Source organism: Thermopolyspora flexuosa, assembly GCF_006716785.1.
GTDB classification, from domain to species: domain Bacteria; phylum Actinomycetota; class Actinomycetes; order Streptosporangiales; family Streptosporangiaceae; genus Thermopolyspora; species Thermopolyspora flexuosa.
In genome coordinates, this window is sequence record NZ_VFPQ01000001.1 from 4426170 (window position 1) to 4539391 (window position 113222).

A 113222-nucleotide genomic window follows, 5' to 3' on the forward strand; every position below is an offset into this window, starting at 1 on the left:
GTCGGGTCGTCGCAGACGCGGTAGCAGTACCGGCGGAACGCGGCCGAGAAACGCGCGTCGAAGCCCTCAGGCGCGACCGTGACCCGGTGGACGCGCACATCCGGGGGAAGCACCCCGGCAAGCCGCCTGGCGAGCCTGGAAAGCCGTTCAGCGGCCTCCGCGGCGTCCGCGCCGTTCGCCTCCGGCGTCGGCCCGCCCAGCGCCGCCACCGGCACGTCGACGTGCGCCACCTGGCCGCGGGCGTGCACCCCGGCGTCGGTACGGCCCGCCACGGTGAGCGCGGGCGCCGGGTCCAGCCGCAGCACCCGGCCGAGGGCCGACTCGATCTCCCCCTGCACGGTACGGCGGTCCGGCTGCCGGGCCCAGCCGGAGAAGTCCGTGCCGTCGTAGGCGATGTCGAGGCGCAGCCGCACGACGGGTCCGGCGCCGGGCCCGGTGGCCGCCGTCCCGTCCGCCGCCGCGCGCTCCGCCGTCTGTGGTGCCGTCTCCGACTCCCTCATCGCACCCATGCCTACCACCGCATCATGACCGGTCGGGCCCGGCGTGCCCCGCGACACGCCGACGCCCGCGGGAAACGGAACGGGTCCAGTGCCCCGGGTACGGCGCACTGGACCCGTCGACGTCGTCGTGCCCGCCCGGAGCCGCCCCACCGGGGCGGTACGGCGGGCGAGGGCGCGTCCCGCCCGCGTCGCCGCGGGACGGACGCGCGCACCCGGCCGGACGTCAGGCGTTGTCCTGCTTGGACTCCTCCGCCTTGGCCTCCTCGGCCGGCTTCTCGGCGGCCTTCTCCTCGGCCTTGGCCTCGGCGGGCTGCTCGGCCTTCTCCTCGCTCGCGGCCTCGGCGGTCGCGGCGGTCTCCTCGGCCTTCGGCTCCTCCGCCTTGGCCTCGGCGGCCGGCTGGGTACGGGTGACCGTGACCTTGTTGAGCGGCTCGGTGACCAGCTCGATCACGGCCATGGGCGCGTTGTCGCCCCGGCGCGGGCCGATCTTGGTGATCCGGGTGTAGCCGCCCGGGCGCTCGGCGTACGTCGGCGCGATCTCGGTGAAGAGGTGGTGGACGACGCTCTTGTCCCGGATGAACCGCAGCACCTGGCGCCGGTTGTGGAGGTCACCCTTCTTCGCCTTGGTGATCAGCCGCTCGGCGAACGGACGCAGCCGCTTGGCCTTCGCCTCGGTGGTGCGGATGCGGCCGTGCTGGAAGAGCTGCGTGGCGAGGTTCGCCAGGATCAGCCGCTCGTGGGCGGGGCTGCCGCCGAGACGCCTACCCTTGGTGGGCTTGGGCATTTCCTTCTCTCCTTCTCATCACCCGCCCCGGCCGTATCAGGTACCGGAGTCGGGCCGGGGGCCCGCGGCACGCGTGACCCCCGTCTTCTTCAGCGGATCCCGGACCGCGGCGGTCGCCGCGGCCCGGGGGGCCGGATCGGCCCTTGGTTGCCGTCGCTCAGACCCGCGCAGTACCGCCGGTGGTCACCGGTGGTCAGTACTGCTCCGTCTCGACGTACCGGTTGTCGTCCTCCTCGTGACGGCTGCTGCTCGACGAGGAGGTACGGAAGTCACCCCCGGCTACCGTGGCCGGGTCGAACCCGGGAGGGGAGTCCTTGAGCGAGAGGCCCATCTCGGCGAGCTTCTGCTTGACCTCCTCGATCGACTTCGCGCCGAAGTTGCGGATGTCGAGCAGGTCCTGCTCGCTGCGGCCGACGAGCTCGCCGACGGTGTGGATGCCCTCGCGCTTGAGGCAGTTGTACGACCGGACGGTGAGGTTGAGCTCCTCGATCGGCAGCGCCAGGTCGGCGGCCATCGCCGCGTCCTGCGGGGACGGGCCGATGTCGATGCCCTCGGCCTCGACGTTGAGCTCACGGGCCAGGCCGAACAGCTCGACGAGGGTCTTGCCGGCCGAGGCCACGGCGTCGCGCGGCTTCATGCACGGCTTGGTCTCGACGTCGAGGATGAGGCGGTCGAAGTCGGTGCGCTGCTCGACTCGGGTCGCCTCGACCTTGTAGGTGACCTTGAGCACCGGCGAGTAGATCGAGTCGATCGGAATGCGCCCGATCTCCTGGCCCTGCTGCTTGTTCTGTGCGGCGGAGACGTAGCCGCGACCGCGCTCGACCGTCAGCTCCATCTCCAGCTTCGCCTTGCCGTTCAGGGTGGCGATGTGCAGCTCGGGATTGTGCACCTCGACCCCGGCGGGCGGAGCGATGTCGGCGGCGGTCACCTCACCCGGGCCCTGCTTGCGCAGGTACATGACCACGGGCTCGTCGTGCTCGGAGGAGACCACCAGCTCCTTGAGGTTGAGGATGATGTCGGTGACATCCTCCTTCACCCCCGGCACCGTCGAGAACTCGTGCAGCACGCCCTCGATGCGGATGCTCGTGACCGCCGCCCCCGGGATCGAGGACAGCAGCGTGCGGCGCAGCGAGTTACCGATGGTGTAGCCGAAGCCGGGCTCCAGCGGCTCGAGGATGAACCGCGACCGGTACTCGTCGATGGGCTCTTCGAGTAGGGATGGGCGCTGAGCGATCAGCATTGGTTTCTCCCCTGTGTTCCGCGACGCCCGCTATATGACGCCGCTGGCGAAAACGCGTTCGCCGTACGGCCGGGCCCACTGACCGAGCCGGGCCGTACGGCGGGCATGAGCCGCTACTACTTGGAGTAGAGCTCGACGATCAGCTGCTCCTGGACCTGCGTGTCGATCTGCTGCCGCGTCGGGAGCTGGTGCACGAGGATGCGCATCTTCTCCGGGATGACGCCCAGCCAGGCCGGCACGGTCCGCTCGCCCGCCCGGGCGCGCGCCACCTCGTAGATCATGAGGTTCCGCTTGTTCTCCTTGACCTCGATGATGTCGTGCGGGCGGACGCGGAAGGACGGGATGTTGACCTTCTTGCCGTTGACCAGGATGTGGCCGTGGCGCACCTGCTGCCGGGCGGCGTCCCGCGACTCGGCGAACCCGGCGCGGTAGATCACGTTGTCGAGCCGGCTCTCCAGGATCTGGAGGAGGTTCTCACCGGTCTTACCGGACTTCCGGCTCGCCTCCTCGTAGTAGTTGTGGAACTGCCGCTCGAGCACGCCGTAGATCCGGCGGGCCTTCTGCTTCTCCCGGAGCTGGAGCTGGTACTCCGTCTCCTTCGGCCGGCCGCGGCCGTGCTCACCCGGCGGGTACGGGCGGATCTCGATCGGGCACTTGGCGGACTCGCACTTGGAGCCCTTGAGGAAGAGCTTGGTCTTCTCGCGGCGGCAGAGCTTGCAGTCCGCTCCGGTGTAACGGGCCATTGTTGTCTATCTCCTGCTGCTCAGACGCGGCGACGCTTCGGCGGACGGCAGCCGTTGTGCGGCACGGGGGTGACGTCCTGGATGGAGCCCACCTCCAGGCCGGTGGCCTGCAGGGACCGGATCGCGGTCTCGCGCCCGGAGCCGGGGCCCTTGACGAAGACGTCGACCTTGCGCATGCCGTGCTCCATGGCACGGCGGGCGGCGTTCTCGGCGGCCATCTGCGCCGCGAACGGGGTGGACTTGCGGGAGCCCTTGAACCCAACGTGGCCGGCGCTGGCCCAGGAGATCACATTCCCCTGCGGGTCGGTGATCGAGACGATCGTGTTGTTGAACGTGCTCTTGATGTGGGCGTGCCCGTGAGCGACGTTCTTCTTCTCCTTGCGGCGCACCTTCTTCTGGGCGCCGCTCTGGCGACTCTTGGGAGGCATCTGGCCTGACTCCTGAGGTGGTCGGTCCTGCTGCGGGGACTACTTCTTACCGGGCTTCTTCTTGCCGGCCACGGTCTTCTTCTTGCCCTTGCGGGTACGGGCGTTGGTCTGCGTGCGCTGACCACGCACCGGAAGACCCTTGCGGTGCCGGATGCCCTGGTAGCACTGGATCTCGATCTTGCGCCGGATGTCGGCCTGGACCTCGCGGCGCAGGTCACCCTCGACCTTGAAGTTCGCCTCGATGTAGTCACGCAGCGGCACCAGCTCCGCGTCGGTGAGCTGGTGGACCCGCAGGTCGCCACTGATCCCGGTGGCCTGCAGAATCTCCTTCGCGCGGCTGCGGCCGATTCCGTAGATGTAGGTGAGAGCGATCTCCAACCGCTTGTCGCGGGGGAGGTCGACGCCAACCAGGCGAGCCATGGTCGGGCATTCTCCTTCGTTCTGGCGGAGGTCCTACGCGGCACGACCCCTCCCCATGCCCGGGGTGAGGGCCCCGGCCTCCGACCGGGGGTCTCCCGCGTGGTACGGCTTGCGCCCGCCCCCGGCGGCCGTCACCGGCCGTCCGCGGGCCACGCCATGCCGCCTGCGCGGGTGTGACGCGCGATTACGTGGTGCGTAACTATCCAAAGGCGCCCACTCGGGGCGCCGTGGACCGACCCGCCTGGGGCCGGACGATGCGCGACTAACCCTGGCGCTGCTTGTGGCGCAGGTTCTCGCAGATCACCATCACGCGACCGTGCCGACGAATGATCCGGCACTTGTCGCAGATCCTCTTGACGCTCGGTTTGACCTTCATGTCCCTAAATCCGGGGCCTCACTTGTATCGGTAGACGATCCGCCCGCGACTCAGGTCGTAAGGGCTCAGTTCGACGACAACCCGGTCGTCAGGCAGGATCCGGATGTAGTGCATCCGCATCCTGCCACTGATGTGGGCCAGGACCTTGTGCCCGTTGTCGAGCTGCACCCGGAACATGGCGTTCGGGAGCGTCTCGACCACAGTGCCCTCGATCTCGATGGCGCCGTCCTTCTTGGGCATGTCCCTCGCGTTTCACTGATCGGTCGTCTGAGTGGTATCGCCTCACTACGCAGCCGCGACCACCGACGCGTTCGTGAGAGGGACGGCCTGCTCGGACCGCCTACGCGCAATGGTCATAGTGAGCCGACAAAGAAGTCTACGGCACCCGACGACGAAAAGCGAAACGGAGGGCGGGTACGAGGACACAACCCGGTAACACCGTACCTCAGCGCGGGCCTTCCGGACAGGTCGATCCGGGAAGTTCCTCATCCCCCGGGCGCCCCGGCGCCCGGCCCGAAGTCCCGCCCCGGACCATCGGCGGAACCGATCCGGCCGCCGGCCACCCGGGCCGTTTCCACCGGGCACGTACCGCCGGCCGGGGCGACGGCGGGGATCACGGCCGCGAAGCCGCCATCCCGGTCCGTCCCCGCACGTCCGTGCCCGCCTCCGGGGTCAGTCCCTGTCCTTCCCGCCGCCGGACATCCGGTAGAACACCGTCGTGACGAGCAGCACCGCGCCCCAGGGGCCCATCACCCACAGCGGCCACGGATAGATGAACTCGAACGACGTCACGCTGACGATGAGCCAGATCACCCAGTTGATCGAGCTCGCCATCGCCCAGGCCGCCCAGGCGCCCTTCAGACCCTTGTCCACGGCCTTGGCCGGACGCCGCTCCGCCTGCGGCTGCCGGGCGGGCAGGTTGTTCAGGTCGATGTCGGGCAGATCGGCGGTGAGCCTCGCCAGCTCCCCGTAGGTCTTGCTCGAGTAGACCAGCTCCAGCCGCTCGTTGAACTCCTCGAGCGTGAGCCGACCCTGGGCCATGTGTTCGCGCAGTGTGTCCGCGACCCGGTCTCGGTCGCGGTCAGAGGCCCGCATCTCCGGGGACGTCATCGCCACCACTTTCCGCCGTCGCCAGCAGTCTCGCCAGACGCGCCTTTCCCCCGTCGAGCGCGGTCAGGACCCACGGCCCATTATCGGTCACGGCGACGCTGTGTTCGAAGTGCGCGGACGGCTTGCCGTCGAGGGTCACCACGGTCCAGTCGTCGTCGAGCACCCGGGTCCGATCGGTGCCGAGGTTCACCATCGGCTCGATCGCGAAGCACATGCCGGGCTCGAACCGCGGCCCGCGGCCCGGGCGGCCGTGGTTCGCCACCCAGGGCTCCATGTGCATCTCGGTGCCGATGCCGTGCCCGCCGTACTCCCGCGGGATGCCGTAGCGGCCCTGGGAGCGCACGTAACGCTCGATCTCGTAGCCGATGTCCGACAGGTGCCGTCCGACGGTGAGCGCGGCGATGCCGCGCCACATCGCCTCCTCGGTCACCCGCATCAGCTCGGTGAGCTCGGGCGCCACCTCGCCCACCGGCACGGTGATCGCGGCGTCGCCGTGCCAGCCGTCGAGGATCGCGCCGCAGTCGATGGAGATGATGTCGCCCTCGCGAAGCGGCCGCCGGTCGGTGGGGATTCCGTGGACGACCTCGTGGTTCACCGAGGCACAGATCGTGGCGGGATATCCCTGGTACCCCTTGAACGAGGGAATCGCGCCCTCGTCGCGGATCGCCTTCTCCGCGATCCGGTCGAGGTCCGCGGGCGTGATCCCCGGCTCCACGCTGCGCCTCAGCAGTTCGAGCGTCCGGCCCACCACCAGTCCGGCGGCCCGCATCTTCTCGAGCTGCTCAGGCGTTTTGATCTGAATACCGTGTCGGTTTCGTTTGAACACGCGTGCACCCCCTGGAGGAGACTAACGGCGAACAGGAAACCCCAATTCCTCCGATTCTCCCCCAGAGTGTGCACAACCGCGTGTCGCCACCTCAGCCGGCGAAGCGCCGCAACACGGCCATCGCCCGCTGGGTGACCTCGTCGACCGGGCCCGTCGCGTCCACACTCACGAGGATCTGCTCGTCGGTGTAGAAGGAGATCAGCGGAGCGGTCTGCTCCTGGTAGACCTCCAGGCGACGGCGGATCGTCTCCTCCCGGTCGTCGTCGCGCTGGAACAGTTCGCCCCCGCACGCGTCGCAGCGGCCCTCGGTCGAGGGCGGGTCGAAGACGATGTGCCACACCTTGCCGCAGGACCGGCAGGTGCGCCTGCCGGAGAGCCGGCGGATGACCTCCTCGTCGTCGACCTTCAGCTCGAGCACGGCGTCGAGCGCCACGCCCCAGTCCGCGAGCATCTTTTTGAGAACCTCGGCCTGGGGGACGTTCCGGGGGAAACCGTCGAGGAGGAAACCTGCTTGGGCGTCATCCTCGGAAAGCCGGTCCCGGACCATGGCGATGGTGACCTCGTCGGGGACGAGGTCCCCTCGGTCCATGTATTCCTTGGCCAGCTTGCCGAGGGGCGTGCCACCGGAAACGTTGGCACGGAAGATGTCACCTGTCGAGATTTTCGGGATCGACAGGTGAGACGCGATGAACTGGGCCTGCGTCCCCTTACCCGCTCCGGGGGGCCCGACCAGGACGACGCGCACTACTTCAGGAAGCCCTCGTAGTTACGCTGCTGCAGCTGGCTCTCGATTTGCTTCACGGTGTCCAGTCCCACGCCAACCATGATCAGAATACTCGTGCCTCCGAACGGGAAGTTGACCAGCGTCGACTGGTCGCCGCCCCCGAGCATCGCGAACGCGATGATCGGGATCAGCGACAGCACCCCCAGGTAGAGCGAGCCAGGCGCCGTGAGGCGCGACAGCACGAACTGGAGGTACTCGGCAGTCGGCCGTCCCGGGCGGATGCCTGGGATGAACCCACCGTACTTCTTCATGTTGTCGGCCACTTCAACGGGGTTGAAGGTAATGCCGACGTAGAAGTACGTGAAGAACACGATGAGCAGGAAGTAGGTCACGATGTAGGCCGGCTCGCTGCCCTGCGCGAAGTTCTGCGCCAGCCACTCGATGATCGGGTGGGGGTCCGGACGGTTGCCGAACAGCGTCACGAACAGCTGCGGCAGGTACAGCAGCGACGAGGCGAAGATGACCGGGATGATGCCGGCCTGGTTCACCTTCAGCGGGATGTACGTGGACGTCCCGCCGTACATCCGCCGCCCGACCATGCGCTTGGCGTACTGCACCGGGATGCGCCGCTGGGCCTGCTCGACGAAGACGACCGCGGCGATGAGCACGACGCCGATCGCCATGATGATCCAGAAGGCCACCGGCTGGGTCCGGTAGATGCCCAGCAGGTACGACGGGAACACGGCGATGACCTGCGTGAAGATCAGGATCGACATGCCGTTGCCGACGCCCCGGTCGGTGATGAGCTCGCCGAGCCACATGATCACGCTGGTGCCGGCGGTCATCGTGATCACCATCGTGACGATGGTGAGCAGATCCTGGTCGACGAGGATCGGAAGGTTACAATTCGGGAACAGTTGCCCGCTACGCGCAAGAGCCACGAAGGCGGTCGACTGGAGGACCGCCAGGCCGATCGTCAGGTACCGCGTGTACTGGGTGATCTTCTGCTGGCCGGCCTGGCCCTCCTTCTTCAGGGCCTCCAGCCGGGGGATCACCACGGTGAGCAACTGCAGGATGATGCTCGCGGTGATGTACGGCATGATGCCGAGCGCGAAGATCGCGAGCTTCAACAGGGCGCCGCCGCTGAAGAGCTGCACCATCCCGTAGATGCTGCCGGCGTCGCCGGCCTGCGCGTCCGCCAGACACTTGGTGACGTTTTCGGTGTGCACACCCGGGCTCGGCACCACCGATCCCAGCCGGAACAGCGCGATGATCCCGAGCGTGAACAGCAGCTTCTTGCGCAGGTCGGGCGTACGGAACGCCCGGGCTATCGCGGAAATCACGGTCCCTCCTGCGCGCCTGTGCGGCGGTATCGGTCAGCGATGGGGCGAGCGCCCATCGACATGTCTTCGGTCGGCGAACGGCGCCGTGCCGGCGCCTGCCGTCCAGCGAACTCTAACGCACCACGAGCGCGGGAGCTCACAACGAGCTCCCGCGCCACGTAGCAGCGTGCGGCCACCCGGGATCGCACCTAACGTTCGGTCACCGAGCCGCCGGCGGCGACGATCTTCTCCTTCGCGCTGGCGGAGAAGGCGTCCGCGGTGACGTTGTACGCCGCGGAGACCTCGCCGGTGCCGAGGATCTTCACGGGCTGGTTCTTCCGGACCGCGCCCTTGGCGACCAGCGCCTCCACCGTGACCTCGCCGCCCTGCGGGAACAGCTCGGCCAGCTTGTCCAGGTTCACCACCTGGTACTGGGTCTTGAACAGCGCGTTGGAGAAGCCCTTCAGCTTCGGCACCCGGCGCTGGAGCGGCATCTGGCCGCCCTCGAAGCCCGGGCGCACGTTCTTGCGGGCCTTCGTACCCTTCGTACCACGACCGGCCGTCTTACCCTTGGACGCCTCGCCGCGGCCCTTGCGGGTCTTGGGGCGGTTGGCGCCGGGGGCCGGCCGCAGGTCGTGGACGCGCAGCGGAGCGTTCTCCGGCATGCCTAGTCGACCTCCTCAACGGTCACCAGGTGCGACACCACGGCGACCATGCCCCGGATCTCGGGCTTGTCCTCCTTGATGACGACCTGACCGATACGACGGAGGCCCAGCGAACGCAGCGACTCGCGCTGGCTCTGGTTGCCCCCGATCTTCGAGCGGACCTGGGTGATCTTCAGTCGCGCCATGTCAGCTCACCGCCCTTGCCGCGGCGGCCTCCGCGAGGCCCTCCGCACGAGCCCTCAGCATCGCCGCCGGAGCGACGTGCTCAAGCGGCAGGCCGCGGCGCGCCGCGATCTCCTCCGGACGCTTGAGCTGCTTCAGCGCCGCCACGGTGGCGTGCACGATGTTGATCGGGTTGTCCGAGCCGAGCGACTTGGAGAGCACGTCGTGGATGCCCGCGCACTCCAGCACCGCACGCACCGGGCCACCCGCGATCACACCGGTACCGGGAGCGGCCGGACGCAGCAGCACGACGCCGGCCGCGTCCTCGCCCTGCACCGTGTGCGGGATCGTGCCCTGGATGCGCGGCACCCGGAAGAAGTGCTTCTTGGCCTCCTCGACGCCCTTGGCGATCGCCGCGGGCACCTCCTTGGCCTTGCCGTAGCCGACGCCGACCATGCCGTTGCCGTCGCCGACCACGACCAGGGCGGTGAAGCTGAAGCGCCGACCACCCTTGACGACCTTGGCCACTCGGTTGATCTTGACTACGCGCTCGATGTACGAGACGCCCTTGTCTGCGGCACCACCGCGGCGATCTTCGCGACGGTCCCGCCGCTCACCACCGCCGGCACCGCGCCGCGGAGCTGCAGCCATCAGTGGTTCCTCTTCTCGTTCTCGGTACGGGTGGGCACCATGTCAGAACTCCAGCCCACCCTCACGGGCACTGTCGGCCAGGGCGGCGATGCGCCCGGCGTAGCGGTAGCCGCCACGGTCGAAGACGACCTTCTGGATGCCGCGGGCCTTGGCCCGCTCGGCGAGCAGGGCGCCGACCTTCCTGGCCTTGTCGGTCTTGGTACCTTCCGCGTCCCGCAGGCTCGGGTCGAGCGTGGAGACGCTGAGCAGGGTGTGGCCGACGGTGTCGTCGATGACCTGCACCCACATGTGGCGCGTGGTCCGGTTGACGACGACCCGCGGCCGCTCGGCAGTACCCATGACCTTCTTGCGGACACGCCGGTGGCGACGCAGACGCGCGACGGTACGCGGGGCGGTGCGCTTCCTGACCTTGCCGTACGTGAAGGCCATGACTACTTACCAGCCTTTCCGACCTTGCGGCGGATGGCCTCGCCCAGGTACCGCACGCCCTTGCCCTTGTACGGGTCGGGCTTGCGGAGCTTACGGATGTTGGCGGCCACCTCACCGACCTTCTGCTTGTCGATGCCGTCCACGTGGAACAGCGTGGGCTTCTCGACGCGGAAGGTGATGCCCTCGGGGGCGTTCACGATCACCGGGTGGCTGTAGCCCAGCGAGAACTCGAGCTGCTGCGGGCCCTTCGCCTGGACGCGGTAGCCGACGCCGTGGATCTCCAGCGTCTTGGTGTAGCCCTCGGTCACCCCGGTCACCATGTTGGCGATCAGGGTGCGGGACAGGCCGTGCAGCGCACGGACCTTCTTCTCGTCACTGGGCCGCGTGACCCGGATCATCCCGTCGTCGTCACGGGTGACCTTGATCGGCTCGGCGACCGTGTGGGTCAGCGTGCCCTTGGGGCCCTTGACCGTGACCTGCTGGCCGTCGATCGTGACGTCCACGCCGCTGGGTACGGGGATGGGCTGCCGTCCGACTCGCGACATGCTGTGCCTCCTCCCCTCGTCACCACACGTAGGCGAGGACTTCCCCGCCCACTCCACGCTTCTTGGCCTGCTTGTCGGTCATCAGGCCGGCGGACGTCGAGATGATCGCGACGCCCAGGCCGCCCAGGACCCGCGGCAGGTTGTCCTTCTTCGCATAGACCCGCAGGCCGGGCTTGGAGACCCGCCGCAGGCCCGAGATGGCCCGCTCACGGCTGGGGCCGTACTTCAGCTCCACCACGAGGTTCCGGCCGACCTTGCCGTCCTCGACGGACCAGCTCTGAATGTAGCCCTCCTGCTGGAGGATCTCGGCGATGTGCGCCTTGATCTTCGAGTACGGCATGGTCACGGTGTCGTGGTATGCCGCATTCGCGTTACGCAGACGCGTCAGCATGTCTGCGATCGGGTCGGTCATCGTCATGGCCGCTGGCCTTCCTCACCGCGGTTTCCCTCTTGCAGGACCTGCGGTGTCCAGGCGGACGTCACCGGGGCCGGCGTGGGGTGGTCGCCTCCCATCGCCTGCTCCGGCCACGTCCTGGGTGTACAACTCCTCGGGACGCCGAGCGTCGGGCTCGGCCTACCAGCTCGACTTGGTGATACCGGGCAGCTCGCCGCGGTGCGCCATCTCGCGGAAGCAGATCCGGCACAGGCCGAACTTGCGGAACACGGCGCGCGGCCGCCCGCAGCGCGTGCACCGGGTGTAGGCACGGACCTTGAACTTGGGCTTCCGCGCCGCCTTGGCGATCAGCGCTTTCTTCGCCATGATCGTCTCTCCTCTTCTACGCTTCCTTGAAGGGGAAGCCGAGGTGCTTCAGCAGCGCCCGGCCCAGCTCGTCGTTCGGCGCCGACGTCACGACCGTGATGTCCATGCCCCGCGGCCGGTCCACGCGGTCCTGGTCGACCTCGTGGAACATCACCTGCTCGGTGAGACCGAAGGTGTAGTTCCCGTGGCCGTCGAACTGGTTCGGCGACAGGCCGCGGAAGTCACGGATCCGGGGCAGCGCGAGCGTCAGCAGCCGGTCGAGGAACTCCCACATGCGGTCGCCGCGCAGCGTGACGTGCGCGCCGATCGGCATGCCCTCACGGAGCTTGAACTGCGCGATCGAGCGGCGCGCCCGGGCGATCGCCGGCTTCTGGCCGGTGATCGCGGCCAGGTCGCGGATCGCGCCCTCGATGAGCTTGGAGTCCCGGGCCGCCTCGCCGATCCCCATGTTGACCTTGACCTTGGTCACCGTGGGGACCTGCATGATGTTGCGGATGCCGAACTCCTCGCGCAGCTTCGGCGCGATCTCGTTACGGTAGCGGTGCTTGAGGCGAGGCCCGTCGTAGGCGACCTCGGTTACGGTGGCGGTCATCAGCTGTCCTCACCCGATTCGTCGGCCTCGCTCTTCGAGGTCTTCTTCGCGGGCTTGTCGTCGTCCTTCTTCGGCGGCTCTTCCTTGAGCTTCTTGACGTTGCTCACGTGGATGGGGGCCTCCATGCGGCGCACGCCGCCCTGGCCGGCGCGGGGACCCTGGTGGGTCACCTTCGAGTGCTTGGTGATCATGTTGACGCCCTCGACCACCACGCGCTGCTCCCGCGGGTAGGCGGCGATGATGCGGCCCTTCGCCCCCTTGTCCTTGCCGGCGATGACCTGGACGTAGTCACCCTTCTTCACGTGCAGCTTCGGCGGCACTCAGATCACCTCCGGGGCGAGCGAGATGATGCGCATGAACTTCTTCTCGCGCAGCTCCCGGCCGACCGGGCCGAAGATACGCGTGCCACGCGGATCGCCGCTGTCCTTGATCAGGACGGCGGCGTTCTCGTCAAAGCGGATGTAGGAGCCGTCGGGGCGGCGGCGCTCCTTGGTGGTGCGCACCACGACAGCCTTGACCACGTCACCCTTCTTGACACCGGCGCCGGGAAGGGCGTCCTTCACCGTCGCGACGATGACGTCGCCGATACCCGCGTAGCGCCGACCCGAGCCGCCGAGCACGCGGATGCACAGAATCTCCTTGGCACCCGTGTTGTCGGCGACCTTGAGTCGCGACTCCTGCTGGATCACGTCAACTCCCGTGTGTCACGCCGGTTCTCATCTCTGAGCCTGGCGGAACCAACTTTGTCTGATCCCCCGTGATAAAGGGGGTGGCGGGGCCTTGCGGCCCCGCACCGGTCACTTGGCCTTCTCGAGAATCTCGACCACGCGCCACCGCTTGGTGGCCGACAGCGGCCGGGTCTCCATCAGGAGCACGCGGTCGCCGACGCTGCAGGCGTTGTTCTCGTCGTGGGCCTTGTACTTCTTGGTACGGCGGATGACCTTGCCGTACAGCGGGTGCTTGACGCGGTCCTCGACGGAGACCACAACGGTCTTGTCCATCTTGTCGCTGACCACGAGGCCCTCACGGGTCTTGCGGTAGTTCCGCGTCTTGCCCGCCTGCTGCGCAGCCTCGCTCACTCGCTCTCCTCCTTCTCGATCTTGATGATCCCGAGCTCGCGCTCGCGCATCACGGTGTAGATTCGAGCGATCTCGCGCCGGACTTGGCGCAGCCTGGCGGTGTTCTCGAGCTGCCCGGTCGCCGACTGGAAGCGGAGGTTGAAGAGCTCCTCCTTGGCCTCCTTCAGCTTCTGGACCAGCTCGTCGTGCTCCAGCGGCCGCAGTTCTTCCGCGGTCAGGCCCTTAGCCATCAGGCTTCACCCACTTCCCGCTTCACAAAGCGGCACTTCATCGGGAGCTTGTGCATGGCGCGACGCAGCGCCTCGCGGGCCACCGGCTCGGCGACGCCCGCGAGCTCGAACATCACGCGCCCCGGCTTGACGTTCGCGACCCACCACTCCGGCGAGCCCTTACCGGAACCCATACGGGTCTCGGCCGGCTTCTTGGTGAGCGGGCGGTCCGGGAAGATGTTGATCCAGACCTTTCCGCCACGGCGGATGTGCCGGGTCATGGCGATACGGGCGGCCTCGATCTGCCGGTTGGTGACGTAGGCCTGCTCGAGCGCCTGGATGCCGTACTCGCCGAAGTGCACCTTGGTGCCGCCCTTGGCCATGCCGCTGCGCTTCGGCCGGTGCTGCTTACGGTGCTTGACCTTGCGCGGGATCAGCATGTCAGCTTGCCTCCCCTTGCTGTGCGGCCTGCGCGGCCTCGGCGGCGGCGGCCTGGGCGGCCGCCTCGGACTTGGCCTGGCGCTCGCCACGGCTCCGGCGCGGACGCTCGCGGCGCGGGCGGTCGCGACGGTCGTCGCGGCGCTGCCCGGCGCGGGCGCCGGCCGCCGCGGCCTCACGCTCGGCCCGGCTCGTCGGGGCGTCGCCCTTGTAGATCCACACCTTCACGCCGATCCGGCCGAAGGTGGTGCGGGCCTCGTAGAAGCCGTAGTCGATGTCGGCGCGCAGCGTGTGCAGCGGCACGCGGCCCTCGCGGTAGAACTCCGAGCGCGACATCTCGGCGCCGCCGAGACGGCCCGAGCACTGCACCCGGATACCCTTCGCGCCGCTCTTCATCGCGGACTGCATCGCCTTCCGCATCGCGCGGCGGAACGAGACGCGGCTCGACAGCTGCTCGGCCACCCCCTGGGCGACGAGCTGCGCGTCGATCTCGGGGTTCTTCACCTCGAGGATGTTGAGCTGGACCTGCTTCTTGGTCAGCTTCTCGAGGTCGCTACGGATACGGTCCGCCTCGGCGCCCCGACGCCCGATGACGATGCCAGGCCGCGCGGTGTGGATGTCCACCTGCACACGGTCGGTGGTGCGCTCGATCTCGACCTTGGAGATCCCGGCCCGCTCCATGCCGCGCTGCAGCATGCGGCGGATGGCGACGTCCTCGGCCACGTAGGCCTTGTACAGCTTGTCGGCGTACCACCGGCTCTTGTGGTCGGTGGTGATACCGAGGCGGAACCCGTGCGGGTTGACTTTCTGCCCCACTAGCGGGTCCTTCCCTTCGGCTTGCCACGGCCCGCGTTGGCCTCGGGCCGGGACTCGACGACAACGGTGATGTGGCTCGTCCGCTTGTTGATCCGGAAGGCGCGGCCCTGCGCGCGGGCGCGGTACCGCTTCAGCGTCGGGCCCTCGTCGACCCACGCGCGGCTGACGACCAGCGTGTCGCGGTCGAGCTTGAAGTTGTGCTCGGCGTTCGCCATCGCGCTCGCCAGCACCTTGTACACGGTCTCGCTGGCCCGCTGGGGAGCGAACCGCAGCACGGCCTGCGCCTCCGAGGCGGGCAGCCCGCGAATCAGGTCCACCACGCGGCGGGCCTTCCGGGGCGTGACGCGGACGAACCGCGCCGTGGCCCTCGCTTCCATCGCAATCTCCTCGCTACCTGGCGGTTACCGTCGGCTGCGCCGTTCTTCCTTGACGTGGCTGCGGAACGTCCGCGTGGGCGCGAACTCTCCGAGCTTGTGGCCGATCATCTGCTCGGTGATGAACACCGGGACGTGCTTGCGGCCGTCGTGCACGGCGATCGTGTGGCCGATCATCTCCGGCACGATCATCGAGCGCCGCGACCACGTCTTGATGACGTTCTTGGTGCCCTTCTCGTTCTGCGCGATCACCTTCTTCATCAGGTGATCGTCCACGAAGGGGCCCTTCTTGAGGCTACGTGGCATCTCGGCTGCTCCTACCGCTTCTTCTTGGCCCGACGACGGATGATCAGCCGGTCACTGGGCTTCTTCGCCTTGCGGGTACGGCCCTCCGGCTTACCCTTCGGGTTCACCGGGTGGCGACCACCGGAGGTCTTGCCCTCACCACCACCGTGCGGGTGGTCGACCGGGTTCATCGCCACGCCACGGACGCTGGGGCGCTTGCCCTTCCAGCGCATACGGCCGGCCTTGCCCCAGTTGATGTTGGACTGCTCGGCGTTGCCGACCTGGCCCACCGTGGCCCGGCAGCGCACGTCGACCATGCGCACCTCGCCGGACGGCATACGCAGCGTGGCGTACATGCCCTCCTTGGCGAGCAGCTGGATCTGCGCGCCGGCCGAACGCCCGAGCTTGGCGCCACCGCCCGGCTTCAGCTCCACCGCGTGCACGAACGTACCGGTGGGGATGTTGCGCAGCGGCAGGCAGTTGCCCGGCTTGATGTCGGCGCCGGGGCCGTTCTCGATCCGGTCGCCCTGCTTGATCCCCGCCGGGGCGAGGATGTAGCGCTTCTCGCCGTCCGCGTAGTGCAGCAGCGCGATACGGGAGGTGCGGTTCGGGTCGTACTCGATGTGCGCGACCTTCGCCGGGATCCCGTCCTTGTCGTTCCTGCGGAAGTCGATGATGCGGTACGCACGCTTGTGGCCGCCGCCCTGGTGGCGCGCGGTCACGCGACCGTGCGCGTTCCGCCCGCCCTTACTGTGCAGGGGGCGGAGCAGCGACTTCTCCGGCCGGCTGCGGGTGATCTCGGCGAAGTCCGAGACGCTCGCCCCACGACGACCGGGCGTCGTCGGCTTGTATTTACGGATGCCCATCTTTTTCGTTCATCCCTGTTCGTGTTCGGTTACGACGCCTCTGGAACCCTGTGGAGGGCTGCACTGCGTCGCGGCGAGGGAGGGCGCCGGGGTCCGGTGGCGGATCGGCGCTCCCCTGCGGGGTCGGTCGCCCGCCCGCCTCAGCCGACCGGGCCGAAGATGTCGATCCGGTCGCCCTCGGCGAGGCTGACGATCGCGCGCTTGGTGTCCGGGCGCTTGCCCTCACCGCGCCGGGTGCGCTTGCGCTTGCCCTTGCGGTTGATGGTGTTCACGCCCGTCACCTTGACGCCGAAGATCTTCTCAACGGCGATCTTGACCTGCGTCTTGTTCGCGTCCGGGTGGACCAGGAACGTGTACTTGTTGTACTCGTCGATCAGGCCGTAGCTCTTCTCGGAGATGACCGGCTTGATGATGATGTCGCGCGGGTCGGCGATCTTCTCCATTACTCGTTGTCCTTCCCGCTCTTGCTCAGCCGGGCCACGACCTTGTCATAGGCCGCCCGGGTGAAGACCACGTCCTCGTTGCACAGCACGTCGTAGGTGTTGAGCTGGCCGGCGTCCAGCAGGTGCACCTCCGGCACGTTGCGCAGGCTCAGCCAGGTGGTGCGGTCGCCCTCGTCCACCACGACCAGCACGGTCTTGGCCTGCGTGATGCGGCGCAGCGCGGCCAGGGCCTCCTTGGTCTTGGGGGTGTCACCGGAGATCAGCTCGGTCACCACGTGCACGCGGCCGGCCTTGGCCCGGTCCGACAGCGCGCCGCGTAGCGCGGCGGCCTTCATCTTCTTCGGGGTCCGCTGGGAGTAGTCCCGCGGCACGGGGCCGTGGACGGTGCCACCACCGGTGAACTGGGGAGCCCGGGTCGAACCCTGGCGGGCCCGGCCGGTGCCCTTCTGGCGGTACGGCTTCTTGCCACCACCGGAGACCTCGCCCCGGGTCTTGGTCTTGTGCGTACCCTGCCGGCTCGCCGCGAGCTGCGCGACCACGACCTGGTGGATCAGCGGGACGTTCACCTTGGCGGCGAAGATGCTGTCCGGCAGCTCCACCGTGCCGGTCGTGGCGCCGCTGGCGTCCCGGACGTCGATCGTCGTCGTCACTTGGCCACGGCTCCCTTCTTGACAGCGGTGCGGATGAGGACGAGGCCCCCGTTCGGGCCGGGGACGGCGCCCTTGACGAGGATGAGCCCCTTCTCCGCGTCGACCGCCTGCACCTTCAGGTTCTGCACGGTGGTGCGGGCGTTGCCCATGCGGCCCGCCATGCGCAGACCCTTGAAGACGCGGCCGGGGGTGGCGCACGCGCCGATGGAACCGGGCGAACGGTGCTTGCGCTGGGTACCGTGCGAGGCGCCCAGACCGCCGAAGCCGTGCCGCTTCATGACGCCGGCGAAGCCCTTACCCTTGCTCCGGCCGGTCACGTCGACGTACTGACCGGGCTCGAAGATGTCGACCCGGATCTCCTGGCCGATCTGGTACTCGGCGGCGTCGTCGGTGCGGATCTCCGCGAAGTAGCGACGCGGAGTGATGTTGTGCTTGCGCAGGTAGTCACCGAGCGGCTTGTTCACCTTGCGCGGATCCACCTGCCCATAGCCGAGCTGGATGGCCGAGTAACCGTCCCGCTCGGGAGTGCGGACGCGGGTCACCACGCACGGACCGGCCTCGACGACGGTGACCGGGACGACCCGGTTGTTCTCGTCGAAGACCTGGGTCATGCCGAGCTTCTTGCCCAGGACGCCCTTGATCTGCTTAGCCATGTCAGTGCGTTCCCTCAGAGCTTGATCGAGATGTCGACGCCCGCAGGCAGGTCGAGCCGCATGAGCGAGTCGACCGTCTTCGGCGTCGGGTCGATGATGTCAATCAGCCGCTTGTGCGTGCGCATCTCGAAGTGCTCGCGGCTGTCCTTGTACTTGTGCGGCGAGCGGATGACGCAATACACGTTCTTCTCGGTCGGCAGCGGCACCGGGCCCGCGACCTTCGCTCCGGTCCGCGTCACCGTCTCAACGATCTTCTTGGCCGAGCTGTCGATGACCTCGTGGTCATAGGCCTTAAGCCGGATGCGGATCTTCTGTCCCGCCATAGTGGCCTCGGTGTCCTTCGCTGTCGTCCTGTAGAAGCTTCACGCGGTCTGATTGCCGCCGTTGTTGTGAGTCGTCCTGCGGGCGGTGCCCCATGGCGCACGATCCTGAGCGCCGCGGCGAGCCCGGCTCGGCCGTCTCCCATGGTTAGGCGGTCGGCCCCGGGTTGGGGCCGACCGCCGCCCCGCGGTCGAACTACTTGATGATCTTGGTTACGTTGCCGGCGCCGACGGTACGGCCACCCTCACGGATCGCGAACTTGAGGCCCTCCTCCATCGCGACCGGCTGGATGAGCTCGACACGCATCGTGGTGTTGTCGCCGGGCATGACCATCTCGACGCCCTCGGGCAGGTGAACCACACCGGTGACGTCGGTGGTCCGGAAGTAGAACTGCGGCCGGTAGTTGTTGAAGAACGGCGTGTGCCGGCCACCCTCGTCCTTGGCGAGGACGTAGACCTGCGCCTCGAACTCGGTGTGCGGGGTGGTCGTGCCCGGCTTGATGACACACTGGCCGCGCTCGACCTCCTCGCGCTTCACGCCACGGAGCAGCAGACCGACGTTGTCGCCGGCGCGGCCCTCGTCGAGGAGCTTGCGGAACATCTCGACGCCGGTGACGGTCGTCGTGAGGCTCTTCTCCTTGATACCGACGATCTCGACCGTGTCGTTCACCTTGACGGTGCCGCGCTCGATACGGCCGGTGACCACGGTACCGCGACCGGTGATCGAGAAGACGTCCTCGATCGGCATGAGGAACGGCTTGTCGATGTCACGGGTCGGCTCCGGCACGTGCTCGTCGACCGCGTTCATGAGCTCGATGATCGAGTCGGCCCACTTCGGGTCGCCCTCGAGAGCCTTGAGCGCGGAGACGCGGATGACCGGGACCTCGTCGCCCGGGAACTCCTGGGCGCTGAGGAGCTCGCGGACCTCGAGCTCGACCAGCTCGAGGATCTCCTCGTCGTCGACCATGTCGGCCTTGTTGAGCGCGACGACGATGTACGGCACGCCGACCTGGCGGGCCAGGAGCACGTGCTCCTTGGTCTGCGGCATCGGGCCGTCGGTCGCGGCGACCACGAGGATGGCGCCGTCCATCTGGGCCGCACCGGTGATCATGTTCTTCACGTAGTCGGCGTGACCCGGGCAGTCGACGTGCGCGTAGTGCCGCTTCTCGGTCTGGTACTCGACGTGCGAGATGGAGATGGTGATACCGCGGGCCTTCTCCTCAGGCGCCTTGTCGATCTTGTCGAACGGGGTCGCCTCGTTCAGCTCCGGGTAACGGTCGTGGAGCACCTTGGTGATCGCCGCGGTCAGAGTGGTCTTGCCGTGGTCGATGTGCCCAATGGTGCCGATGTTCACGTGCGGCTTGGTCCGCTCGAACTTGGCCTTGGCCACTGGATCTGTCTCCTTAGAGATTTCTGACTGGACTTGCGCTGTTACTCCGGCCCGGACGGTTACTCGCCGCGGGCCTTCGCGACGATCTCCTTGGCGATGCCCTCCGGCACCTCCGCGTAGGAGTCGAACTGCATGCTGTAGACCGCCCGGCCCTGGGTCCTGCTGCGCAGGTCACCCACATACCCGAACATCTCTGACAGCGGGACCAAAGCGCGGATCACCTTCGCCCCTGCGCGGTCCTCCATGGCCTGGATCTGTCCCCGGCGGCCGTTGAGGTCGCCGATGACGTCGCCCATGTACTCCTCAGGGGTGGTGACCTCGACCGACATCACCGGCTCGAGCAGCACGGGCTCCGCCTTGCGGGCGGCCTCCTTGAAGGCCATGGAACCCGCGATCTTGAAGGCCATCTCCGAGGAGTCGACCTCGTGGTAGGCGCCGTCCTGCAGGGTCACCTTCACGCCGACCATCGGGTAGCCGGCGAGCACGCCGAACTCGGCGGCCTCCTGGGCGCCCGCGTCCACCGAGGGGATGAACTCGCGCGGGATGCGCCCACCGGTGATGTTGTTCTGGAACTCGTAGCCGTCGTTGCCCTCGCCCAGCGGCTCGAGGTCGATGACCACCTTCGCGTACTGACCGGCACCACCGGTCTGCTTCTTGAAGGTGCACTCGACACCCTCGACCTTGCGGCGGATGGTCTCCCGGTAGGCGACCTGGGGGCGGCCGACGTTCGCCTCGACCTTGAACTCGCGGCGCATGCGGTCGATGATGATCTCGAGGTGGAGCTCGCCCATACCCCAGATCACCGTCTGACCGGTCTCCTCGTCGCGGCGGACCTGGAAGGACGGGTCCTCCTCGGCGAGGCGCTGGATCGCGGTCGACAGCTTCTCCTGGTCGCCCTTGGTCTTCGGCTCGATCGCGACGTTGATGACCGGGGCGGGGAACGTCATCGACTCCAGAACCACCGGGTTGTTGATGTCGCAGAGCGTGTCACCCGTGGTGGTGTCCTTCAGGCCCATCACGGCGACGATCTGCCCGGCGGACGCCGACTGGCGCTCCTCGCGCTTGTTGGCGTGCATCTGGAAGATCTTGCCGATGCGCTCCTTCTTGCCCTTGACCGAGTTGTACACCTGCATGCCGTTCTCGAGCTTGCCCGAGTAGATCCGGATGTAGGTGAGGCGGCCAAGGTGCTGGTCGCTCATGATCTTGAAGGCGAGGGCGGCGAACGGCTCCGCGGGGTCGGAGTGCCGCTCGATCTCCTCGTCCTCGTTGCCGACCGCGTGGCCCTTGATCGACGGGATGTCGGTCGGGGCCGGCAGGTAGTTGACGATCGCGTCGAGCAGCGGCTGCACACCCTTGTTCTTGAACGCGCTGCCGCACAGCACCGGCGTCACCTTGCCGGCGATGGTCGCGCGCCGGATCGCCGCGATGAGCTGCTCCTCGGTGGGCTCGGTGCCCTCGAGGTAGAGCTCCATGATCTCGTCGTCGTTCTCGGCGATCGTCTCGAGCAGCTTCTCCCGCCACTCGCGGGCGGCGTCGATGTGGTCGGCGTCGATCTCGATGACGTCGTACATCTCGCCCTTTACCGCCTCGGCCCGCCAGACCAGGGACTTCATCTTCACCAGGTCGATGACGCCCCGGAAGTCGGCCTCGACGCCGAGCGGCAGCTGGATCGGCAGCGGGGTGGCGTTCAGCCTGGACACGATCATGTCGACGCAGCGGTGGAACTCCGCGCCGACCCGGTCCATCTTGTTCACGAAGCAGATGCGGGGCACGCCGTACCGGTCGGCCTGACGCCAGACCGTCTCGGACTGGGGCTCCACACCGGCCACGGCGTCGAACACCGCGACGGCACCGTCGAGCACGCGAAGCGAGCGCTCCACCTCGATGGTGAAGTCGACGTGCCCGGGCGTGTCGATGATGTTGATGGTGTGGCCGAGCCAGGAGCAGGTGGTCGCGGCGGAGGTGATGGTGATACCACGCTCCTGCTCCTGCTCCATCCAGTCCATGGTGGCCGAGCCCTCATGGGTCTCACCGATCTTGTAGTTGATGCCGGTGTAGAACAGGATGCGCTCGGTCGTCGTGGTCTTGCCCGCGTCGATATGGGCCATGATCCCGATGTTGCGGACCTTGGCCAGGTCAGTTGCGGTCGTAGTGGCCACTTGTCGCGTCCTCGTCTCGTTGTTCTCACCCGGGCCGGCCAGGGGCTGCGTCCCCGCCATTCCGGCTTGCCGCTACCAGCGGTAGTGGGCGAAGGCCTTGTTGGACTCGGCCATCTTGTGGGTGTCCTCGCGCCGCTTCACGCTGGCGCCAAGGCCGTTGCTCGCGTCGAGCAGCTCGTTCATCAGCCGCTCGGTCATCGTCTTCTCCCGGCGCTGCCGGGCGTACTGCACGATCCAGCGCAGCGCCAGCGTGGTGCTGCGAGCGGCACGCACCTCGACCGGGACCTGGTAGGTGGCGCCACCGACGCGGCGGCTGCGCACCTCGAGGGTGGGCTTCACGTTGTCGAGGGCACGCTTCAGGGTGACGACCGGGTCGTTACCGGTCTTCTCCCGGCAGCCCTCGAGAGCGCCGTACACAATGCGCTGCGCGAGCGAGCGCTTGCCGTTCAGCAGCACCTTGTTGATGAGCGCGGTCACCAACGGCGAGCCGTACACCGGGTCCGCGACCAACTGACGGCGACCAGCGGGGCCTTTCCGCGGCATGTCAGCTCTTCTCCTTCTTCGCGCCGTAACGGCTGCGGGCCTGCTTGCGGTTGCGGACACCCTGGGTGTCCAGCGCACCGCGGATGATCTTGTAACGAACACCCGGCAGGTCCTTCACACGACCGCCGCGCACCAGCACGTTCGAGTGCTCCTGGAGGTTGTGACCGACCCCGGGGATGTAGGCCGTGACCTCGATACCGTTGGAGAGCCGCACGCGGGCCACCTTGCGCAGCGCCGAGTTCGGCTTCTTGGGGGTGGTGGTGTAGACGCGCGTGCAGACGCCGCGCCGCTGCGGGCTCCCCTTGAGCGCCGGGGTCTTGGTCTTACTGACCTTTGCCTGGCGGCCCTTGCGGACCAGCTGCTGAATCGTGGGCACCGCGTCTCCGTTCGTGCATTCGCCGGTAGTTCGTTCTTGTGCTTTCGCAGGTGCTGCCGGTGTCGTGACCTGCAGGTTTGTGGTCTCCCCCGACCCCCGCGGTCGGGCGTGTCGCGGCAGGTGCCGACACGCCGGAGCCGAGCCTGTCGAGCGGAGGAGGGACACACGGTGCTCGCCGGTCTCGTCAGACCGCGGCGAGCGCACGCATGCGAGCCCATGAACTCACGGGCACGAAGGAAAAGCCTACCCAGGGCTTCGCATCGCGTCAAAACGACGGTATCCAGAGGATCCCGCCGTACTGTGGTTCACCGCCGGTGTCCTTGGCCATGGGACGGACACCGGACGTTATGGGCTCGGATCAAGTGTAGCGGCACTCCGCCCGTCCCTCACGCATTCGCACGCAACCCCCCGGCGTACAAATGGCGACATCCGGATAACGAAACCCTGCCGTCGTCAAAACCCACGGAGATCGCGGCGCCCGCCGGCGGAGGGCCTCCGGGACGGGCCGCGGCGCACCCGCCCCGCCATGGCCGCGGCAAGGCCCCCTAATAGACCCCTAATAAATACGTATGAGAACCGGAACGCCCGGCCCTCGCGGGACCGGGCGTCCGGGTGGGGTCACCGAACCCTCTCGGGTTCGGGACGGGTCAGCGGTTGTACTGACCGAAGTCGTACTCCTCCAGCGGCACCGCCTCGCCGGTGCCCGAGCCGAAGGTGTAGTCGGTGGCCGAGCCGTCGTAGCCGCCGACGGTGTACATCGCGGCCTTCGCCTCCTCGGTCGGCTCGACCCGGATGTTCCGGTACTGCGGCATGCCCGTACCGGCCGGGATGAGCTTACCGATGATGACGTTCTCCTTCAGGCCGAGCAGCTGGTCCGACTTGGCGTGGATCGCCGCGTCGGTGAGCACCCGGGTGGTCTCCTGGAAGGAGGCCGCCGACAGCCACGACTCGGTCGCCAGCGACGCCTTGGTGATGCCCATGAGCACCGGCCGGCCGGAGGCGGGCTGGCCGCCCTGGGCCACGACCTCGCGGTTGACCTGCTCGAACTTCGGACGCTCGACCAGCTCGCCGGGGAGCAGGTCGGTGTCGCCGGACTCGAGCACGTTCACCCGCTTGAGCATCTGGCGCACGATGATCTCGATGTGCTTGTCGTGGATCGAGACACCCTGCGACCGGTACACCTTCTGGACCTCGGCCACGACGTGCATCTGCACCGCCCGCGGGCCGAGGATGCGCAGCACCTCGTTCGGGTTGACCGCACCGGCGACGAGCTGCTGGCCGACCTCGACGTGGTCGCCCTCGGAGACCAGCAGGCGCGCCCGCATCGAGACCGGGTAGGAGATCTCGTCCGAGCCGTCGTCCGGGACGATGACGATCTTCCGGCTCTTGTCGGTCTCGTCGATGCGCACCCGGCCGGAGGCCTCGCTGATCGGCGCGACACCCTTGGGGACCCGCGCCTCGAACAGCTCGGTGACACGCGGCAGACCGTGGGTGATGTCGGCGCCCGCCACACCACCGGTGTGGAAGGTCCGCATGGTCAGCTGGGTACCGGGCTCACCGATCGACTGGGCGGCGATGATGCCGACCGCCTCGCCGACGTCGACGAGCTTGCCGGTCGCGAGCGAACGGCCGTAGCACATCGCGCAGACGCCGATCTTCGACTCGCAGACCAGCGGGCTGCGCACCCGGATCTGCTCCACGCCGGCCTCGACCAGCGCGGTGACGATCGCGTCGTTGATGTCGATGCCCTTCGCCGCGATGAGCTTGCCGTCCACCACGACGTCCTCGGCGAGGATGCGCGCGTGGACGCTGTTCTCCACGCTCTCGGCCTTGACCAGGTTGCCCTGGTAGTTCCGCTCGGCCACGCGCAGCGGGATGGCCCGGTCGGTGCCGCAGTCGACCTCGCGGACGATGACGTCCTGCGCGACGTCGACCAGACGCCGGGTGAGGTAACCGGAGTCCGCGGTACGCAGCGCGGTGTCGGCGAGACCCTTCCGCTGGCCGTGGGTGGAGACGAAGTACTCGAGCACCGAGAGGCCCTCGCGGAACGAGGACTTGATCGGCCGCGGGATCGTCTCACCCTTGGTGTTCGACACCAGGCCACGGATACCGGCGATCTGGCGGACCTGCATGAGGTTCCCTCGCGCACCGGACTGGACCATCATCCAGACCGGGTTGTTGCGCGGGAACGCCTTGGTCATGTCCTCGGTGACCTCGCTGGTCGCGTGGGTCCAGATCTCGATGAGCTCCTGGCGGCGCTCCTCGTCGGTGATCAGACCGCGCTCGTACTCACGCTGCACCTTGTCGGCGCGGCGCTCGTACTCCTCCATGATCTCGGCCTTGCGCGGCGGGGCCACGACGTCCTCGATCGCGATCGTGACGCCGGCCCGGGTCGCCCAGTGGAACCCGGCGTCCTTGAGCGCGTCGAGGGCGGCCGCGAGCTGCACCTTCGGGTACCGCTCGGCGAGCTCGTTGACGATCCCGGACAGCTGCTTCTTGCCGACCTGCTGGTTGACGAAGTGGTAGTCGTCCGGCAGCGTCTCGTTGAACAGGCAGCGGCCGAGCGTGGTCTCGAGCGTGAACGGGTCGCCCGGCTGCCAGCCCTCGGGGGGCTGCCAGTCGCGCGGCGGGACCGCGTTGCGCATGCGGACCCTGATCTTGGCCTGCATGTCGAGCTCACGCCGGTCGTACGCCATGAGCGCCTCGGCGACCGAGGAGAAGGCACGGCCCTCGCCGAGCGCGCCCTCCTCCATGGTGGTGAGCCAGTACAGGCCGATGACCATGTCCTGGGTGGGCATCGTCACCGGCTTGCCGTCCGCCGGCTTGAGGATGTTGTTCGTCGACAACATCAGGATGCGGGCCTCGGCCTGCGCCTCGGCCGACAGCGGCAGGTGCACCGCCATCTGGTCGCCGTCGAAGTCCGCGTTGAACGCGGTGCAGACGAGCGGGTGGATCTGGATCGCCTTGCCCTCGACGAGCTGCGGCTCGAACGCCTGGATGCCGAGGCGGTGCAGGGTCGGCGCACGGTTGAGCAGGACCGGGTGCTCGGCGATCACCTCTTCGAGCACGTCCCACACGACCGGGCGGGCCCGCTCCACCATGCGCTTGGCCGACTTGATGTTCTGCGCGTGGTTCAGGTCGACCAGGCGCTTCATCACGAACGGCTTGAACAGCTCCAGCGCCATCTGCTTGGGCAGACCGCACTGGTGCAGCTTGAGCTGCGGGCCGACGACGATCACCGAACGGCCGGAGTAGTCGACACGCTTACCGAGCAGGTTCTGGCGGAACCGGCCCTGCTTACCCTTGAGCATGTCGGACAGCGACTTCAGCGGGCGGTTGCCCGGGCCGGTCACCGGACGGCCGCGGCGGCCGTTGTCGAACAGCGCGTCGACGGCCTCCTGCAGCATGCGCTTCTCGTTGTTGACGATGATCTCGGGCGCGCCGAGGTCGAGCAGCCTCTTCAGCCGGTTGTTCCGGTTGATCACCCGGCGGTAGAGGTCGTTGAGGTCGGAGGTCGCGAACCGGCCACCGTCGAGCTGCACCATGGGCCGCAGGTCCGGCGGGATCACCGGGATGCAGTCGAGCACCATGCCCATGGGCGAGTTGCGGGTGTTGAGGAACGCGGCCACGACCTTGAGCCGCTTGAGCGCGCGGGCCTTCTTCTGGCCCTTGCCGGTGCGGATGATCTCGCGCAGCTTCTCGGCCTCGGCCTCGAGGTCGAAGCTCTCCAGCCGCTCCTTGATCGCCTGGGCGCCCATGCCACCGCGGAAGTAGCGGCCGAACCGGTCCTTCATCTCGCGGTAGAGCAGCTCGTCGCCCTCGAGGTCCTGGACCTTGAGGTTCTTGAACCGGGTCCAGACCTCCTCGAGGCGGTCGAGCTCGCGCTGGGCCCGCTCGCGGATCTGCCGCATCTCGCGGTCGGCGGCCTCGCGCACCTTGCGGCGCTGGTCGCCCTTGGCCCCGGCGGCCTCCAGCTCGGCGAGATCGGCCTCGAGCTTCTTCTGCCGGGCCTCGATCTCGGCGTCGCGCCGCTGCTCGATCTGCTGCCGCTCGACGGAGATCTTCGCCTCCAGCGACGGCAGGTCACGCTCGCGCGCCTCGGTGTCGACCCAGGTGATCATGTACGCCGCGAAGTAGATGACCTTCTCCAGGTCCTTCGGGGCGATGTCGAGCAGGTACCCGAGCCGGGAGGGAACGCCCTTGAAGTACCAGATGTGGGTGACCGGGGCGGCAAGCTCGATGTGGCCCATGCGCTCGCGGCGCACCTTCGCACGGGTCACCTCGACGCCACAGCGCTCACAGATGATGCCCTTGAACCGGACCCGCTTGTACTTGCCGCAGTAGCACTCCCAGTCCCGGGTCGGGCCGAAGATCTTCTCGCAGAAGAGCCCGTCCTTCTCCGGCTTGAGGGTGCGGTAGTTGATGGTCTCGGGCTTCTTCACCTCGCCATGCGACCACTGACGGATGTCATCGGCCGTGGCGAGACCGATGCGAAGCTCGTCGAAGAAGTTGACGTCGAGCACTCTTTGTATCCCCTCAGCTTCCAGATCAGGATCAGACTTCGTCGACGCTCATCGCACCTTCGTTGGGGCGGCGAGCCAGGTCGATACCGAGTTCCTCCGCGGCGCGGAACACGTCCTCGTCGCTGTCACGCATCTGGAGGGAGACGCCGTCGCTGGAGAGCACCTCGACGTTCAGGCACAGCGACTGCATCTCCTTCATCAGCACCTTGAAGGACTCGGGGATGCCCGGCTCGGGGATGTTCTCCCCCTTGACGAGCGCCTCGTAGACCTTCACCCGTCCCGGCACGTCGTCGGACTTGATGGTGAGCAGCTCCTGCAGGGCGTAGGCCGCGCCGTACGCCTCCAGGGCCCACACCTCCATCTCACCGAACCGCTGGCCGCCGAACTGCGCCTTACCGCCCAGCGGCTGCTGGGTGATCATGGAGTAGGGACCGGTGGATCGTGCGTGGATCTTGTCGTCCACGAGGTGGAGCAGTTTGAGGATGTAGATGTAACCGACCGAGATCGGATCCTTGAACGGCTCGCCGGTGCGGCCGTCGTACAGCCGCGCCTTGCCGTTCACCCCGACCAGACGGCGGCCGTCCCGGTCCACCAGGGTGTTGCCGAGCAGGCCGGTGATCTCCTCCTCGTGGGCGCCGTCGAAGACCGGCGTGGCGACGTGGGTCCAGGGCTCGACCTGCTCGAACCCCTTGTCCTTGAGCCGCTGCGCCCAGTCCTCCTCGACGCCGGAGAGATCCCAGCCCTGCGCGGCGATCCACCCGAGGTGGGTCTCCAGGACCTGGCCGACGTTCATCCGGCCGGGGACGCCCAGCGGGTTGAGGATGATGTCCACCGGGGTGCCGTCCTCCAGGAACGGCATGTCCTCCACCGGCAGGATCTTCGCGATGACGCCCTTGTTGCCGTGGCGGCCGGCGAGCTTGTCGCCCTCGGTGATCTTCCGCTTCTGCGCGACGTACACGCGCACCAGCTCGTTCACGCCGGGCGGGAGCTCGTCGCCCTCTTCCCGGGAGAACACGCGCACGCCGATGACCTTCCCGGACTCGCCGTGCGGCACCTTCAGCGAGGTGTCGCGCACCTCGCGGGCCTTCTCACCGAAGATCGCCCGCAGCAGCCGCTCCTCCGGGGTCAGCTCGGTCTCACCCTTCGGGGTGACCTTGCCGACCAGGATGTCACCCGGCACCACCTCGGCGCCGATCCGGATGATGCCCCGCTCGTCGAGGTCGGCCAGGACCTCCTCCGAGACGTTGGGGATGTCCCGGGTGATCTCCTCCGGGCCGAGCTTGGTGTCCCGGGCGTCCACCTCGTGCTCCTCGATGTGGATCGAGGAGAGCACGTCGTCCTGGACGAGCCGCTGCGACAGGATGATCGCGTCCTCGTAGTTGTGGCCCTCCCAGGGCATGAACGCCACCAGCAGGTTCTTGCCGAGCGCCATCTCCCCGTTCTGGGTGCACGGGCCGTCGGCGATCACCTGCCCGGCCTCCACCCGGTCGCCCTCGTCGACGATCGGCTTCTGGTTGAAGCAGGTGCCCTGGTTCGACCGCTTGAACTTGGCGACCCGGTAGGTGATGCGGGTGCCGTCGTCGTTGGCGACGGTGATGTAGTCGGCCGAGACCTCCTCCACCACGCCGGGCTTCTCGGCGATGATCACGTCGCCGGCGTCGGTGGCGGCGCGGTACTCCATGCCGGTCCCGACCAGCGGGGCCTCGCTGCGCAGCAGCGGCACGGCCTGGCGCTGCATGTTCGCGCCCATCAGGGCCCGGTTGGCGTCGTCGTGCTCGAGGAAGGGGATCATGGCGGTCGCCACCGACACCATCTGCCGCGGCGACACGTCCATGTAGTCGACCTCGCTGGAGCGGACGTACTCGAACTCGCCGCCCTTCCGGCGCACCAGCACCCGGCCCTCGGCGAACGTGCCGTCCGGGTTGACCGGGGAGTTCGCCTGGGCGATGACGTACCGGTCCTCCTCGTCCGCGGTGAGGTAGTCGATCTGGTCGGTGACCCGGCCGTCGACGACCTTCCGGTACGGCGTCTCCACGAAGCCGAACGCGTTGACCCGCGCGTAGGAGGACAGCGAACCGATCAGGCCGATGTTCGGGCCTTCCGGGGTCTCGATCGGGCACATCCGTCCGTAGTGGGACGGGTGCACGTCACGGACCTCCATACCGGCCCGCTCCCGGGACAGACCACCCGGACCCAGCGCGGACAGCCGCCGCTTGTGGGTGAGGCCGGCCAGCGGGTTGGTCTGGTCCATGAACTGGGAGAGCTGCGAGGTGCCGAAGAACTCCTTGATCGACGCGACCACCGGCCGGATGTTGATCAGCGTCTGCGGCGTGATCGCCTCGACGTCCTGGGTGGTCATGCGCTCCCGGACCACCCGCTCCATCCGGGCCAGCCCCAGGCGGACCTGGTTCTGGATCAGCTCGCCCACCGTGCGCAGCCGCCGGTTGCCGAAGTGGTCGATGTCGTCCACCTCGACCGGGACCTCGCCGTTGACGCCGGGCATCGAGGTCTCACCCGCGTGCAACCGCACCAGGTACTCGATGACCGCGACGATGTCCTCCTCGGTCAGCGTCCCCTGATTGATGTCAACATCCAGCCCAAGCTTCTTGTTGACCTTGTACCGCCCAACCTTGGCAAGGTCATACCGCTTGGGGTTGAAATACAGATTCTCCAGCAGAGCCTGCGCCGACTCCTTGGTCGGCGGCTCACCCGGACGCAGCTTGCGGTAAATGTCCAGCAGCGCGTCCTCCTGGCCGGAGGTGTGATCCTTCTCCAGCGTCGCCCGCATCGTCTCATACCGGCCGAACCGCTCAAGAATCATGTCATTGGTCCAGCCCAGCGCCTTCAGCAGCACCGTCACCGGCTGCTTGCGCTTACGGTCGATGCGCACCCCGACGCTGTCCCGCTTGTCGATCTCGAACTCCAGCCAGGCCCCCCGCGACGGGATCACCCGGCAGTCGAACAGATCCTTGTCCGAGCCCTTGTCCACCGACCGGCCGAAATACACCCCCGGCGAGCGCACCAGCTGGGAGACCACGACCCGCTCGGTCCCGTTGATGATGAACGTCCCCTTCGGCGTCATGAGCGGGAAGTCACCCATGAACACCGTCTGGGACTTGATCTCACCGGTGGTGTTGTTGATGAACTCCGCCGTCACGAACATCGGGGCGGAGTAGGTCATGTCCTTGTCTTTGCACTCTTCGATCGAGTACTTGGGCGGCTCGAACCGGTGGTCCCGGAACGACAGCGACATCGTCCCCGAGAAGTCCTCGATCGGGCTGATCTCCTCGAAGATCTCCTCGAGGCCGGACTGGGTCGGAACGTCCTTGCGCCCGAGCTTCTGAGCCGCCTCGACCCGGGCCTTCCACCTTTCGTTGCCCAGCAGCCAGTCGAACGACTCGGTCTGCAGCGCAAGAAGGTCGGGAACTTCGAGCGGCTCCTGGATCCGCGCGAACGACACGCGGCGAGGGCCAGTGATCACGGCGGAGGCGTTGCGCGAGGCTGCCAACAGATGTCCTTCCGAGGGCTCGCGGACTGACTACACGCACGCCAGACGACGCCTCACAACGGGTTACCGAGAGAAGCGGGTCGTCAAAGGGCAGCGCAAAGGGGCAGTGTAGCCGAACGGCATACACCTGTCCACTCTGCTCTCGCTCTGCGCTCCACGTTGGTCGCAGCATCGCCCGTCAGCGGCGAAACGTCAAGCCCACGGGCCCACATTTCGCCCGGCCAGGGGCCGAGAACACCGGGTTTCCCGGCCTCGCGGCGCCGTACGGGGACACCGGTCCCAGACGATACCCGCCCGCGAGTACCGCTAACACCCGGCCCGGCCGGAGGGCGAACGCTTACCGCCTGCCGACGTGATCGCAGCCGCGATATACCCTGCCCGGACCCTCTCCAAACATTATCTTTACCAACAATTTGGTCGAGCCCTCTCATCAGGTGCGGGCGGGCGGGTCACCCAGCAGGGTGGACAGCTCGTCCACCCGCCACGCACCGTCACCACCCTTGACCATGACGAACCGCACGCGCCCGAGGACGACCTCGCTTCTGCGGCTCTTCGCGCCGGGCGGGAGTTTACTAGTGGTGCGGTTGATAAGCATCAGCACCCGTACCCGTTCCGGGGTGGCCGACTCCACGGCGGCCCCGGTCACGTGCACCTGCTGCACGGCCTGCTCGCGTTTCGCCTCCGGGACCAGGGTCTCGGCGAGCCTCCGGTACCGGGCGGCGAGCCGCTCGGTGGCGTGGCCGGCGGCCCGGGCGAGGTCCTGCTCGACGCTCCGGTGATCGTAGGACAGCATCACGGCGGCGTACGAGCGCGCCTTGGCGAGCGCCTCCGCCGCGGCGGCCTCGGTCCGCCGCAGGTCGCGCAGCTCGAGGTAGCTCAGCGTCACCGCGACGGCGAGCCCGGCCGCGGCGATCGCCGGCAGGGCGACGAGCAGCGCACCGCCCCGGCCGCGCCGCGGGGCCGCCTCGTCGTCGCCGCGCCCGGGGTTGATCTCCAGGAGCTCCGCCGGTTCGGGCGCCGGGCCCGGCGGGCCGTCCGGGTACGGCACGGCCGCGTCGCCGGCCGCCCGGTCGCCGGGCAGGCCACCGGCACCGGCGTCGGCCGCCTCGTCGCCCGGGCCGGCCCACGGCCCCTGACGGGACGGCTGCGGCCCGGAGCCCCCGGGCCCGCGGGGAACCCACGCCCCCACCTGCGACGGCCGCTCGTCGGCCTGCTCGTCCGCGTACGGCGGTCGCCAGGGACGGCCGTGGCGCCCCCGCGCCGCGTCGCGGCGGCCCCACCGTCCGCCGGAGGCGTGCGGCCTGTCCGGTTCGCCTGGTCCGCGATGCTTCACCGGGTCTGCTCCGCCTTCGACACGAGCCAGGCGCCGCCCACCTTGCTCACCCGCATGGTCCACCGGTAGTAGCGTTCCTCGAACCTGGGTTTGGTGTCCTCGAACCGGTTCACCGCGTCCGCGACCACGAGCACCTCGGCGGTGTCGAGCTCGGCGTTCATGGACACGAGGCCGACCGCGCGGATCACCCCCGTCTGGACCACCTTGGCGGCGAGCGCCGCCCGCCGCATCTCGGGTGCGTGCCGTTCGTGGGTCTGCCGCGCCTCGCCCGTCGAGGTGGCGATGATGCGCCGGATGTCCTCGTCCACGGTCTTGTGGTTGAGCGAGAGCAGGCTGACCGCGTGCATCGCCGCCGCCCGCATCGCCGCCTCGCGCTCCTCCGCCGCGGTCCGCGCGGCGGCCAGGCCGATCCGGATCCAGACCAGCGCGGCCGCCAGGGCCACGACCAACCCGGCGAGCACGAGCGTGACGACGAGGCGTGGTGTGCTGCGCTCCATCCGGCCTCCCGGTGAGGGTCGCCCGGATCATAACCCGGGCTGACATTCCCGTCCGGGTAGTCCGACGAGATGGGCATCGCCCGGGTTCGGCGCCGGCGCGGATCCACGTGGGGCACCGGCTCCGCGGGGCCGCCGGGCACGGCCGTACGGCCACGCCGTACCGGAGCCGCCGGGGCGCCGGAGTGCCGGGAACGCGAAAAGGGCCGCCACCGGCACCAGGTGACAGCCCTCTTCGTATGTTCCTGCGTCCTTCGGCTTATCCGAAGGAGGTGTGCCGCGTGCCTCAGCGCGCGGGCACGAGACTGCGGCGAAACGTCACTTGATGGTGACGGTGGCGCCGGCGGCCTCCAGGGCGGCCTTGGCCTTCTCCGCGGTCTCCTTGTTGACCTTCTCGAGCAGCGGCTTGGGCGCGCCGTCGACGAGGTCCTTGGCCTCCTTGAGGCCGAGGCTGGTGAGGGCCCGGACCTCCTTGATGACCTGGATCTTCTTGTCGCCGGCGGCCTCGAGGATGACGTCGAACTCGTCCTTCTCCTCGGCCTCCTCGGCCGGGGCGGCACCGCCCGCGGCCGGGGCGGCGGCGACGACGGCGGCCGGGGCGGCGGCCTTGACGTCGAAGGTCTCCTCGAAGAGCTTCACGAACTCGGACAGCTCAAGGAGGGTCATCTCCTTGAAGGCGTCCAGCAGCTCCTCGTTGCTGAGCTTCGCCATGGTGGTCGTTCCTCCCGTGTTTCGTACGTTCGTGCGGGACCGCGGTACGCGAGCTCCGCCAATCCCCTCGGCCGCCGGGGGTGCACGCGCCCCGGCGGCCTGCTCGACGGCTTACTCGCCGGCTTCCTCGCGCTTGGCGCGCAGGGCCTCGGCGAGCCGGGCCATGTTGGTGGGCAGCGCGTTGAAGGTGGCGGCGGCCTGGGCCATCTTCGCCTTCATCGCGCCGGCCAGCTTCGCGAGCAGGACCTCGCGGGACTCCAGGTCGGCGAGCTTGGTGATCTCGGCCGGCGTCATCGGCTTGCCGTCGACGACACCGCCCTTGATGACCAGGAGGGGATTGGCCTTGGCGAAGTCGCGCAGACCCTTGGCGGCCTCGACCACGTCGCCCTTGACGAACGCGATCGCGGTCGGGCCCTTGAGCAGGTCGTCCAGACCGGCGACCCCGGCGTTCTTCGCCGCGATCTTGGCCAGCGTGTTCTTCGCCACGGCGAACTTCGCGTGTCCACCGAGAGTGGAGCGCAGCTCCTGGAGCTGCGCCACGGTGAGACCGCGGTACTCGGTCAGGACGGCAGCGCTGGAGCTCGAGAAGTGGTCGGTGAGCTCGGCAACGACCGTCGCCTTGTCCGCCCTCGCCATGGGCCTCCTTCCTGATGTGCCGCCGGCGAAGGTCCCGGGAACGAACAAAACCCCGGGCGCAGGCGCTCCGGGGTTTCCCAAGCGGGGGTCGGCGCGGCACCTGTCCACGGGCCCGCCACGGATGACCCCAGCGAGAAACGTCCACCACCTGCGCGGGTCGCCCAACACGTGGGACCTTCGGTCACCGGGCCACGAGCAGCCCGGCGACGACCAGCGGTCTTCGGCTCAGGACAGCTTACGGCCTCCGCGCGCACACCGCCAAATCCGACGGGCCCCGAGGTACGGCAATGCCACCCCGGCGTCACGGCACGCCCCGGTACGGCACGGCCGCCCGCGGCCCCTCATCCGGCGCGGCGACGGCCGGCCGTACGCCCGGAAAAGCCCGATGGGCCCCCGCCGTGGCGGCGAGGGCCCATCCAGGTACGTCGATGGCGCGTGACGGGTACGCGATCAGCTCGCGAGCTCCGCGGCGATGTCCCGCGTGATGTTGGGGTCGACCGGGATGCCCGGCCCCATCGTGGAGCTGAAGGTGACCTTCTTCAGGTAGCGGCCCTTGGCGGCGGACGGCTTGAGCCGCAGCACCTCGTCGAGCGCGGCGGCGTAGTTCTCCACGAGCGCGCGCTCGCTGAACGAGGTCTTGCCGATCACCAGGTGGAGGTTCGCGTGCCGGTCGACGCGGAACTCGATCTTGCCGCCCTTGATCTCGGTCACGGCCTTGGCGACGTCCGGCGTCACCGTGCCGGTCTTCGGGTTCGGCATGAGACCACGCGGACCGAGCACCCGGCCCAGCCGGCCGACCTTGCCCATGAGCTCGGGGGTCGCCACCACGGCGTCGAACTCGTTGAGCCGGTTGCCCTTGGAGATCTCCTCGATTAGCTCGTCGGCGCCGACGATGTCGGCGCCCGCCGCGCGGGCCTCCTCGGCGCGCACACCGGTCGCGAAGACCAGGACCCGGGCGGTCTTACCGGTGCCGTGCGGGAGGCTGACGGTGCCGCGGACCATCTGGTCGGCCTTGCGGGGGTCGACGCCGAGCCGCAGCGCCACCTCCACCGTCGCGTCGAACTTGGTGGGCGAGGTCTGCTTGACGAGGCGGGCCGCCTCGGCCGGGGTGTACAGCCGCGAACGGTCGACCAGCGCGGCCGCGTTGCGGTAACCCTTGCTGCGCTTCATCTGCTCACTCCTTACGAGTGAACCGTGGTATGGGCCGCGCCCGGCCCTCCCACGAGTTCTGCCGGGCCCGGACGCCTGCACGCTCCGCGGTCGCGGAGCCGTACGGCGCGGGCGATGGACATGCCGGCGTTACCGGCGGGACGGGAAAACGGTCGGTGATCAGTCGACGATGGTGACACCCATCGACCGCGCGGTGCCGGCGATGATCTTCTCCGCCGCCTCGAGATCGCGGGCGTTGAGGTCCTTCATCTTCATCTCGGCGATCTCGCGGAGCTGCGCCTTGGTGAGCTTGCCCACCTTGTCGCGGTGCGGCACCGCGGAGCCCTTCTGGATGCCCGCGGCCTTCTTGATCAGCTCGGGCGCCGGCGGCGTCTTGGTGACGAAGGTGAAGGTGCGGTCCTCGTAGATGGTGATCTCGACGGGGATGATGTTGCCCCGCTGGGACTCCGTCGCCGCGTTGTACTGCTTGACGAAGTCCATGATGTTGACGCCGTGCGGACCGAGCGCGGTACCGACCGGCGGAGCGGGCGTGGCCTGGCCGGCAGGAAGCTGCACCTTGACCAGCGCGGCGATCTTCTTCTTCGGAGGCATCTGCTCTTTCTCCGGGTCCTTCGTGAACGCCCCACGGATGTGGGGAGACGAGCTGGGCGTGACCAGCGCCGCATCCGGCGCCCCTCACGGCGTGAGGATCGTGCCGGTACCGCCGATAGCGGCGTGCGCTACCGCGACTCCCACATGCGCTGGACCGCCCCAGTTTAGGCGACCGACAGGCTGCGCCCCCGCGCCTCGTGCGAAGACGGGGGATTCAACCGGAGGCCGGTGCTCGGCGCGACACCGACCGTCCGTCGGTGAGGTCCTCGCGCCCTGTCACCGCGAGCCCTGCGGCGAGCCCGCTTGGTCATCGCGAGCATCGGAATCCTACCAAGAACACGCCGACCCCCGGCCGCCGTGCCGGGGGCCCGCGTCGGTCGGGCTCCGATCAGAGCTTGGAGACCTGGTTGAACGACAGCTCGACCGGCGTCTCCCGGCCGAAGATCGACACCAGCACCTTGAGCTTCTGCTGCTCGGGGCTGATCTCGCTCACCGTGGCGGGCAGGGTGGCGAACGGGCCGTCCATGACGGTGACGGACTCGCCGATCTCGAACTCGACCGTGGCGGCCTGGGTCTTGGTCTTCGCCGCCTTGGTCTCCTCCTCCGGCTCGGGGGCGAGCAGCTTCGCCACCTCGTCGAGGGTGAGCGGGCTCGGCTTGTTCGACAGGCCCACGAAACCGGTCACGCCGGGCGTGTTGCGCACGACCGCCCACGACTCGTCGGTGAGCTCCATGCGCACGAGCACGTAGCCGGGGAGCACCCGCTCCTTGACCGGGGTCTTCTTGCCGCCCTTGAACTCGGCGACGGTGTGGGTCGGCACCTCAACCTGGAAGATGTAGTCCTCCATGTTGAGGGACTGGATGCGGCTCTCCAGGTTGGACTTCACCCGGTTCTCGTAACCGGCGTAGGAGTGGACGACGTACCACTCTCCCGGGAGGCCCTTGAGGGTCTCCTTGAACGCCTCCACCGGGTCCACCCCGGCCTCGTCGGGCACGACGTCACCGTCTTCGTCCACGGCGGCGCCCGCCTCGGACCCGACCTGCTGACCGGCCTCGGCCGTGGCGTCGGCGTCGGCCGAACCGGTGGCCGACTCGGCGGCCGCTACCGGCTCTTCCGGCTCGCGATCCCACTCTTCGCGGGACTCACCGGGCGACGGTGGGAACTCGGACACGGTGACTTTCTCTCTACTCGTCGTCGGACTGGGCGGGTTCGGCGGCGAGGTCCACCGGCCGCTCAGGAGCCGCCGAAGACCGCCACCACACCCTGGGTGAACAATGCATCGAAGCCGAACACGATCGCAACCATGATCAGCACGAAAATGAGGACCACGGTGGTGTAGGTGATGAGGTCCCGGCGGCTCGGCCAGACGACCTTCCGGAGCTCGGCGACGACCTGACGGTAGAAGAGTGCCGGCGAGGTGCGCTTGGCCTTCTTCTTCTCGCTTGGCCTGTCCGCGGCCTCGCTGCGGGTGTCGATCGCCACAGTCCTCACCTGCTTCGTCGTGTCCGTCGCATCTTGCGGCGCGCCAACACGCCTAACCCGGTGCGCGGACCGCACTTCGCAGGGCACGAGGGACTCGAACCCCCAACCGCCGGTTTTGGAGACCGGTGCGCTACCAATTGCGCCAGTGCCCTATGTCGCGAACCACCATACCGCCTCGGCGGACCGCCTTGTCCCAGCGTTCGTGAGGACGCCGTGAGGGCGCGTTGCCCCGCGTTCGTGGCTCACTAGATCTGGAAGTGTACGTGCCAACGGCCGCTTCGTCGAACCGAATGACGTCCGCGCACGTCAACGCTACCCCGCCACGGCGCGTACGTCGCGGATATCACAGCGAAACCTCGGCCGTGGTCTGGGACGATGGAGGCATGACCCGTCCCCGCATCTCGAAGCGCATCTCTTCGATCAGCGAATCCGCCACGCTCGCCGTGGACGCCAAGGCCAAGGCGATGAAGGCCGCCGGACGCCCGGTGATCGGCTTCGGCGCAGGCGAGCCCGACTTTCCCACGCCGGACTACATCGTCGAGGCGGCCGTCGAGGCCTGCCGGAACCCGCGGTTCCACAAGTACACCCCGGCCGGCGGCCTGCCCGAGCTGAAGGAGGCGATCGCCGAGAAGACCCGGCGCGACTCCGGGTACTCGGTCGAGCCGTCCCAGGTGCTCGTCACCAACGGCGGCAAGCAGGCGGTCTACGAGGCGTTCGCGACCCTGCTCGACCCGGGCGACGAGGTCCTCGTGGTCGCGCCGTACTGGACCACCTACCCTGAGGCGATCAAGCTCGCGGGCGGTGTCCAGGTCGACGTGGTCACCGACGAGACCACCGGCTACCTCGCCTCGGTCGAGCAGCTCGAGCGCCACCTCACCGAGCGCACCAAGGTGCTGCTGTTCGTCTCGCCGTCGAACCCCACCGGCGCGGTCTACTCGCCCGAGCAGGTGGCCGAGATCGGCCGCTGGGCGGCGGAGAAGGGCCTGTGGGTGGTCACCGACGAGATCTACGAGCACCTGGTGTACGGCGACGCGAGGTTCACCTCGATCGCCACGGCCGTGCCGGAGCTCGGCGACCGCGTGGTGATCCTCAACGGCGTGGCCAAGACCTACGCGATGACCGGGTGGCGGGTCGGCTGGCTGATCGGCCCGAAGGACGTGGTGAAGGCCGCCACGAACCTGCAGTCGCACGCGACCTCGAACGTCTCGAACGTGGCGCAGGCCGCGGCGCTCGCCGCGGTCTCCGGCGACCTGTCCGCGGTGGCCGAGATGCGCACCGCGTTCGACCGGCGCCGCCAGACCATGGTGCGCATGCTCAACGAGATCCCCGGCGTGGTCTGCCCCGAGCCGCTGGGCGCGTTCTACGCCTACCCGTCGGTGAAGAACATCCTCGGCAAGGAGCTGCGCGGCCGCCGCCCGCAGACCTCCGCCGAGCTCGCCGAGGTGATCCTGGAGGAGGCCGAGGTCGCGGTGGTGCCCGGCGAGGCGTTCGGCACCCCGGGCTACTTCCGGCTCTCCTACGCGCTCGGCGACAACGACCTCGTCGAGGGCGTGAGCCGCATCGGCAAGCTGCTCGCCGAGGCGCACTGACGCCCGGCGGGCGGCCCCGCCGTACCGAGCCGATCCCCGGCGGCGACCCTGCGCGGTCGCCGCCGGTTTTTTCATCGCACCGGCCGGCCGTACCCCGGCGCTTCGCCCACCTGCGCGGCGTTGCGACCCGGACGTCCGAAATCCGGTGACAGGGATCGCCCGGAACGGCCACGCGCACCGCGCGGGGTGCGGCACGATATGGCAATGCCACGTCCGCTCCACACTCTGCCGAAGGCGCATCTGCACCTGCACTTCACCGGCTCGATGCGCCACTCGACGCTGATCGAGCTCGCCCGGGAACACGGCGTGCACCTTCCCGACGCGCTCGTGGAGGACTGGCCGCCCCGGCTCCGGGCGACCGACGAGCGTGGCTGGTTCCGGTTCCAGCGGCTCTACGACATCGCGCGCTCGGTGCTGCGCCGGCCGGAGGACGTCTACCGCCTGCTGCGGGAGGCGGCGGAGGACGAGGCGGCCGAGGGCTCGCGCTGGCTGGAGATCCAGGTCGACCCGTCCGGGTACGCCAACCGGTTCGGCGGCCTGACGAACACCCTGGAGCTCGTCCTCGACGCGGCCGAGCGGGCGGCCAAGGCCACCGGGGTCGGCATCGCGGTGATCGTGGCGGCGAACCGCACCAAGCACCCCCTCGACGCGCGCACGCTCGCCCGCCTCGCCGGGCAGTTCGCGGGCCGGGGCGTGGTCGGCTTCGGGCTCTCCAACGACGAGCGGCGGGGCCGGGCGCGGGACTTCGACCGCGCGTTCCGCATCGCCAAACGGGCCGGGCTGCTCGCCGTGCCGCACGGCGGTGAGCTCGCCGGGCCGCAGAGCGTCGCCGAGTGCATCGACGACCTGGGCGCGGACCGGGTGGGGCACGGGGTGCGGGCCGCCGAGTCCGAGCGGCTCATGGCGCGGCTCGCCGACCGCCAGATCTGCTGCGAGGTCTGCCCGACCTCGAACGTCGGCCTCGGCGTCGCCGACACCGTGGCGGACGTGCCGCTGCGCCGGCTGTTCGACGCGGGGGTGCCGATCGCGCTCGGCGCCGACGACCCGCTGCTGTTCGGGGCGCGGCTGCTGCCGCAGTACGAGCTCGCCCGCGACGTGTACGGCTTCCGCGACGCGGAGATCGCCGAGCTGGCCCGCCAGTCGATCCGCTCCTCGGCCGCCCCGGACTCGCTCAAGCTCGAGCTGCTGCGCGAGATCGACCGCTGGCTGACCGCCCCGGTCGAGGAGGTGGAGGCCCCGGCGGCGGTCTGCCGCTGACCGCCGGCTCGCCGGCGCGTCAGTCGATGACGCCGCCGCCGGGTTCCAGGCTCGTGCCCCGGGCGTAGGCGGCCTCGTACCGCTCGTCGCCGATCATGCTGCGCACCCGGTGCTCGGTGGTGTGGCGGCCGGAGGCGAACGCCCGGGCCCCGGCCTGCGGGCCGCCGAACGCCGACCAGATGCGCTGCCCGGCGCCGAGCAGCCGGGCGGAGCGCTCGCCGTCCCCGCGGGCGGCGGCGACCGCGGCGAGCTGGTCGACGGCGAGCGCGCTGCCGAGCATGTCGCCGAGCCGCCACTTGGCGGCGAGCGCGGCGTGCACGTGCGCCTCGGCGGCGTCCAGGTCGCCGCGGCCGAGTTCGAGCACGGACCGCACGTAGTCGCCGTACGACCGGGACCAGACCTCGCCCTGCCGCTCGCACCACGCCCGGTGCCCCTGCAGCACCTGGTCGGCGCGCTCGTGGTCGCCGCGCCGCCCGAGGATGAGCGCGAGCGTGGGGCGGGCCATGGCGAGCCCGATGCCGGGGTCCGGCACCCGGGCGAACAGGTCGATCGCCTCGCACACGAGCTTCAGCGCGCGGTCGAGGTCGTCGCGGAGCATGGCGAGCACCGCGGCGACGTGCACGGCCGAGGCCGCCCCGGCCTCGTCCCCCTGGTCGGTGGCCTCCTCCAGCGCCTCCAGCGACCGGTCCGCCGCCACCGCGAGGTCGCCCTGGGCGAGCGCGACCCACGCCGAGGCCCACAGCGCCTTGGTCCGGGCGGGCGTGGGCCGCCGGTTGTGCGCGAGCGCCCGGTCCAGGTGGCGGCGGCCCTCGGTGATCCGGCCGGCGCAGAACCACAGGAACCACAGCGCGGCGACGAGCTCGAGGCCGTCCGGCCCGGTGACGGTGTGCTCGATCGCGGCCCGCAGGTTGGGGTACTCGCGGTGCGCCCAGTCGGTCCAGTCGAGCTGGACCCGGCCCGCCCACTCGGCCTCGGCCCGCACCGCGGCCTCCCGGTAGTGGCGGTGGTGGCGCCGCCGCAGCTCCTCCTCCTCGCCCAGCTCGCGCAGCCAGAACGCGCCGTACTCGCGCATCGGCGCATACAGGCGGCACCGCCCGGCGGTGCTGCGGGTGACCACGGACGCCTCGATCAGCCGGGCGAGCGGGCGGGCCGCGTCGGGGAGCCGGTCGTCGGTGCACACGGTGATCGCCGAGCCGATGTCGAAGCCGCCGGGGAACACCGACAGCCGCGCCCACAGCAGCCGCTCCTCCGGGCCGCACAGCTCGTGGCTCCACCCGACCGCGGTGCGCAGCGAGTGGTGCCGTCCCTCGGCGATCCGGTCCGGGTCGTCGCCGAGCAGGCTGAACACGTCGCCGGGGCGCTCGGCGAGCTCGCCCGGGGAGATCGTGCGCAGCCGCCGGGCGGCGAGCTCGAGCGCGAACGGGATGCCGTCGAGCCTGCGGCACAGCTCGCCGAGCGCCCGCCGGTCCGCGGCCGCGCCCCCCTCCGGCCGCGCGCCGAGCGCCTCGGCGCGCCGGGCGAGCAACCGGACCGCGTCGTACCGCTCGGGCCGGTCGTCCCCGGTCGGCGGTACGGCGAGCGGTTCTAGCCGCAGCACCCGCTCCTGCGGCAGGCCGAGCGGGCGGCGGCTGGTGGCGAGGATGCGCACCCCGGGCGCGGCGGCGAGGATCGCCTCGGCGAGCTCGCGGCAGGAGGCGATCATGTGCTCGCAGGTGTCGAGGACGAGCAGCATGCGCTTCCCGGCGAGCCGCTCGGCGAGCACCTCCCGCTGCGGCCGCGCGGCCTGGTCGCCGACGCCGAGCGCGGCCGAGACGCCGTGCGCGAGCAATCCGGCGTCGCGTTCCGCGGCGAGGTCGGCGAACCACGCCCCGTCGGGGAGGCGGCACGCCCGGGCGGCCTCCACGGCGAGCCGGGTCTTGCCGACCCCGGCGGGCCCGGTCACGGTCACCAGCGTGTGCTCCCCGATCAGCCGGGCGAGCTCGGCGAGCTCGGCCGATCGTCCGATGAGGCCGCCGATCTCCGCGGGCAGGTTGCCGGTCTGCCATGACGTCTTCATCACTGGTCCGCCCTCCTGACCGTCAGGCAACCATGCCGTGGGTAACGGTGTGGGTGCCCTCAGTGGTCGCGGGTGGGGCGGAGCCCCTCGAAGGCGAAGGATCCTCCTACCGGGGTGGAGGTTTCCACCGCTCTACGCGCCCGATCCGTCACCGTCGGTAATCGTCGTGGCGGCGCCGTACCGCCTCGCGTTCGCCGAGCCGGTCGAGCCACTCGGCGCCGAACGCGCGCACCCCGCGCAGCAGCCGGTAGCGGGCCGCGCCGGGGCGGTCGGCGCGGAGCACCACGGACTTGTCGACGAGCCCGCCGATCGTGTCGAGCACGGCGGAGGCGGGCAGCGGGCCGCCCGCGCACACGTGCTCCGCGGCGGGCAGGTCGAACTCGCCGGGGAACACCGACAGCCGGGCCCACAGCAGCCGTTCGCGCGGGGTGCACAGGGCGTGGCTCCAGCCGAGCGCGGCGCGCACGCTGCGGTGCCGTTCCGGCAGGTCCGCGGCGGCCACCGGAGCGGCGCCGGCGGGCTCCCAGCCGTCGCCGAGGGCGGCGATGTACTCCCGGATCGGCCGTCCGGACAGGGATCGGGCGGCGAGCTCGATGGCGAGCGGCACGCCGTCGAGCAGCCCGCACAGCTCGCGGGCGGCCTCGGCCTCGAAGCCGGGCGGGTCGCCGAGCCGGTCGCGGAGCAGCGCGACCGCGTCGCAGGCGGGCAGCGGGCGCACCAGGTGCACGTGCTCGCCGGGCACGCCGAGCGACCGGCGGCCGGTGGCGAGCACCCGCAGCCCGGGTACGGCCCGCAACAGCGCGGTGGCGAGGCGGGCCACGGCGTCGACGAGGCGGTCGCAGGTGTCGAGCACGAGCAGCACGCGGCGGTGGCCGAACCATTCGGCGATCGCGGCCGTCCACTCGGCGGCGGTGCGGTCGGGGTCGGGGGCGATGCCGAGGCAGCGGGCGACCGCGCCGGGCAGCGCGGCCGGGTCGTCGAGCGGCTCGAGGTCGACCATGACGGTGAGGTCGACCGGGATGCGCCCGGCGTCCTCGAGCACCCGGCGGGCGAGGCGGGTCTTGCCCACGCCCGCGACCCCGCAGAGCGTGACCAGCCGGGCCCGCCCGAGCAGGCGGATCACCTGGGCCGGTTCGGCACGCCGTCCGACGAAGGTCGTCGCCATGTAGCCCCTTTCGCGAGAGCCTCATCGTAGGCGCGGCGGGCCACGCGGACGGCCCGCTGCCACTAGACTCCCGACGAGACCGCGTCTCCCGCGGGCCGTGACTTCTCGCGCCATCCCGAGCGGAACACCACCATCGATCGGAAACGGGACACATGTCTGGGTACGACCGTGTTGTGCAGCCGGCCGCCGGCGAGGGGGCCCTGGAGAACCACCTGGGCGGAGACGAGGCGAGGAACTACCGGCGCTACGAGTACGACATGGTCGCCCCGCACGTGGGCCGCTCGATGCTGGAGATCGGCTCGGGCCTCGGCCACTTCGCCGAGCAGTTCCTGCCCCGCCTCGACCGGCTCGTGGTGAGCGACTTCGACCCGTACTGCGTGGAGCAGCTCACCAAGCGGTTCGCCGACCACGGGAACGTCGAGGTGCTCCAATTCGGCCTGCCGACCGAGATCCCGCTGCGGGAGAAGGTCGACACGGTCGTGATGATGAACGTGCTGGAGCACATCGAGCAGGACGTCGAGGCGCTGCGCTCGGTGGCGAGGGTGACGGTGCCGGGCGGCCGGATCGTGCTGTGGGTGCCGGGCTACATGCAGCTCTACGGCGACTTCGACCGGAAGGTCGGGCACGTCACCCGGTACACGCCGAAGACGCTGCGCGCCACGGTGGAGCGCGCCGGTCTCGACATCGAGGTGCTCAAGCCGATCAACCTGCTCGGCGGCATCGCCTGGTGGGTCGCGGTACGGCGCGGCGGCGTCGGCTACCCGGACCCGCGCCTGGTCAAGATCTACGACCGTACCGTGGTCCCGCTCACCCGGCTGATCGAGCGCTTCATCCGCCCGCCGTTCGGCCAGACCGTGTTCTGCGTCGCCCGGGTGCGCGGGTCCTGATCGCGGGCTCCCGCGGCGCCCTGACCACGCCCTGACCAGGGTCTGAACCGGGCCTGACCAGGGCCGCAATCGTCGGCCTCCCATTGGGTACGTAGTTCGCACGACACGCAACGTCGACGGTACGTACACAAAACGTCGTCCCCGAGGCGTCTTTGGGAGGCCGAGATGACGGACTACGCGAAGGCACGCGAGATCGCCGAACAGGCGCGCGAACGGGAGTGGACGCGGCCGAGCTTCGGCAAGCAGCTCTTCCTCGGCGACCTCCGGCTCGACCTCGTGCACCCGATGCCCCGGCCGGACGCGGAGCAGAACGCCCGGGGCGACGAGTTCCTGCACAGGCTGCGCCGGTTCCTGGAGGACAAGGTCGACCCGGCCGCGATCGAGCGCGAGGCGGTGGTCCCGCAGGACGTGATCACCGGGCTCGCCGACCTCGGCGCGTTCGGCATGAAGATCGAGCCCGAGTACGGCGGGCTCGGCCTCAACCACCTGTACTACACGCGCGCCCTGGCGCTCGTCGGGTCGTACTCCCCCGCGATCGCCACGCTGCTCTCGGCCCACCAGTCGATCGGGGTGCCGCAGCCGCTGCGGCTGTTCGGCACCGAGGCGCAGAAGCGGGCGTTCCTGCCGCGCTGCGCGCGGGGCGAGATCTCCGCGTTCCTGCTCACCGAGCCGGACGTCGGCTCCGACCCGGCCCGGCTGTCCACCACGGCCACCTTCGTCGACGACCCGGACGGCGGCCACTACGTGATCGACGGCACCAAGCTGTGGACCACGAACGGCACGATCGCCGACCTGCTCGTGGTGATGGCCCGTACCGGGTCGCGGATCAGCGCGTTCGTGGTGGAGGCGAACACGCCCGGCATCACGGTGGAGCGGCGCAACGCGTTCATGGGGCTGCGCGGCATCGAGAACGGCCTCACCCGGTTCGAGGGCGTGCGGGTCCCGGCGGCGAACCTCATCGGCAAGGAGGGCCAGGGCCTGAAGATCGCGCTCACCACGCTCAACACCGGGCGCATCTCGGTGCCCGCGGTGTGCGCGGGCATCGCCAAGTGGGCCACGAAGATCGCCCGGGAGTGGGGCGACGCCCGGGTGCAGTGGGGCCGCCGGATCGGCGAGCACGAGGCGGTCGGCGGCAAGATCGCGTTCATCGCGTGCACCGCGTACGCGCTCGAGGCGCTCGTCGACCTGTGCAGCCGGCTCGCCGACGACGAGCGCAACGACATCCGCATCGAGGCGGCGCTCGCCAAGCTGTGGGCCTCGGAGATGGCCTGGCAGGTCGCGGACGAGCTGGTGCAGATCCGCGGCGGCCGCGGGTTCGAGACCGCCGACTCGCTCGCCGCCCGCGGCGAGCGCGGGGTGCCCGCCGAGCAGATGCTGCGCGACCTGCGGATCAACCGCATCTTCGAGGGCTCGACCGAGATCATGCACCTGCTCATCGCCCGGGAGGCGGTCGACGCCCACCTCTCCGTCGCGGGCGACCTCGTCGACCCGAAGGCGGACATGCGCGCCAAGGCCGCGGCGGCGCGCCGCGCGGGCGGGTTCTACGCGCGCTGGCTGCCCACGCTCGTCGCCGGTCCGGGCAACCGGCCGGGGTCGTACGCGGACTTCGGGCCGCTCGCCCACGAGCTGCGGTACGTCGAGCGGGCCTGCCGCAAGCTCGCCCGGTCGACGTTCTACGGCATGTCCCGGTGGCAGGGGCGGCTGGAGCACCGGCAGCGCTTCCTCGGCCGGATCGTGGACATCGGGGCCGAGCTGTTCGCGATGACCGCGGTGTGCCTGCGCGCCCGGGAGGACGCGGCCCGGCTCGGCCGTGGCCCGCAGGAGCTCGCCGAGGGCTTCTGCCGCCAGGCCCGGCAGCGGGTGGAGGCGCTCTTCCACGACCTGTGGCACAACACCGACGACACCGACACCCGGATCGCCCGCCGGGTCATGGCGGGCCGGTACACGTTCCTCGAGGAGGGCGTGCTCGACCCGTCGATCGACGGCCCGTGGGTCGCCGTGCCGCGCGCGAGGGTGGCGGCGAAGAGCTGATCATCCGGCCGGTACGGCCGGGCGGCGCGGGCATGCCGAAGGCACCGGGCGTGCCCGCGCGGCACGCCCGGGACGACCGGCGGCCGGGTGGCCTAGAACTCGTCGAGCAGGTCCTTGAGGAACTGCTTGGACGCGGCGACGGTGTTCGCCTGCACGCTCACCCGGTCCATGACCTCCATGTACGCGTCGGTGTCCTCGCGCTTGTCGAGGTAGAGCGCGCTGGTGAGCTGCTCGATGTAGACGACGTCGGGCAGCGCCGGCTCGCTGAACCGCAGGAAGGTGAACGGCCCGCCGGCCGCGGCGTGGCCGCCGCGGGAGAACGGCAGCACCTGGAGGCGGATGTTGGGCCGCTCGGTCATCTCCAGCAGGTGCTCGATCTGGCCGCGCATCACCTTCGGCCCGCCGAACGGGCGGCGCACCGCGGCCTCGTCCACCACGGCCCACAGCGTCGGCGCGTCCGGCCCGAGCAGCCGCTGCTGGCGGCGCTCCCGCAGCTCGATGCGGCGGTCGATCTCCTCCTTGCTCGCCCGCGGGTGGCCGATGCTGATCACCGCCCGGGCGTAGTCCCGGCTCTGCAGCAGGCCGGGGATGAACTGGATCTCGTAGGTACGGATGATCGAGGCCGCCTCCTCGAGGCCGACGTACACCTCGAACCAGTGCGGCAGCAGGTCGCTGTACTTGTGCCACCACCCGGGGCGGTTCGCCTGCCGGGCGAGCTCGAGCAGCGGGGCGCGGTCGGCGGGGTCGGTCACGCCGTACAGGGTGAGCAGGTCGGCGACGTCGCGCTCCTTGAAGCTCACCTTGCCGAGCTCCAGGCGGCTGATCTTGGCGTGGGAGGCGCGGATCGCGTAGCCGGCCTCCTCGCGGCTGATGCCCCGCTCCTGGCGGAGCCGCCGCAGCTGACTGCCGAGCAGGATGCGCAGCACCGTGGGTCCGCCCTTGGCGAGTGCCACGGGAGATCGGGGCTCGATTTCCTCCGCACGCCGAATCGCCATCTCAGCCCTCCCTAGGGCGAAACCTGGAATCTCGGTAAGTGTTGCATCCGTCCGCGTTGTCCGTACAGCTTCAATCACAGATGCACGTGCGTTTGTAAACACCCCTGACGCGCACCGGTGAAGAGCCGTTATCCTCGCCGTGCGGAACGGCCGGCAGGCCGGGGCGGGCCCGCGCGGCACCCCGCGTAGGCCATGCCGATGATAGTAGTCCCGATCATGAAAGACGCCCGTCCCCCTCGGGGACGGGCGTCACAAATGATCAACGATTCGGGTACGGCCCGGCGGTCAGAGCCGCTCGATGATCGTCACGTTCGCCATGCCGCCGCCCTCGCACATGGTCTGCAGGCCGTACCGGCCGCCGGTGCGCTCGAGCTCGTGCAGCAGCTTGGTCATGAGGATCGCGCCGGTGCCGCCGAGCGGGTGGCCGAGCGCGATCGCGCCGCCGTTCGGGTTGGTGCGGGCCGGGTCGGCGCCGATCTCCTTGAGCCATGCGAGCGGCACCGGGGCGAACGCCTCGTTGATCTCGATCACGTCGATGTCGTCGATCGACAGGCCGGTCCGCTCCAGCGCCTTCCGGGTGGCCGGGATCGGCGCGGTGAGCATGTAGACCGGGTCGTCGCCGAGCACGGTGAGGTTGACGATGCGGGCGCGCGGGGTGAGGTTGTGCTCGCGTACCGCGCGCTCGGAGGCGATGAGCACCGCGCCGGAGCCGTCGGAGATCTGCGACGAGGTGGCGGCGGTGATGATGCCGTCCTCGCGCAGCGTCTTGAGCTCGGCCATCTTCTCCAGGCTGGTGTCCGGCCGCGGGCCCTCGTCGTTCTCCACGCCGTTGACCGGCACGATCTGGTCCTTGAACCGGCCGTCGGCGATCGCCTTGGCCGCGCGCTGGTGGCTCTCCAGCGCGTACTCCTCGAGCTGGCGGCGGGTGAAGCCCCACTTCTTGCACATCAGCTCGGCCCCGTGGAACTGGGAGATCTCCTGGAGGCCGTAGCGGGCGACCCAGCTCTCGCCGTACGGGAACGGCATGTTCGGCACCAGCGACGCGCCCATCGGCACGATGCTCATCGACTCCACGCCGGCCGCGACCACGAGGTCCTGGGTGCCGGAGAGCACCGCCTGGGCGGCGAAGTGCACCGCCTGCTGGGACGAGCCGCACTGCCGGTCGATCGTGACGCCGGGCACGCTCTCCGGGAAGCCCGCCGACAGCCAGGCGTTCCGGCCGATGTTCAGGCTCTGCGGCCCGACCTGCATCACGCACCCCATGATCACGTCGTCCACCGCGGCGGGGTCCACGCCGGTGCGGTCGATGAGCGCCTTGAGGGTGTGCGCGGCCAGGTCCGTGGGGTGGACACCGGAGAGTCCGCCCTTCCTCTTGCCGATCGGGGTCCGGACCGCCCCGACGATGTACGCCTCTGCCACGGTGCCTCCTAGGTCCTCTCCCGTGAGACCGAGCATTATTCGGTTACTCGTAGGTTACATCAGGACGCCCGGCCCGAAAGCCCCTCTCCCGGCATTCCCGGCGCGGCGGGCACGGGCGCACGCCGGAAGGACGTCCTGGGGAGAGCCTGCCCGTTTCGGCCGGTCACACTCCGCGCACCCCGCAGGGCGCGGTCCGGCCGGGGATCCGGTACGGCACGGCCGCGGCGGGTCAGCCCGACGCCATGCGGGTGGCGGTCATCGTGGCGTAGACGATGATGTTGTCGGTGTAGTGGCCGGTGGTGCGGTCGTAGACGCCGCCGCAGGTGATCAGCCGCAGCTCGGCGGTGGCGGCGTCGCCGTACACCCGGTGGGTGGGGAACACGTCCTTGCCGGCCTGCTCCAGGCCGCCGACGGTGAACACGGCGACCGTGCCGTCCATGCGCACCACCTCGATCGTGTCGCCGTGGCGCAGCTCGTGCACCCGGCTGAACACGGCGCTGCCGGTCCGGGTGTCCTTGTGGCCGAGCAGCACGGCCGGGCCCGCCTGGCCCGCGGTGGGGCCGTACCGGTACCAGCCGACGAGGTTCGGGTTGTTCACCGGCGGCACCTGGATCACGCCCCGGCGGTCGAGGCCCACCGAGCGGATCGGCGCGTTCACCCCGATCTTGGGGATGATCAGCCGTTTCGGCGTGGAGGGCTGGAGCGGCGGGGCCGGGGGCAGGTTCGGCACCGGGGCCGCCGCGTCCGGGGCGAGGGTGGTGAGCGCGCCGGCGTTCGCCGCGTCCGGGGTGGGCTGCACGCCCACGTTGAGCGAGGTACGGCCGTTGCCGGAGGCGAGGCCGTACTCCTCGGGGTTGCTCGCCATGAGCAGCAGCCCGGCGATCACGGTGACCACGCCCGCCAGTGCCGCGACGATGAGCACGACGCGCATGATCTGGTGCGCGCTCGGCCGGGGCGGTGGCGGGTCCGGCCGCGGCGGCACGGGCTGCGGCCAGGGCTGGATCGCCTGCGGCTGGGGGAAGGCCGGGTAGGCGGGCAGGCCGCCGTGCGGGTCACCGGGCACGCCGCCGGGTGGGGGCGCCTCGCCGGGGTATCCGCCGCCGTGGGTCGGTGGCATGCTCACCGGCGGCCCCGCTCACCCTCGGGCGAGACGTCGCCGCCGCAGCACGAGACCACCGGCCGCCGCGCCGAGCAGCGTGATCGATCCGGCGAGCACGAGCGTGCGCCCGTCGGGCCCGGCCTCGCCGCCTCCGCCGGTCGCGACGCCGCCCGCGGGCGTGCGCGCCACCTTCGAGCCGTTCGTCGGGTGCTCCGTCACGGTCACCTCCACGGTGTGGGTGGGTTGCCGGGACGGGCTCTGCGTGGTGGTCGGTGAGGTGGCGGCGCCGGGCGTGCCCACGGCCGCGGTGACCGCGGCGGGGACGGTGTTGCCGGTGACGGCGGGGGTGCACGTGTAGAGGTCGACTGCGGCGGCGCCGGGCTGGGCCACCCGGAGGGTGAACGCGCCCGCCTGCAGGACCAGTGACGTCGTGCCCGGCTCCGGGGTGACGGTCACCGTCGCGGTGGGGATGGGCGCGAGCGGTGACCCGGACGGCACCGGGGTGGTCACCGACGCCGTGGCCTCACCGGTGACCGACGACACCGCCGGCGGGGTCGGGGCGGCGCTCACCGACACCTGCGGCACGAGCTGGATCTGCGCGCCCGCGGGGATCTCCGCAGTGGCGCTGAACGACGGGTTCGCCCCCGCGATCACCACCGTGGCCGGGTACGCCGCCTGCGCGGTCGCCGACGTGCCGCCGGAGAGGTTGATCGTCACCTCGTGGGTGGTCTCACCGCCGGAGCCCGTACCGGTGCCCGGAGACGTGGTCGTTCCGGTGCTCGGGGATGTGGTGGTCCCGGTACCCGGACTCGTCGTGGAGGTCTGGGTACCCGCCTCGGTGCCCGCGCCCGTACCGGTCCCGGCGGCGGTGCACGTGTAGGTGACGGTCCTGGTGTCCGCGCCGGCGGGCAGGCCGGTGAGGAGAGCGCCCATGCCGACGGTTCCGAGGGCAGCGGCGAGCAGGGCGAGGCGTCGCTGTGCCTGGGACATCCGCACGTGTCTCTCCTAGCCTCTTTTCGCTTTTCCGACTCAACCTGTCAGATCACGTCAGGGCGCACCAGGATCGCAGTGCTTGGTCACGGTACGGTCGCGATCACATCGACATACCGAACGGCTCGTGGCGAACCGTCACGTCACGGACGATCTACCTCATACCGCCCCCAGCCTAGAACGGCGGGCCCGGCGGGGCGGGGTGATCGCGCGAATCGGCCCGGATCGGCCCTCAGGCCGCCCGGGTGTTGGAGAGCGTGGCGTACACGATGATGTTGTCGCTGTAGCCGTGCCGCTTGCGGTCGTACACGCCGCCGCAGGTGATCAGGCGCAGCGCGGCCTCGGTGGTGTTGCCGTACACCCGCTCGGTGGGGAACGTCTTCTTGCTCACCTGCTCCACGCCGTCCACGGTGAACTCGGCCACGACCCCGTCGGAGCGGGTCACGTAGATCTTCTGGCCGCGCCTGATCTCGCGCAGCCGGGCGAACACGGCCGCGCCCTGCCGGTTGTTCACGTGGCCGAGGATGACGGCCGGGCCGAGCTCGCCGGGCACCGGGCCGTGGCGGTACCAGCCCGCGAGGTTGCGCCGGCTCAGCGGCGGCACCTGGATCTCGCCCGAGCGCTTCACGCCGAGCCGCATGAGCGGGGCCGACACGCCGAGGTCGGGGATGGCGATGCGGACCGGGCGCACCGTGCGGCCGGTGGTGACCGGCGGCACCGGCGAGGCGGCGGGCGACGGCGGCGGCGCGGTCGGCGCGGCCTGGGTGAGCGGTACGCCCGGGCCGCCGGGGCCGACGGTCGGGGGCAGGTAGGAGCCGGTGCCGCCCACGTTCACCACGTTGAGCTCCTGCGGGGCCTCCGCCTCCAGGGTCGTCGTGGCGGGCGTGAGGAACGCGAGCAGACCGGCCATGATCGCGGCGATTCCGGCGAGGCAGGCGAGCAGCAGCACCGCGGGCAGGGCCGCCCGCGGCAGGACCCGGCCGGGCCGGTACGGCTGCGCGGGTGGGTGCGACGGCTGCGGCGGCCGGTATCCGTCCGGCTGGTTCGTCATCGTCGCCTCCCCCGCTCAGCTCGTCGGACCGGGACGGTCGCCCGCGTGTGCGGCGCGGCGCCTGCGCAGCGCGAGCCCACCGGCGAAACCGCCGCCGAGCAGCAGAGTGCCGAGCGCCACGAGCGCGCCGGGGGACGGCCCGGCGGCGGGCGCCTCACCGGTCGCCGCCGCGCCGACCGGGGTGATCCGTACCTGCGGGCTCGCGGTCACGGTCGCGGTGACCGTCTGGGTGGGCCGCGGCGAGCCGGACACCGTGGTGGTCACCAGCACCTGGTTCGGCGTCGGGGTGCTTCCCGCGGTCGGGGTGGTACCGCCGGTCGGGGTGGTACCGCCGGTCGGGGTGGCGCTCCCGCTCGGCGTGGCGCTCGTGCTCGGGGTGCCGCCACCGCCGTTGTCGCCGTTCCCGTTGTCCCCGTTACCGTCGTCGCCGTTCCCGTTGCCGTTGCTCCCGGTCGGCGAAGGCTCCTCCGGTTCGGTGGGCTGCTCGCTCGGGTCACCCGGCGTGCCGTCGGTGACCGTGATCGGGATGAGCGGCACGTTCTCCGGCGGCTTGCACACGGTCCGGTACGGCGAGGCCGCCGAGTTGTCGGCGGTGGCGGCGCGCACGCGGAAGGCGTCCACCCGGGCGTACTTGCCCTCGATGGTGTTCTTGACGGTCAGGGTGTACTTGCCGTACGGCAGGCCGTCGATCGCGGTGAACGTCTCGCGCAGCCGCGGCTCGGCCGCGGCGTCCCAGTAGGCGTCGTGGACCTGGCGGTACTCCACCGGGGGATAGCCGTCGTCCACGGTGAGCTCGAACCGGCTCATGTCGACGTTCTTCATGCCGATCAGGTCGACGCCGGTGCCGACGAAGGTGAACCGGGCCGTGTCCCCCTGCCTGGAGGTCTGCTGCAGGCTCCCGTTGATCGGCGTCTCGCCCCCGGCCCAGGGTCCGCTGTCGGCGCTCCAGGCGCCGTCGTACTCGACGGAGAAGTCGCCCGCGTCGTCGAACCTGTCGTCCCAGACCGACTCGGCGGGGGCGAGGTCAATGACGAGCGAACCGATGCGGAGCGCGCCGGTCCCCGGATTGGAGGCGATCACCTGGCCGTTGGCGACGGCACCGAGTGGCAGGTTATCCGGCTGCCGCAGCCGCTCGGCGTCGTAGAACTCGGTGCCCGTGGCGTCGATCGTGCCGCGCCCGGTCCACACTCCGGTCGCGTAGACGCGCCCGGTGACGGCGAGATGGCCGCCCTTGTCGAGCTTGCGGTCGTCGTACGGGTCGGTCACCTTCAGCGGTGACTGCACGCCGAGCTGCCACTGCACCACGAGCGGCTGGCCGACCGCCGGCTCCCGGGACGACACCGAGATGTTGACCGCGACGGTGCCGCCGGGCGCGAGCGGTCCTCTGCAGGTGAAGTAGTACGGGCCCTCGGCGTGGGCCGGGGACGCGGGCAGCCCGGCGACGGCGCCCGCTCCGACTCCCAGCGCGAGGACCGTCGCGATCTTGCGCAGCCGCACACTCCAGCGCATCCCCGCACACCTCGCCCACGAAGCTCCACCCTGACCAGGGCGGTTGATCGCAATCGCGGTTGATCGTACTAACCGCGCGGAATCACCCGCTGACGCGCTCGGAGCAATGTGCCCTACTTGTGACCTATGTACTGATAGGTAACCAGAATCGTATTCTGTGGAGTGACGTGAAGGAGGCAGTCAGATGCGCCGGGATCTCTTCGAAGAGGAACACGAACTTTTCCGGGAGACCGTGCGGGACTTCCTGGCTCGCGAGGTGGTCCCCCACCACGCCCAGTGGGAGAAGGACGGCATCGTCCCCCGCGAGGTCTGGAAGAAGGCCGGCGAGATCGGCATGTTCGGCTTCGGCGTGCCCGAGGAGTACGGCGGCTCCGGAATCACCGACTTCCGCTACAACGCGGTGATGCTCGAAGAGGTCATGCGGGTCGGCGCCACCGGCCTCGGCTTCTCCCTCCACACCGACATCGTCGCCCCCTACCTCGTCGACCTCACCAACGACGAGCAGAAGGAGCGCTGGCTGCCCGGCTTCGCCTCCGGCGAGCTCATCACGGCGATCGCGATGACCGAGCCGTCCGCGGGCAGCGACCTGCAGGGCATCCGCACCACCGCGGTCCGGGACGGCGACCACTACGTGGTCAACGGCTCCAAGACGTTCATCACCAACGGCATCAACTCCGACCTCGTGGTCACGGTCACCAAGACCGACCCCACCAAGGGCGCCAAGGGCATGACGCTGCTCGTGGTCGAGCGCGGCATGGAGGGCTTCACCCGGGGCCGCAACCTCGAGAAGATCGGCATGAAGGCCCAGGACACCGCCGAGCTGTTCTTCGACAACGTGCGGGTGCCGGTGGCGAACCGGCTCGGCGACGCCGAGGGCCAGGGCTTCTACCAGCTCATGCGGAACCTGCCGCAGGAACGGCTGTCGATCGCGGTCGGCGCGGTGGCCGCGGCCGAGACCGTGCTCGAGCAGACCATCGAGTACTGCCGCACCCGCCAGGCGTTCGGCCAGAGCATCGGCAAGTTCCAGAACACCCGGTTCGTGCTCGCCGAGCTCGCCACCGAGGTGGAGATCGCCCGGCACTACGTGGACAAGTGCATCATGGCGCTCAACGCCGGCGAGCTCACCGCCGTCGACGCCGCCAAGGCGAAGTGGTGGACGACCGAGCTGCAGAACAAGGTCATCGACCGCTGCCTGCAGCTGCACGGCGGCTACGGCTACATGCTCGAGTACCCGGTCGCCAAGGCGTTCCTCGACGCCCGGGTGCAGAGCATCTACGGCGGCACGAACGAGATCATGAAGGAGATCATCGGCCGCTCCTTCGGCTTCTGACCCACTCCGCACACCGATCGCGCCCACGGCGGGCCAGGACGACCGCCGTGGGCGCCGTCCGTCATACCCGCCGCGCGCCGCGTCCGCGCGCCCGCCGCGTCCCGGTCGCATACTGGTTGGCATCGGCACCGGTACGGCGAGCCCTGCCGTACCGGCCGGGGCGGCCGCGGACGGACGGCGAGAACCCGCCCGGGAAGGCGAAGGGATGATGGTGGGCGATGGGTGACAACAGCGGGCTGATCCTGCTGGTCTTCCTGGCGTTCCTGTTCGCCTGGCTGCTCAACCGCGTGCGCCGGGCGTTCCGCCTCGGCCCCGTGGGCTACGCCGGCGTGATGGTCGTGTTCATCATCGTCGTGCTCGCCATGTGGGGCCAGACCATCGGCTGAGCCACGCCCGCGCGGGCCGTACCCGGGACCGGGCGGCCCGCCGCGTCAGCGGGAGCGGATCGGGATCTCGAACCAGACCGCCTTGCCCTCCGGCGTGGGCCGGGAGCCCCAGCGTTTGGTGAGCTGGTCCACCAGGTAGAGGCCGCGCCCGCCCTCGTCGTTCTCGCCCGCGCTGCGGATGCGCGGCAGCCGCAGGTCCTGGTCGAACACCTCGACCCAGATCGACTTCTCCCCCCGGCGCAGCCGCAGCCGGAACTCCTTCTCCGGCTCGGCCTCCTCCCCCAGGAGCGGGTCGTCCCAGTCGTCGTACGGCAGCGGCGGCCCGTCGAGCACGAGCGCCCGCCGCGGCACGTTCGAGTTCGCGGCGTGCAGCACCACGTTCGTCACGACCTCGGAGACGAGCAGGCAGGCGAGCTCGCCGCGTTCCTCTGGAATGTTCCAAGACGCGAACACTTCCGCGGCCATCCGGCGGGCCTCCCCCACCATGATCGGCTGGGCGGGGAAGGTGCGCTCGGCGGACTCGAGCGTGTCGTCCGCGGAGCGCAGCACGAGGATCGCCATGTCGTCGTCGATGTCGCCGGGCACGGCGTTGATCGCGGCCTCGGCGATGCGCTCCACCGGCTCGTGCGCGACCTTGGCGATCTCCTCGCGGAGCAGCCGCAGCGCCTCGGCGTTGTCGAGCACCGCGCCGTCGCGGGTGGGGCGGCGGTCGACGAGCCCGTCGGTGTAGAGCACGAGCGTGGCCCCGGGCGGCAGGATCCGGGTCTCCTCCTTGTACACGAAGTCGGCGTGCATGCCGTTGGCCCGCAGGCCGAGCGGCTGGCCCACCTCGGCGATGTCGAGCTCGGTCACCTCGCCGTCGACGATGAGCAGCGGCGGGGCGTGCCCGGCGTTCGCGAACGACAGCTCGCGCGACCAGGCGTCGTAGACGAGGTACTGGCAGGTGACCAGCGGCGGGGTGAGCACGTCCGCGTCCTCGTCCTCGCCGGTGCCGGAGCAGCCGTAGTCGTCGGCGTCGGTGGGCGCGACGATCCGGGTCCACTCGTCGAGCCGGGCGAGGATGTCCGCGGGCGACTTGTCGTCCTGGGCGAAGGCCCGCAGCGCGGCCCGGAGCTGGCCCATCACCGCGGCCGCCTTCGCGCCGCGGCCCTCCACGTCCCCGATGACGATGCCGACCCGCCCGGCCGACAGCGGGATCACGTCGTACCAGTCGCCGCCGACCTGGGTCTGGATGCCCTGCCCGTGGGTGGCGAGCGGCGCGGCCGGGTGGTAGCGGGCCGTGATCTCCAGGCCGTCGAGCTTGGGGACGTGGCGCGGGAGCAGGTGTTTCTGGAAGGACTCGGCGGTGTTCCGCTCCTCCTCGAACAGCATCGCGTTGTCGAGGGCGATCGCCACCCGGGTGGCGATCGCGCCGACGAGGTCGCGGTCGAACGCGTCGTAGTGCGGGGAGCGGCGGTCCGACAGGTTCGACAGGGCGAGGTACATCAGCCCGAGCACCTCGCCGCGCACGCACAGCGGCGCCACGATCGCCGAGGTGAGGCCGATCTCCCCGCACAGCCGGGCGGCCGCCTCGCCGGGCGACGGGAAGGAGGACCTGCTGAAGTCCTCGACGAGCACGGTCTCCTGGCGGCGCAGCGCGATCTCCGCGTAGTGGTCCGCGGGATAGTTGATCTCCGCGCCGACCGGCTGCCAGGTGCCGGGCGGCGGCGTCCAGCCGGGCACGTGCACCGACACCCGGCGGACCAGCCGGTCGCCGTCCATCAGCTCGATGAAGCAGTGGTCGGCGAACTGCGGCACGAGCATGTCGGCGACCCGGCGCAGGGTCTCCTCGACGTCGAGCGAGCCCGCGAGGCGCTCCCCGATGCGCTCGAGCAGGCCGAAGCGGTCCTTCTCCCGCTCGTTGCCGCGCATCGCCTCCCGGGCGGTGATGCACATGCCGGTGATCTCACCGGTCTCCTGGCGCATCGGCACCGCCTGCGCGCGCACGTACAGCAGGGTGCCGTCGGTGCGCCGGACCTCGAAGGTGCCCTCCCAGACGCCGCCGGCCAGCACGTGCTTGGCGACATCACCCGCGATCGGCTGGCCGGCGTGAAGGGCGTCGATGATCGGCGCGCCGCACTCCTCCGAAGAGCGCCCGAAGAGCCGTTCGGCGAAGGGGTTCCAGTAGACGATGTTGCTGAACCGGTCGGTGACCACGACGGCCATCTCGGCCTGGTCGAGCACCGCCCGCGGGCTCAGCGACGCGGAGACGGCTCGGGTCGAATCCCCCCATCGCTTCATACGACGGCCACTCCTCGAGGCTGGTTGCGCGCGCAGTGAACCACGGGCACTCCTGGTGAAGCGGAGGCTGGGCGTTCAGGGGAGCGAGGGGTTCCCCTGAGGGAATTCAACCAAGCGCGCCCCCTCTGGTCAGGGCCTTGCGACAAATACGTGTGCGGCAACCTCACGTGGAAGATCCACGGGAGTGTCGTCCGCCTGTCCGTCACCGATCACCCGCACACCGTCGTCGGCCACCGCGAGCCTCACCTCGCGTCCGGGTTGTATCCCAACCTGCTTGAGTTTAAGCATCACCGCGGGGTCACTTTGCACCTGCTCGCTGATGCGGCGGATGACGACGGGCTCGTCGGTGGTGCCCGCCACCTCGGTCATCGTCATGACCTTCTCCTCGGCCAGGGCCTTGGCCTCGGCCGCGCTCTCGGCGACGCCGAGCTCCTCCAGGCCGGGGATCGGGTTGCCGTGCGGGCAGCGCGTGGGGTTGCCGAGCAGGGTCACCAGCCGCGCCTCGACGGCGTCGGACATCACGTGCTCCCACCGGCACGCCTCGATGTGCACCTCCTCCCAGGGCAGGCCGATCACCTGCGTGAGCAACAGCTCGGCGAGGCGGTGCTTGCGCATGACGCGGGTGGCGAGGGTGCGTCCCAGCTCCGTCATCGCCAGATGACGGTCACCCTGAACCTTGACCAGACCGTCCCGCTCCATCCGGGCCACGGTCTGGCTGACGGTGGGGCCGCTCTGCTGCAGACGCTCGGCGATACGAGCCCGGAGGGGCACGATGCCCTCCTCCTCGAGCTCGTAGATGGTCCGGAGATACATCTCCGTGGTGTCGATGAGGCCGTGTGCGGTCAAGACTCCTCCAGTCCCCGTCTCGATGGTATGTCCATTTCGACGGTTCCAGGTGTGGTGAGGCCGTTCCGTTGGGTGACTCATGACCGCCCGTGCGGGCACAGGTTTGGTCTTGGTCAGACCCTATGGGGAGGACGACCGTGCTGGCCTAATATTCGAACATCGGTGCCGCCGAATTCCTTCCCTTGAGGCCATTCACCCGTTTTGAGATCGACATGGCGCGGCCGCGGCGCTCGGATACGCGCCGGGCGGTGTGAAAGCGTCACCGGCGGTGTACGGCCCGCCTCGGAACCGGGCCGCGGCCGGAACGCTGTCAGGGCGCGGTAAAGGCCCGGTCAGGAGGCGTCCGGGCGGTCGGGGGACGCCGAGGGCGACGACCGGCGCAGCGTCTCGGGCACGTACTCGCGGAACGAGCGCACCGCGAGGCCGGTCACCACCACGAGCACCGCGCAGATCAGCCCGCCGCTCACCCACGCCGGGGTGAGCCCGACGAGCGACGCGCTCGCCCCCGCCCGCAGGTCGCCGAGCCGCGGGCCGCCCGCGACCACCACCATGAACACGCCCTGCAGCCGCCCGCGCATCTCGTCCGGGGCGTGGAGCTGGAGGATCGACTGCCGCCAGGTCGCCGAGATCAGGTCGGCGACGCCGCCGACCGCGAGCAGCGTGACCACCAGCCACAGCTCGGAGACGAGCCCGGCCGCGGCCACGGTGAGCCCCCACACCGCGATGGTGAAGGTGAGCGCGAGGCCCTGCCGCCGCACCCGGCCGACCCAGCCGGTGAACAGCCCGCCCGCGACCGCGCCGATCGCGATCGCGGCCGACAGCCAGGCGTAGGCGTGCGGCGAGTCGCCGAACCGCACCTCGGTGAGCTCGGGGTAGAGCGCCCGGGGCATCGCGAACACCATCGCGATCAGGTCGACGACGAACGACATGAGCACCACCGGGCTGGTGGCGATGTAGCGCAGGCCCTCGGCCACGAGGCCGAGCCCGGCCCGGCGGCTCGCCTCGCCGAGCGGCGGCAGGTGCGGCAGCCGTACCGCGGCGTAGAAGGAGGCGCTGAACAGCACCGCGTCGATGAGGTAGGCGAGGGTGTAGCCGCCGCGGGCGAGCACCACGCCGGCGAGCAGCGGGCCGAGCACCGAGCCGAGGCTGCTCACCAGGAAGTTGAGGGTGTTCGCGGCGGGCACCTTCTCGATCGGCACGATCCGGGGGATGATCGCGCCCCGGGTCGCGGAGGTGATCGCGAACCCCATCGACTGGACCGCGATCGCGGCGAGGATCACGTACACGTTGCCGAGCCGGACCCACGCCTGGAGGAGCACCACCAGCGTGGCGATCCAGGTGATGACCGCGCCGGTGACGAGCAGCCGCCGCCGGTCCATCACGTCCGCGACCGCGCCGCCCCACAGGCCGAAGACGATGAGCGGCACCAGGTTGGCGAGGCCGAGCATGCCGACCCACAGCGACGACCCGGTGATGTCGAAGACCTGCAGGTTGACCGCGACGGTGGTGAGCTGGAACCCGATGAACGACAGGCCCTGCCCCGCCCAGAGCCGGCGGTAGTGCGGCCGGCGCAGCGGCGTGAGGTCGATCGCCACCCGGCGCAGCAACGTCTGGAGCCCCGGCACCCCGTCACCTCGCAGCTCTCGACGAATCCATCGACCGGGGCACTTTATCTGTATTGACCACGTTTTTCGCAGCGGGGGGTGGGCCGCCCGGTCCGCGGGCCGGACCGGCTCAGGGCGCGAGGCGCTCCACGATCCACGCCTCCCCGTCGCGGCGGTAGCGCAGCCGGTCGTGCATGCGGTCGTCCTGCCCCTGCCAGAACTCGACCACCTGCGGGATCACCCGGAAGCCGCCCCAGAAGTCCGGCACCGGCACCTCGTCCGGCCAGCGCCGCGCCAGCTCGGCGAAGCGCTCGTCGAGCGCCTCGCGGGACGGCACCACCTCGGACTGGCGGCTCGCCCAGGCGCCGATGCGCGAGCCGTACGGCCGGGAGCGGAAGTAGGCGGCCGACTCCTCCCGCGGCAGCCGTACCACCTCGCCCTCCACCCGCACCTGGCGGCGGATCTCGTGCCAGGGGAACACGAGACAGGCGCGGGGGTTCTCGGCGAGGTCGCGGCCCTTGCGCGACTCGTAGTTGGTGAAGAACACGAACCCCTCGGCGTCGTAGTGCTTGAGCAGCACCAGCCGGGCGCTCGGCCGGCCGTCGGCCGAGCTGGTGGCGAGGACCATCGCGTTGGGCTCGGGCAGCCCGGCCTCGACCGCGTCGACGAACCAGACGGCGAACTGGGCGATCGGCTCGGGCGCCAGGTCCGACTCGAGCAGCGGCTTGCCCTGGTAGCTCCGCCGGAGCCCGGCGGGATGCGGGTGCGGTAGTTCCACGAGGTGCCATTCTTCCGTGCCCGCTCCGCCGTGTCCGCGCGGCCGGCTCGCGCCATTCCCGGGGTACGGCCCGCCGGGCGAGGCGGACGCGATCGGTGGGCGCGTCGAGGTGGCAGTCCGCCCCGTTCCCGGGAACACCAGCCTTTACCTGCGGCGACGCACTCAGAGGGATCCCGGGGGCACGCGTCGCGGGGACAGGGGGTTGAATGTAACTCGCCGGTATCTCGACATCAAGGGATCGCCCTTGTGTGACAACGCACCTGAGAAAGGGAGGCGGCCGGAAATGTCCGACTTCAAACCCGGGCTGGAAGGCGTGGTGGCCTTCGAAACCGAGATCGCGGAACCGGACAAGGAAGGCGGCGCCCTGCGCTACCGGGGCGTCGACATCGAGGAGCTTGTCGGGCACGTCTCCTTCGGGCACGTGTGGGGGCTGCTCGTGGACAACGCGTTCGAGCCGGGGCTGCCGCCCGCCGAGCAGTTCCCGGTGCCCGTCCGCACCGGTGACGTCCGGGTGGACGTGCAGAGCGCACTCGCCATGCTCGCCCCCGCGTACGGCTTCCGCCCGCTGCTCGACATCGACGACGAGCAGGCCCGCGAGGACCTTGCCCGGTGCTCGGTGACCGCGCTGTCCTTCGTCGCCCAGTCCGCGCGCGGCCTCGGCAAGCCGATGGTGCCGCAGCGGCTGGTCGACCAGGGCCGGACGGTCGTCGAGCAGTTCCTCATCCGCTGGCGCGGGGAGGCCGACCCGCGGCACGTCAAGGCGATCGACGCCTACTGGACGTCGGCCGCCGAGCACGGCATGAACGCCTCCACGTTCACCGCCCGCGTGATCGCCTCGACCGGCGCCGACGTCGCCGCGGCGATGTCGGGCGCGGTCGGCGCGATGTCCGGGCCGCTGCACGGCGGGGCCCCCGCCCGCGTGCTGCACATGATCGAGGAGGTCGAGCGGATCGGCGACGCCGAGACCTACGTCAGGCAGGCGCTCGACCGCGGCGAGCGGCTCATGGGCTTCGGCCACCGGGTCTACCGCGCCGAGGACCCGCGGGCCCGGGTGCTGCGCCGTACCGCCAAGGAGCTCGGCGCGCCGCGGTACGAGGTCGCCGTCGCGCTCGAGAAGGCCGCGCTCGCCGAGCTGCAGGCCCGCAAGCCCGACCGCGTGCTCGCCACGAACGTGGAGTTCTGGGCCGCGATCGTGCTCGACTTCGCCGAGGTGCCCGCGAACATGTTCACCGCGATGTTCACGTGCGCGCGCACCGCCGGCTGGGCCGCCCACATCCTGGAGCAGAAGCGCACGGGCAGGCTGGTCCGCCCAAGCGCCCGGTACGTGGGCCCGGCGAAGCGCTCGGTGCACGACGTGCCCGGCGCGGACAAGGTCCTGTCGCAGTGACCGCATCCCGCTGACCGTGTCCGCCGGTTGACCGGCGGACCGGACCGCTGATTCCGACGAGAGACAACTCCCCTGGGGCCGCTTCTCCACCGGCCGCCCGCCGGACGCCTGATCCGCGGCGTACGTCCCCTGGGTACGCCCGCGGACCGCGCCGGCACCGCGGCCACCGGTGGCCGCGCCCGCGCCACCCCGTCACCCCCGAGAGGACGGGGCGGGCGGGCGCGGCCCACACCGCCGCTCCGGCTCCCCGGCCGCACGCGCCGGGTGGCCACCGAGTGGTAGAGACCACCGCCGGAAACGGCCGACACCGCGCACCCCCGGCGACGGGCATCGCACCAGTTCATCTACGCTTGGTGGAGTGGCTGACATACTGATCCCCGCTGACATCAAGCCCGCCGACGGCCGGTTCGGCTGTGGCCCCTCGAAGGTGCGTCCCGAGCAGCTCGCGGCCCTCGCCGCGACCGGGACCGGCCTGCTGGGCACCTCGCACCGCCAGAAGCCGGTGAAGAACCTCGTGCGCCGCGTGCGCGAGGGACTGACCGCGCTGTTCGGGCTGCCCGAGGGCTACGAGGTCGTGCTCGGCAACGGCGGCAGCACCGCGTTCTGGGAGATCGCCGCGTTCGGTCTCATCCGCCGCAGGTCGCAGCACCTCACCTTCGGCGAGTTCTCCAGCAAGTTCGCGGCCGCCACCAAGAAGGCGCCGTGGCTCGAGGACCCCAGCGTGATCAGCGCCGAGCCGGGATCGGCCCCCGAGCCGCGCGCCGAGGAGGGCGTGGACGCCTACGCGCTCACCCACAACGAGACCTCGACCGGCGTGGCCCTCCCGATCCAGCGGGTCGCCACGGACGACGACTCCCTCGTCCTGGTGGACGCCACCTCCGCCGCGGGCGGCCTTCCGGTCGACCCGGCCCAGTTCGACGTCTACTACTTCGCGCCGCAGAAGTGCTTCGCCTCGGACGGCGGGCTGTGGATCGGCCTGTTCTCGCCGCGCGCGCTCGACCGGGCGGCCGAGATCGCCGGGTCGGGCCGGTACATTCCGGAGTTCTTCAGCCTGCCGACCGCGATCGACAACTCGCGCAAGGACCAGACCTACAACACCCCGGCGGTCGCCACGCTCTTCCTGCTCGCCGAGCAGATCGAGTGGATGCTCGAGCAGGGCGGCCTCGCCTGGACCACCGCGCGCACCGCGGACTCGGCCCAGCGGCTGTACACGTGGGCGGAGAAGACCTCCTACACCACGCCGTTCGTCGCCGACCCGGCGAAGCGGTCGAACGTGGTGGGCACGATCGACTTCGCCGACTCGGTGGACGCCGCCGCGGTCGCCAAGATCCTGCGTGCCAACGGCATCGTCGACACCGAGCCGTACCGCAAGCTCGGCCGCAACCAGCTGCGCATCGGCATGTTCCCGTCGGTCGACCCGGCCGACGTCGAGGCCCTCACCCACTGCATCGACTACGTGGTCGAGCGCCTCTGACCCGGCCGGTACGGCTCGCCGTACGCGTGACCGACGACGACGAGGCGCGGTCCCGTTCCCGCCGCCGGTGCGGCCCGGGACCGCGCCCGTTTCGTCCCGGCGGCGCGGCCGCCTCAGTAGTCGCCGTGGGCGAAGGTGCGGCGGCGCAGCATCCAGGCGGCGAGCACGCCGCCGATGAGGCCGAACAGGTGGCCCTGCCAGGAGATGCCCGGCTGGCTCGGCAGCACGCCCCACAGCAGCGAGTAGTAGAGCACCGCGACCACGACGCCGAGCGCGATGTCGAGCGAGTGCCGGTCGAAGAACCCGCGGGCCACCACGTACCCGAAGTAGCCGAAGACGAGGCCGCTCGCGCCGACCGTGATGTAGTGCGGCGGGGTGGTGAGCCAGACGCCGACGCCGCTCACCAGCACGATGATCGCGCTCGCGGCGACGAACCGCCCCACGCCCCGGATCGCCGCCATGATGCCGAGCACGAGCAGGGGCAGCGAGTTCGCCATGAGGTGGCCGAACCCGGCGTGCAGGAACGGGGCGAGCGGCACGCCGAGCAGCCCCTCCGGATCGCCCGCGACGATGCCGTACCGGTCCAGCCCGAGGAGCAGCGCGAAGTCGAGGATCTCCAGGATCCACATCGCCGCGAGCAGGAGCAGGACCACGGCGACCCCGCCGAGGGCGCCCGCGAGCAGGCCACCCGACCGGCCGCGGCGGTATCCGCCCGGCGACCTCGGCGTGGGCCGGCCGTAGTATCCCGGACTGCCGTAATACCCCGGATGCTGGTACACCTCGGGCCCCCTCCACCCCACGGATCTCGGCGGGTAAAATGCGTCAATTCGCATAAACCCGCTTTGCCTGTTCTTTCTTCCCCAATAAACAGGCTTACCCATAAAGCGGAGAGAAAGGTCCGAAGGTGGAGGCGGGGCGGTACGGCACGGCGTTCCGGTTCGCTACTCGCCGCTCCACCGCGGCGCGCGCTTCTCGGCGAACGCGGCCGCGCCCTCCATCGCGTCCTTGGAGCCGAAGATCGGGTCGACGATCGAGCGCTGCCGCTCGAACATCTCCTCCCGGCTCCAGTCGGCGGACTCCACGATGATCCGCTTGCTGCCCTTGAGCGCGAGCGGCGCGTTCTCCGCGATCTTTGCGGCGAGCTCCTTCGCCGCGGCGAGCGCCTCGCCCGGCTCGGTGACCCGGTTGACCAGGCCGAGCTCGGCGAGCCGGGTCGCCGGGTAGAAGTCGCCGGTGAGCGCGATCTCCATGGCGATGTGGTACGGGATGCGCCGCGGCAGCCGCAGCAGACCGCCCGCCCCGGCGACGAGCCCGCGCTTCGGCTCGGGCAGGCCGAACTTCGCCTCCCGGGACGCCACCACGATGTCGCAGGAGAGCACGAGCTCGAAGCCGCCGGCGAGGGCGTACCCCTCCACCGCGGCGATGATCGGCTTGGCGGGCGGGTTCTCCACGATGCCGCCGAAGCCGCGGCCCTCCACCCACGGCAGCTCCCCGCCGAGGAACGCCTTCAGGTCCATGCCGCTGGAGAAGTAGCCGCCGGCGCCGGTGAGCACGAGCACCGAGACGTCCTTACGCTCGTCGAGCTCGTCGAGCGCGGAGGCGATGCCGTTCGCCACGGCCGCGTTGATCGCGTTGCGCGCCTGCGGCCGGTTGATGGTGATGACGGCGACCGCGCCGTCGACCTCGACCTGAACCTCGTCAGCCACCTGTCCTCCCTGGCCTGCACATGGTCACTGGGTACGGCGAAGCGGCGGGGCCGGTGCGCGGGCGGCCCCGCCGATGGCACGTGCCGGACGGGCCCGTGCCCGTCCGGGGCTCCGGCGTCACTTGGGCTGGAACCGGATACCGCCGTCGAAGCGGATGATCTCGCCGTTCATGTAGTCGTTCTCGATCAGGGAGCGCACCAGGTGGGCGAACTCCTCCGGACGGCCGAGCCGCTTGGGGAACGCCACCGGCTGGGCGAGGCGCTGCTTCCACTCCTCGGCCTGCGGGCCGGTGCCGTAGATCGGGGTGTCGATGATGCCGGGGCAGATGGTGAGCACCCGCACGCCGATCACCGACAGGTCGCGGGCGGCGGGCAGCGTCATGCCCATGATGCCGCCCTTCGAGGCGGAGTAGGCGACCTGGCCGGTCTGGCCCTCGATGCCCGCCACCGACGCGGTGTTGATCACCACGCCGCGGGAGCCGTCGGCGTCCACCGGCTCGGTCTTGGCGATCGCCGCCGCGCCGATGCGCATGAGGTTGAAGGTGCCGACGAGGTTGACGTTGATCACCTTCAGGAAGGTTTCGAGGTTGTGCGGCTGGTTCTCGCGGTTGACGGTCCGCTCGGCCCAGCCGATGCCGGCGCTGTTGACGATCGCGCGCAGCGGCTTGCCGGTCGCGACCGCCGCGTCCACCGCCGATTGCACCTGCTGCTCGTCGGTGACGTCGCACTTGACGAAGACGCCGCCGATCTCCTCGGCGAGGGCCTTGCCGGCCTCCTCGTTCAGGTCAGCGAGCACCACGGTCGCGCCGATCCGGGCGAGTTCGCGCGCGGTGGCCGCACCCAGGCCACTCGCCGCGCCGGAGATGACTGCTGCTGCTCCGTTGAGATCCATAGTCCGGACCTTAACCGCGAACCGAAGAAAGTTCTACTGGAAGTGGCCCAAATCTCCGCCACCCGCCGGGCACCGCTCGGCGGCGACCGCGGGACGCGGCGCCCCGGTCACCCTGCCTGGTTCGCGAATCCGCAGGTCACGGCCGTCATCGCGCACGGGGTACGTCCGGTATACCCGCCGTGCCGTACCCGACCCCTCCGGCGGGCTCAGCCGGCGGCGACCGCGCTCGCCACGTCCGGGTAGACCTTGATGCGGCGGTCGAGGCCGGTCGTGCGCAGGATGCGGGCGACCGGCGGCTGGGGGTTCGCCAGGCTGACGCAGCCGCCCTCGCTCGTGGCGAGCCGCCACGCCTCGATCAGCACCGAGAGCCCGCTGGAGTCCATGAACGACAGCTCCGACAGGTCGAGCACGAGCGTGGGGCCGTCCTTCTTGATGGCGTCCCGCACCTCCTCACGCAGGTGCGGGGCGGTGAATAGATCCAGCTCACCTTCGACGGCCACCACCGCGGCATCCCCGAGCGCCCGTCGAGCGAGCTTCAACTTCATCTGAACCTCCTCCGGCGAGGTTCACTTTACTTCGACATCACCGAGCGTGAAGGTCAGGAACCGTTGTCGGCCCCGGCACGGTGAAGCCGAAGGGCAGCTCCAGCCGGTGGGCGGCGAGCAGCTCGGCGTCGGCGAGGATCTCGCGGGTGGGGCCGTCCGCGACGATCACGCCGCCGGAGAGGATCAGCGAGCGCTCGCACAGCTCGAGGGCGTACGGCAGGTCGTGGGTGACCATGAGCACGGTCACGTCGAGGCCGCGCAGGATCTCGGCGAGCTCCCGGCGGGAGGCCGGGTCGAGGTTCGAGGAGGGCTCGTCGAGCACGAGGATCTCCGGCTCCATGGCGAGCACGGTGGCGACCGCGACCCGGCGCCGCTGACCGAACGACAGGTGGTGCGGCGGCCGGTCGATCGCGTCCAGCATGCCGACCCGCTCGAGCGCGTGCCGTACCCGGCGCTCCAGCTCCTCGCCGCGCACCCCCATGTTCGCCGGGCCGAACGCCACGTCCTCGCGCACGGTCGGCATGAACAGCTGGTCGTCGGGGTCCTGGAAGACCAGGCCGACGCGGCGCCGTACCTCGCGGAGGGTGTCCTTGCGCACCGGCAGCCCGGCCACGACCACCTCGCCGTGCCCGGGGGTGAGGATGCCGTTGAGGTGCATGACGAGCGTGGTCTTGCCCGCGCCGTTGGGGCCGAGCAGCGCCACCCGCTCGCCGCGCTCGATGGTGAGGTTCACCCCGAACAGCGCCTGGGTGCCGTCGGGGTAGGCGTAGGCGAGGTCGCGTACCCGCAGCGACGGCTCGGCCGCGGTCGCGTCCCTGTCCGCTACGGCGTCCTCCATCACACCCTCCGGCACCGATCCGGCACGCCCGGCGGGACCCAGCCTAGTCATGCCAGCGTCCGGGCGAGCGCGGCGACCACGGCCGCGGCGGCGGGCAGGGACAGCGCCGCGGCCCAGGCGGCGGGCGGCACGGGCCGGTCGTCGAGCACCGGCAGGGTGCCGGTGAAGCCGCGGCTCAGCATGGCGAGGTGCACGCGCTCGCCGCGCTCGTAGGAGCGGATGAACAACGCGCCGACCGAGCGGGCGAGCACCGGGGCGGCCCGCAGGTCGCGGGCGGTGAAGCCGCGCGACTCGCGGGCGACCCGCATGCGCCGCATCTCGTCGAGGATCACGTCCAGGTAGCGCAGCATGAACATGGCGATCTGCACGAGCAGCGGCGGGATGCGGAGCCGCCGCGCGCCGTGCAGGATGCGGTGCGGCTCGGTGGTGGCCGCGAGCAGGATGCTCGCCGTCACGCCGAGGGTGGCCTTGGCGAGGATGTTCCACGCCGCCCACAGGCCCTCGACGCTCAGGGCGAGGCCGCCCACCGCGACGCGCTCGCCCAGGCCGATGAACGGCAGGGCGAGCGCGAACGCCACGAACGGGAGCTCGATCGCCATGCGCCGCAGCAGGAAGCCGGGCGGCACCCGGGCGATCGCCGCCACCGCGGCGAGCAGCGCGGCGTAGACGGCGAACGCCCACAGCGCGGACCGCGGGGTCGCCACGACCGTGATCGCGAAGGCCACGGCGGCGGCGAGCTTGCACTCCGGCGGCAGCCGGTGCACCGGCGTGTCGCCCGGCAGGTAGAGCCGGTGGTGGTGGCCCGCGGCCATCAGGCGTGCGCCCGGTCCGGGGTGCCGGCGGTCTCGTCCCTGGTACGGCGCCGCGCCGCGTAGAACACCGCGCCTCCGACGGCGACCGTGACGCCGACGCCGATGATCCCGGCGAGGCCGACCGAGAGCCGCTCGTTCTCCACACCGGCCACGCCGTAGTCGGCGAGCGGGCTGCCACCGAGGTTGTGCTCCTGCTCGGCCGCGTTGAGGCCGTGGTCCTCGGCGACCCGCTCCAGGCCGTCCGGGTCCCCGGAGGCGTAGAAGCTCACCACGCCCGCGAGCAGCAGCGACACCGCGAGGGCGGCGAGGCCGAACGGGGCCAGGCGCCGGGTGCGGGCCGGGGCGGCCTGCGGGCCGGACGGCTCGGCGGTCGTGGTCGCGCCGTCCGGGGTGCGCAGCACGAGCGGGGTGGCGAGGCTCCGCGCGCCGTACACCAGGTCCGGCCGTACCGCGAGCACGCTGCTCACGGTGAGCGCGGTGATCAGGCCCTCGCCGATGCCGATCAGCACGTGCACGCCGCCCATCGCCGCGGCGACCGTGCCGACCTCGATCGGGGCGGTGCCGCCGATCCAGAACAGCAGCGTGAACACCAGGGCCGAGGCGGGCACCGAGACGAGCGCGCCCGCGAACGACCCGGCCACGATCGCGGGGCGGCCGCGCGGCAGCACCCGGACGACGAGCCGGAAGACCGCCCAGCCGACGACGGCGGTGACGATCGCCATCAGCACGATGTTCACGCCGAGCGCGGTGAGCCCGCCGTCGGCGAACAGTAACGCCTGTATGAGGAGGACCACGGTCACCGCCAACACCGCGGTGTACGGTCCGACGAGCACCGCGGCGAGCGCGCCGCCGAGCAGGTGGCCGCTCGTGCCCGCGGCCACCGGGAAGTTGAGCATCTGCGCGGCGAACACGAACGCCGCGACCAGACCGGCCATCGGGGCGGTGCGATCGTCGAGCTCGCGCCGCGCGCCGCGGAGGCAGACGGCCACGCCGCCGGCCGCGGCGACACCGGCGGCGATGGAGACGGAGGCGGTGAAGAACCCGTCCGGTACGTGCATGATCACCCTCCGATGTCCGGCTTTTGGCGCCACTCTACGGCACGTCTTTGTAGTTGCAATATCCTCGCATTAACGATGCGATTGCGTGACGTACGGCGCAGGCCGGGCACCGGCGGACCATGGCCGGTGGGCGGGGCGGGCCGGGTGGCGGCGCGCGGGCGCCCGCGGCCCGCGACACGCGTGCGGGCACCGGCGTGGCAGGGTCACGCGGGACGAGACGGGGACGAGCGGAGGCGGCCCGCACCCGGCCTCAGGCGTCCTCCCGCCGCACCTGCCCGGGCGTCTTGTCGTCGCGCAGGCCGCGCCAGCTCGGGTGGCGCAGCCGGTGGTCGCCGGTCCACTCGGCGTACCGCACCTCGCCCACGAGCCGCGGCTCCACCCAGTGCGCGCTGCGCGCGAACTCCCGGGGCACCTCGTCGTCGAACGGGCTCGCCGCCCGCTCCAGCGGCCGCAGCAGCCGGTCGAGCTCGCGCAGCGCCGCCTCGCTGAACCCGGTCCCCACGTGCCCGGCGTACCGCAGCCGCCCCTCCTCGTACACGCCGACGAGCAGCGACCCGATCGTGTCCGCCCGGCGCCCCTGCCCCGGCTGCCAGCCGCCGACCACGACCTCCTGGCTGCGGAAGTTCTTCACCTTGCGCCACTCCGGGCTGCGCCGCCCCGGCCGGTACGGCGAGGCGACCCGCTTGGCCACGATGCCCTCCAGGCCGAGCCGCCGCGACTCGTCGACCACCTGCGCCGCGGCCACCCCTTCCAGGTGGGGCGGCACGTCCCAGTGCGGGCCGGGCCGTACCAGGCCGGCGAGGAGCGCCCGGCGGTCCAGGTAGGGCAGGCCGATCACCGGGCGGTCGCCCACGTGCAGCACGTCGAACAGCAGGTAGCTGACCGGGACGAGGTCCATCAGCCGCCGGACCCGCGCCGGGTCGCGCTGGTGCATGCGCGGCTGCAGCGCCTCGAAGCGCGGCCGCCCCTGCGCGTCGAAGGCGACCACCTCGCCGTCGAGCACGCACCGCCGGTCCCCGACCGCGTCCGCCAGCCCGGCGAGCTCGGGGTAGGCGGCCGTGATCTCCTTGGCGTTGCGGGAGTAGAGCCGCACCCGCCCGTCCTCGACGTACGCGAGCGCGCGCACGCCGTCCCACTTCATCTCGTACGCCCATCCCTCGTCCCGGGCCGGCGCCGCCCCGAGCTGGGCCAGCATCGGCCGGTAGGCGGGCAGTCCCCCCATGCCCCCGGTGCTACCCGCCGCCGTCTCCCGGCCGGGTCAAGCCACCGTCAACGACCTGCGGAAACACTCGGCCCCGCGATCACTGCGCGATCCGTGAGGAGCGCCGACCGGCCGCGCGCCGGCCGCGCCGCCCACCGCCACAAGAAAAGGGACGCGGCACACGTTTCAGGCACGTATCGGACCGGCTCGTACCGGGGTCAAATGCGCAACCGGTAACGTGCGGTCACGACATCACGCAAGCTTCTGGGACAACTCCATTGGTGGACGGCTCGTGAGATTTCGGGTGCTGGGCCCGCTGACGGTGACCGCGGCGGACGGCCGGGAGGTGCCGATCGGCGGCAACAAGCTGCGGGTCGTGCTCGCCGGGCTGCTGCTGCGCGCGGGCGAGAGCGTGCCGGTGGGCCGGATCGCGAGCTGGCTGTGGGAGGAGACCGACGATCCGGACCGGGCCCGCGGGACCGTGCAGAGCTACATCAACCGGCTGCGCCGCCTGCCCGAGCTGCGGGACCTGCTGGTCACCGTCCCGGACGGCTACCGCGTGGCGTGCGACGCCGGCTCGCTCGACCTGCTGCGTTTCCGCGAGCTGACCGCGACCGCCCAGGCCGCCATCGCCGCGGGCGATCCGGCCGCGGCCACCGAGGCGCTGTCCGCGGCGGTCGGGCTGTGGCGGGGCCCGGCGCTGTCGAACGTGGACTCGCCCACCCTCCACCGCGACGAGGTGGAGCCGCTCACCGAGGAGTGGCTGCGCGCCCAGGAGCAGTGGATCGACCTCGGCCTCGACGCGGGGCGGCACACCGAGCTCGTGCCGCAGCTGCGCGAGCTCACCCGCGCGCACCCGCTGCGCGAGCCGCTGTGGGAGCGGCTCATGCTCGCGCTGTACCGGTCCGGCCGTCAGGCCGAGGCGCTGCGCGCCTACCACGACCTCGCCGAGCTGCTCGCCGACGAGCTCGGCGTCGACCCCGGCCCGGCGCTGCGCAACCTGCACCAGGCGATCCTCACCGGCGATCCCGCGCTCGACCCGCCCGCCGGGCCGTACCCGGCGCGCCGTACGGCCTGGCCCATCGGGCCCGACCATCCGAATCCGGCCGAGACGGCGCAGGCGGCCGCCACACCGGTCTCGCCCACCGCGGCCATGCCCGCGACGCCCACACCGCCGGTGGCGCCCCTGACCACCGCACTGGCCGTCGCGCCGCCCGTGGCCTCGCCGATCACGGCGCCCGCCGCCGACGTCCCGCTCCCCCAGCCGGTGGGCGCGATCCCCGTGCCCCGCCAGCTCCGCCCGGACATCCCCAACTTCGCCGGGCGGCGGGCCGAGCTCGCCGTACTCGACCGGCTGCTCGAGGAGGCGCTCGGCGACTCCCCCGACGCCTCCCGCCCGCCCGTGATCGTCTCGGTGCAGGGAACGGCGGGCGTCGGCAAGACCGCGCTCGCGGTGCACTGGGCGCACCGGGTGCGCGACCGGTTCCCCGACGGCCAGCTCTACCTCGACCTGCGCGGCTACGGCCAGGGACGGCCCGTGGAGCCCGCCGCCGCGCTGGAGACGCTGCTGCGCGCGCTCGGCACCCCGGCCGACCGGGTGCCGGTCGGCGTGGACGAGCGCTCGGCGCTGCTGCGCACCCTGCTCGCCGGGCGCCGCGTGCTGCTGCTGCTCGACAACGCGGGCGGCAGCGAGCAGGTGGCGCCGCTCATCCCCGGCTCGGGCGGCATGGTCCTGGTGACCAGCCGCAACCAGCTGCGCGCGCTCATCGTGCAGTACGGCGCGCGCCGGGTGGTGCTCGACCAGATGCCCGGCGACGAGGCCGTCGAGCTGCTCGCCGAGGTGCTCGGCCGGGACCGGATCGACTCCGACCCGGCGGCCGTCGCCGAGATCGTGGAACGCTGCGCCCGGCTGCCGCTCGCGCTGCGCATCTTCGCCGAGCGCGCCGCCCGGTTCCCGGACACGCCGCTGCGCCGCCTCGCCGCCGAGCTGCGCGACGAGCGTGGCCGGCTCACCGCGCTCGACACCGGCGACGGCGACGACACCGACCTGCGCATGGTGTTCTCCTGGACCTACCGGGCGCTCGACGAGGCGGCCGCGCGCATGTTCCGGTTGCTCGGCCTGCACCCCGGCGAGGAGATCGGGGTCGGCGCCGCCGCCGCGCTGGTCGGCCCGGAGACCGCCCCGGACGAGGCCGCGGCCACCCGGCTGCTCGACCGGCTCGCCGCCGACCACCTGCTGCGCTCCCGCTCCCCCGGCCGCTACGACTTCCACGACCTGCTGCGCGCGTACGCGGCCGAGTGCGCCCGGGAGGCCGGGGAGGTCGACGAGCCGCTGCGCCGGGTGCTCGACTGGTACCTGCACACCGCGCACAACGCCGCCCGGCACCTGCCGCCCGGGGACCGCACGGTCCCGGCCGAGCCGCCGCCGCAGGAGGTGACCCCGCTCGAGTTCGACCGCCGGGAGGACGCGGTCGGCTGGTTCGAGACCGAGCTGGCGAACCTCATGGCCGCGGTGCGCACCGCCGCGGCGCACGGCCGGTACGGCCACGCGTGGCGGATCGCCGCGGTGCTCGTGCTGTTCCGCGACTTCCACGTGCCGGGCCCGGCGTGGGCGGACGTGCACCGCATCGCGGCCGACGCGGCGCGCCGGGACGGCCGGCCACAGGAGGAGGGCCGCGCGATCAACCACCTCGCCGAGGTGCACGCCCGGCTCGGCGAGCTCGACGCGGCGGTGGCCCGCAACACCGAGGCGCTCGCGCTCGCCCGCGAGATCGGCGACCGCGACCTGGAGGGGTTCGTGCTCGCCGACCTGGGCGGGGTCTACTTCCGGCTCGGCGAGTTCGAGGAGTCGACGCGCTGCTACAACGAGGCGCTGGCGATCGCGCGGGAACGCGGCGACCGGCGGCTGGAGGCCGAGACGCTCGAGCACATCGCGCGCAACGACAACGGGCTCGGCCGGTACGAGGCCGCGCTCGAGCGCGCGCGGGCCGCGCTCGCCATCTACGACCGCATGCGCGACCCCTACCACCAGGGCGAGGCGCTGCGCACGATCGGCATCGCGCAGGCCGGGCTCGGCCGGCTCGACGAGGCGGCCTGCTCGTTCGAGCGCGCCCTGGAGCTGATGCGCCGGTACGAGGACCGGCGCGGCGAGGCCGAGGTGCTCGACCACCTCGGGCGGGCGCTGCTCGCCGCCGGCGACCTGGCCGGCGCCCGCGACCGGTGGAATGCGGCCCTGCGGATCTTCACCGAGTACGGCGACGCCCGCGCCGCCGCGCTGCGCGAACGCCTCCGGGAGGCCGGCGACGCCCCCGTCGGCGATCCCGCCGGCCTCCCGAAGACGCGCCGCGCCTAGGAGAGCCTCATGCCCGGCGGGGGAGGAGCGCCGCAAGCCCCCCGCTGCGACCGCGACCGCTGTTTGGCGGGCGTGGCGCCCGCCGCACCCCCCTCGTGGCGCGGCCGCCGCGCGGCGCTCCTCTCCTGCCGGACCCACCAGCGGTATCGACGGTAGGGGCGCGCATTGGCAAACCGCTCACAGACCGCTCACAGGCGGATCGCCGTACTCCGGCATCCGCGACCATCCGCTCGCGCCGGATATGAGCCGTTTTTCAGCGAATGGTGGCTAACGCACCAGGTTGGCCGCCGCTCGGCGCCCCGGCCCGAGGCCGCGCGCGGGCGTGCCGTACCGGTCCCGCGGCGAAGAGGGTGTGGCCCGGCTTTCGCCGAGGCCGCCCATAGAAATAGCGAAAATAGGGAAGAAACAGGGCATTTAACCCGTAGAGCGGGATGAGTGATCCTCGCGACGAGGCCCTGGAGTGGGACCGGCGGTGCCCGTCCTCGCGGGGCACGGATCACCACCCCGGGCGTACCGGATGGTGACGTGCTGTTACCGTGGAGAGGGGGACACGATGCGTAAGCGGAGATTCACCGTGCTCGCATGCACGGCTCTGGTCCTGTTCGCCGTGACCGGCGGCCGGTCGGCGGCCGACGGCGATCCCAGGGTCCTGCCCAAGCAGCAGGTGAGCCGGCAGCAGTACGACACCCTGCTCGCCCAGTGCCGGTACGCGGGGAAGGGTGGCAAGGCGCGGCAGCGCTGCGAGGCGAGGGTGGCCGAGCGGTACCGCGTGGGGCGGGCGAACCCGGGCCTCGACTGCCGCCGGTACGCCGGGGTGACCGTGTGCGGCGAGCTCGAGCTCACCCGCGCCGAGCGCCGGTGCGTGACCGACTCGGTCGCCAGGGGGATCAGCCGCCGCCGGGCCGAGGTCGAGTGCTTCGTCTACCGGTGACCCGGGTACGGCACGGCCGGGAGCGTCGCCGAGCGCCGGAAGGGCGCACGAGAAGGCAGGTGGCGGCGCCCCGGGACGGCTTGTCCGCGCCGCCACCGTCACACCTGGAGTCCTCAGCCGAACCCGGGAGGTGCATCGCTCGGCGGGTCACGGCGGGCACCGGACCGGCGGGGGTCGCCGGTGGAGCGGAGACGTCGCCGTCCCGCCGGGTCCACCGCTGCGGACGGTCGGTCAGGCGGTGGCCGTGACCAGGTACGCGATCCCCAGCAGCAACACGACGGGGATCAGCCACACCACCAGCTCGGCGGCGAACTCCTTGTTCATCGCGCAACTCCCTCACTACGACCAGGACTCGGCCCGTTAGAGGCAGCATAGGGCCACCGGCGGCCAGGGGGTATTGCAGGGTGGGCCGCCCCTTTGCACGGAGATTGCCGTGCACCGGCCACGGCGGCGCGTTCGCCCGTGGAGAAGCCGCCCTCCCCCGCCCGCCGGAGGCCCCACACTCACCCGGGCACGGCGGCCACCCCGACCGGGTACGGCACGGCCGCCGGGCGGCGGCGAACGGCACGACCACGGGAGGCCCGGTTGCACGCACCCCCGCTCCCCGGCGCGATCCGGCTGCCGGACGGCACGTGGATCCGCGGCCGTGGCCTGCGCCACGGCACACCGCCCGGCCCGGCGCCCGACCACGGCCTCTACCTCGGCGGCGTCCGGCTGCGGCGGCGGCACGAACCGGAGCTGTCCTGGCCGCACGACTGGCTCGACTGGCCGGACTTCCTGCTCCCCCGCGACCGCGACGCGGCGATCGAACGGGTGCGCGACCTGTACGGCCGGGCCCGCGCGGGCCTGCGGGCCGAGGTGGCCTGCGGCGGCGGGATCGGCCGCACGGGCACGGTCATCGCCTGCCTCGCCGTACTCGCCGGGCTGGATCCGGAAGACGCGGTCGCGTGGACGCGGGCGAACCATCACCCCCGGGCGGTCGAGACGCCGTGGCAGCGCCGCTGGGTCGTACGTTTCCCGCGCGCCTGACCCGCCCGCGGCGACGCGGGCCACCCCGCCCAGCGGCCGGGCCATTCCCGGGCACGCCGCGAGGCCGCCAGAACATGATTTCGTTTGTCGTCCACGGAACGCCTTCGACGTGGCATTTTCATTGGCCGCGGCGGTTAACACCGAACATTGGTCTGATGTGCGGTCGATCAGTGAGCTGTCCACTTCAACCTGATTACGACATGAATGGAGCACAGCGTCCGCAGACGTCATTTTCGGCAAACGTTTGAATGGCGGACCGTTTTTCGCATGATCACATAGTGCGACAAGGTAATCTGGCCGCGACATTCGTTGATCAACCGAGCCAGACGGGGTGAATGGTGACGAGTCCTCGAGGGCTCAGGTCCAACGAGCCGAGGCAGATCGGTGAGTATCGGATCCTGTCGCTGCTCGGCAAGGGCGGCCAGGGAACGGTCTACCTCGGGCTCGCGCCCGACGGCAGGCGGGTCGCGATCAAGGCGCTGCTCCCGCAGTGGGCGTCCGACCCGAAGACCTGCCGCCGGTTCCTCCGCGAGGCCGAGGTGGCCGCGAAAGTCGCCGCCTTCTGCACCGCCAAGATCGTCGGCACCGGCATCTTCGCCGGCCGGCCGTACATCGTCAGCGAGTACGTGCCGGGCCCCTCGCTCGACGAGAAGGTGAAGACCGAGGGGCCGATCTCCGGCAGCGGCCTGGAACGGCTCGCCGTGAGCACGCTCACCGCGCTCGCCTCCATCCACGCCCACGGCGTCGTGCACCGGGACTTCAAGCCCGGCAACGTCATCCTCGGCCCCGAGGGACCGGTGGTGATCGACTTCGGCATCGCGCGGGCGCTCGACTCCAGCATGAGCACCACCTGGCTGCTCGGCACCCCGGCGTACCTCGCGCCCGAGCAGCTCACCGAGGAGCCGGTCACCGCCGCGTGCGACGTGTTCTCCTGGGGCAGCACGATGACGTTCGCCGCCACCGGGCGGCTGCCGTTCAACGGCGCCACGGTTCCGGCGATCATGCACGCGATCCTGCACGCCGATCCGGACCTGTCCGGCGTGCCCAACCCGCTCCGCGAGCTCGTCGCCGCGGCGCTCGCCAAGACCCCGGCGGCCCGCCCGAGCGCCGCCGAGCTGCTGCGCGTGCTCACCGAACGGCACGCGCTCCCCGCGTACCCGATCCCGGGTCCGCCGCCCGGCCCGCCGCCGCACCCGGCGAACGGCACCGCGACCCGGCCCGCCTTCGGCATGCTGACCGGTGCCGCGCCCGGCGCCGGCGCCCCCGGCGGGCCCTCCTCCTGGCCTCCGCCCCCGCCCGCCCCGCCACCCCACCTCGCGGCCGCGCACACGTCGCAGCGGGCGTCCGGGCCGCGGCAGGCCGACGCCGCGGGCGCCCCGGTCCAGGCCCTGCCCGCAGGGCTCGGCACGGCCGTGGCCCTGCCGACGCCGCGGGAGCATCCCGCCACCGACGCGGTACGGCCCGCGGCGGAGCCGGACGCCCCCGCCCCGGAGGCCGAGACGACGACCGCGCCGGGCGGGCGCGGCTCGCACCGAAAACCGTGGCGGCCGCGGCGGTGCGTGCTCATCACCTCGGCGACCGTGCTCACCCTGACCGCCGCGACGATCCTCGTCCCGACCTGGCTGCGCGGCGGCGACGGCGAGAGCGGCGCGACGACGGCCGCCGCGAACATACGCCAGGAGGCGGCACGCGCTCCCGCCGCGCCCCCGGGCGAGGTCTCCTCCAGGGGCGACCTCGATCTCGGCATGTTCCCGAAGCTCGACATCGAGGACCGCTTCACCGCCCCGGAGAACGTCCAGCAGTACGTCTCCCACCAGCCGGAGGAGCGGGAGATGGTGCCGAGCATCGCCACCGACAACGGGGTGTTCACCGCCTCCGGGCCCACGCCGTACTTCACCATGCTGTCCGGCCCCGGCGGGCTCTCCGGTGCCACCTCGCTCAGCATGGTCACCCTGGGCGAGTTCACCGGGAAGGGCGAAACACAGGACACCGTCTACGTGGGCTGGGTGAAGGACGGCAACAACTACATCTCGGCCTGGTACAACAACGCGCGGAAGGTCTCGGGCCTCAGCGTCCGGCTGGACGGCAGGCTGCTCAAGCTTCCCCGGACCATCTACGTGGAGCTGAAGAAGGGCGACCGTCTCGCCCTCGTGCACAAGGACGGGATGATCACCTCGTACGCCGAGACCCACGGCATGTGGCACCGGCTCCAGGAGACCACGATCGACAGCCTGCTCGACAGCCCGGTGAACCGCCGGGACTACCGCTACGGGTTCGGCCTGCGCGCCGAGTCCGGCACGATCACGCTCACCGGCGCCGTGGGCCGCAGCGCCCCGTAGCCGCCCGCCGGACACCGCCTCGTCCGGCCCGCGGCATCCCTGCGGGAAAACCGCAGAAATGATTCCTCTTCACCTCTCGCCGACGCGGTAATTCGTTTTCGCAATCGGTTGCGGCCTCATTTGCCGTGGAACGCCCCGGGAGCGGCCGGGAAACACAATGCCATCAGGAGGGGGTTCGCCATGCGTTCGCGCTGAACCGTACGTCGCCGCATCGGCGCGACCGCCGTCACCACGTCCCCGTCGCTCGTGCTTCCGGGCGGCCCGGCCGCCATTCCCGAATTCACGATGCCGAAGCTGTACGAAACCACGTCCCAGCCCGGCCCGAAACACGGCCTCAGCAGGCTCAGCCCGCGGCGCGACGGCTCACGGTCGCGGCCTCGGCACCAAGCTCTGCTCCCGCAAGGTCCGGGACGCCTACCTCAGGCAGGGCCGTTTCCCGTCCATGATCGCCGTCTACCGTGGCCGGACCGTGAGCATCCAGGAGCTCCTCCGCCCTAGGCGGGCCGCCGGGCGATCCGGCGTGCGCGCCGCCGGGCGCGTGACGCGCCGCCCTGGTCCCGCCGGGCTATGATGCGATCTCTCCGGCCGGTCACGTCCCGTCCACGCACACCTCGAATCGCCGGCGACCGCCCGGCCGGTCCGCCATCGTGGACGCAGCCCTCACCGCCGAAAGGAACGACATGAAGGCGCTCATCGCGCGGATCTGGCGGATGTTCTCCGGCTCACTCCAGTGGCGGATCCTCTGGATCCGGAACGCCAAGTTCATCGTCGGCGTCACCGGCGTGGTACGCGACCCCGACGGCAAGGTGCTGCTGCTGCGCCACCGGTTCTGGCCGCGGCACAGCCAGTGGGGCCTGCCCTCGGGCCACGCCAACAAGGGCGAGCCGTTCGAGGAGACCGTCGCCCGCGAGGTGGCGGAGGAGACCGGCCTGACGGTCAAGGTCGGCCGCCTCGTGTCGCTCAACAGCGGCTACCGGTTCCGGGTCGAGGTGGCCTACGAGGCCGTGGTCACCGGCGACCGCGAACCCAAGGTCGACGGGTTCGAGGTCCTGGAGGCCCAGTGGTTCGAGCCGCATGAGCTCCCCCAGGGGCTGCTGCCGTCGCATCGCCGCCTGATCGAGCAGACCGGCGGGTGACCCCGGTACGGCAGGGCGTCGCGGCCGGGCCGTACCGCGCCCGATTTCGGTGCCGGACTGTCGGTGCCGAATTGTCGGTACGGCCTGCCACCATGCGTGCCATGACGGCGACGATCGATGAATTAGCCCCGTTCCGCTGGCTCGGCCTCCCCGAGAGCGATGGCGGCGGCCCGCCGCTCGGCGTGATCTTCAGCGTGGCGTACTTCCGGGGTCTCGGCGCGGCGGAGGTGGCGCGGCGCTTCAGCCGCGGCACGGATCCGGGGACGGTGATGGGCTTCGACGGGCTGATCGAGCGGGTGTGGGAGTTCGTCGAGGAGACCGAGGGCGGCTACGGCGGCGGCCACGTCGGCATCGTCGAGGCCGGCGAGTGGTGCGTGGCCGTCGAGCCGCACGGCTGGCTCACCATCCTCTCGGACGTGGTGGCCGAGCTGTCCCGGGGCTGCGAGATGCTCTCGATCAACCGGCACGACCACGCGTCCGTGAGCGACCTCGTGTACGCGATCGACGGCGAGATCGTCACGACGTTCCCGGTCGGGCGTCCCCACGACCGGCACGGCGCCGACCCCGACCTGCTCAACGACCTCCTGGCCGAGCTGGGCATGTACCCGGACCTGCTGGACGACCCGCCCGGTACGGCCACGCCGGACCCCGCCGCCCTGTCGCAGGCGTTCGCCCTGGCGGCACGGATCACCGGCGTCCCGTTCACGCGGGACCTGCTCGACCACCCGATGCTCGTGGCCCGCATCGCGGACCTGTGACCCGGCCGTGCCGTACCGGGCACCGGAACGCTCCAAACCCCGGCCCCACCCGCAGGACGAGGAAGGGCGACGGGTGCCCCGCCGCGGTCACCCGCCGCCCTGTCCGCGGGCGGACGTGCCCCTCGAAACGCCCGCCCGGTCCCCCGGTTCCGGCCCGGTCAGCCCTGCGGACGCTCGCCCAGCCGGTCGGTCCAGCCGAAGTCCTCGTAGGTCACGCGGAGGACGTTCCTGTCCTCGTCGTTCGAGTCCACGGCGTACTCGAGCAGCGCGGCCGAGTCCTTGTCGATGACCAGCGTGAACTCGGCGCCCTCGGCGTCCTTGACCGCCAGCCCGACCCCGGTACGGCCGACGCCGTCCTCGACCTCCCCCAGGGAGGTGATCCCGGGCTGGTCGGCGAGGACCTTCAGCAGGGCCGCCCGGGTACCCGGGGTGGTCGGCGCGGTCATCAGGTCGACGGTCGTCTGCCAGAGGTAGACGGGGAACTCCTTGTCCGGGTCGGGCAGCCTCTCGAACCGCTTCCGGAGCCGGTCGGCCAGCTTCGTCTTCGACGTGGGCAGCTTGCCGACGTTCCCCATGGTGATGTCCGGGTTGCTGATCGACAGCGGCTGCGGAAGGGTGTCGTCGACGGCGCGCGGCCTGCGGTTCGGCAGCAGGTTCGGCGAGCCGAGCTCCTTCCACTTCGCCTCGTCCTCGGGCGTGGGGAAGACGATCTCCGGATTGCTCGGCAGCACCCGGTTGGTGCCGCCCGCCCGCCTGGCCCGCCACGTCTCCTCGGTCTGGACGAGGTACGCGGTGTACGGGAACCCGTTGGGCCAGTACTTCTTCTTCAGCTGCGCCAGCTTGCGGTTGTACTTCTGGTTGATCGCGTCGAGCTTGCTCTCGTCCTCACCGGTCCGCTTGTACTCGGCCGCCTCCTGCTCGAGAAGCCGCCCGGCCTCCTCCTGGAACTCCTTGGGCATGTGGTGGGTGGTGGAGGCGGTGCGGGTGCGGACGTACCAGTACTCGCCGGTCGTGGCGGTCTCCCGCAGCGCGGTGTCGGCGGCGGCGAGCAGGAACGACCGGGCGTCGACCCGCGTGGCGGCCGGCGACGCCCCCGTGCCGCCGGTCGTACCGGTGCTCGACGAACCCGCCGCGACCCGGTGCTCCCCGGTGGGCGTGCCGGACAGCACGCCGGTGGAGACCACGATCGCGCCCGCGGCGATCGCGGCCACCGCACCGGAGGTCGCGAGCAGGAACAGGGGACGGCGAGACATGAATGTCCTCCAGATGGGCTGCTTGGGGTGCTGGGTGCTGCTGGTGAACGCCCTGGCGAGGTCGTCGGCGCGGCGCCGCCGGTAGCTCGCCTCGGCGAGTTCGTCCAGCTCATCCGGCCTGAGCCGGGCGAACATGCGGTCGATCATGTTGTCCTCCGGGTCGGATTCGCGGACGTCAGCTCTCCTCGGCGAACCGCCTGTGGGCCCCTCGCACCGTGCGGCGCGCCGCCCCTGTCTCCTGGCGAAGCCTCGCCGTCAGGCGTTTGCGCGCCCGGTGCAGCCGGACGTTGAACGCGCGCACCGAGCACCCCATGACCGAGGCCGCCTGCTCCGGCGCCAAGCCGTACCAGGTGGCCAGGATCATCGCCTCCAGGTCCTTCTCCCGAAGGGCCCGGAGCGCGGAGATGGCCTGCTCCCGGTCCACCACGTGCTCGGCGACGTCCCAGACGACCTGGTCCCGCTCGGTGGTCAGCGCCGCGATCCGATCGACCAGCGCCTTCCGCCGGTACCGGACCTCGCGCTGCTTGGCGAGCATGTTCCGCGCGACCCCGAGCAGCCACGGCAACACCTGCTCAGGCAACTCGTCCAGCCGCCGCCAGGCCACGAGGAACGTCTCACTGCACACGTCCTCCGCCACGCCCTGCTCGACCCGCAGCAGCACGTAGCCCATCACGCTCCGGTAGTACCGGTCGTACAGCGCGGTGAATCGCTCTTGGGGATCGTCCACACCCAGTACTCCCGCCCGCCGCCCCTCGATTACCACCCAACCCAAACTTTTCTCGCAAACCTGGATACGCCGCGGGCGCGAGGAGCCCGGGTCGGCCGCGGCGGCCACCCCCGCTGGATCGCCGTGTGCGTACGAGACCGGCCGGGCGGGGAAACCGACCTCTCCATCCGGAATCACGGGACGTTGCCAATGGTCGCGAGCGGCGACCGGCGATTCATCACCACAACGGCCGGAACCGCGGACGAGCCGGCCGGGCGGGCACGCGGGCCGGCGTCGGACGCCATACGCCACAACGGCGCAGCTTTCGGTCGGCCCGGATCTTAAGGTGCTGGCATGAAGGTACGACACCGCGAACCCACCGATCTCCCGGTGGTGAAGGCCTTCCTCGCCGACAACCACAGCACCCGTGTGGCCCGGCTGGGGCGGATGGCGCATCCGCTCGACCATCCGGCGCTGCTCGCCGAGACCGACGACGGGACCTTCGCCGGCCTGCTCACCTATGTGCCGGACCCGGATGACGGGTCGTGCGAGATCCTCACGCTGCACGCGGTGAATCAGTGGCAGGGCGCGGGGACCGCGCTGATCTCCGCCGTCGAAAGGGTCGCGGCCGAGCAGGGGATCCGCAGGCTGTGGCTGATCACGACGAACGACAACGTCGACGCCCTGCGCTTCTACCAGCGGCGCGGCTTCCGGATCGCGGACATACGCGTGGGCGGCGTCGACGAGTGCCGAGCCAGGCTCAAGCCGGAGATCCCCGAGATCGGCGACTACGGCATTCCGATTCGCGACGAGATAATCCTCGAGAAGGAGGTTGCGGCGCACTGAAGCGATCAGAAGGGCGGCCGGATCACCACCGACCGCACCCCCAAGTCCCCGGCAGCACCGACTCCTTCGAGGCCGCGCGTTCGGTGCTCTTGTCATCGCTCTCGCCGAGAGCGGGCAGACGGATCGAGCCGAACAGGCGGCCCGCGCCATCCCCGACCCCTCCGAGCAGGCCCGGGGTGCTGAGCTCCCTGGCCGAAATCCTCGCCCGCCACGGCCAAGCCGACCAGGCCACCCGACTGGCCGACCAAGCCGAAACGGCCGACCGTACGATCACCGATCCCGCCGATCGGGCCTGGGTACTGAGCGCCTTGGCCGGAACCCTCGCCCGCCGCGGCCAATCCGACCGCGCCACACGCCTGGCCCACGAAGCCGAGCGCGTAGCCCGTACCATCACCGACCCGACACCCATGCCTCGAACGACTTGACCGTCGGCTCCTCGCCAAAGCCAGGCGAGGAGCCGAAGGCCAGCAGGTTTCCGACCACCACCCCGACGCCACCGCCACCCGGTCACCAGCTCGGCGCCCGATCACCCAGGAGGCGGAGACGCTGGCGCCCAAGCGGAACAGGTCATTGGCCGTGGCCCAGCAGCCGTAACAGGCAGGTACGTCCGGCCAGACCCCCTCGATCAGCTGCCGCCTTCTCCATTTGGGCGGGCGTTCTCTGTCCGATCTAGCGGGCAGGCGCGGCTCGGGTAGCGCTTCGGCCTATGCCCGTCCGGATGATGGCAGCTATACGTCGATGTCCTTCGCCGCGGTGACGGGGAGAACCGCACGGAAGTCGGCTACGACCGACTGGTTGCGCTGGTGGACGGGCACTGCGCGGAGTACGCGACGGGCGGTCTCAGTGATCATGAAGTTGCAGTAGGGCTTGGGTATTTCTGCGAGGACCGCCGTGGCCTGCCGTATGCCTTCATCGACGCCGCCGTTCACCACCGTGCACTGGGCGGCGTGGAGTCGAGTATTGATTCGGACGTGATACCCATCCGGGTGGCCTTTGAGAATAAGGTCCTGGGCCTTGGCCGCGGCGGCCTCATCGCCGATGGCGGAGTAGACCTGGCTCTCGGTGAAGTGGATGCGGTAGTCGGACGGTTCCCAGAACCCAGGCATGACGGGCAGGTTCGCCTCCGCGATGTCGGTGAGCCGCTGTACCGCTTTACGGGCCTCGGCGCGACGGTTCATGAGCGCGAGTGCGTGCGCCTGCACGCGGGTAACCGATGCCAGACCGACCGACGGGCGTGGGCTTGAACCTGCGAGGCGCAGTGCGTCCTGCGTCAGCCGCAGCACCGCTTCCGGACTGCGGAGGCCGTAAAGACTATGGCCGGCCTCGTGGCCGCGGATGGTCAGGCGCAGGTCGCGATCGCCGGAGCTATCGGCGGCGGCACGCGCCGTCTCATACCAGCGCAACGCCGCGCCGCGTTCACCGAGTCGAGTCAGGACGCTGGCGTGGAAGGCGGCGAGCATCGCCGCGATGCGGTACAGCTCGGTCCGCTCACCCTCATCGACATGAAGCAGTTCACGGTGAATGCGGAGGAGATCGACGAGTAGATCGTCACGCACATCCGCGGCCGGCCGGGTGCGAATTGCGTGCAAATGGTCGTCGCGGACCAATTCCCAGTCCTCGACGCTGCGCGGTGCTGTGTTCAGCGCGATGTCGACCAGGCGGCGCACCGATTCGTCCGGTGCGATGAACGCGCCGGCGCCCATACCGGTGGCCGCGAGCTGCAGAAGCCTTCGGCGTTCCGTTTCGTCCTCCTCGGCCTGTGGTGAACTCACGGCGAGAGTACACCGGGATGCGTGATCGAATTTAGTGATCAGGCGGTAAAACTCCGCTATCTTCCCTTCAGCACGATAGGCCCGATCCAGTTGTGAGACGAGATCTGCCGTTAGAGGCCGCCGGTTACGCTCCAGTTTGCTGAGATACGAGTGGCTCAAGGGAATGCGCATACCGGCCTGACGAAGGCTCATCCGAGCGATGCTCTCGCGCCACCAGCGGAGCGCGTAGGCCATCATCTCGGCCGCGAAATCATCCGGGCTTGCCGGTACAGGAGGCCTGTTCATGTGTCTCCTTGCGGCGGTTCCTCGGCGGGTGCGACGGAGGCACCACAATGCGCCGACTGAGGCTTGCGGCACGTAAGCGCCGCTTCAAGTATGTCCATGGCGCCGATCAATGTGATGGAAAACCGAAAACCCGTCAGGCTCGCGCGGCCAATCGGGTTATCTAGAAGCGGAGTTACCCGACCCTATGGACAGATGCCACTATTCAGGCGCACGCAGGAATGCGCAAGCCATACATTCCGTCCAATCACCCCTACACGCAAGCAACCAACTACAGATATCAGCATTTCTCACGCACGACAGAAAGTCCGCCTTCACAACACATCGCGACAAGTACGGCGATCTGAACAACTCCGACCACAGGAAGGCCGCACTCTCCTCCGAGCTCAAGGGAACGTCCGGCACTGTCGGCGGGTTCTGGAACGATCCACACCACGGCGATCCACCGCGCCGGCGATGCTGCGGACATCACCGTGGCTGTATCGTCCCGGCATCGAGGAAGCGGGGTGCGTCCAGATGAACGTGCCCGATGACGCCCGGCTGCTGACGCTCCCCGGAGACCGGCGTGCGGCGAGAGAGGCACGCGAGTTCGCGAGCAAGGTCCTCAGCGATTGGGCCGTACAAGGCGAGGCTGTCGGCGATCTCCTACTCATCGTCTCCGAGCTGGTCGCCAACGCCGTCGTCCACGGCGCTCCCCCGGTTCACCTACGGCTGTGGATCGCGGACGGCATGGTGCACGGGGCGGTCGACGACCACGGACCCGGCAGACCGCAGTTCGCCAACAGCGGCGTCCCGCACACCCTGGACCTACGCGAACACGGACGCGGCCTGACACTCGTATCTGCGATCGCAAGCTCGGTCTGGTGGGACCTACTCATCGGTGGCGGCGTCCGCGTCGGCTTCTCGTACGTACTTGCCGCCGAAGAACACTCTGATCATTGACTCCGTACGACGGCTCCTCCGGAGCTATTGATCTCCGTCCCACCCCACAGCGCACCCCACAGCGCTGAATGGCCAGCCACATTGGCACTTGCTCTAACGACCAGACCATGAATGTGTGACAGACCGAAACAAGCGGGTGCCGACGTCAAAATGAATTGGTGACCGCTTTTACCAAAAGGCCCCTCGCGAGATCACGAGGGGCCTTGGGCGAGAGCCGACGAGGGGAATCGAACCCCTGACCTGCTGTTTACAAGACAGCTGCTCTGCCGATTGAGCTACGTCGGCCTGTCACACCCAGATTTTAGTCCGAGGAGAGGCACGTCGTCACCGGCGTCGGGGAAGGTCAGCGGCGGCGGGAGGTCTCGTAGAGGGCGATGCCCGCGGCCACGCCGGCGTTGAGGGACTCGGTGGCGGTGGCCATGGGGATGCGGGCGGTCACGTCGCAGTGTTCGCGGACGAGGCGGGACAGGCCCTTGCCCTCGGAGCCGATGACCAGGACGAGCGGCTCGGTGAGGAGTTCGACGTCGGAGATGTCGAGGGCGGCCTCGCCGTCGAGGCCGACGACGAAGAGGCCCTGCTCGCGGTACTCGCGGAGGGTGTTGTTGAGGTTGGAGGCGCGGGCCACCGGAAGGTGGGCCAGGGTGCCCGCGGAGGTCTTCCAGGCCGAGGCGGTGACGCCCACGGAGCGGCGGCTCGGCACGACGATGCCGTGGGCGCCGAACGCGGTGGCGGAGCGGGCGATGGCGCCGAGGTTGCGCGGGTCGGTGACGCCGTCGAGGGCGACGATCAGCGGGGTCTCCTCGGCCTCGCGGGCCCGCTCGACCAGGTCGTCCGGGTGGGCGTAGTCGTACGGCGGGACCTGGAGGGCGAGGCCCTGGTGGGCGGCGCCGTCGGTGAGCCGGTCGAGCTCGGGCTTGGTGACCTCGAGGATGGCGATGCCGCGGTCGGCGGCCATCTTGATGGCCTCGCGGACGCGGTCGTCGCTCTCGATGCGGTTGGCGACGTAGAGCGCGTTCGCAGGCACCTTGGCGCGGAGCGCCTCGACGACCGGGTTGCGGCCGGCGACCGTCTCGGGCGCGTCGTCACGCTTGACCCGGGTCGGCCGCGCCGGCTTGGCCGCGGCCGCGGCGGCCTCGGCGCGCCGCTGGCGTTCCTTGTACCAGTGGCGCATGTGCGCGGGCGGGGTCGCGCCCTTGCCCTGCAGCGCACGCTTCCCGTGCCCGCCGCTGCCCTTGGTCGGGCCCTTCTTCTTCGCGGCCTTGCTCGATCGCTTGCCTCCGCCTGCCATGGAACGAAAGCCTACCGGCGTTTGAGAGGGCACCGTCGCGTGTTCGCCCCTCGGCAGCGCCGGGCTGTACGGCCGCACCCGCGCGGCCGTACGGCACAGCGGTGCCCATCCGCCCGCGCGGTAATGGCATGTTCGGCGACCACGCGGTCAGGGCGCGCCGCAACCGTCCGGGACCTGTCCGGGGACGCGTATGGCGCCCAGGATCTGACGCAGGCAGGTGCAGTCGCACGCGTTGTCCGCCGTGAGCGCGTTCATGCGTGCCGTGGCAGTGCCTCGACAGCTGCCCCACCCGACCCAGGCTGCGCGGCTCCCAGACAGGCCCATCCATCCGGTGATTCCGGCGGCAACCGGGGCTTATGCGCGGACGATGGGGTAGCCGACCGCGAACCGGCTCGCGTCCCGACGGGTGACATTGACCTCGACCACCCTACCGGCGACCGTACCGGCCGTCGCCATGGTCGTCCGGGTCACGCACAGCACCGGGACACCGGGCGCGAGCCCGAGAAGACGCACCTCATCCGGGGTGGCCGCGCGGGCGGAGATGAACCCCTCCCATTCCAGGGGGCCCCAGCCGAGATCTTGCTCCATGCGGTCGTAGATCCCTCCGGGACCTGTGTTCGGCTCGGCTAGGACGGTACCGACGGCCAGATCGGCAGGGAGGTAGGACGTGGCAAGCTGCATGACCTGCCCGGTCGCGGGATCTCCCATAACGCGGTCCCGGATGACGACCTCGGCTCCGGTCTGCACACCGAGGATGTGCACGAGATCGGGCGGGCACGGACCGATGGTGACGGTCGAGGGCTGGAGCGCGCGGAGCGGCTGTACGGCCTGGCCGAAGTAGTAGCCGTCCTCGTCCCGGTAGACCGTCGTGTCCAGGGTGACCGTGTGGCGGGCACCCTGGTGTTGCACGATGGTGCCGCCCTTACGTACAGGGCGGACCAGGCCCTCGTTGGTGAGCGCGGCTATTGCGCGGCGGACAGTGGTCCGGCTCACCTTGTACCGCTGCTCCAGTTCTTCCTCTTTGGGAAGTTTCGAGCCGGGCGGGTGTTGGCCGGTGACGATGGCGCCCCGTAGCTGTGACGCGATCTCCTGCCAACGGGTCATGTCCCCACCTCCATTTCGGGTCTGCCATTAGATGACTACCTATTGACGGATTAGGCAACCCCGGCTCACACTCCGCATCAGGTAGTTACCTAATGTGGATGGAGGTGACGCTCCGCACACGCACAGAATCGCCGGCGACATCCCGTTCGATCCGCCATCGTGGACAGCCTCAGAACTCGTCACCGAAACGAACGGGCATGAAGGCACTCGTCGCGCGGGTCTGACGGATGCTCGCCGGTTCCCTCCAGTGGCGGCTTCTCTGGCTAAAGCACGCCAAGTTCATGGTCGGCGTCACCGAAGCGTGGTCCGCGACACCGACGGGAACGTCCTGCTGCTGCGCCACCGGCTCTGACCGCAGGACCGCCAGTGGGGCCTCCCGACCGGATACGCCAACAAAGGCGAACCGTTCGAGGAGACCATCGCCCGTGAAGTGGCCGAGGAGACCGGCTTAACGGTCAAAGTCGGCCGGCTCGTGTCTCTCACGAGCGGCTATCAGCTCCGGGTGCAGGTGGCCTACGAGGCCACGATCACCGGAGACCGCCAGCCCAAGGTCGATGGATTCGAGATCCTGGAGGCGAAGTAATTCTCGCCACACCGGCTCCCGCCGCGGTCTTGCCGCCAAGATCCACTTGGCTTGTGACGGGGACGGGCCGCCCACTGGTCTTTGTGCTCACGGCGGGCGACGCAGGACGCACACCCGCCTGCGTCGATCGTGGATGCCCCGCGCGCCTCGCACAGGCCCCGGACGGCGCGGCCACACCCTCCGCGCCACATGGTGGCCGAGGGAACACAACTCCCGTGTGATACGCCGCCGTCTCCGCCGCGGGGCGTCGGCAATGCCATCCCGAGCGTGCCGACCAGATCGCCGCCCGCGCACGGCACAGCTGCCGGGGCGGGCGGCTCCGGCCGTCGACCGTGAGATCTGCAAACGCCGCAATGTGACGGAGCGCTGTTTCACCTGCCGATGACCAAGGCGGTCTCAATCGCGTCGCGCTCCCTCCGGCCAGATGACCCGCACCGGCAGTCCCCGGGCTCGCGCCTCGGCCACCACGTCCGCGGTTCCGCCGTAGCCGCGCGCCGGCTTGCCGTCCCACACCGCGTACAGCTCGTCGGCCTTGTCCAGCATGAACCGGCCGGCCTCCATGTGGGACTCCGACGTGGACTCGACGAAGTCGAGCCGGTGCACCCGTACGGCCCGCCGCAGCAGCGCGTCGTACTCCGGATGCGACTCGGCGGGCAGGCCGTCGCGGTATCGCCGGGCGGGGACCACGACCTCCAGGGCGCCGCCGAGGTCCACGACGGCGCGGGCGAAGATCTGGTCCGCCCCGTCGGCGAGACACGAGATGCCGGTGAGCCTCCCGGCGTCGCACTCGGCGAGCGCGGCTCTGATCGCGTCGTCGACCAGCCGTACGGTGTCCGCGGGCAGGCCGCGGTGGCCCGAGATCGCTATCCGCACCTTGACCGCCTTCCTAGACGAGGGTCGCGCGCAGCCTGTCGTCGAACTTCCGGACCGTGGTGGTCATCGGTCCGGTGTAGCCGCGGCGGAACGCCCGGACATGATGGATGATCCGCTCGGATCCGTACGACACGCCGAGCGACAGCGCCTCCTCCGCCAGGTCGAACGCCTCGTCGATCTCCCCGGCCTGGCATCTGACGGCGGCTATCTCGGTCAGCACGACACCGCGCTGCTTGGCCGACGGGCGGACCGCCGCCAGTGATTCGGCGAAGGCGGCCACGGCGTCGTCCACTCGGCCGAGCCGTACCATGACCGAGGCCCGGTATCCCGCCAGCTTGCCATGGTCGAACGGGAAGACCCACGGCCACGGCGGGGTCGCGTGGCGTTCGCTCGCGTCGACCGCCCGCTCGGCCTCGCGCAGCGCGGCGAGCGCGGACGTCCGGTCACCGCAGGAGGCTCGGCCGACGGCCTCGATGCCGGACAGCCAGGCGCGGGCGATCGGCGGCGGGCGGTCGCCGAGGGTGTGCCGAGCCTCGGCCACGAGGCTCACCCCCAGCGCGGCGTCCTGGTTCTCGATCTCGAATGCGGCGAGGCTTCCGATCATGTAGGCCGCGAGCAGCGGATGGCCGGCCCTGCGCGCGGTGGCGATGGACAGGCGGTAGTACCTGCGTGCCGTACCGATGTCGTGCATATCCGCGTGCAGCCAGGCCGTGAATCCCGCGGCCTCGCTCGCCGCCGCGCAGATGTCGCGGGCGAACTCGGAGTGGGCGGCACGGCCGAGGATCTTGTTGGCCATGTCGAGGTGCGCGACGGCCGCACGGGCGAGATCGCGGGCGGGTGTGGTCGCCTCGATACGGCGCTGCGCGCCCGTGATCGCGGTCAGCATCGGTGCGGTGGTCTCGTCGGCCTCCGCGCGTTTCGGTGCGGGGCCGATGCTCAGGATGAGCGGCGCGAATGCCAGGGCCTTGCCGAATTCTCGTCGTTGCGTCGAATCCTCATCTCCCGGTCTGCCGACTCGAAGCAGGTGGAGCGGTACGCCAAGTCGGCGTGCTATGTCTCTGATTTGATCAATCGAGAGTTTCTGTCGCCGTCTTACCACTTTCGAGACCCAGCTCTGCGAATACCCGAGAATGCGGCCTAGATCCTTCTGCGTCCAGTTTCTGGTGCGCTGGATCTCCGTCAGGATGGTGACGATATCGCTCTCTGCCAGCGCCACCGCGATGCGTGGCGTCGACCAGAAGCCTGCTGGAAGCCCTTCGCCTTGCCGGTCCATAGGGCCAGGTTAGGGATGTTTCATATCCCGCATCGATATTCGTCTGGCGAATAATCCCATCACTTTCCGTACTTCCGGCTTCACCGCAAAACGCCGAGCGATCACCATCGGCACTGATCCCCGCTGACGCACATCGACCCACCCCTGCGATCCGGCGACACCGCCGGGCGTACCGGCCGCGTCGGCGTTCCCGGATAGACGGAGGTGCCACCTGTGCCAAACAGTAACGCCGAAACCGGCGGACTAATCAACCGTCTTCCCGTTGTCGAATCCGAACATCTGATGATTTACGGCGCGCCGCTCGATCTCAGCCGGCCCAGACCGGCCCGGGTGTACGACTATCCGCTGGGCGGCAAGGACAACTCCGCGGTCGACCGGGAGGCCGCCGAGCGGCTGCTGCGCGAGCTGCCGGACGCGCGGACGGCGGCGAGGGCCGCCCGCGCTTTTCTGCGGGAGGCCGTCACCTCTGTCGCGTCTGCGGGCGTCAGGCAGTTCATCGACATCGGCGCCGGCCTCCCCACGGCCGAGAACACCCATCAGATCGTGCAGCGGATCGCAGCCGACGCACGCGTCGTGTACGTCGACAACGACCCGTTGGTGCTGAGCCACGCCCGCGCCCTCCTGGCGGACTCTCCTCAGGCCGACGCGCGGACCATCGTGGTCGACGGCGACCTGTGCGACCCGTGGGGGATCATCCAGCACCCTCATGTCGAGGATCATCTTGACCTCACGCGGCCCGTCGCCGTCCTGCTGTCCGGGGTACTGCACTTTGTCACGCGACAGCCGGTCGCCGAGGAGATCGTCCGTATCCTGCGCGCCGCGATCCCTGCGGGCTCCTACATCGTCATCTCCCATTTCTGGGACGACGGTGCGGCCAGAACCAGGGCGGCCGCGCGGGTGTACTCCGAAGTGGTCACGCCCGTCACCACACGCACCATCGACCAGATCCTCCCGTTTTTCACGGGCCTGGAACCGGTGGAGCCAGGCGTGACCCGAATCGGCAGATGGCTGCCCCCGGCGGTCGACGGCGACGACATCATGTCGATCGCCGAGCGCGCCGACATGTGCCGTCTGCCTTTGGTCTGCGGAATCGGGCGCAAGGGGGTCGAATGATGTCCCTCTATGTCCGATTCGTGGAGCACCTCGGACACGTCTACTTCGGTGACAGCACGACCCGGACGTCGGTGAAGGTCAGCCTTGCGGCCTGGGAGGAGTTCCGGAGGGACATCATCGACGGTGTGATGACCCCCCAGGTCCGCCGCGGGGTGCTCTCCATTCACATCGGAGATGTCCCGTCCGCACCGATATTGGGACGTGGCACAGAAGTGATCACATCGTGGGAGGCCTGGAAGACGTTCACCAGGCAGGTCAAGAGCGGGGCGTTCGCGATCGATCCGTCGAACGGCCCGAGAACCGCTGTACGGCCGCCAAGCCCTGCGCGGCTGCCTATCCGTGAGACTTTCCATCTCCCGGATCCGGATCGCCGCAGGTCGCCGGTGTCTGAGCCGTACGGCCGATGACGCACCACCTGTACAAAGCATGCGTTCCGAGCAAGGCTGACCGGGACGCCCAAGTAGGCCGAGGGGTCGAAGGGAGGACGTACGTCCGCCTTCGACCCCTTGTCATCGCCGCTGTCGGCCAGCGGCTTCCGGCTTGTGGGGCAGGGCCTAGCGGGCCAGCTCCCAGCGCGGGCCCTGCGGGGTGTCCTCGACGACGATGCCCGCGGAGGCGAGCTGGGCGCGGATGGCGTCGGCGGTCGCGTAGTCCTTGCGGGCGCGGGCCGCCTGGCGCTGCTCGAGGACCACGGAGACGAGGGCGTCCACGGTGTTGCGCAGGCCGGTGTCGTCGCCGGCGGTGCGCCACTGCTCGGAGCGCGGGTTGAGGCCGAGGATGTCGAGCATCTTCTCGGTCTCGGCGAGGATGCGGGCGACCCGCTCCTTGTTGCCCTGGGCCAGGGCGGCGTTGCCCTCGCGCACCGACTCGTGGATGGCCGCGATCGCCTGCGGCGTCCCGATGTCGTTGTTCATCGCGTCGACGAACGCCTGCGGCAGCGGGACGTCGTCCTTGTCCACGTCGTGGCTGATCTCGGCGGCGCGGGTGACGAAGCCCTCGATGCGGCGGTACGCGGTCGCGGCCTCCTGCAGCGCCTCCTCCGAGTACTCGATGGGCGAGCGGTAGTGCGCCGACACCAGGTAGTAGCGCAACTCGACCGCGCGGACCACCTTGAGCATCTCGGAGACGAGCAGGGAGTTGCCGAGCGACTTGCTCATCTTCTCCCCGCCGAGGGTGAGCAGGCCGTTGTGGAGCCAGTACCGGGCGAACCCGTCGCCTGCCGCGCGGGACTGGGCCTGCTCGTTCTCGTGGTGCGGGAAGAGCAGGTCGACACCGCCGCCGTGGATGTCGAACGTGCTGCCGAGGTACTTGGTGGCCATCGCCGAGCACTCCAGGTGCCAGCCCGGACGCCCGGGGCCCCACGGGGTACGCCAGGTCGGCTCGCCCGGCTTCGCCGCCTTCCACAGGGCGAAGTCGCGCGGGTCCCGCTTGTGCGTGTCCGTGTCGGTGTCGGCGGCCGGCCGCATGTTCTCGAGCTTCTGGTTGGACAGCTCGCCGTACCGCTCGGCGTAGGAACGCACGTCGAAGTAGACGTCACCGCCCGCGGCGTACGCGTGGCCCTTGTCGATGAGGCGGGCCATGAGCTCGATCATCTCCGGGATGTGCCCGGTGGCGCGCGGCTCGACCGTGGGGGGCAGGCAGCCGAGCGCGTCGTATGCCCAGGTGAAGAGCCGGTAGTTGCGCTCGGCGACGACGAACCAGGGCACGCCTTCCTCGGCGGCCACGCGAATGATCTTGTCGTCGATGTCGGTGACGTTCCGGCAGAGCCACACGTCATACCCGAGGTGCATCAGCCAGCGCCGAAGCACGTCGAAATTAAGACCGGACCGGATATGTCCGATGTGTGGCGGAGCCTGCACGGTGGCACCACACAGGTATATCGACACTCGGCCGGGTTCGACCGGTACGAATTCGCGGACCGTACGCGTGCTGGTGTCGTGTAGGTACAAGCTCACAAACCAAGGCTAATGCCTTCGGTGACATCACAGGTCACGTTGGCGACCGTGAACCGTGACAGCGCGCCAGAGTTTCGTCCACAGCCCCCGCGTGTGCGATCGATCGTTTCGGCCTTGGTTCTGTAGTCTGCAAAGAGTGGTGAAAGCGCATCCCCCTGTGACGGCAGGTCCGTCCGCCAATGTCCGTTCGGACCGGCACCGGCCGTCAGGCTTCGCCTTGGTGCTGCGCCGGCTGGTGATCGGCGCGGCCGGCCTTCTGGTCGCCGCGGTCGCCGCCGCCGCGTGTGTGCTGTCCTTCGACGACCTGCGCGCGCTCGCCCGGCAGGCCGGGGCCCGCGAGAACCTCGCGCACCTCTACCCCGCCGCGTTCGACGCGCTGCTGCTGATCGCGCTGATCGGCTTCCTCGCGCTCGGTACGGCCCGGCCGCTCGTGCGCGTGCAGGCCGGGTTCGTGCTGCTCGTGCTGCTCGCGGCGGCCTCGTGGGCGAACGTCGCGGTGGCGATGCGCTTCACGATCGACGCCCGGCTCGGCGCAGTGATCGTCGGCGTGGTGCCCTGGGTGATGCTGCTCATCGCCCTGTGGCTGCTCACCCTGCTCATCAAGCACGCCCAGGTACGGCGAGCCGTCGTGGACGAGGCCGACGACGCGGAGCCGCGCGACATCGTGCCGTTCACCCGGGCCGGCTCCGCCGAGGAGGAGCGTCGGCCGGACGCCGCCACGCCGGACGGTGAGCCCACCGCGCCCCGAGCGGCCGTTCCCGCGCCGCCCGCCCGCTCCGCGGCCGCGACCGCGCCGGAGGCCGCCGATCGGTCCGCCGCCGCTGCGGATGACGCCGGGCAGGCCGACCGCCCGGCCGCGAGCGCCGTGGTCTCCCCTGCGCCGACCGGGGTCAGTCACGAGCCTCCGATTCCCGAGTCGGCCACCCTGCCGAGTCCCATCCCGACCCTGGCCACGGCACCCGCCGCCACCTCGGTTGAGTCGCCGGGCGCATCCGGTGAGCCGACGTCCGCGGAGCGCGCCTCGGCCCACCCGCACGCCTCCGTCGCGGAGGAGCCGCAGGCCGCCCCGGAGGCAGCGGCCTCCGTTACCGAGCCCGCCACCGTCGCGGATGAGTCGGCCGACACGCGCCCGGTGAAGGAGAAGGGGCGTCGCCGCCCGTGGCGACGGCGCTCGGCCGACGCGGGCGCGGAGGCGGCGCCGACGGACGTCCGGCCGGCGGGGGTTGGGGAGGCCGCAGGGCCGGTGTCCGCAGGCGAGCCGCAGCCGGAGCCGCGCGACGACGCGAACGCCGGGGATGTGGCCGAGACCGCGTCCGCTCCGGGAGGAGGCGCCGCCGCCAAGCGGCCGATCCGGTGGGGTGACCTGGTGCGGCGGCCGTCGGGAGGCGTTCGGGCCGGTGCCGCTGCCGACACGGCGCTCGCCGAGGGCGGCGTGACCGCTTCCGATGACGCGATGGCACATGGCGCGGCACGCGGTGCCGGGGCAACGGACTGGGAGCCGGAGGAGACCGATCTGGGGCCGCGGGAACGGGACGCCTCGACCGACGAGGCCGAGGTCGTGCCCGCCGAGACGGGCACCCGGGTCTGGCCGCCCGCCACGTCGCCCGCCTCGGTCGAGCGGGGTGCCGTCGAGACGGACGAGGCCGGCTCACCCGTGGAGTCCGAGGCGGACCGGGACACCCGGCCGTACCCGCACATTCGTGGGCGCTCTCAGCCGCTCACGCGGGACGCGGCGGAGACCGAGTCCAGCGGCTCGCCCACCGTGCCCACCGTGCCGCTCGCGCCTCCGTCCGTGCGGATGCGCAGCACCCCGACGCCACCGCAGGACTGACATCCCGGCGATGGCGGTCGGCCGCTCTTCCTCAGATGCGGAGGGCTGGAACGCCCGCCGAAGCCGTGATCGGCGTCAGCGGACGCGGTACGGCACAGGCGTCAGGGCCTGGTGGCGCCACGGCGCCCGCGGATGCCCGCCACGATGCCGACACCGACGATCGCGAGGACGACCTGCATGAGCAGCTCGATCCAGTCGATGCCCGGCGTCGTCGCGACCCCGAGTACCTGGGCGATCGCGGTACCTATCAGTGCCGCCACGATGCCGACGACGATCGTGAGGATCCAGCCGATGGCCTGGCGGCCCGGAAGCAGCAGCCGGGCGAGGGCACCGATGATCGCACCGACGATGATGGCGCCGATGATGGACGAGACGGTCATTGCGACCTCCCCTTGAGGGTGACGACTTCGCTCTGCTCCTGAGCGCTACCCTTCCCGGGCCGGTTCATCCGTGTGTTGAAAAACTCGCAGGTCAGAAGGTAAATCGTCGCCAAGCCCGCCCTCGTACCACGGCTCGGGACGCCCCTCCGCAGGTCGCGTCGACGGTCCTCCGAGGTATACGGCGATCGACCACTCGTGGGGAACACCGCCTGGCGTCGTGAGGCCGTGAGGGTGTTCGGCCGGTCTGTCGGATCATGCGCCGACATGGGTAAGACACGCCGTGTATCGGCGAAGGTGCGAAGACGGCTCCGGCTCCCATACCGAATCGGTGGGAAGCGCACCCGCGCCTGCCGCCAACATCGCGCAGGTCTTCGCGCGCAAGCGCCCGTCAGGCACGGTGCGTCGCCGCAGTGGTCACGAGCCCAGCGCAGACGTGGCACCGCCGGTCAGGCGCGAGGCGTCCGAACGGCCCGGTGAATTCGAGGAGCGGTACCCGCACCTGGTGAGCAGCACGCCCGGCTGCAGCACCGCAGGCGGTGGCCGGAGGGCACGCACAGCGCACGCACCCCCGCGGTGGAGATGACGGACAGCTCGTGCCGCCACAGGGACGGCACGACGATGCCAACGCTCCAAGCAGGTGAGCGCCGAGAACGGCCTGCCGCGACGCGGCTCCGGTGTTCCGCCGAGCCGGAGGGAGCCGGGCGCGCCGTACTTCGGGCGCGGTCAGCCGCGGGTGGTGGGATCGGCGGGGATGACGAGGGCGGTGGCGATGGCGGCGATGCCCTCGCCGCGGCCGGTGAAGCCCAGGCCGTCGGTGGTGGTCGCGCTCACGCTCACCGGGGCGCCGATGGCCCCCGATAGGGTCTTCTCCGCCTCGGCGCGGCGGGGCGCGAGCTTGGGACGGTTGCCGATGACCTGGATCGCCACGTTGCCGATCCGGTAGCCGGCGGCGCGGACCCGCCTGGCGGTCTCCTCCAGCAGGGCGATGCCGGAGGCACCCGCCCAGCGCGGGTCGGACGTACCGAACACCTGGCCGAGATCGCCGAGGCCGGACGCGGACAGCAACGCGTCGCACGCGGCGTGCGCGGCCGCGTCGCCGTCCGAGTGCCCGGCCAGCCCGGTCTCATCGGGCCAGTAGAGCCCCGCCAGGTAGAGCGGGCGGCCCGATGCGAAAGGGTGGACGTCTGTTCCGACGCCCACCCTGGGCCAAACCTGTAAAGCCTCGGCGTCCCGCCCGGGAACGTCGTTCAACACGAGGTGGCGAGGACCTCGTCGAGCAGCGCCTCGGCCTTGTCCTCGTTCGTCTTCTCGGCGAGCGCGAGCTCGCTGACGAGGATCTGCCGAGCCTTGGCGAGCATGCGCTTCTCGCCGGCGGACAGGCCGCGCTCCTTGTCCCTCCGCCACAGGTCCCGGACGACCTCGGCTACCTTGTTGACGTCACCGGACGCCAGCTTCTCGAGGTTCGCCTTGTAGCGGCGGGACCAGTTCGTCGGTTCTTCGGTGTGCGGCATGCGCAGCACGTCGAAGACACGCTCGAGCCCTTCCTGCCCGACAACGTCGCGCACACCGACGAGCTCGGCGTTGTCGGCGGGAACCTGTACGGTAAGGTCGCCCTTGTCGACCTTGAGGACCAGGTAGGTCCTCTCCTCGCCCTTGATGACGCGGGTCGTAATGGCTTCGATCCGAGCAGCCCCGTGGTGGGGGTAGACGACAGTGTCGCCGACCTGGAAAGTCATGTGAGAAGTACCCCTTCCGCTATCTCCAGAGTACCACGCCTTTACAGCCTCCCGGAACAGTGAAATCAACATAACCGCAGGTCAAACGGTCATTTTAGGGCTTGACAAGGGCTCGATGATGTGCTTCGTGATCCTTTATCCGGGACATGACCTGCGCTCCGAGCGGCTTTATCCACCACACCAGGGTGCCTCATCCACGGCCGGACGGCACGGATAAGGTTGTCTGCCGACAAACATCAGTTGTACCAAGGAGACCACAGCCGTGACCCGCACCAGCCGACCCAGGGTGCTCGCCGTCGCCGCGCTCCTCGCCGTCGCCCCGGCTCTGGGCGCGTGTGGCGCAGGTTTCGACGCCAACCTGGCTCAGCCGTACACCCCGACCGAGGCCGCTGAGGCGTCGCACAACGGCATCACCGTCGCGCAGGCGTTCATCCTCGGCCCGGAATCGGGTCAGACCCTTCCCGCGGGCTCGGCCGCGCCTCTCTACCTCACCATGGTGAACGACAACGCGTCGGCCGACCAGCTCACCGGCATCACGGTCGACAACCAGTTCGCGGACTCCGCCCGGACCGCGAGCGCGATCTCCCTTCCGCCGGGCACCCTGGTGAAGAGCGCGAACCCCGAGCCGCAGATCGTCGTGGAGAACCTCAAGAAGCCGCTGCGGGGCGGGGAGAACGTCAAGCTGACGCTCCAGTTCCAGAACGCCGGCGCCATCGACATGAACGTGCCGGTGATCACCCGCAGCCGTGAGTTCGCCACCTACCAGCCCGCGCCCAACGCCACGCCGGGCGCCGAGGCCACCCCGACCGCGACGCCGACCGACGACGCGTCTCCGGCCGCGTCGCCCGAGGCGACCGACTCGCCCGGCCCGGAGGCGACCGAGGCCGCCGAGTAAGGCACCGGCGCACGCCGCACCGGACGCCGGTGCCCGGCCGTACCCGCCGCGTCCGCGCGGGACGGCCGGCACGCGTCTCCCGACGGGCCAGGCCACGCCGAGCGCTCCACCCGATCCGGCGCGCGAGCGGCCGCGCCGGACGCCGACGACGTGGGCCGAGCCGGGCCACTCCCCCTTCCCGCCACGCCACCACGCCGCACCGGTCAGGCGGCCGGCTCCCGTCTGACCGGTGAGCTTCGCCCGGCACGGCCCCGAAGGTCCGCTTCCGCACCGCGTACGTCAGGGCGCGCCACGGATCCGGCACGTCGACGATCGGGCGCGCCGGGGCCTCGGCCGGCCACGCCGTACGCGGACGACGTCACGCCGCGTGTCCGCGGGCGGCCGTACCGGACCGCGGTCCGAGCAGCGGCATGCGGTACGGCCGGGCCGCGACGGGCACGCGGCATCGTCGCCCCGGATCCGGCGGCCCGGCAGCCGGGCGGGGACCATGCGGTCCGCTGCCCGGTGCCGAGCGGCATTCGTCAAAGCGGCATGCCGTGCCGGCGCCGCACGCGCGGCACCGGCGCGGTCTGCGGCCCGCGGGCCGGAGGGTGCGTCACTCCTCGTCGGCCGGGTCGAACTTGTAGCCGAGGCCGCGCACGGTGAGGATGCAGCGGGGGCGCGCCGGGTCGAGCTCGATCTTGGCGCGCAGCCGCTTGATGTGCACGTCCAGGGTCTTGGTGTCGCCGACGTAGTCGGCGCCCCAGACGCGGTCGATGAGCTGGCCCCGGGTGAGCACGCGGCCCGCGTTGCGCAGCAGTACCTCGAGCAGCTCGAACTCCTTGAGCGGCAGCTGTACGGCCTGCCCGCGCACGGTGACCACGTGCCGGTCCACGTCCATGCGCACCGGCCCCACGCTGAGCACGGACGGCTCGGGCTCGTCCGCGTCCCCGCGGCGGCGCAGCACCGCGCGCATGCGGGCGACGAGCTCACGCGAGGAGAACGGCTTGGTGACGTAGTCGTCGGCGCCGAGCTCCAGCCCGACCACCTTGTCGATCTCGCTGTCCTTCGCGGTCAGCATGATCACCGGCACCTTGGACCGCTGCCGCAGCGAGCGGCACACCTCGGTCCCGGGCAGGCCGGGCAGCATGAGGTCGAGCAGCACGAGATCGGCCCCGTTGCGGTCGAAGACCTCGAGCGCCTCGGGCCCGGTCGCGGCGACCGCGACCTCGAAGCCCTCCTTGCGGAGCATGTACGAAAGGGCGTCGGAGAACGACTCCTCGTCCTCGACCACGAGTACCCGGGTCATCAGCCTTCCTCCATCACGGGTTGGACCGGGGGTGTCACGCCGGCGCGGCCACGCGCGGTCGGCGTGCGTCCTGTGCTGGGTTCCGCTCCCGGGGTACGGCCTGCGGTGGCCGATCCGGTGCGCGTGGGCGGTCGGTCGGGCCGGAGTGGTCACGTCGCGGCCTCCATGGGGGAGCTCGGGCGGGGTTCCGGCACGGCGGCGTGGGCGGGCAGGCGCAGGGTGAACGTGGAGCCGGAGCCCTCCTTGCTCCACACCGTGACCTCCCCGCCGTGCGCCACGGCGACGTGCTTGACGATGGCGAGGCCGAGGCCGGTGCCGCCGGTGGCGCGGGAGCGGGCCGCGTCCACCCGGAAGAAGCGCTCGAAGATGCGCTTCTGCGCGCTCTCCGGGATGCCGATGCCCTGGTCGCTCACGCTGATCTCGACCACGTCGCCGACCTGCCGGGCGCTGACGACCACGCGGGTGTGCTCCGGGCTGTAGGCGATCGCGTTGTCGATGAGGTTGCGCAGCGCGGTGACGAGCAGGTCCTCGTCGCCGAAGATGCGCAGGCCCTCGACGCCGCCGGCGACGAGGGTGATGTCCTTCGCCGCGGCGCGGGTGTTGCAGCGGTCGATGGCCTCGTGCACGGCCTCGTCCACGGAGACGGGGCCGGGGTTGGGGATCGGCTCCCCGCCCTGGATGCGGGAGAGCGTGATCAGGTCCTGGACGAGGTGGGTGAGCCGGGCCGCCTCGTGCTGCATGCGGCCGGCGAAGCGCTTGACCGCCTCGGGGTCGTCGGCGGCGTCCTGCACGGTCTCGGCGAGCAGGTGGAGCGCGCCGACCGGGGTCTTGAGCTCGTGGCTGACGTTGGCGACGAAGTCGCGCCGTACCGCCTCGACGCGGCGGCGCTCGGTCTGGTCCTCGGCGAGCACGAGCACCTGGCCGTGCGGGCCGAGCGGGGCGACGCGCACCGCGAAGCTCGTGCTCTCCTCGCCGAACTTCCGGCCGGGGACCTCGATCTCGCTCTCCCGGATCTCGCCGTCCATGCGCACCCGGCGGGCCATCGCGCGCAGCTCCGCGGGCACCAGCTCCTCACCGCGCACCAGGCCGAAGGCGCGCGCCGCCGAGCTGGCGCGCAGCACCCGGTCCTCGCGGTCGAGCACCACGGCCGAGGACGGCAGTACGGCGAGCACCGAGGCGACCCCGGCGGGCAGGGTGCGTTCGGCCTCATCGTCGGCTGGCCGCTCCCGCCGGTCGGGGCCGCCGCGCATCGCGGCCATCGCCAGCGCGCCCACCAGGAACCCCCCGAGTGCGGCCAGGCAGGCCAGCAGTTCGTCACTCATGCGGCCGCCCCCTCGCCACGGTCGCTCGCACCGCTCGTCCTCACCCCGCCTCGCCGTATCGAATCGTGCGGCACGCGGGTGTCGCGGCGTCCGGTCCCCTACCCATCGTGGCCGGGATCCTCCGGCCGGCTCGCCCGGGGCCGGGAGGCGTGCCGGTGCACCCGTCGCGCCCGCTCACGCCTCGATGGTAGGCGTGCCGACCGGCCTGCAGACGGGCCCACCGGCCCTCTTACCGCAATGTTCACCTTCTAGTCGAAGTTCGTTCATGGACTGACGCGTACCGTTTGCGGCATGCGCGACGCTTATCACGAGGAACTCGACTCGCTCACCGCCCGGCTGGTGGAGATGACGCGGCTCGTGCGGTCCGCGCTCTCCCGGGCCACGACCGCGTTGCTCGACGCCGACCTGCACCTCGCCGAGAGCGTGATCTCCCGCGACGAGGAGATCGACGCGATCCACGCCGAGGTGGAGACCCGCATCTTCGAACTCATGGCCACCCAGCAGCCGGTCGCCGTGGACCTGCGCACGGTGATCTCGGCGCTGCGCATGGCCACGGACCTGGAGCGCATGGGCGACCTCGCCGAGCACGTCGCGAAGGTGGCCCGCATGCGGCACCCGGACACGGCGGTGCCGGTGGAGCTGCGGGACGCGATCGTGGAGATGGACCAGGTCGCCGAGCGGCTCGTCACCAAGGCGGGCACCTGCATCGCCACCCGGGACGTCGAGCTCGCCAAGGAGCTGGAGACCGACGACGACGCGATGGACCGGCTGCACCGCCGCCTGTTCCGGGTGCTGCTGTCGCAGGACTGGGCGCACGGCATGGAGGCGGCGATCGACCTCACCCTCATCGGGCGCTACTACGAGCGGTACGCCGACCACGCGGTGCGGGTCGCCCGTGAGGTCGTCTACCTCGTCACGGGCTCCCGCACCCCGGCCAACGTGTCGGGCTGAGCGGGCGCCCGCCCGCGCGCCGGACGCGCGGGCCTGCGTCCGCGGTCGCCTGCGCGGGCTTCGCCCGCCCGCGTGGGGGTCGCGCGGGCACACCGGCCCGCGCGAAAGGTCACCGGCCCTGGTTGGCCACGGCCTGGATGGCGGCCTCGGCCGCCTCCGGGTCGAGGTACTCGCCGCCGGGCTTCACCGGGCGGAACCTCTCGTCGAGCTCGTACCGCAGCGGGATGCCGGTGGGGATGTTGAGGCCGGCGATCTCGTCGTCGCCGATGTCGTCCAGGTGCTTGACGAGGGCGCGCAGCGAGTTGCCGTGCGCCACCACGAGCACCGTGCGGCCCGCGGCGAGGTCCGGCACGATCGCGTCGTACCAGTACGGCAGCAGCCGCGCCACCACGTCCTTGAGGCACTCGGTCCGCGGCATCAGCTCGGGCGGCAGCGTCGCGTAGCGCGGGTCGCCCACCTGCGAGTACTCGTCGTCGTCCGCGATCGGCGGCGGCGGCACGTCGTAGGAGCGGCGCCACAGCATGAACTGCTCGTCCCCGTACTGCTCACGGGTCTGCGCCTTGTTCTTGCCCTGGAGCGCGCCGTAGTGGCGCTCGTTGAGCCGCCAGCTCCGGCGCACCGGCAGCCAGTGCAGGTCGGCGGCGTCGAGCGCGAAGTAGGCCGTCTGGATCGCCCGGGTCAGCAGCGAGGTGTGGACCACGTCGGGCCGCAGCCCCGCCTCGACGAGCAGCCGGCCGCCCCGGGCCGCCTCCTGCTCGCCCGTGGGCGACAGCCGTACGTCCACCCAGCCGGTGAACAGCCCCTTCGCGTTCCACTCGCTTTCGCCATGCCGCAGCAGCACCAAAGTCGCCATGGAACGGAGCTTATCCGGTGGCCTGCCCACGGTCTGCGGGGGCGAGGCCAACTGTGGAAAACCCCTCAGCCGCCGGTCCCGCCGCCGGCCGAGGCCCCGTTCCCGCCCTTGGCCGCCCCGTCGGTACGGCGAGCAGGGTCGGCGAACCGCGCGAACGCCTGCAGGTTCGCCAGCGACTCGCCGCGCTTGACCCGCCAGTCCCACTCGCGGCGGATCGCGGAGGCGAAGCCGAGCTCGAGCGCCCGGTCGAAATTTTCATCCGCGTAGGTGAGCACGCAGCCGAGCAGCCGGTCGATCTCCTCGGCCGACACCGACTCCAGCGCCACCCGGCCCACCAGGTAGACGTCGCCCACCGGGTCGAGGGCGAAGTGCACGCCGTACGTGCCGCCGTTGCGGGTGAGCAGGAACCGGTAGAACGCGGCGTGGTTCTCGTCGGGCCGGCGGCAGAAGAACGCCTCGACGTGCAGCGCGTGGTCCTCGACGATGAGCCAGCACATCGTGACGAGCTTGTGCCGCCCCTCGAGCCGGACGAGGAACGCCTCGTGCCGCGGGCGCTCGAAGGTCACGCCGGCCTCGGTGAGCGCCTGCTCGATCACCTCGATCGCCCGGGCGGCCACGGGGGTGACCGTGCCGCTCGTGGACAGCCCGCCCATCACCGGCCCGTCGGTGCCGCCGGCCGGCAACGTCGCCGAATCGCTCACAGGTTCACCACCACCGGGGTGCGATGCAGTTCGGCCATGGCACCGGTATACACCTCGGCGAGCCGGGCCGCGGTGGCCGACCAGCCGAACGCGGCGGCGTGTTCCCCGGCGGCGCGGGACATCGCCGCGCGCAGCCCGTGGTCGTCGAGCAGGCGGCGCAGCGCCCGCGCCCAGTCGCGCGGGTCGTGGCCCTCGACGAGCAGCCCGGACACCCCGTCCCGTACCGCGGTGCGCAGGCCGCCCACGGCCGCCGCGCACACCGGCGTGCCGCACGCCTGGGACTCCAGCGCCACCAGGCCGAAGGACTCGTTGTGCGAGGGCACCACGGTGACGTCGGCCGCGCGGTACCAGCCGGCGAGCTCGTCGTGCGGCACCGGGGGCTCGAGCCGTACCACGTCGGAGATGCCGAGCTCGGCGGCGAGGTCGACGAGGTGCGAGGGGCGGGCGCGGCCGTTGCCGCTCGGCCCGCCGACGCAGGCGACCACGAGCCGCCGCCGCAGGTCGGGGTCCTCCTCCAGCATGCGGGCGGCGGCCCGCAGCAGCGTGTCGGGACCCTTGAGCGGCTGGATGCGGCCGACGAACAGCAGCACGTGCGCGCCGGGCGGCAGGCCGAGCCGGGCGCGGGCCGCGTCCTTGGGGCCGGGGCGGAAGGTGGTGAGGTTCACCCCGGGGTTGACCACGGTCACCCGCTCCTCCGGCGCGCCGTACAGCTCGATGAGCTCGCCCGCCTCGGCGGCGGTGTTCGCCACCAGCCGGTCGGCGACCTGAACCACCTGCTCCTCGCCGAGCACGCGCACCGTGGGCTCGGGGCGGTCGCCCTCGGCGAGCAGCAGGTTCTTCACCTTCGCCATGGTGTGCATGGTGTGCACCAGCGGCACGCCCCAGCGTTCCTTGGCGAGCCAGCCGACCTGGCCGGAGAGCCAGTAGTGGGAGTGGATCACGTCGTAGCGCCCCGGCTCGAACGCCGCCTCGGTGCGCAGCACGCCGCTGACGAACGCGCACAGCTGGCCGGACAGGTCCTCTTTGTCCAGCTCCTCGTACGGCCCGGCGGTGACGTGCCGCACCAGCACGCCGGGCGCGAGCTCGACGGTGGGCGGCAGGTCGCGCGCGGTGCGGCGGGTGAAGATCTCGGTCTCGATGCCCATCTCGGCGAGGCGCTTGGCGACCTCGACGATGTAGACGTTCATCCCGCCTGCATCCCCGGTCCCCGGCTGGTCGAGCGGGGACGTGTGCACGCTGATCGTCGCGACCCGGTTGACCCGGCGCCTGCCGACCGCGAGTCGCGGCATGAACACCACCTCCGATGCAAGCGGGCACATCCCCCGAAAGCAATACAACCTTGGGTATATCACCGGGCATTCCCCGGCATTCGGCGCACACGGACGCCCGGATCCGCGCCAGGCGTCCGGTTTCACACGTTTCACATTGTTAAGGTGCGATCCGGGCGAACCCCCACGGACCGCCGCCGGGGCCGATGAAACGTTCGCCGCGCACCCCGCGGACGGGTCGGCCGGGCGTCCGGCCGGATCGGCTGGTAGGAAGGACGGCATGACGAAGACGGCAGTGGTGACGGGTGCAAGCAGCGGCATCGGCGCGGCCACCGCACGGCGGCTCGTCGCCGAGGGCTACCACGTGGTCGCCGCGGCCCGGCGGCGCGACCGGCTCGACAGGCTCGCCGCCGAGGTCGGGCTCGCCAAGGACGACGGTCCCGGCATCACCCCCGTCACGCTCGACGTGACCTCGCAGGAGTCGGTGGACGCCCTCGCCGCCTCGCTGGCCCGCTGCGACGTGCTGGTGAACAACGCGGGCGGCGCGATCGGCCTGGAGCCGGTCGCCGAGGCCGACCCCGCCGACTGGCAGCGCATGTACGAGGTGAACGTGCTCGGCTCGATGCGCGTCACCAAGGCGCTGCTGCCCAGGCTCATCGCCTCCGGGGACGGCGTGATCGTCATGCTCACCTCGACCGCGGGCTTCGTCGTGTACGAGGGCGGCGGCGGGTACACCGCGGCGAAGCACGGCCAGTCCGCGCTCGCCGAGACGCTGCGCCTCGAGCTGTGCGGCGAGCCGGTCCGGGTGGTGGAGGTCGCGCCCGGCATGGTGAAGACCGAGGAGTTCTCGCTGGTGCGGTTCCGCGGCGACGCCGAGCGCGCCGAGAACGTCTACAAGGGCGTCCCCGACCCGCTCACCGCCGACGACGTCGCCGACGCGATCGCCTGGTGCGTCACCCGGCCCGCGCACGTCAACATCGACCGGCTGGTGATCCGGCCGCGCGCCCAGGCCGCGCAGCACAAGGTGCACCGCGTGACCACCGGCTGACGATCCCCCGGTGATCCCCCGGACCCGTTGATCCCCCGACCCGCCGCGCCATGACGTTCCCCCACGCCGCCCCGGACCCGGCCGTGCACACGCCCGGCCGTACCGCCCGCGAGGGCGGGCCGCAGGTGAGGCCGATCGGCACCATCACCCGGGGCACCACCGGGCACAACCGGCTGCGCCGCGCGGACCGGTGGGTCGCCGCCGTGTACGGCCGGCTGCTGCGCGCCCACGACGCCCCGCTCGTGGTCGACCTCGGGTACGGCGCGTCCCCGGTGACCACGCTCGAGCTGTTCGACCGGCTGCGCGCGGCCTGCCCGGCGGTCGAGGTGGTCGGCGTGGAGATCGACCCGGAGCGGGTCGCGGCGGCGTTGCCGTACCGGCGGGAGGGGCTGTCGTTCGTGCGCGGCGGGTTCGAGCTGCCGGTCGGCCGGCCGCCGGTGCTCGTGCGCGCGTTCAACGTGCTGCGCCAGTACGGCGAGGCCGAGGCGTGGGCCGCCTGGGACACGCTGCGCGCCCGGCTCGCCCCGGACGGCGTGCTCGTCGAGGGCACCTGCTCGGAGATCGGGCACCGGGCGGTGTGGGTGGCGCTCGGCCCGGAGGGGCCGCGCACGGTCACCTTCGCCGCCCGGTTCACCGGCTTCGACCGGCCCTCGGACCTCGCCGAGCGGCTGCCCAAGACGCTGATCCACCGCAACGTGCCGGGCGAACGCGTGCACGCGTTCCTGCGCGACTTCGACCGGGCCTGGGCCGCCTGCGCGCCCTACCGGTCGTTCGGCACCCGCCACCGCTGGATCGAGACCGCCGCGCTGCTCGCCAGGGACTGGCCGATCCCCACCACGCCGCCGCTCGGCGGGCGCGCCCGCTGGCGGCTCGGCGAGCTCACCGTCGCCTGGGAGGCCGTCGCCCCCTGATCCGCGAGGTCAGCCCAGGGCGGAGGCGAACACGTGGTAGGCCCGGGCGTCGAAGAGCACGAACCGCACCTCCGCCACCGCGGTCTCGGCCCGCCGTACCGCCTCCACCGCGATCTCGGCCGCGCTCTCCAGCGGCCACCCGAACGCGCCGGTGGAGATCGCGGGGAACGCCACCGTGGCCGCGCCGAGCTCGTCGGCGACCGCGAGCGAGGTGGTGTAGCAGGAGGCGAGCAGGTGGGAGCGGTCCTCGGCGGTGGAGTGCACCGGGCCCACCGTGTGGATCACCCAGCGGGCGGGCAGCCGCCCGGCCGTGGTCGCCACCGCCTGCCCGGTCGGCAGGCCGCCCGGGTACCGGGTCTCGCGCAGTTTGCGGCACTCGGCGAGGATCTCCGGGCCGCCCCGCCGGTGGATCGCGCCGTCGACGCCTCCGCCGCCGAGCAGCGAGGAGTTCGCGGCGTTGACGATCGCGTCGACGCGCTGCTCGGTGATGTCGCCCTGAACCAGGGTGATGTGCACGCCCACGTGCGCCTCACTCCCTCGACCGTTGCCATGCCGTACACCGCCGCGGGCCGGGCGGTACCGCCCGGCCGGGGTTTCGCACTCTAGACCGGCCCGGCCGTCGGCACCACGGTCTCGGTACGGCCCGGCCGCCATGATCGGGACGCAGCGGGCGAGGGGCAAAGATGCGGCGAAACCTTCCTCAAACCGTAGAGAGGGAGGTATCCACGCAGGCGGGGACGGAAATGAGACGCGTGGGCCGCACGTGTGATCGCAGCATCTGATCGCAGCACTGTTCGAGGTTGTGGCCTCAGCAGGGTCCAGGCCGGCAACCCCTCCGCTTCGTCATCGTTCTTCGAGATCGTCGTAGTTACGGAGGATCTGTGATCATCACCGGCATGCCCGACGAGAACGGCCAGGTCGAGCTGACGTTCGTGCTGCGGGCCGACGAGGTGCCCGGGCCGACGTCGGTCGTGGGCGACTTCAACGGCTGGGACCCCTACGCGCACCCGCTCCGCCCCGCCGAGGACGGCACCTGGCGCGTCACCGCCACCGTGCCCGCCGACCGTGAGGTGACCTTCCGCTACCTGGCCGACGGGGGCGTCTGGTTCGACGACAGCGCGGCCGACTGGTACGACGAGCACGGCGGCCACCTCACCGTCGAGCGGCTGAGCCGGGGGGCGTGGGCTCAGGAGGAGGCCGAGCTCGCCACGTGCCCGGGCACCCTCCACGCCATGGACCTCGGGCCGATCGGCTTCGAGCGGCCGACCTTCGGCCCGGTGCCGTCGGTCTGATCCGGACCGCGGCCGTCGGACGACGAACCTGCCCGGTCGTGGACGGGGTCCGCGACCGGGAGGCCGCATGACGCCGCCGCTCGCCACCGTGGCGGGCCGCCGTCGTACCCGCAGAGCCACCCGAGGTGACGCCCGGTTAGGCTGGAGCACGTGAAGGGCCTGGGTGAGCTTGAACGCAGCATCATGGACATCCTCTGGGGGCAGGGCACTCCCCTCACCGCCCGCGAGGTCGGAAGACTGATATCCGATCGCGACCTCGCCCCCACCACGGTGATGACCGTCCTGGATCGTCTCACCAGAAAGGGCTTCCTCACCCGGACGCGCGACGGGCGGGCCTGGCGGTACCAGCCGGTCAGGAGCCGCGACGCGTACGTCGCCGAGCTTATGCTTGAGGCGCTGGATCTGACGGGCGACCGCACGGCCGCCCTGACGAGATTCGCGCAGGCCGTCTCCGACGACGAGGCCGCGGTCCTGCGCAGAGCCCTCATGGAGCTGGAGGAAGAGTGATCGCGGCGGTCGCCCTGGCGTTGCTCTCGATCGGGTGCGTCGTGGCGGCCTGGCGACTCCCCTCCGCCCGATGGACCTGGCGGGCGCCCCGGACGGCCATCCTGCTGTGGCAGTCGATCGGCCTCACCTGGGGCCTGGCCAGCACGGGCGCGCTGCTCGCCTACGCGCTCCAGCCGTACGGGCAGGGCGTCATCTACGGCCTGCACAGCCATCTGAGCTCGGTGCTCTCGCTGGGCCCGGACCCGAATTTCACCTACGACCTGTCCCGCACGATCGCGCTCGTGGCCGGCCTCGCGCTGCTCGCCGTGCTCATCGGGGTGCTGCTCGCCGCGCTCTGGCAGACGCTCCGCGCCCGGCAGCGGCACCGCGAGCTGCTCGCGCTCGTCGCCCGCGAGGACCCGCACGTGCCGGGCGTCCGCATCCTCGACCACCCCGGGGCGACCGCGTACTGCGTGCCCGGGCTGCGCTCGGAGGTGGTGGTGAGCGCGGGCGCGCTGCGGCTGCTGTCCCGCGACGAACTCGCCGCGGTGCTCGCGCACGAGGACGCGCACGTGCGCGAGCGGCACGACCTCGTGCTGCTGCCGTTCGCGGCGCTGCGCCGGGCGATCCCGTGGGCCCGGGTCGTGCGCGAGGCGCAGTCCTCGGTGGCGCTGCTCGTGGAGATGGCCGCCGACGACCGGGCGCGGCGGCACTGCTCGCCCCGCCGCCTCGCCACCGCGCTGCTGCGGTTCGGCGCCGCCGGGTCGCTGCCCGCCCCGCAGGGCGCGCTCGGCGCGGGGGGCGACGTGATGGCGCGGGTGAACCGGCTCATCTCGCCGGCCGCCGAGCTGCCCCGCCTGTTCCGGTATGGCGTGGTCGCGCTGTCGGCGCTGCTCACCGCGTCGGCCCCGCTGCTGTGGGCGATGCCACACTGATAGTGCTAGCAACTGTTAGCCGACCTGTTTGCTATTGCAAGCACCGGGAGGCATACTCAAGGTATGGAACTCCCGAAGGTCGGCTCGATCGGCGAATACATTCGCCAGCAGCGGCAGCAGGCGAAGATCTCGCTGCGGCAGCTCGCGGCGCAGGCCGGGGTCTCCAACCCGTACCTCAGCCAGATTGAGCGCGGGCTGCGCAAGCCGAGCGCCGAGATCCTCAACCAGATCGCCAAGGGCCTGCGGATCTCGGCCGAGGCGCTGTACGTCCAGGCCGGGCTGATCGAGCAGCGCGAGCCGGACACCGGCGTGCTCGCCGCCCTTCGGGCCGACACCACGCTCACCGAGCGCCAGCGTCAGGTGCTCATCGACATCTACGAATCGTTCCGCAAGGAGAACCGCGAGGAGGCCCGGTCCCGGTCGGCGCAGAAAGGCCAGGACGCGCAGACCGAGGCCGAGCCTCGCGATCAGGCGGTTCCCGCCGAGGGCGAGACGCCCCGGCGGACGCGTTCCCACGAGCGGAGCCACGCGGCGGACGGGGACTTGGGGGCAACGTCGTCCACGTCGCCGCAGACCTCGGGGAACGGGCAAAGCCCACCCGAACCGAAGGAAGGTTAACCCATGCCCATCACCGACGAAGTCAGGAAGCTGACCGAGTCCAAGCCGTTCTACGCGGTGGCCGGCGCCGGCGACTACGCCGTCGAGAAGCTGCGTGAGCTGCCCGAGCGGCTCACCCGGCTGCAGTCGCGCCGCGACGAGTTCCGGCAGACCGCCCAGGAGCTGCCGCGCAAGGCGCGCAGCTACGCGATCGAGTGGCAGAGCAAGGCCGAGGCGTACGCCAAGGACCTGCCGGAGAAGGCGCGCGAGTACGCCGACGCGGTCGCGCAGAAGGCCGCCAAGCTGTACGACGAGTTCGCCGACCGTGGCCGCAAGGTGGTGAGCCGGGTGAGCGGCGAGGCCGCCCTCGAGCTCGAGGAGATCTCCGAGGCCGCCGAGCCGCCCGCGGCCGCCGCGATCACCGCGCCGAAGCCCGCCGAGCCGGCGAAGAGGTCCACCACCCGCCGGTCCACGCCGAAGGCCTGACCTCCGGCACCGCCGCCCCGGCGTGCCCGCGCGCCCGCCGGGGACGTACGGCGGGCCCGCCCGGCCGCCGGCCACGGCGCCCGCCGTCACGGCACGACCCACGCGGCCGCCTGCAGGAGGGCGGCCCGCGCCGGTCGGCGCGCGACCGGGAGCCGCGCCCGGGGCGCCTGCGCCGGGAAATCGGGTCGCGGCAGGCAGGTACGCCGCGGACCCGTGCGCACTAGGCTGGGGATGCTGTTGACGATCTGGTGGGAGTGGGCATGTTGGGCGGAATCCACAGCGTTCTCGACCTCATCTTCTGGCTCCTCAGCATCGGGGCGTTCGTGCTGTGCGTCTGGGCCCTGGTGCACGCGATCCGCACCCCGGCGCGCAACTTCGCCGTCGCCGGGAAGCTGACGAAGAACATCTGGCTCGCCATCCTCGGCTTCGCCACCCTGTTCACCTTCGCCGCGGCGGCCCTCTACCTCAGGGCGATCAGCATCCTCAACGTGGCGGCCGTGATCGCGGCCGGCGTCTACCTCGCCGACGTGAAGCCCGCGGTGAGCGGGCAGGGCCGCAACGAGGGCCCGTACGGTCCCTGGTGACCGGCCCGTTCCCCGGCCCGCCGCGCCTCCCCGGCACCGTCCTCACGCCGGGATGGCTAGTCTTCCGGCATGCGCACACACCGGCTGGAGCTTGAGGACCAGAACCTGCGCGAGTGGGACGCGACCGTGCTCGCCGCGAGCCCCGAGGGCATCGTGCTCGACCGGTCGGCGTTCTACCCCGGCGGCGGCGGTCAGCCGCCGGACCACGGCGTGCTCATCTGGCAGGGCGTCGAGACCCGCATCGTCGGGGCGCGCAAGGGCGAGGAGCTGGAGCTGATCCCCGCCGAGGGCGACCCGATCCCGGTGCCCGGCACCACCGTACGCTGCGCCATCGCCGACGAGCGGCGCACCGCCCTGATGCGCACGCACTCCGCCCTGCACGTGCTGTGCGGCGTGGTGTTCCGGGACTACGGCGCGCTGGTCACCGGCGGCAACATGGAGCCGTACCAGGCCCGCATGGACTTCAACCTCACCGAGGTACCGCCGGGCTTCAAGCAGGCGGTGGAGGACGCCTGCAACGCCGAGATCGCCGCCGACCGGCGCATCGAGGTCCGCATGCTGCCGCGCGAGCAGGCCTTCCAGATCCCGGACATCATCCGCACCGCGAAGAACCTCATCCCCGAGACGGTGGAGATCGTCCGGATCGTCGACATCGTCGGCCTCGACTGCCAGGCCGACGCCGGCACCCACGTCGCCTCCACCAAGCAGATCGGCCGCGTCCGGGTCGCCAAGATCGAGAACAAGGGGAAGGGCTTCCGCCGGGTGCGCCTCGAGGTGACCGACTGAGCCGCCGCACGACGCCTGACCGCCGTCCCGGTACGGCCTGCCGCGCCGGGGCGGCGGTGCCGTACCCGGGCGTCCCGACGAGGAGTGCCAAAGCTCGCAACGCGATTTTGTCAGGGAATGCCTGAAAGGTCACTGCGGCCACACACGTATTGGATCGCCCCATTAGGCTGACGGCCCATGAGGGACCTTGCTCGACGGCTCGCCCTGACCCTGGCGCTCGCCTGTTTGTCGATCGCCCCGGCCTCCGCGGCCGCCGCGGCAACGGCGTCCGGAACCGGTACCGCCTCCGGCGCCGCCGCGGTCTCGGGCGGGACGTCCGGCGCGGGCGCGGACATCACCGCGATCCGGGTGACGATGGAGCCGCGCACCGACGGGGTGGTGCACGTCAAGGAGGAGATCACGTTCTCCGGCAAGCCCCCCGTCCGCACCCTGCTCACCCGCGTCCGCCACGACGACACCCACGACCGGCTCTACCGCGTCACCAACCTCAAGGGCGACGGCAGGCTGAGCGGTGATGTCATCACGCTCACCGGCTCGGGCAAGGCCACCCTCGAGTACGACGTCACCGGCGCGTTCACCCCGATGTCCGGCGTCGAGGAGCTGCGCTGGTACGCGGTGAACGGCTGGTCGGTCCCGGTCCAGCAGGCGGTCGTGACCGTGTCCGGGTCCGCCCAGATCCAGAACCTCTCCTGCTTCGCCGGTGACCTCACCTCCGTGGTCGGCTGCACCATCGCCGAGATGGACCACACCGGCACCACCGCCACCTTCGAGCAGCAGAACCTGCGCCCCGGCCAGGCGCTCACCGTCGTGATCGGCTACCCGGCGGG

The 113222-nt window shown here is 70.9% G+C and carries 117 protein-coding genes and 2 tRNA genes (2 of these 119 cut by a window edge); 33 read left to right on the forward strand and 86 right to left on the reverse strand.

The window, feature by feature from the left end; genetic code table 11:
- The 48 genes from truA to FHX40_RS19020 all read right to left on the reverse strand — a co-directional run.
- Positions 1-500, reverse strand: partial view of a tRNA pseudouridine(38-40) synthase TruA gene (gene truA / locus FHX40_RS18785; protein ID WP_189136298.1) — the 5' portion only. The gene continues 472 nt to the left of window position 1, outside the view; only the first 500 of its 972 coding nucleotides appear in the window; its start codon is at positions 498-500; the stop codon falls past the left edge of the window.
- A gap of 223 nt (positions 501-723) precedes the next feature.
- Positions 724-1284 carry a 50S ribosomal protein L17 gene (rplQ, locus tag FHX40_RS18790; protein WP_142260839.1) on the reverse strand — a complete coding sequence of 187 codons (561 nt, stop codon included), beginning with the start codon at positions 1282-1284 and terminating at the stop codon, positions 724-726.
- A gap of 193 nt (positions 1285-1477) precedes the next feature.
- Positions 1478-2524 (reverse strand): DNA-directed RNA polymerase subunit alpha, encoded by a 1047-nt coding sequence (locus FHX40_RS18795; protein ID WP_142260840.1) that lies wholly within the window; start codon positions 2522-2524, stop codon positions 1478-1480.
- 116 nt (positions 2525-2640) lie between these two features.
- Positions 2641-3267: a 30S ribosomal protein S4 gene (rpsD, locus tag FHX40_RS18800; protein WP_142260841.1), complete on the reverse strand. Its 627-nt coding sequence runs from the start codon at positions 3265-3267 to the stop codon at positions 2641-2643.
- A gap of 20 nt (positions 3268-3287) precedes the next feature.
- On the reverse strand, positions 3288-3695 hold the full coding sequence (gene rpsK / locus FHX40_RS18805; RefSeq protein WP_142260842.1) for a 30S ribosomal protein S11: 408 nt from the start codon (positions 3693-3695) through the stop codon (positions 3288-3290).
- Positions 3696-3734: 39 nt separating this feature from the next.
- The gene (gene rpsM / locus FHX40_RS18810) at positions 3735-4115 is read right to left on the reverse strand and encodes a 30S ribosomal protein S13 (protein ID WP_142260843.1); all 381 of its coding nucleotides are present in this window, start codon (positions 4113-4115) and stop codon (positions 3735-3737) included.
- 262 nt (positions 4116-4377) lie between these two features.
- Positions 4378-4491, reverse strand: a complete 114-nt coding sequence (rpmJ, locus tag FHX40_RS18815) for a 50S ribosomal protein L36 (protein WP_142260844.1) — start codon at positions 4489-4491, stop codon at positions 4378-4380.
- Positions 4492-4509: 18 nt separating this feature from the next.
- Entirely contained in the window at positions 4510-4731 is a 222-nt protein-coding gene (infA, locus tag FHX40_RS18820; protein WP_142260845.1) for a translation initiation factor IF-1, read from the reverse strand.
- Between the two features lie 432 nt (positions 4732-5163).
- Positions 5164-5532 (reverse strand): DUF1707 SHOCT-like domain-containing protein, encoded by a 369-nt coding sequence (locus FHX40_RS18825; protein ID WP_229789175.1) that lies wholly within the window; start codon positions 5530-5532, stop codon positions 5164-5166.
- Between the two features lie 40 nt (positions 5533-5572).
- Positions 5573-6427, reverse strand: coding sequence for a type I methionyl aminopeptidase (gene map, locus FHX40_RS18830; RefSeq protein ID WP_142260847.1), 855 nt, complete (start codon positions 6425-6427; stop codon positions 5573-5575).
- 91 nt (positions 6428-6518) lie between these two features.
- Positions 6519-7172 carry an adenylate kinase gene (locus tag FHX40_RS18835; protein WP_142260848.1) on the reverse strand — a complete coding sequence of 218 codons (654 nt, stop codon included), beginning with the start codon at positions 7170-7172 and terminating at the stop codon, positions 6519-6521.
- On the reverse strand, positions 7172-8494 hold the full coding sequence (gene secY / locus FHX40_RS18840; protein WP_142260849.1) for a preprotein translocase subunit SecY: 1323 nt from the start codon (positions 8492-8494) through the stop codon (positions 7172-7174). Before secY ends, FHX40_RS18835 begins: the two co-directional genes overlap by 1 nt.
- A gap of 188 nt (positions 8495-8682) precedes the next feature.
- On the reverse strand, positions 8683-9138 hold the full coding sequence (gene rplO, locus FHX40_RS18845; protein WP_142260850.1) for a 50S ribosomal protein L15: 456 nt from the start codon (positions 9136-9138) through the stop codon (positions 8683-8685).
- A gap of 2 nt (positions 9139-9140) precedes the next feature.
- A complete protein-coding gene (gene rpmD / locus FHX40_RS18850; RefSeq protein ID WP_142260851.1) occupies positions 9141-9323 on the reverse strand; it encodes a 50S ribosomal protein L30 in 183 nt (60 codons plus the stop codon).
- Position 9324: 1 nt separating this feature from the next.
- Positions 9325-9951 (reverse strand): 30S ribosomal protein S5, encoded by a 627-nt coding sequence (gene rpsE, locus FHX40_RS18855; RefSeq protein WP_142260852.1) that lies wholly within the window; start codon positions 9949-9951, stop codon positions 9325-9327.
- Between the two features lie 42 nt (positions 9952-9993).
- Complete coding sequence (rplR, locus tag FHX40_RS18860; RefSeq protein WP_142260853.1) at positions 9994-10380, reverse strand: 50S ribosomal protein L18; 387 nt, start codon at positions 10378-10380, stop codon at positions 9994-9996.
- A gap of 2 nt (positions 10381-10382) precedes the next feature.
- Positions 10383-10925 (reverse strand): 50S ribosomal protein L6, encoded by a 543-nt coding sequence (gene rplF / locus FHX40_RS18865; protein WP_142260854.1) that lies wholly within the window; start codon positions 10923-10925, stop codon positions 10383-10385.
- A gap of 19 nt (positions 10926-10944) precedes the next feature.
- Positions 10945-11343 (reverse strand): 30S ribosomal protein S8, encoded by a 399-nt coding sequence (rpsH, locus tag FHX40_RS18870; protein ID WP_142260855.1) that lies wholly within the window; start codon positions 11341-11343, stop codon positions 10945-10947.
- Positions 11344-11499: 156 nt separating this feature from the next.
- Positions 11500-11685 carry a type Z 30S ribosomal protein S14 gene (locus tag FHX40_RS18875; RefSeq protein WP_142260856.1) on the reverse strand — a complete coding sequence of 62 codons (186 nt, stop codon included), beginning with the start codon at positions 11683-11685 and terminating at the stop codon, positions 11500-11502.
- A gap of 16 nt (positions 11686-11701) precedes the next feature.
- On the reverse strand, positions 11702-12277 hold the full coding sequence (gene rplE, locus FHX40_RS18880) for a 50S ribosomal protein L5 (RefSeq protein ID WP_142260857.1): 576 nt from the start codon (positions 12275-12277) through the stop codon (positions 11702-11704).
- On the reverse strand, positions 12277-12597 hold the full coding sequence (gene rplX, locus FHX40_RS18885; RefSeq protein ID WP_425329288.1) for a 50S ribosomal protein L24: 321 nt from the start codon (positions 12595-12597) through the stop codon (positions 12277-12279). Before rplX ends, rplE begins: the two co-directional genes overlap by 1 nt.
- Positions 12598-12966, reverse strand: coding sequence for a 50S ribosomal protein L14 (gene rplN, locus FHX40_RS18890; protein WP_142260858.1), 369 nt, complete (start codon positions 12964-12966; stop codon positions 12598-12600).
- A gap of 108 nt (positions 12967-13074) precedes the next feature.
- Positions 13075-13356 carry a 30S ribosomal protein S17 gene (gene rpsQ / locus FHX40_RS18895; protein ID WP_142260859.1) on the reverse strand — a complete coding sequence of 94 codons (282 nt, stop codon included), beginning with the start codon at positions 13354-13356 and terminating at the stop codon, positions 13075-13077.
- On the reverse strand, positions 13353-13586 hold the full coding sequence (gene rpmC / locus FHX40_RS18900; RefSeq protein WP_142260860.1) for a 50S ribosomal protein L29: 234 nt from the start codon (positions 13584-13586) through the stop codon (positions 13353-13355). Before rpmC ends, rpsQ begins: the two co-directional genes overlap by 4 nt.
- Positions 13586-14005 carry a 50S ribosomal protein L16 gene (gene rplP / locus FHX40_RS18905; protein ID WP_142260861.1) on the reverse strand — a complete coding sequence of 140 codons (420 nt, stop codon included), beginning with the start codon at positions 14003-14005 and terminating at the stop codon, positions 13586-13588. The genes rpmC and rplP overlap by 1 nt, the downstream gene beginning before the upstream one ends.
- 1 nt (position 14006) lies before the next feature.
- On the reverse strand, positions 14007-14819 hold the full coding sequence (gene rpsC, locus FHX40_RS18910; protein WP_142260862.1) for a 30S ribosomal protein S3: 813 nt from the start codon (positions 14817-14819) through the stop codon (positions 14007-14009).
- A complete protein-coding gene (gene rplV, locus FHX40_RS18915; RefSeq protein ID WP_142260863.1) occupies positions 14819-15196 on the reverse strand; it encodes a 50S ribosomal protein L22 in 378 nt (125 codons plus the stop codon). The genes rpsC and rplV overlap by 1 nt, the downstream gene beginning before the upstream one ends.
- 24 nt (positions 15197-15220) lie before the next feature.
- Positions 15221-15499, reverse strand: a complete 279-nt coding sequence (gene rpsS, locus FHX40_RS18920; protein ID WP_142260864.1) for a 30S ribosomal protein S19 — start codon at positions 15497-15499, stop codon at positions 15221-15223.
- 11 nt (positions 15500-15510) lie between these two features.
- Positions 15511-16344, reverse strand: a complete 834-nt coding sequence (gene rplB / locus FHX40_RS18925) for a 50S ribosomal protein L2 (RefSeq protein WP_142260865.1) — start codon at positions 16342-16344, stop codon at positions 15511-15513.
- A gap of 140 nt (positions 16345-16484) precedes the next feature.
- Positions 16485-16787, reverse strand: coding sequence for a 50S ribosomal protein L23 (gene rplW, locus FHX40_RS18930; RefSeq protein WP_142260866.1), 303 nt, complete (start codon positions 16785-16787; stop codon positions 16485-16487).
- On the reverse strand, positions 16787-17437 hold the full coding sequence (rplD, locus tag FHX40_RS18935; protein ID WP_142260867.1) for a 50S ribosomal protein L4: 651 nt from the start codon (positions 17435-17437) through the stop codon (positions 16787-16789). The genes rplW and rplD overlap by 1 nt, the downstream gene beginning before the upstream one ends.
- Complete coding sequence (gene rplC, locus FHX40_RS18940) at positions 17434-18090, reverse strand: 50S ribosomal protein L3 (RefSeq protein ID WP_142260868.1); 657 nt, start codon at positions 18088-18090, stop codon at positions 17434-17436. The genes rplD and rplC overlap by 4 nt, the downstream gene beginning before the upstream one ends.
- 14 nt (positions 18091-18104) lie before the next feature.
- Complete coding sequence (gene rpsJ, locus FHX40_RS18945; RefSeq protein WP_012887830.1) at positions 18105-18413, reverse strand: 30S ribosomal protein S10; 309 nt, start codon at positions 18411-18413, stop codon at positions 18105-18107.
- Between the two features lie 193 nt (positions 18414-18606).
- Entirely contained in the window at positions 18607-19800 is a 1194-nt protein-coding gene (tuf, locus tag FHX40_RS18950) for an elongation factor Tu (RefSeq protein WP_142260869.1), read from the reverse strand.
- A gap of 59 nt (positions 19801-19859) precedes the next feature.
- Complete coding sequence (fusA, locus tag FHX40_RS18955; protein WP_229789178.1) at positions 19860-21908, reverse strand: elongation factor G; 2049 nt, start codon at positions 21906-21908, stop codon at positions 19860-19862.
- 123 nt (positions 21909-22031) lie between these two features.
- Positions 22032-22502, reverse strand: coding sequence for a 30S ribosomal protein S7 (gene rpsG, locus FHX40_RS18960; protein WP_142260871.1), 471 nt, complete (start codon positions 22500-22502; stop codon positions 22032-22034).
- Position 22503: 1 nt separating this feature from the next.
- The gene (rpsL, locus tag FHX40_RS18965) at positions 22504-22878 is read right to left on the reverse strand and encodes a 30S ribosomal protein S12 (RefSeq protein WP_142260872.1); all 375 of its coding nucleotides are present in this window, start codon (positions 22876-22878) and stop codon (positions 22504-22506) included.
- Positions 22879-23525: 647 nt separating this feature from the next.
- Entirely contained in the window at positions 23526-27401 is a 3876-nt protein-coding gene (locus FHX40_RS18970) for a DNA-directed RNA polymerase subunit beta' (RefSeq protein WP_142260873.1), read from the reverse strand.
- Positions 27402-27432: 31 nt separating this feature from the next.
- Complete coding sequence (gene rpoB, locus FHX40_RS18975; RefSeq protein WP_142260874.1) at positions 27433-30909, reverse strand: DNA-directed RNA polymerase subunit beta; 3477 nt, start codon at positions 30907-30909, stop codon at positions 27433-27435.
- A 430-nt stretch (positions 30910-31339) separates the two neighbouring features.
- Complete coding sequence (locus FHX40_RS25895) at positions 31340-32242, reverse strand: hypothetical protein (protein WP_229788554.1); 903 nt, start codon at positions 32240-32242, stop codon at positions 31340-31342.
- Entirely contained in the window at positions 32239-32739 is a 501-nt protein-coding gene (locus FHX40_RS18985; RefSeq protein WP_142260875.1) for a hypothetical protein, read from the reverse strand. Before FHX40_RS18985 ends, FHX40_RS25895 begins: the two co-directional genes overlap by 4 nt.
- 315 nt (positions 32740-33054) lie before the next feature.
- Complete coding sequence (rplL, locus tag FHX40_RS18990; protein ID WP_142260876.1) at positions 33055-33447, reverse strand: 50S ribosomal protein L7/L12; 393 nt, start codon at positions 33445-33447, stop codon at positions 33055-33057.
- A gap of 111 nt (positions 33448-33558) precedes the next feature.
- The gene (gene rplJ / locus FHX40_RS18995) at positions 33559-34083 is read right to left on the reverse strand and encodes a 50S ribosomal protein L10 (protein ID WP_142260877.1); all 525 of its coding nucleotides are present in this window, start codon (positions 34081-34083) and stop codon (positions 33559-33561) included.
- Positions 34084-34533: 450 nt separating this feature from the next.
- Positions 34534-35253, reverse strand: coding sequence for a 50S ribosomal protein L1 (gene rplA, locus FHX40_RS19000; protein ID WP_142260878.1), 720 nt, complete (start codon positions 35251-35253; stop codon positions 34534-34536).
- A gap of 159 nt (positions 35254-35412) precedes the next feature.
- Positions 35413-35844 carry a 50S ribosomal protein L11 gene (gene rplK, locus FHX40_RS19005; protein ID WP_142260879.1) on the reverse strand — a complete coding sequence of 144 codons (432 nt, stop codon included), beginning with the start codon at positions 35842-35844 and terminating at the stop codon, positions 35413-35415.
- Positions 35845-36232: 388 nt separating this feature from the next.
- Positions 36233-37015 (reverse strand): transcription termination/antitermination protein NusG, encoded by a 783-nt coding sequence (gene nusG / locus FHX40_RS19010; RefSeq protein ID WP_170198885.1) that lies wholly within the window; start codon positions 37013-37015, stop codon positions 36233-36235.
- 62 nt (positions 37016-37077) lie between these two features.
- Positions 37078-37326 (reverse strand): preprotein translocase subunit SecE, encoded by a 249-nt coding sequence (gene secE, locus FHX40_RS19015; RefSeq protein ID WP_142260880.1) that lies wholly within the window; start codon positions 37324-37326, stop codon positions 37078-37080.
- A 79-nt stretch (positions 37327-37405) separates the two neighbouring features.
- A tRNA-Trp gene (locus tag FHX40_RS19020) sits at positions 37406-37478 on the reverse strand.
- 231 nt (positions 37479-37709) lie between these two features.
- Here FHX40_RS19020 and FHX40_RS19025 point away from each other — a divergent pair.
- Positions 37710-38915 (forward strand): pyridoxal phosphate-dependent aminotransferase, encoded by a 1206-nt coding sequence (locus tag FHX40_RS19025; protein ID WP_142260881.1) that lies wholly within the window; start codon positions 37710-37712, stop codon positions 38913-38915.
- A gap of 204 nt (positions 38916-39119) precedes the next feature.
- Positions 39120-40172: an adenosine deaminase gene (locus tag FHX40_RS19030; protein WP_142260882.1), complete on the forward strand. Its 1053-nt coding sequence runs from the start codon at positions 39120-39122 to the stop codon at positions 40170-40172.
- A 19-nt stretch (positions 40173-40191) separates the two neighbouring features.
- Here the strand turns inward: FHX40_RS19030 and FHX40_RS19035 are convergent, their stop codons facing one another.
- Both FHX40_RS19035 and FHX40_RS19040 read right to left on the reverse strand, forming a co-directional pair.
- Entirely contained in the window at positions 40192-42228 is a 2037-nt protein-coding gene (locus FHX40_RS19035) for an ATP-binding protein (RefSeq protein WP_142260883.1), read from the reverse strand.
- 148 nt (positions 42229-42376) lie between these two features.
- Positions 42377-43393, reverse strand: a complete 1017-nt coding sequence (locus FHX40_RS19040) for an ATP-binding protein (RefSeq protein ID WP_142260884.1) — start codon at positions 43391-43393, stop codon at positions 42377-42379.
- 173 nt (positions 43394-43566) lie between these two features.
- Here FHX40_RS19040 and FHX40_RS19045 point away from each other — a divergent pair, with 173 nt between their 5' ends.
- Together FHX40_RS19045 and FHX40_RS19050 are read left to right on the forward strand one after the other, a co-directional pair.
- On the forward strand, positions 43567-44280 hold the full coding sequence (locus tag FHX40_RS19045; protein WP_229788553.1) for a class I SAM-dependent methyltransferase: 714 nt from the start codon (positions 43567-43569) through the stop codon (positions 44278-44280).
- 165 nt (positions 44281-44445) lie between these two features.
- Entirely contained in the window at positions 44446-46311 is a 1866-nt protein-coding gene (locus FHX40_RS19050; RefSeq protein ID WP_142260886.1) for an acyl-CoA dehydrogenase family protein, read from the forward strand.
- A 92-nt stretch (positions 46312-46403) separates the two neighbouring features.
- Here the strand turns inward: FHX40_RS19050 and FHX40_RS19055 are convergent, their stop codons facing one another.
- From FHX40_RS19055 to FHX40_RS19080, 6 genes are all read right to left on the reverse strand, one after another.
- Positions 46404-47306, reverse strand: coding sequence for a helix-turn-helix domain-containing protein (locus FHX40_RS19055; RefSeq protein WP_142260887.1), 903 nt, complete (start codon positions 47304-47306; stop codon positions 46404-46406).
- Positions 47307-47591: 285 nt separating this feature from the next.
- On the reverse strand, positions 47592-48725 hold the full coding sequence (locus FHX40_RS19060; protein ID WP_142260888.1) for an acetyl-CoA C-acetyltransferase: 1134 nt from the start codon (positions 48723-48725) through the stop codon (positions 47592-47594).
- 229 nt (positions 48726-48954) lie between these two features.
- Positions 48955-49842: a class F sortase gene (locus FHX40_RS19065; protein ID WP_142261890.1), complete on the reverse strand. Its 888-nt coding sequence runs from the start codon at positions 49840-49842 to the stop codon at positions 48955-48957.
- 18 nt (positions 49843-49860) lie between these two features.
- Entirely contained in the window at positions 49861-50814 is a 954-nt protein-coding gene (locus tag FHX40_RS19070; protein WP_142260889.1) for a hypothetical protein, read from the reverse strand.
- A gap of 232 nt (positions 50815-51046) precedes the next feature.
- Entirely contained in the window at positions 51047-51865 is an 819-nt protein-coding gene (locus FHX40_RS19075; RefSeq protein WP_142260890.1) for a class F sortase, read from the reverse strand.
- Between the two features lie 15 nt (positions 51866-51880).
- A complete protein-coding gene (locus FHX40_RS19080; protein WP_142260891.1) occupies positions 51881-53374 on the reverse strand; it encodes a hypothetical protein in 1494 nt (497 codons plus the stop codon).
- Positions 53375-53558: 184 nt separating this feature from the next.
- On the opposite strand from FHX40_RS19080, the gene FHX40_RS19085 reads away from it, so the two are divergent.
- Complete coding sequence (locus FHX40_RS19085) at positions 53559-54704, forward strand: acyl-CoA dehydrogenase family protein (protein WP_142260892.1); 1146 nt, start codon at positions 53559-53561, stop codon at positions 54702-54704.
- 218 nt (positions 54705-54922) lie between these two features.
- Complete coding sequence (locus FHX40_RS25180) at positions 54923-55090, forward strand: hypothetical protein (RefSeq protein ID WP_170198886.1); 168 nt, start codon at positions 54923-54925, stop codon at positions 55088-55090.
- 45 nt (positions 55091-55135) lie between these two features.
- Here FHX40_RS25180 and FHX40_RS19090 read toward each other — a convergent pair whose 3' ends face one another.
- The 4 genes from FHX40_RS19090 to pdxH form a co-directional block, all read right to left on the reverse strand.
- On the reverse strand, positions 55136-57370 hold the full coding sequence (locus FHX40_RS19090) for an ATP-binding SpoIIE family protein phosphatase (protein ID WP_142260893.1): 2235 nt from the start codon (positions 57368-57370) through the stop codon (positions 55136-55138).
- 129 nt (positions 57371-57499) lie between these two features.
- Positions 57500-58216, reverse strand: coding sequence for an iron-dependent transcriptional repressor DtxR (locus tag FHX40_RS19095; protein WP_142260894.1), 717 nt, complete (start codon positions 58214-58216; stop codon positions 57500-57502).
- A 332-nt stretch (positions 58217-58548) separates the two neighbouring features.
- Positions 58549-59841, reverse strand: a complete 1293-nt coding sequence (locus tag FHX40_RS19100) for an MFS transporter (protein WP_142260895.1) — start codon at positions 59839-59841, stop codon at positions 58549-58551.
- Positions 59842-59950: 109 nt separating this feature from the next.
- Entirely contained in the window at positions 59951-60598 is a 648-nt protein-coding gene (pdxH, locus tag FHX40_RS19105) for a pyridoxamine 5'-phosphate oxidase (RefSeq protein ID WP_189136183.1), read from the reverse strand.
- A gap of 283 nt (positions 60599-60881) precedes the next feature.
- Here pdxH and FHX40_RS19110 point away from each other — a divergent pair, with 283 nt between their 5' ends.
- The gene (locus FHX40_RS19110; RefSeq protein WP_142260896.1) at positions 60882-61985 is read left to right on the forward strand and encodes a citrate synthase 2; all 1104 of its coding nucleotides are present in this window, start codon (positions 60882-60884) and stop codon (positions 61983-61985) included.
- A gap of 358 nt (positions 61986-62343) precedes the next feature.
- A complete protein-coding gene (serC, locus tag FHX40_RS19115) occupies positions 62344-63459 on the forward strand; it encodes a phosphoserine transaminase (protein WP_142260897.1) in 1116 nt (371 codons plus the stop codon).
- Positions 63460-63572: 113 nt separating this feature from the next.
- Here the strand turns inward: serC and FHX40_RS19120 are convergent, their stop codons facing one another.
- The 8 genes from FHX40_RS19120 to ligD all read right to left on the reverse strand — a co-directional run bounded on the left by FHX40_RS19120 (position 63573) and on the right by ligD (position 70531).
- On the reverse strand, positions 63573-64238 hold the full coding sequence (locus FHX40_RS19120; RefSeq protein ID WP_229788551.1) for a rhomboid family intramembrane serine protease: 666 nt from the start codon (positions 64236-64238) through the stop codon (positions 63573-63575).
- Between the two features lie 162 nt (positions 64239-64400).
- Positions 64401-65165, reverse strand: coding sequence for a crotonase/enoyl-CoA hydratase family protein (locus FHX40_RS19125; RefSeq protein ID WP_142260899.1), 765 nt, complete (start codon positions 65163-65165; stop codon positions 64401-64403).
- A 117-nt stretch (positions 65166-65282) separates the two neighbouring features.
- Positions 65283-66056, reverse strand: a complete 774-nt coding sequence (locus FHX40_RS19130; protein ID WP_142260900.1) for an SDR family oxidoreductase — start codon at positions 66054-66056, stop codon at positions 65283-65285.
- A gap of 206 nt (positions 66057-66262) precedes the next feature.
- Positions 66263-66601: an STAS domain-containing protein gene (locus FHX40_RS19135; protein ID WP_142260901.1), complete on the reverse strand. Its 339-nt coding sequence runs from the start codon at positions 66599-66601 to the stop codon at positions 66263-66265.
- A gap of 37 nt (positions 66602-66638) precedes the next feature.
- Positions 66639-67439 carry an energy-coupling factor ABC transporter ATP-binding protein gene (locus FHX40_RS19140; protein WP_142260902.1) on the reverse strand — a complete coding sequence of 267 codons (801 nt, stop codon included), beginning with the start codon at positions 67437-67439 and terminating at the stop codon, positions 66639-66641.
- 47 nt (positions 67440-67486) lie between these two features.
- Positions 67487-68251: a cobalt ECF transporter T component CbiQ gene (cbiQ, locus tag FHX40_RS19145; protein WP_142260903.1), complete on the reverse strand. Its 765-nt coding sequence runs from the start codon at positions 68249-68251 to the stop codon at positions 67487-67489.
- Positions 68251-69309: an energy-coupling factor ABC transporter permease gene (locus FHX40_RS19150; protein ID WP_142260904.1), complete on the reverse strand. Its 1059-nt coding sequence runs from the start codon at positions 69307-69309 to the stop codon at positions 68251-68253. The genes cbiQ and FHX40_RS19150 overlap by 1 nt, the downstream gene beginning before the upstream one ends.
- A gap of 250 nt (positions 69310-69559) precedes the next feature.
- Positions 69560-70531, reverse strand: a complete 972-nt coding sequence (gene ligD / locus FHX40_RS19155; protein ID WP_142260905.1) for a non-homologous end-joining DNA ligase — start codon at positions 70529-70531, stop codon at positions 69560-69562.
- 271 nt (positions 70532-70802) lie between these two features.
- Between ligD and FHX40_RS19160 the strand changes: the two genes are divergently transcribed.
- The 6 genes from FHX40_RS19160 to FHX40_RS19185 all read left to right on the forward strand — a co-directional run bounded on the left by FHX40_RS19160 (position 70803) and on the right by FHX40_RS19185 (position 80055).
- On the forward strand, positions 70803-73862 hold the full coding sequence (locus tag FHX40_RS19160; protein WP_211350315.1) for an AfsR/SARP family transcriptional regulator: 3060 nt from the start codon (positions 70803-70805) through the stop codon (positions 73860-73862).
- 553 nt (positions 73863-74415) lie between these two features.
- On the forward strand, positions 74416-74793 hold the full coding sequence (locus tag FHX40_RS19165; RefSeq protein WP_229788550.1) for a hypothetical protein: 378 nt from the start codon (positions 74416-74418) through the stop codon (positions 74791-74793).
- Between the two features lie 585 nt (positions 74794-75378).
- Entirely contained in the window at positions 75379-75822 is a 444-nt protein-coding gene (locus FHX40_RS19170; RefSeq protein ID WP_142260907.1) for a protein-tyrosine phosphatase family protein, read from the forward strand.
- A 338-nt stretch (positions 75823-76160) separates the two neighbouring features.
- Entirely contained in the window at positions 76161-78161 is a 2001-nt protein-coding gene (locus tag FHX40_RS19175; protein WP_170198888.1) for a serine/threonine protein kinase, read from the forward strand.
- A gap of 680 nt (positions 78162-78841) precedes the next feature.
- A complete protein-coding gene (locus FHX40_RS19180) occupies positions 78842-79297 on the forward strand; it encodes an NUDIX hydrolase (protein WP_142260909.1) in 456 nt (151 codons plus the stop codon).
- A 101-nt stretch (positions 79298-79398) separates the two neighbouring features.
- On the forward strand, positions 79399-80055 hold the full coding sequence (locus FHX40_RS19185) for a DUF6461 domain-containing protein (RefSeq protein ID WP_142260910.1): 657 nt from the start codon (positions 79399-79401) through the stop codon (positions 80053-80055).
- Positions 80056-80213: 158 nt separating this feature from the next.
- Here the strand turns inward: FHX40_RS19185 and FHX40_RS19190 are convergent, their stop codons facing one another.
- Together FHX40_RS19190 and FHX40_RS25185 are read right to left on the reverse strand one after the other, a co-directional pair.
- Positions 80214-81455 (reverse strand): hypothetical protein, encoded by a 1242-nt coding sequence (locus tag FHX40_RS19190; RefSeq protein WP_142260911.1) that lies wholly within the window; start codon positions 81453-81455, stop codon positions 80214-80216.
- Positions 81456-81483: 28 nt separating this feature from the next.
- Positions 81484-82035, reverse strand: coding sequence for an RNA polymerase sigma factor (locus FHX40_RS25185; RefSeq protein ID WP_170198889.1), 552 nt, complete (start codon positions 82033-82035; stop codon positions 81484-81486).
- A 333-nt stretch (positions 82036-82368) separates the two neighbouring features.
- On the opposite strand from FHX40_RS25185, the gene FHX40_RS19200 reads away from it, so the two are divergent.
- Both FHX40_RS19200 and FHX40_RS19205 read left to right on the forward strand, forming a co-directional pair.
- A complete protein-coding gene (locus FHX40_RS19200; RefSeq protein ID WP_142260913.1) occupies positions 82369-82860 on the forward strand; it encodes a GNAT family N-acetyltransferase in 492 nt (163 codons plus the stop codon).
- A 176-nt stretch (positions 82861-83036) separates the two neighbouring features.
- The gene (locus FHX40_RS19205) at positions 83037-83285 is read left to right on the forward strand and encodes a hypothetical protein (protein ID WP_142260914.1); all 249 of its coding nucleotides are present in this window, start codon (positions 83037-83039) and stop codon (positions 83283-83285) included.
- 303 nt (positions 83286-83588) lie between these two features.
- Here the strand turns inward: FHX40_RS19205 and FHX40_RS19210 are convergent, their stop codons facing one another.
- Positions 83589-84917: a helix-turn-helix domain-containing protein gene (locus tag FHX40_RS19210; protein ID WP_142260915.1), complete on the reverse strand. Its 1329-nt coding sequence runs from the start codon at positions 84915-84917 to the stop codon at positions 83589-83591.
- A gap of 453 nt (positions 84918-85370) precedes the next feature.
- Here FHX40_RS19210 and FHX40_RS25190 point away from each other — a divergent pair, with 453 nt between their 5' ends.
- Positions 85371-85856 carry an ATP-binding protein gene (locus tag FHX40_RS25190; protein ID WP_170198890.1) on the forward strand — a complete coding sequence of 162 codons (486 nt, stop codon included), beginning with the start codon at positions 85371-85373 and terminating at the stop codon, positions 85854-85856.
- A 212-nt stretch (positions 85857-86068) separates the two neighbouring features.
- Here the strand turns inward: FHX40_RS25190 and FHX40_RS19220 are convergent.
- The 3 genes from FHX40_RS19220 to FHX40_RS19230 form a co-directional block, all read right to left on the reverse strand.
- Positions 86069-86141: transfer RNA gene (locus FHX40_RS19220), tRNA-Thr, on the reverse strand.
- A gap of 58 nt (positions 86142-86199) precedes the next feature.
- Positions 86200-87144: a 23S rRNA (guanosine(2251)-2'-O)-methyltransferase RlmB gene (rlmB, locus tag FHX40_RS19225; RefSeq protein WP_142260917.1), complete on the reverse strand. Its 945-nt coding sequence runs from the start codon at positions 87142-87144 to the stop codon at positions 86200-86202.
- A 354-nt stretch (positions 87145-87498) separates the two neighbouring features.
- Positions 87499-88248, reverse strand: a complete 750-nt coding sequence (locus tag FHX40_RS19230) for a GntR family transcriptional regulator (protein ID WP_142260918.1) — start codon at positions 88246-88248, stop codon at positions 87499-87501.
- Positions 88249-88666: 418 nt separating this feature from the next.
- On the opposite strand from FHX40_RS19230, the gene FHX40_RS25900 reads away from it, so the two are divergent.
- Complete coding sequence (locus tag FHX40_RS25900; protein WP_229788587.1) at positions 88667-88831, forward strand: NUDIX hydrolase; 165 nt, start codon at positions 88667-88669, stop codon at positions 88829-88831.
- A gap of 396 nt (positions 88832-89227) precedes the next feature.
- Here the strand turns inward: FHX40_RS25900 and FHX40_RS19240 are convergent, their stop codons facing one another.
- Together FHX40_RS19240 and FHX40_RS19245 are read right to left on the reverse strand one after the other, a co-directional pair.
- Entirely contained in the window at positions 89228-89704 is a 477-nt protein-coding gene (locus FHX40_RS19240; protein ID WP_142260919.1) for a hypothetical protein, read from the reverse strand.
- 13 nt (positions 89705-89717) lie between these two features.
- Positions 89718-90977, reverse strand: a complete 1260-nt coding sequence (locus FHX40_RS19245) for a helix-turn-helix domain-containing protein (protein WP_229788548.1) — start codon at positions 90975-90977, stop codon at positions 89718-89720.
- A gap of 213 nt (positions 90978-91190) precedes the next feature.
- On the opposite strand from FHX40_RS19245, the gene FHX40_RS19250 reads away from it, so the two are divergent.
- Both FHX40_RS19250 and FHX40_RS19255 read left to right on the forward strand, forming a co-directional pair.
- Positions 91191-92090 (forward strand): SAM-dependent methyltransferase, encoded by a 900-nt coding sequence (locus FHX40_RS19250; protein WP_142260920.1) that lies wholly within the window; start codon positions 91191-91193, stop codon positions 92088-92090.
- Positions 92090-92497 carry a hypothetical protein gene (locus FHX40_RS19255; protein WP_142260921.1) on the forward strand — a complete coding sequence of 136 codons (408 nt, stop codon included), beginning with the start codon at positions 92090-92092 and terminating at the stop codon, positions 92495-92497. Before FHX40_RS19250 ends, FHX40_RS19255 begins: the two co-directional genes overlap by 1 nt.
- A 147-nt stretch (positions 92498-92644) precedes the next feature.
- Here the strand turns inward: FHX40_RS19255 and cysS are convergent, their stop codons facing one another.
- Complete coding sequence (gene cysS / locus FHX40_RS19260) at positions 92645-94045, reverse strand: cysteine--tRNA ligase (RefSeq protein ID WP_142260922.1); 1401 nt, start codon at positions 94043-94045, stop codon at positions 92645-92647.
- 220 nt (positions 94046-94265) lie between these two features.
- Here cysS and FHX40_RS19265 point away from each other — a divergent pair, with 220 nt between their 5' ends.
- Entirely contained in the window at positions 94266-95876 is a 1611-nt protein-coding gene (locus FHX40_RS19265) for a DUF2637 domain-containing protein (protein ID WP_170198891.1), read from the forward strand.
- A gap of 101 nt (positions 95877-95977) precedes the next feature.
- Here the strand turns inward: FHX40_RS19265 and FHX40_RS19270 are convergent, their stop codons facing one another.
- The 3 genes from FHX40_RS19270 to FHX40_RS19280 all read right to left on the reverse strand — a co-directional run bounded on the left by FHX40_RS19270 (position 95978) and on the right by FHX40_RS19280 (position 97992).
- On the reverse strand, positions 95978-96256 hold the full coding sequence (locus FHX40_RS19270) for a GlsB/YeaQ/YmgE family stress response membrane protein (RefSeq protein ID WP_142260924.1): 279 nt from the start codon (positions 96254-96256) through the stop codon (positions 95978-95980).
- 723 nt (positions 96257-96979) lie between these two features.
- Positions 96980-97456, reverse strand: a complete 477-nt coding sequence (gene ispF / locus FHX40_RS19275; protein ID WP_142260925.1) for a 2-C-methyl-D-erythritol 2,4-cyclodiphosphate synthase — start codon at positions 97454-97456, stop codon at positions 96980-96982.
- A gap of 47 nt (positions 97457-97503) precedes the next feature.
- Complete coding sequence (locus FHX40_RS19280) at positions 97504-97992, reverse strand: CarD family transcriptional regulator (protein WP_142260926.1); 489 nt, start codon at positions 97990-97992, stop codon at positions 97504-97506.
- Positions 97993-98254: 262 nt separating this feature from the next.
- Here FHX40_RS19280 and FHX40_RS19285 point away from each other — a divergent pair, with 262 nt between their 5' ends.
- The gene (locus tag FHX40_RS19285) at positions 98255-98887 is read left to right on the forward strand and encodes a copper chaperone PCu(A)C domain-containing protein (RefSeq protein ID WP_142260927.1); all 633 of its coding nucleotides are present in this window, start codon (positions 98255-98257) and stop codon (positions 98885-98887) included.
- A gap of 595 nt (positions 98888-99482) precedes the next feature.
- Here the strand turns inward: FHX40_RS19285 and FHX40_RS19290 are convergent.
- Both FHX40_RS19290 and FHX40_RS19295 read right to left on the reverse strand, forming a co-directional pair.
- Complete coding sequence (locus tag FHX40_RS19290) at positions 99483-100175, reverse strand: response regulator transcription factor (protein ID WP_142260928.1); 693 nt, start codon at positions 100173-100175, stop codon at positions 99483-99485.
- A 149-nt stretch (positions 100176-100324) separates the two neighbouring features.
- The gene (locus FHX40_RS19295; RefSeq protein WP_142260929.1) at positions 100325-101497 is read right to left on the reverse strand and encodes a sensor histidine kinase; all 1173 of its coding nucleotides are present in this window, start codon (positions 101495-101497) and stop codon (positions 100325-100327) included.
- 291 nt (positions 101498-101788) lie between these two features.
- Here FHX40_RS19295 and phoU point away from each other — a divergent pair, with 291 nt between their 5' ends.
- On the forward strand, positions 101789-102448 hold the full coding sequence (gene phoU / locus FHX40_RS19300) for a phosphate signaling complex protein PhoU (protein WP_142260930.1): 660 nt from the start codon (positions 101789-101791) through the stop codon (positions 102446-102448).
- 109 nt (positions 102449-102557) lie between these two features.
- Here phoU and FHX40_RS19305 read toward each other — a convergent pair whose 3' ends face one another.
- The 3 genes from FHX40_RS19305 to mshA all read right to left on the reverse strand — a co-directional run bounded on the left by FHX40_RS19305 (position 102558) and on the right by mshA (position 105291).
- Positions 102558-103301 (reverse strand): phosphoglyceromutase, encoded by a 744-nt coding sequence (locus tag FHX40_RS19305; RefSeq protein WP_142260931.1) that lies wholly within the window; start codon positions 103299-103301, stop codon positions 102558-102560.
- 65 nt (positions 103302-103366) lie between these two features.
- A complete protein-coding gene (locus FHX40_RS19310) occupies positions 103367-104002 on the reverse strand; it encodes a type III secretion system chaperone family protein (protein WP_373286883.1) in 636 nt (211 codons plus the stop codon).
- Positions 103999-105291 (reverse strand): D-inositol-3-phosphate glycosyltransferase, encoded by a 1293-nt coding sequence (gene mshA, locus FHX40_RS19315; protein WP_189136182.1) that lies wholly within the window; start codon positions 105289-105291, stop codon positions 103999-104001. The genes FHX40_RS19310 and mshA overlap by 4 nt, the downstream gene beginning before the upstream one ends.
- 259 nt (positions 105292-105550) lie before the next feature.
- Here mshA and FHX40_RS19320 point away from each other — a divergent pair, with 259 nt between their 5' ends.
- A complete protein-coding gene (locus FHX40_RS19320) occupies positions 105551-106318 on the forward strand; it encodes an SDR family NAD(P)-dependent oxidoreductase (protein WP_142260933.1) in 768 nt (255 codons plus the stop codon).
- 50 nt (positions 106319-106368) lie between these two features.
- On the forward strand, positions 106369-107229 hold the full coding sequence (locus FHX40_RS19325; protein WP_229788547.1) for a class I SAM-dependent methyltransferase: 861 nt from the start codon (positions 106369-106371) through the stop codon (positions 107227-107229).
- Between the two features lie 9 nt (positions 107230-107238).
- On the opposite strand, the gene FHX40_RS19330 is transcribed toward FHX40_RS19325, so the two are convergent.
- On the reverse strand, positions 107239-107745 hold the full coding sequence (locus tag FHX40_RS19330) for an O-acetyl-ADP-ribose deacetylase (protein WP_142261896.1): 507 nt from the start codon (positions 107743-107745) through the stop codon (positions 107239-107241).
- A gap of 380 nt (positions 107746-108125) precedes the next feature.
- Here FHX40_RS19330 and FHX40_RS25525 point away from each other — a divergent pair, with 380 nt between their 5' ends.
- From FHX40_RS25525 to FHX40_RS19370, 8 genes are all read left to right on the forward strand, one after another.
- Positions 108126-108521, forward strand: a complete 396-nt coding sequence (locus FHX40_RS25525; protein ID WP_189136181.1) for an isoamylase early set domain-containing protein — start codon at positions 108126-108128, stop codon at positions 108519-108521.
- Positions 108522-108671: 150 nt separating this feature from the next.
- Positions 108672-109028 (forward strand): BlaI/MecI/CopY family transcriptional regulator, encoded by a 357-nt coding sequence (locus FHX40_RS19340; protein ID WP_142260934.1) that lies wholly within the window; start codon positions 108672-108674, stop codon positions 109026-109028.
- Positions 109025-109942: a M56 family metallopeptidase gene (locus tag FHX40_RS19345; protein ID WP_142260935.1), complete on the forward strand. Its 918-nt coding sequence runs from the start codon at positions 109025-109027 to the stop codon at positions 109940-109942. Before FHX40_RS19340 ends, FHX40_RS19345 begins: the two co-directional genes overlap by 4 nt.
- Positions 109943-110005: 63 nt before the next feature.
- Positions 110006-110560 (forward strand): helix-turn-helix domain-containing protein, encoded by a 555-nt coding sequence (locus tag FHX40_RS26105; protein WP_142260936.1) that lies wholly within the window; start codon positions 110006-110008, stop codon positions 110558-110560.
- 3 nt (positions 110561-110563) lie between these two features.
- The gene (locus FHX40_RS19355; protein WP_142260937.1) at positions 110564-111025 is read left to right on the forward strand and encodes a hypothetical protein; all 462 of its coding nucleotides are present in this window, start codon (positions 110564-110566) and stop codon (positions 111023-111025) included.
- Between the two features lie 260 nt (positions 111026-111285).
- Positions 111286-111609 carry a DUF2516 family protein gene (locus FHX40_RS19360; RefSeq protein ID WP_142260938.1) on the forward strand — a complete coding sequence of 108 codons (324 nt, stop codon included), beginning with the start codon at positions 111286-111288 and terminating at the stop codon, positions 111607-111609.
- 69 nt (positions 111610-111678) lie between these two features.
- Positions 111679-112395: an alanyl-tRNA editing protein gene (locus FHX40_RS19365; RefSeq protein WP_142260939.1), complete on the forward strand. Its 717-nt coding sequence runs from the start codon at positions 111679-111681 to the stop codon at positions 112393-112395.
- A 177-nt stretch (positions 112396-112572) separates the two neighbouring features.
- Positions 112573-113222 carry the 5' end (the start) of a DUF2207 domain-containing protein gene (locus tag FHX40_RS19370; protein ID WP_142260940.1) on the forward strand. It continues 1048 nt past the right edge of the window, so only the first 650 of its 1698 coding nucleotides appear in the window; its start codon is at positions 112573-112575; its stop codon lies off the right edge, out of view.

Coding starts and splice junctions, on each gene's coding strand:
- rplQ (WP_142260839.1), bottom strand. CDS start 1,284: ATGCCCAAGCCCACCAAGGGTAGGCGTCTCGGCGGCAGCCCCGCCCAC.
- FHX40_RS18795 (WP_142260840.1), bottom strand. CDS start 2,524: ATGCTGATCGCTCAGCGCCCATCCCTACTCGAAGAGCCCATCGACGAG.
- rpsD (WP_142260841.1), bottom strand. CDS start 3,267: ATGGCCCGTTACACCGGAGCGGACTGCAAGCTCTGCCGCCGCGAGAAG.
- rpsK (WP_142260842.1), bottom strand. CDS start 3,695: ATGCCTCCCAAGAGTCGCCAGAGCGGCGCCCAGAAGAAGGTGCGCCGC.
- rpsM (WP_142260843.1), bottom strand. CDS start 4,115: ATGGCTCGCCTGGTTGGCGTCGACCTCCCCCGCGACAAGCGGTTGGAG.
- rpmJ (WP_142260844.1), bottom strand. CDS start 4,491: ATGAAGGTCAAACCGAGCGTCAAGAGGATCTGCGACAAGTGCCGGATC.
- infA (WP_142260845.1), bottom strand. CDS start 4,731: ATGCCCAAGAAGGACGGCGCCATCGAGATCGAGGGCACTGTGGTCGAG.
- FHX40_RS18825 (WP_229789175.1), bottom strand. CDS start 5,532: ATGGCCCAGGGTCGGCTCACGCTCGAGGAGTTCAACGAGCGGCTGGAG.
- rplO (WP_142260850.1), bottom strand. CDS start 9,138: ATGCCGGAGAACGCTCCGCTGCGCGTCCACGACCTGCGGCCGGCCCCC.
- rpmD (WP_142260851.1), bottom strand. CDS start 9,323: ATGGCGCGACTGAAGATCACCCAGGTCCGCTCGAAGATCGGGGGCAAC.
- rpsE (WP_142260852.1), bottom strand. CDS start 9,951: ATGGCTGCAGCTCCGCGGCGCGGTGCCGGCGGTGGTGAGCGGCGGGAC.
- rplR (WP_142260853.1), bottom strand. CDS start 10,380: ATGGCCTTCACGTACGGCAAGGTCAGGAAGCGCACCGCCCCGCGTACC.
- rplF (WP_142260854.1), bottom strand. CDS start 10,925: ATGTCGCGAGTCGGACGGCAGCCCATCCCCGTACCCAGCGGCGTGGAC.
- rpsH (WP_142260855.1), bottom strand. CDS start 11,343: ATGACGATGACCGACCCGATCGCAGACATGCTGACGCGTCTGCGTAAC.
- FHX40_RS18875 (WP_142260856.1), bottom strand. CDS start 11,685: ATGGCGAAGAAAGCGCTGATCGCCAAGGCGGCGCGGAAGCCCAAGTTC.
- rplE (WP_142260857.1), bottom strand. CDS start 12,277: ATGACCGCCACCGTAACCGAGGTCGCCTACGACGGGCCTCGCCTCAAG.
- rpmC (WP_142260860.1), bottom strand. CDS start 13,586: ATGGCTAAGGGCCTGACCGCGGAAGAACTGCGGCCGCTGGAGCACGAC.
- rplP (WP_142260861.1), bottom strand. CDS start 14,005: ATGCTGATCCCGCGCAAGGTCAAGCACCGTAAGCAGCACCGGCCGAAG.
- rplV (WP_142260863.1), bottom strand. CDS start 15,196: ATGGAAGCGAGGGCCACGGCGCGGTTCGTCCGCGTCACGCCCCGGAAG.
- rpsS (WP_142260864.1), bottom strand. CDS start 15,499: ATGCCACGTAGCCTCAAGAAGGGCCCCTTCGTGGACGATCACCTGATG.
- rplB (WP_142260865.1), bottom strand. CDS start 16,344: ATGGGCATCCGTAAATACAAGCCGACGACGCCCGGTCGTCGTGGGGCG.
- rplW (WP_142260866.1), bottom strand. CDS start 16,787: ATGGAGAAGATCGCCGACCCGCGCGACATCATCATCAAGCCGGTCATC.
- rplC (WP_142260868.1), bottom strand. CDS start 18,090: ATGGCTAAGCAGATCAAGGGCGTCCTGGGCAAGAAGCTCGGCATGACC.
- rpsJ (WP_012887830.1), bottom strand. CDS start 18,413: ATGGCGGGACAGAAGATCCGCATCCGGCTTAAGGCCTATGACCACGAG.
- fusA (WP_229789178.1), bottom strand. CDS start 21,908: ATGGCCCATATCGACGCGGGCAAGACCACGACGACCGAGCGCATCCTG.
- rpsG (WP_142260871.1), bottom strand. CDS start 22,502: ATGCCGCGGAAAGGCCCCGCTGGTCGCCGTCAGTTGGTCGCGGACCCG.
- FHX40_RS18985 (WP_142260875.1), bottom strand. CDS start 32,739: ATGGAGCGCAGCACACCACGCCTCGTCGTCACGCTCGTGCTCGCCGGG.
- rplL (WP_142260876.1), bottom strand. CDS start 33,447: ATGGCGAAGCTCAGCAACGAGGAGCTGCTGGACGCCTTCAAGGAGATG.
- rplJ (WP_142260877.1), bottom strand. CDS start 34,083: ATGGCGAGGGCGGACAAGGCGACGGTCGTTGCCGAGCTCACCGACCAC.
- rplA (WP_142260878.1), bottom strand. CDS start 35,253: ATGAAGCGCAGCAAGGGTTACCGCAACGCGGCCGCGCTGGTCGACCGT.
- rplK (WP_142260879.1), bottom strand. CDS start 35,844: ATGCCTCCGAAGAAGAAGATCGCCGCGCTGGTCAAGGTGCAGCTTCCT.
- FHX40_RS19025 (WP_142260881.1), top strand. CDS start 37,710: ATGACCCGTCCCCGCATCTCGAAGCGCATCTCTTCGATCAGCGAATCC.
- FHX40_RS19030 (WP_142260882.1), top strand. CDS start 39,120: ATGCCACGTCCGCTCCACACTCTGCCGAAGGCGCATCTGCACCTGCAC.
- FHX40_RS19035 (WP_142260883.1), bottom strand. CDS start 42,228: ATGAAGACGTCATGGCAGACCGGCAACCTGCCCGCGGAGATCGGCGGC.
- FHX40_RS19040 (WP_142260884.1), bottom strand. CDS start 43,393: ATGGCGACGACCTTCGTCGGACGGCGTGCCGAACCGGCCCAGGTGATC.
- FHX40_RS19050 (WP_142260886.1), top strand. CDS start 44,446: ATGACGGACTACGCGAAGGCACGCGAGATCGCCGAACAGGCGCGCGAA.
- FHX40_RS19055 (WP_142260887.1), bottom strand. CDS start 47,306: ATGGCGATTCGGCGTGCGGAGGAAATCGAGCCCCGATCTCCCGTGGCA.
- FHX40_RS19065 (WP_142261890.1), bottom strand. CDS start 49,842: ATGCCACCGACCCACGGCGGCGGATACCCCGGCGAGGCGCCCCCACCC.
- FHX40_RS19070 (WP_142260889.1), bottom strand. CDS start 50,814: ATGTCCCAGGCACAGCGACGCCTCGCCCTGCTCGCCGCTGCCCTCGGA.
- FHX40_RS19075 (WP_142260890.1), bottom strand. CDS start 51,865: ATGACGAACCAGCCGGACGGATACCGGCCGCCGCAGCCGTCGCACCCA.
- FHX40_RS19080 (WP_142260891.1), bottom strand. CDS start 53,374: ATGCGCTGGAGTGTGCGGCTGCGCAAGATCGCGACGGTCCTCGCGCTG.
- FHX40_RS19085 (WP_142260892.1), top strand. CDS start 53,559: ATGCGCCGGGATCTCTTCGAAGAGGAACACGAACTTTTCCGGGAGACC.
- FHX40_RS25180 (WP_170198886.1), top strand. CDS start 54,923: ATGGGTGACAACAGCGGGCTGATCCTGCTGGTCTTCCTGGCGTTCCTG.
- FHX40_RS19090 (WP_142260893.1), bottom strand. CDS start 57,370: ATGAAGCGATGGGGGGATTCGACCCGAGCCGTCTCCGCGTCGCTGAGC.
- FHX40_RS19110 (WP_142260896.1), top strand. CDS start 60,882: ATGTCCGACTTCAAACCCGGGCTGGAAGGCGTGGTGGCCTTCGAAACC.
- FHX40_RS19130 (WP_142260900.1), bottom strand. CDS start 66,056: ATGGATCTCAACGGAGCAGCAGCAGTCATCTCCGGCGCGGCGAGTGGC.
- FHX40_RS19135 (WP_142260901.1), bottom strand. CDS start 66,601: ATGAAGTTGAAGCTCGCTCGACGGGCGCTCGGGGATGCCGCGGTGGTG.
- FHX40_RS19140 (WP_142260902.1), bottom strand. CDS start 67,439: ATGGAGGACGCCGTAGCGGACAGGGACGCGACCGCGGCCGAGCCGTCG.
- cbiQ (WP_142260903.1), bottom strand. CDS start 68,251: ATGGCCGCGGGCCACCACCACCGGCTCTACCTGCCGGGCGACACGCCG.
- FHX40_RS19150 (WP_142260904.1), bottom strand. CDS start 69,309: ATGCACGTACCGGACGGGTTCTTCACCGCCTCCGTCTCCATCGCCGCC.
- ligD (WP_142260905.1), bottom strand. CDS start 70,531: ATGGGGGGACTGCCCGCCTACCGGCCGATGCTGGCCCAGCTCGGGGCG.
- FHX40_RS19165 (WP_229788550.1), top strand. CDS start 74,416: ATGCGTAAGCGGAGATTCACCGTGCTCGCATGCACGGCTCTGGTCCTG.
- FHX40_RS19180 (WP_142260909.1), top strand. CDS start 78,842: ATGAAGGCGCTCATCGCGCGGATCTGGCGGATGTTCTCCGGCTCACTC.
- FHX40_RS19185 (WP_142260910.1), top strand. CDS start 79,399: ATGACGGCGACGATCGATGAATTAGCCCCGTTCCGCTGGCTCGGCCTC.
- FHX40_RS19190 (WP_142260911.1), bottom strand. CDS start 81,455: ATGATCGACCGCATGTTCGCCCGGCTCAGGCCGGATGAGCTGGACGAA.
- FHX40_RS19200 (WP_142260913.1), top strand. CDS start 82,369: ATGAAGGTACGACACCGCGAACCCACCGATCTCCCGGTGGTGAAGGCC.
- FHX40_RS19210 (WP_142260915.1), bottom strand. CDS start 84,917: ATGAACAGGCCTCCTGTACCGGCAAGCCCGGATGATTTCGCGGCCGAG.
- FHX40_RS25190 (WP_170198890.1), top strand. CDS start 85,371: ATGCTGCGGACATCACCGTGGCTGTATCGTCCCGGCATCGAGGAAGCG.
- rlmB (WP_142260917.1), bottom strand. CDS start 87,144: ATGGCAGGCGGAGGCAAGCGATCGAGCAAGGCCGCGAAGAAGAAGGGC.
- FHX40_RS19230 (WP_142260918.1), bottom strand. CDS start 88,248: ATGACCCGTTGGCAGGAGATCGCGTCACAGCTACGGGGCGCCATCGTC.
- FHX40_RS19245 (WP_229788548.1), bottom strand. CDS start 90,977: ATGGACCGGCAAGGCGAAGGGCTTCCAGCAGGCTTCTGGTCGACGCCA.
- FHX40_RS19255 (WP_142260921.1), top strand. CDS start 92,090: ATGTCCCTCTATGTCCGATTCGTGGAGCACCTCGGACACGTCTACTTC.
- FHX40_RS19270 (WP_142260924.1), bottom strand. CDS start 96,256: ATGACCGTCTCGTCCATCATCGGCGCCATCATCGTCGGTGCGATCATC.
- FHX40_RS19280 (WP_142260926.1), bottom strand. CDS start 97,992: ATGACTTTCCAGGTCGGCGACACTGTCGTCTACCCCCACCACGGGGCT.
- FHX40_RS19290 (WP_142260928.1), bottom strand. CDS start 100,175: ATGACCCGGGTACTCGTGGTCGAGGACGAGGAGTCGTTCTCCGACGCC.
- FHX40_RS19295 (WP_142260929.1), bottom strand. CDS start 101,497: ATGAGTGACGAACTGCTGGCCTGCCTGGCCGCACTCGGGGGGTTCCTG.
- phoU (WP_142260930.1), top strand. CDS start 101,789: ATGCGCGACGCTTATCACGAGGAACTCGACTCGCTCACCGCCCGGCTG.
- FHX40_RS19305 (WP_142260931.1), bottom strand. CDS start 103,301: ATGGCGACTTTGGTGCTGCTGCGGCATGGCGAAAGCGAGTGGAACGCG.
- mshA (WP_189136182.1), bottom strand. CDS start 105,291: ATGCCGCGACTCGCGGTCGGCAGGCGCCGGGTCAACCGGGTCGCGACG.
- FHX40_RS19320 (WP_142260933.1), top strand. CDS start 105,551: ATGACGAAGACGGCAGTGGTGACGGGTGCAAGCAGCGGCATCGGCGCG.
- FHX40_RS19325 (WP_229788547.1), top strand. CDS start 106,369: ATGACGTTCCCCCACGCCGCCCCGGACCCGGCCGTGCACACGCCCGGC.
- FHX40_RS25525 (WP_189136181.1), top strand. CDS start 108,126: ATGCCCGACGAGAACGGCCAGGTCGAGCTGACGTTCGTGCTGCGGGCC.
- FHX40_RS26105 (WP_142260936.1), top strand. CDS start 110,006: ATGGAACTCCCGAAGGTCGGCTCGATCGGCGAATACATTCGCCAGCAG.
- FHX40_RS19355 (WP_142260937.1), top strand. CDS start 110,564: ATGCCCATCACCGACGAAGTCAGGAAGCTGACCGAGTCCAAGCCGTTC.
- FHX40_RS19360 (WP_142260938.1), top strand. CDS start 111,286: ATGTTGGGCGGAATCCACAGCGTTCTCGACCTCATCTTCTGGCTCCTC.
- FHX40_RS19365 (WP_142260939.1), top strand. CDS start 111,679: ATGCGCACACACCGGCTGGAGCTTGAGGACCAGAACCTGCGCGAGTGG.